Annotated in this window: 101 protein-coding genes (3 of these 101 cut by a window edge); 67 read left to right on the forward strand and 34 right to left on the reverse strand. The window is 66.5% G+C overall.

The window, feature by feature from the left end; all coding sequences use genetic code 11:
• Positions 1-312, reverse strand: partial view of a GtrA family protein gene (locus ABE464_RS06695; protein WP_346471298.1) — the 5' portion only. Its footprint begins 72 nt before the window's first position; only the first 312 of its 384 coding nucleotides appear in the window; the start codon lies at positions 310-312; its stop codon lies off the left edge, out of view.
• An 84-nt stretch (positions 313-396) separates the two neighbouring features.
• Between ABE464_RS06695 and glmU the strand changes: the two genes are divergently transcribed.
• On the forward strand, positions 397-1761 hold the full coding sequence (gene glmU / locus ABE464_RS06700) for a bifunctional UDP-N-acetylglucosamine diphosphorylase/glucosamine-1-phosphate N-acetyltransferase GlmU (RefSeq protein ID WP_346471299.1): 1365 nt from the start codon (positions 397-399) through the stop codon (positions 1759-1761).
• A gap of 19 nt (positions 1762-1780) precedes the next feature.
• Here glmU and ABE464_RS06705 read toward each other — a convergent pair whose 3' ends face one another.
• From ABE464_RS06705 to ABE464_RS06735, 7 genes are all read right to left on the reverse strand, one after another.
• On the reverse strand, positions 1781-3130 hold the full coding sequence (locus tag ABE464_RS06705) for an ATP-binding protein (RefSeq protein WP_346471300.1): 1350 nt from the start codon (positions 3128-3130) through the stop codon (positions 1781-1783).
• Positions 3127-4467, reverse strand: coding sequence for a sigma-54 dependent transcriptional regulator (locus tag ABE464_RS06710; RefSeq protein WP_346471301.1), 1341 nt, complete (start codon positions 4465-4467; stop codon positions 3127-3129). The genes ABE464_RS06705 and ABE464_RS06710 overlap by 4 nt, the downstream gene beginning before the upstream one ends.
• A gap of 79 nt (positions 4468-4546) precedes the next feature.
• Complete coding sequence (locus ABE464_RS06715; RefSeq protein ID WP_346471302.1) at positions 4547-4960, reverse strand: PDZ domain-containing protein; 414 nt, start codon at positions 4958-4960, stop codon at positions 4547-4549.
• A gap of 1 nt (position 4961) precedes the next feature.
• Positions 4962-6182 carry an FtsX-like permease family protein gene (locus tag ABE464_RS06720; protein WP_346471303.1) on the reverse strand — a complete coding sequence of 407 codons (1221 nt, stop codon included), beginning with the start codon at positions 6180-6182 and terminating at the stop codon, positions 4962-4964.
• 16 nt (positions 6183-6198) lie between these two features.
• Positions 6199-7500 (reverse strand): ABC transporter permease, encoded by a 1302-nt coding sequence (locus ABE464_RS06725; protein ID WP_346471304.1) that lies wholly within the window; start codon positions 7498-7500, stop codon positions 6199-6201.
• Positions 7501-7508: 8 nt separating this feature from the next.
• Positions 7509-8234 carry an ABC transporter ATP-binding protein gene (locus tag ABE464_RS06730; protein WP_123730117.1) on the reverse strand — a complete coding sequence of 242 codons (726 nt, stop codon included), beginning with the start codon at positions 8232-8234 and terminating at the stop codon, positions 7509-7511.
• Positions 8235-8277: 43 nt separating this feature from the next.
• Positions 8278-9543 (reverse strand): efflux RND transporter periplasmic adaptor subunit, encoded by a 1266-nt coding sequence (locus ABE464_RS06735; protein ID WP_123730118.1) that lies wholly within the window; start codon positions 9541-9543, stop codon positions 8278-8280.
• A gap of 204 nt (positions 9544-9747) precedes the next feature.
• Between ABE464_RS06735 and glmS the strand changes: the two genes are divergently transcribed.
• Positions 9748-11589: a glutamine--fructose-6-phosphate transaminase (isomerizing) gene (gene glmS / locus ABE464_RS06740; protein WP_346471305.1), complete on the forward strand. Its 1842-nt coding sequence runs from the start codon at positions 9748-9750 to the stop codon at positions 11587-11589.
• 383 nt (positions 11590-11972) lie between these two features.
• The gene (locus tag ABE464_RS06745) at positions 11973-12404 is read left to right on the forward strand and encodes a CBS domain-containing protein (RefSeq protein ID WP_070471894.1); all 432 of its coding nucleotides are present in this window, start codon (positions 11973-11975) and stop codon (positions 12402-12404) included.
• 62 nt (positions 12405-12466) lie between these two features.
• Here the strand turns inward: ABE464_RS06745 and ABE464_RS06750 are convergent, their stop codons facing one another.
• From ABE464_RS06750 to ABE464_RS06760, 3 genes are all read right to left on the reverse strand, one after another.
• Complete coding sequence (locus ABE464_RS06750; RefSeq protein ID WP_070471895.1) at positions 12467-13918, reverse strand: UdgX family uracil-DNA binding protein; 1452 nt, start codon at positions 13916-13918, stop codon at positions 12467-12469.
• A 1-nt stretch (position 13919) separates the two neighbouring features.
• A complete protein-coding gene (locus ABE464_RS06755) occupies positions 13920-15221 on the reverse strand; it encodes a putative DNA modification/repair radical SAM protein (protein ID WP_070471896.1) in 1302 nt (433 codons plus the stop codon).
• Between the two features lie 74 nt (positions 15222-15295).
• Entirely contained in the window at positions 15296-15730 is a 435-nt protein-coding gene (locus tag ABE464_RS06760) for a VOC family protein (RefSeq protein WP_346471306.1), read from the reverse strand.
• Positions 15731-15914: 184 nt separating this feature from the next.
• Here ABE464_RS06760 and ABE464_RS06765 point away from each other — a divergent pair, with 184 nt between their 5' ends.
• Positions 15915-16277 (forward strand): hypothetical protein, encoded by a 363-nt coding sequence (locus tag ABE464_RS06765; protein WP_346471307.1) that lies wholly within the window; start codon positions 15915-15917, stop codon positions 16275-16277.
• A 48-nt stretch (positions 16278-16325) separates the two neighbouring features.
• On the opposite strand, the gene gloA is transcribed toward ABE464_RS06765, so the two are convergent.
• A complete protein-coding gene (gene gloA, locus ABE464_RS06770; protein ID WP_346471308.1) occupies positions 16326-16853 on the reverse strand; it encodes a lactoylglutathione lyase in 528 nt (175 codons plus the stop codon).
• 111 nt (positions 16854-16964) lie between these two features.
• On the opposite strand from gloA, the gene ABE464_RS06775 reads away from it, so the two are divergent.
• Together ABE464_RS06775 and ABE464_RS06780 are read left to right on the forward strand one after the other, a co-directional pair.
• A complete protein-coding gene (locus ABE464_RS06775) occupies positions 16965-18077 on the forward strand; it encodes a PLP-dependent cysteine synthase family protein (protein ID WP_346471309.1) in 1113 nt (370 codons plus the stop codon).
• A 117-nt stretch (positions 18078-18194) separates the two neighbouring features.
• Complete coding sequence (locus ABE464_RS06780; protein ID WP_346471310.1) at positions 18195-20228, forward strand: M3 family metallopeptidase; 2034 nt, start codon at positions 18195-18197, stop codon at positions 20226-20228.
• 127 nt (positions 20229-20355) lie between these two features.
• On the opposite strand, the gene ABE464_RS06785 is transcribed toward ABE464_RS06780, so the two are convergent.
• Both ABE464_RS06785 and ABE464_RS06790 read right to left on the reverse strand, forming a co-directional pair.
• Positions 20356-21156 (reverse strand): SDR family oxidoreductase, encoded by an 801-nt coding sequence (locus tag ABE464_RS06785; protein WP_346471311.1) that lies wholly within the window; start codon positions 21154-21156, stop codon positions 20356-20358.
• Positions 21147-21725: a DUF1415 domain-containing protein gene (locus ABE464_RS06790; protein WP_346471312.1), complete on the reverse strand. Its 579-nt coding sequence runs from the start codon at positions 21723-21725 to the stop codon at positions 21147-21149. Before ABE464_RS06790 ends, ABE464_RS06785 begins: the two co-directional genes overlap by 10 nt.
• A gap of 210 nt (positions 21726-21935) precedes the next feature.
• Here ABE464_RS06790 and ABE464_RS06795 point away from each other — a divergent pair, with 210 nt between their 5' ends.
• From ABE464_RS06795 to ABE464_RS06805, 3 genes are all read left to right on the forward strand, one after another.
• Positions 21936-23399: a benzaldehyde dehydrogenase gene (locus tag ABE464_RS06795; protein ID WP_346471313.1), complete on the forward strand. Its 1464-nt coding sequence runs from the start codon at positions 21936-21938 to the stop codon at positions 23397-23399.
• A gap of 14 nt (positions 23400-23413) precedes the next feature.
• The gene (locus tag ABE464_RS06800; protein WP_346471314.1) at positions 23414-24541 is read left to right on the forward strand and encodes an NAD(P)-dependent alcohol dehydrogenase; all 1128 of its coding nucleotides are present in this window, start codon (positions 23414-23416) and stop codon (positions 24539-24541) included.
• 88 nt (positions 24542-24629) lie between these two features.
• Positions 24630-25730, forward strand: coding sequence for a helix-turn-helix domain-containing protein (locus ABE464_RS06805; protein ID WP_346471315.1), 1101 nt, complete (start codon positions 24630-24632; stop codon positions 25728-25730).
• Between the two features lie 397 nt (positions 25731-26127).
• Here the strand turns inward: ABE464_RS06805 and ABE464_RS06810 are convergent, their stop codons facing one another.
• Positions 26128-26610: a YajQ family cyclic di-GMP-binding protein gene (locus tag ABE464_RS06810; protein WP_123730133.1), complete on the reverse strand. Its 483-nt coding sequence runs from the start codon at positions 26608-26610 to the stop codon at positions 26128-26130.
• Positions 26611-26689: 79 nt separating this feature from the next.
• On the opposite strand from ABE464_RS06810, the gene ABE464_RS06815 reads away from it, so the two are divergent.
• The 5 genes from ABE464_RS06815 (at position 26690) to ABE464_RS06835 (ending at position 30152) form a co-directional block, all read left to right on the forward strand.
• A complete protein-coding gene (locus ABE464_RS06815; RefSeq protein ID WP_346471316.1) occupies positions 26690-27586 on the forward strand; it encodes a DMT family transporter in 897 nt (298 codons plus the stop codon).
• 132 nt (positions 27587-27718) lie between these two features.
• Positions 27719-28726 carry a methionine ABC transporter ATP-binding protein gene (locus ABE464_RS06820; RefSeq protein WP_346471441.1) on the forward strand — a complete coding sequence of 336 codons (1008 nt, stop codon included), beginning with the start codon at positions 27719-27721 and terminating at the stop codon, positions 28724-28726.
• Positions 28723-29412, forward strand: coding sequence for a methionine ABC transporter permease (locus tag ABE464_RS06825; protein WP_346471317.1), 690 nt, complete (start codon positions 28723-28725; stop codon positions 29410-29412). The genes ABE464_RS06820 and ABE464_RS06825 overlap by 4 nt, the downstream gene beginning before the upstream one ends.
• 148 nt (positions 29413-29560) lie before the next feature.
• Positions 29561-29839, forward strand: coding sequence for a type II toxin-antitoxin system RelE/ParE family toxin (locus tag ABE464_RS06830; RefSeq protein WP_346471318.1), 279 nt, complete (start codon positions 29561-29563; stop codon positions 29837-29839).
• 10 nt (positions 29840-29849) lie between these two features.
• Positions 29850-30152 (forward strand): HigA family addiction module antitoxin, encoded by a 303-nt coding sequence (locus tag ABE464_RS06835; protein WP_137190416.1) that lies wholly within the window; start codon positions 29850-29852, stop codon positions 30150-30152.
• 9 nt (positions 30153-30161) lie between these two features.
• Here the strand turns inward: ABE464_RS06835 and ABE464_RS06840 are convergent, their stop codons facing one another.
• On the reverse strand, positions 30162-30773 hold the full coding sequence (locus ABE464_RS06840) for a lipocalin family protein (RefSeq protein ID WP_123730137.1): 612 nt from the start codon (positions 30771-30773) through the stop codon (positions 30162-30164).
• 203 nt (positions 30774-30976) lie between these two features.
• On the opposite strand from ABE464_RS06840, the gene ABE464_RS06845 reads away from it, so the two are divergent.
• Together ABE464_RS06845 and ABE464_RS06850 are read left to right on the forward strand one after the other, a co-directional pair.
• Positions 30977-31303 carry a hypothetical protein gene (locus ABE464_RS06845; RefSeq protein ID WP_346471442.1) on the forward strand — a complete coding sequence of 109 codons (327 nt, stop codon included), beginning with the start codon at positions 30977-30979 and terminating at the stop codon, positions 31301-31303.
• A 34-nt stretch (positions 31304-31337) separates the two neighbouring features.
• Positions 31338-33434, forward strand: coding sequence for a prolyl oligopeptidase family serine peptidase (locus ABE464_RS06850; RefSeq protein ID WP_346471319.1), 2097 nt, complete (start codon positions 31338-31340; stop codon positions 33432-33434).
• 167 nt (positions 33435-33601) lie between these two features.
• On the opposite strand, the gene ABE464_RS06855 is transcribed toward ABE464_RS06850, so the two are convergent.
• Positions 33602-34798: a pyridoxal phosphate-dependent aminotransferase gene (locus ABE464_RS06855; RefSeq protein WP_346471320.1), complete on the reverse strand. Its 1197-nt coding sequence runs from the start codon at positions 34796-34798 to the stop codon at positions 33602-33604.
• 111 nt (positions 34799-34909) lie between these two features.
• Here ABE464_RS06855 and ABE464_RS06860 point away from each other — a divergent pair, with 111 nt between their 5' ends.
• The 7 genes from ABE464_RS06860 to hslU all read left to right on the forward strand — a co-directional run bounded on the left by ABE464_RS06860 (position 34910) and on the right by hslU (position 42019).
• The gene (locus ABE464_RS06860) at positions 34910-37027 is read left to right on the forward strand and encodes a S9 family peptidase (RefSeq protein WP_346471321.1); all 2118 of its coding nucleotides are present in this window, start codon (positions 34910-34912) and stop codon (positions 37025-37027) included.
• A 180-nt stretch (positions 37028-37207) separates the two neighbouring features.
• Complete coding sequence (locus ABE464_RS06865; protein ID WP_346471322.1) at positions 37208-37450, forward strand: lipoprotein; 243 nt, start codon at positions 37208-37210, stop codon at positions 37448-37450.
• Complete coding sequence (gene dapF / locus ABE464_RS06870; RefSeq protein ID WP_346471323.1) at positions 37443-38297, forward strand: diaminopimelate epimerase; 855 nt, start codon at positions 37443-37445, stop codon at positions 38295-38297. The genes ABE464_RS06865 and dapF overlap by 8 nt, the downstream gene beginning before the upstream one ends.
• Positions 38294-38971 (forward strand): DUF484 family protein, encoded by a 678-nt coding sequence (locus tag ABE464_RS06875; protein WP_259259058.1) that lies wholly within the window; start codon positions 38294-38296, stop codon positions 38969-38971. Before dapF ends, ABE464_RS06875 begins: the two co-directional genes overlap by 4 nt.
• A gap of 22 nt (positions 38972-38993) precedes the next feature.
• A complete protein-coding gene (gene xerC / locus ABE464_RS06880) occupies positions 38994-39884 on the forward strand; it encodes a tyrosine recombinase XerC (protein ID WP_346471324.1) in 891 nt (296 codons plus the stop codon).
• Between the two features lie 91 nt (positions 39885-39975).
• Positions 39976-40527, forward strand: a complete 552-nt coding sequence (hslV, locus tag ABE464_RS06885; protein ID WP_019183676.1) for an ATP-dependent protease subunit HslV — start codon at positions 39976-39978, stop codon at positions 40525-40527.
• 118 nt (positions 40528-40645) lie between these two features.
• Positions 40646-42019 carry an ATP-dependent protease ATPase subunit HslU gene (gene hslU / locus ABE464_RS06890; RefSeq protein WP_121039962.1) on the forward strand — a complete coding sequence of 458 codons (1374 nt, stop codon included), beginning with the start codon at positions 40646-40648 and terminating at the stop codon, positions 42017-42019.
• 62 nt (positions 42020-42081) lie between these two features.
• Here hslU and ABE464_RS06895 read toward each other — a convergent pair whose 3' ends face one another.
• Positions 42082-42750, reverse strand: a complete 669-nt coding sequence (locus ABE464_RS06895; RefSeq protein ID WP_346471325.1) for a TetR family transcriptional regulator — start codon at positions 42748-42750, stop codon at positions 42082-42084.
• A gap of 229 nt (positions 42751-42979) precedes the next feature.
• On the opposite strand from ABE464_RS06895, the gene smeD reads away from it, so the two are divergent.
• Genes smeD through ABE464_RS06910 form a run of 3 tightly spaced genes read left to right on the forward strand, consistent with a single transcriptional unit; the run spans position 42980 to position 48710 of the window.
• Positions 42980-44158 (forward strand): multidrug efflux RND transporter periplasmic adaptor subunit SmeD, encoded by a 1179-nt coding sequence (gene smeD, locus ABE464_RS06900; RefSeq protein ID WP_346471326.1) that lies wholly within the window; start codon positions 42980-42982, stop codon positions 44156-44158.
• Between the two features lie 12 nt (positions 44159-44170).
• Entirely contained in the window at positions 44171-47317 is a 3147-nt protein-coding gene (gene smeE, locus ABE464_RS06905; RefSeq protein WP_346471327.1) for a multidrug efflux RND transporter permease subunit SmeE, read from the forward strand.
• Positions 47310-48710: an efflux transporter outer membrane subunit gene (locus ABE464_RS06910; protein ID WP_346471328.1), complete on the forward strand. Its 1401-nt coding sequence runs from the start codon at positions 47310-47312 to the stop codon at positions 48708-48710. The genes smeE and ABE464_RS06910 overlap by 8 nt, the downstream gene beginning before the upstream one ends.
• 171 nt (positions 48711-48881) lie before the next feature.
• On the opposite strand, the gene ABE464_RS06915 is transcribed toward ABE464_RS06910, so the two are convergent.
• The 3 genes from ABE464_RS06915 to ABE464_RS06925 form a co-directional block, all read right to left on the reverse strand.
• Entirely contained in the window at positions 48882-49214 is a 333-nt protein-coding gene (locus ABE464_RS06915) for a hypothetical protein (protein WP_123730151.1), read from the reverse strand.
• 62 nt (positions 49215-49276) lie between these two features.
• Positions 49277-49555 (reverse strand): hypothetical protein, encoded by a 279-nt coding sequence (locus ABE464_RS06920; RefSeq protein ID WP_346471329.1) that lies wholly within the window; start codon positions 49553-49555, stop codon positions 49277-49279.
• Between the two features lie 254 nt (positions 49556-49809).
• Entirely contained in the window at positions 49810-50262 is a 453-nt protein-coding gene (locus ABE464_RS06925; RefSeq protein ID WP_019186053.1) for a nucleoside deaminase, read from the reverse strand.
• A gap of 77 nt (positions 50263-50339) precedes the next feature.
• Here ABE464_RS06925 and ubiE point away from each other — a divergent pair, with 77 nt between their 5' ends.
• Positions 50340-51101, forward strand: coding sequence for a bifunctional demethylmenaquinone methyltransferase/2-methoxy-6-polyprenyl-1,4-benzoquinol methylase UbiE (ubiE, locus tag ABE464_RS06930; RefSeq protein ID WP_070471930.1), 762 nt, complete (start codon positions 50340-50342; stop codon positions 51099-51101).
• Between the two features lie 162 nt (positions 51102-51263).
• The gene (locus tag ABE464_RS06935; RefSeq protein WP_346471330.1) at positions 51264-53204 is read left to right on the forward strand and encodes a M1 family metallopeptidase; all 1941 of its coding nucleotides are present in this window, start codon (positions 51264-51266) and stop codon (positions 53202-53204) included.
• Positions 53205-53465: 261 nt separating this feature from the next.
• Here the strand turns inward: ABE464_RS06935 and ABE464_RS06940 are convergent, their stop codons facing one another.
• Positions 53466-54086, reverse strand: coding sequence for a TetR/AcrR family transcriptional regulator (locus tag ABE464_RS06940; protein WP_346471331.1), 621 nt, complete (start codon positions 54084-54086; stop codon positions 53466-53468).
• Between the two features lie 130 nt (positions 54087-54216).
• Between ABE464_RS06940 and ABE464_RS06945 the strand changes: the two genes are divergently transcribed.
• The 3 genes from ABE464_RS06945 (at position 54217) to ABE464_RS06955 (ending at position 56697) form a co-directional block, all read left to right on the forward strand.
• Positions 54217-55263, forward strand: coding sequence for an MBL fold metallo-hydrolase (locus ABE464_RS06945; RefSeq protein WP_346471332.1), 1047 nt, complete (start codon positions 54217-54219; stop codon positions 55261-55263).
• A gap of 94 nt (positions 55264-55357) precedes the next feature.
• Entirely contained in the window at positions 55358-56089 is a 732-nt protein-coding gene (locus tag ABE464_RS06950) for a hypothetical protein (RefSeq protein ID WP_346471333.1), read from the forward strand.
• A 5-nt stretch (positions 56090-56094) separates the two neighbouring features.
• On the forward strand, positions 56095-56697 hold the full coding sequence (locus ABE464_RS06955) for an HAD family hydrolase (RefSeq protein WP_346471443.1): 603 nt from the start codon (positions 56095-56097) through the stop codon (positions 56695-56697).
• Positions 56698-56865: 168 nt separating this feature from the next.
• Here ABE464_RS06955 and ABE464_RS06960 read toward each other — a convergent pair whose 3' ends face one another.
• Positions 56866-57804, reverse strand: a complete 939-nt coding sequence (locus tag ABE464_RS06960) for a carbohydrate kinase family protein (RefSeq protein WP_346471334.1) — start codon at positions 57802-57804, stop codon at positions 56866-56868.
• A 275-nt stretch (positions 57805-58079) separates the two neighbouring features.
• Between ABE464_RS06960 and ABE464_RS06965 the strand changes: the two genes are divergently transcribed.
• From ABE464_RS06965 to ABE464_RS07005, 9 genes are all read left to right on the forward strand, one after another.
• On the forward strand, positions 58080-59126 hold the full coding sequence (locus ABE464_RS06965; protein ID WP_019186044.1) for a rod shape-determining protein: 1047 nt from the start codon (positions 58080-58082) through the stop codon (positions 59124-59126).
• Positions 59127-59282: 156 nt separating this feature from the next.
• Positions 59283-60404 (forward strand): rod shape-determining protein MreC, encoded by a 1122-nt coding sequence (mreC, locus tag ABE464_RS06970; RefSeq protein ID WP_346471335.1) that lies wholly within the window; start codon positions 59283-59285, stop codon positions 60402-60404.
• Positions 60401-60886: a rod shape-determining protein MreD gene (gene mreD / locus ABE464_RS06975; protein ID WP_019186042.1), complete on the forward strand. Its 486-nt coding sequence runs from the start codon at positions 60401-60403 to the stop codon at positions 60884-60886. Before mreC ends, mreD begins: the two co-directional genes overlap by 4 nt.
• A gap of 1 nt (position 60887) precedes the next feature.
• Positions 60888-62957 (forward strand): penicillin-binding protein 2, encoded by a 2070-nt coding sequence (gene mrdA, locus ABE464_RS06980; RefSeq protein WP_346471336.1) that lies wholly within the window; start codon positions 60888-60890, stop codon positions 62955-62957.
• The gene (gene rodA / locus ABE464_RS06985; protein WP_346471337.1) at positions 62954-64066 is read left to right on the forward strand and encodes a rod shape-determining protein RodA; all 1113 of its coding nucleotides are present in this window, start codon (positions 62954-62956) and stop codon (positions 64064-64066) included. The genes mrdA and rodA (ABE464_RS06985) overlap by 4 nt, the downstream gene beginning before the upstream one ends.
• Before the next feature lie 166 nt (positions 64067-64232).
• Positions 64233-65333, forward strand: coding sequence for a rod shape-determining protein RodA (gene rodA, locus ABE464_RS06990; protein ID WP_346471338.1), 1101 nt, complete (start codon positions 64233-64235; stop codon positions 65331-65333).
• Positions 65334-65933: 600 nt separating this feature from the next.
• The gene (mltB, locus tag ABE464_RS06995; protein ID WP_346471339.1) at positions 65934-67079 is read left to right on the forward strand and encodes a lytic murein transglycosylase B; all 1146 of its coding nucleotides are present in this window, start codon (positions 65934-65936) and stop codon (positions 67077-67079) included.
• Positions 67076-68389 (forward strand): septal ring lytic transglycosylase RlpA family protein, encoded by a 1314-nt coding sequence (locus ABE464_RS07000; protein WP_346471340.1) that lies wholly within the window; start codon positions 67076-67078, stop codon positions 68387-68389. The genes mltB and ABE464_RS07000 overlap by 4 nt, the downstream gene beginning before the upstream one ends.
• A 105-nt stretch (positions 68390-68494) precedes the next feature.
• A complete protein-coding gene (locus ABE464_RS07005) occupies positions 68495-69712 on the forward strand; it encodes a D-alanyl-D-alanine carboxypeptidase family protein (RefSeq protein WP_346471341.1) in 1218 nt (405 codons plus the stop codon).
• Positions 69713-69768: 56 nt separating this feature from the next.
• Here ABE464_RS07005 and ABE464_RS07010 read toward each other — a convergent pair whose 3' ends face one another.
• Positions 69769-70833: a lipid A deacylase LpxR family protein gene (locus ABE464_RS07010; RefSeq protein WP_346471342.1), complete on the reverse strand. Its 1065-nt coding sequence runs from the start codon at positions 70831-70833 to the stop codon at positions 69769-69771.
• A gap of 193 nt (positions 70834-71026) precedes the next feature.
• Between ABE464_RS07010 and ABE464_RS07015 the strand changes: the two genes are divergently transcribed.
• From ABE464_RS07015 to gnd, 7 genes are all read left to right on the forward strand, one after another.
• Positions 71027-71305 carry a DUF493 family protein gene (locus ABE464_RS07015; protein ID WP_123730167.1) on the forward strand — a complete coding sequence of 93 codons (279 nt, stop codon included), beginning with the start codon at positions 71027-71029 and terminating at the stop codon, positions 71303-71305.
• Entirely contained in the window at positions 71293-72000 is a 708-nt protein-coding gene (gene lipB, locus ABE464_RS07020; RefSeq protein WP_346471343.1) for a lipoyl(octanoyl) transferase LipB, read from the forward strand. The genes ABE464_RS07015 and lipB overlap by 13 nt, the downstream gene beginning before the upstream one ends.
• Before the next feature lie 18 nt (positions 72001-72018).
• Complete coding sequence (lipA, locus tag ABE464_RS07025) at positions 72019-73032, forward strand: lipoyl synthase (RefSeq protein ID WP_176988175.1); 1014 nt, start codon at positions 72019-72021, stop codon at positions 73030-73032.
• 238 nt (positions 73033-73270) lie between these two features.
• Positions 73271-75448 carry a carboxy terminal-processing peptidase gene (locus tag ABE464_RS07030; protein WP_346471344.1) on the forward strand — a complete coding sequence of 726 codons (2178 nt, stop codon included), beginning with the start codon at positions 73271-73273 and terminating at the stop codon, positions 75446-75448.
• Positions 75449-75576: 128 nt separating this feature from the next.
• Positions 75577-76203 carry a DUF2242 domain-containing protein gene (locus tag ABE464_RS07035; RefSeq protein WP_346471345.1) on the forward strand — a complete coding sequence of 209 codons (627 nt, stop codon included), beginning with the start codon at positions 75577-75579 and terminating at the stop codon, positions 76201-76203.
• 22 nt (positions 76204-76225) lie between these two features.
• Entirely contained in the window at positions 76226-77509 is a 1284-nt protein-coding gene (locus ABE464_RS07040; RefSeq protein WP_346471346.1) for a hypothetical protein, read from the forward strand.
• A gap of 3 nt (positions 77510-77512) precedes the next feature.
• Entirely contained in the window at positions 77513-78421 is a 909-nt protein-coding gene (gene gnd, locus ABE464_RS07045) for a phosphogluconate dehydrogenase (NAD(+)-dependent, decarboxylating) (RefSeq protein ID WP_346471347.1), read from the forward strand.
• A 79-nt stretch (positions 78422-78500) separates the two neighbouring features.
• On the opposite strand, the gene ABE464_RS07050 is transcribed toward gnd, so the two are convergent.
• Positions 78501-79541, reverse strand: a complete 1041-nt coding sequence (locus ABE464_RS07050) for an oxidoreductase (RefSeq protein WP_346471348.1) — start codon at positions 79539-79541, stop codon at positions 78501-78503.
• Between the two features lie 172 nt (positions 79542-79713).
• Between ABE464_RS07050 and ABE464_RS07055 the strand changes: the two genes are divergently transcribed.
• The 4 genes from ABE464_RS07055 to ABE464_RS07070 all read left to right on the forward strand — a co-directional run bounded on the left by ABE464_RS07055 (position 79714) and on the right by ABE464_RS07070 (position 84038).
• Positions 79714-80088, forward strand: a complete 375-nt coding sequence (locus ABE464_RS07055) for a BON domain-containing protein (RefSeq protein ID WP_121039870.1) — start codon at positions 79714-79716, stop codon at positions 80086-80088.
• A 173-nt stretch (positions 80089-80261) separates the two neighbouring features.
• Positions 80262-82082: an ATP-binding protein gene (locus ABE464_RS07060; RefSeq protein ID WP_346471349.1), complete on the forward strand. Its 1821-nt coding sequence runs from the start codon at positions 80262-80264 to the stop codon at positions 82080-82082.
• Complete coding sequence (locus tag ABE464_RS07065; protein ID WP_346471350.1) at positions 82079-82519, forward strand: response regulator; 441 nt, start codon at positions 82079-82081, stop codon at positions 82517-82519. The genes ABE464_RS07060 and ABE464_RS07065 overlap by 4 nt, the downstream gene beginning before the upstream one ends.
• A 4-nt stretch (positions 82520-82523) precedes the next feature.
• Complete coding sequence (locus tag ABE464_RS07070; protein ID WP_346471351.1) at positions 82524-84038, forward strand: ATP-binding protein; 1515 nt, start codon at positions 82524-82526, stop codon at positions 84036-84038.
• Here the strand turns inward: ABE464_RS07070 and ABE464_RS07075 are convergent, their stop codons facing one another.
• Entirely contained in the window at positions 84039-84773 is a 735-nt protein-coding gene (locus ABE464_RS07075; protein WP_346471352.1) for a 20S proteasome subunit A/B, read from the reverse strand.
• 84 nt (positions 84774-84857) lie between these two features.
• Here ABE464_RS07075 and folK point away from each other — a divergent pair, with 84 nt between their 5' ends.
• On the forward strand, positions 84858-85349 hold the full coding sequence (gene folK, locus ABE464_RS07080; RefSeq protein ID WP_346471353.1) for a 2-amino-4-hydroxy-6-hydroxymethyldihydropteridine diphosphokinase: 492 nt from the start codon (positions 84858-84860) through the stop codon (positions 85347-85349).
• Positions 85350-85380: 31 nt separating this feature from the next.
• On the opposite strand, the gene ABE464_RS07085 is transcribed toward folK, so the two are convergent.
• The gene (locus ABE464_RS07085; protein ID WP_346471354.1) at positions 85381-86118 is read right to left on the reverse strand and encodes a pteridine reductase; all 738 of its coding nucleotides are present in this window, start codon (positions 86116-86118) and stop codon (positions 85381-85383) included.
• A 56-nt stretch (positions 86119-86174) separates the two neighbouring features.
• On the opposite strand from ABE464_RS07085, the gene ABE464_RS07090 reads away from it, so the two are divergent.
• Complete coding sequence (locus tag ABE464_RS07090) at positions 86175-87359, forward strand: SAM-dependent methyltransferase (RefSeq protein ID WP_346471355.1); 1185 nt, start codon at positions 86175-86177, stop codon at positions 87357-87359.
• Between the two features lie 16 nt (positions 87360-87375).
• A complete protein-coding gene (locus tag ABE464_RS07095; RefSeq protein ID WP_254665272.1) occupies positions 87376-87750 on the forward strand; it encodes a VanZ family protein in 375 nt (124 codons plus the stop codon).
• A 65-nt stretch (positions 87751-87815) separates the two neighbouring features.
• Here the strand turns inward: ABE464_RS07095 and ABE464_RS07100 are convergent, their stop codons facing one another.
• The 4 genes from ABE464_RS07100 to ABE464_RS07115 form a co-directional block, all read right to left on the reverse strand.
• Entirely contained in the window at positions 87816-90152 is a 2337-nt protein-coding gene (locus ABE464_RS07100; protein ID WP_346471356.1) for a family 20 glycosylhydrolase, read from the reverse strand.
• Between the two features lie 94 nt (positions 90153-90246).
• Positions 90247-92877, reverse strand: coding sequence for a TonB-dependent receptor (locus ABE464_RS07105; RefSeq protein ID WP_346471357.1), 2631 nt, complete (start codon positions 92875-92877; stop codon positions 90247-90249).
• 135 nt (positions 92878-93012) lie between these two features.
• Positions 93013-94041 (reverse strand): glucokinase family protein, encoded by a 1029-nt coding sequence (locus tag ABE464_RS07110; RefSeq protein ID WP_346471358.1) that lies wholly within the window; start codon positions 94039-94041, stop codon positions 93013-93015.
• A 153-nt stretch (positions 94042-94194) separates the two neighbouring features.
• Entirely contained in the window at positions 94195-94467 is a 273-nt protein-coding gene (locus ABE464_RS07115) for a hypothetical protein (RefSeq protein WP_346471448.1), read from the reverse strand.
• On the opposite strand from ABE464_RS07115, the gene ABE464_RS07120 reads away from it, so the two are divergent.
• From ABE464_RS07120 to ABE464_RS07145, 6 genes are all read left to right on the forward strand, one after another.
• Complete coding sequence (locus ABE464_RS07120) at positions 94409-95701, forward strand: sugar MFS transporter (RefSeq protein WP_346471359.1); 1293 nt, start codon at positions 94409-94411, stop codon at positions 95699-95701. The two genes, ABE464_RS07115 and ABE464_RS07120, sit on opposite strands and share 59 nt — an antisense overlap.
• Positions 95702-95743: 42 nt before the next feature.
• Entirely contained in the window at positions 95744-96811 is a 1068-nt protein-coding gene (locus ABE464_RS07125; protein ID WP_346471360.1) for a LacI family DNA-binding transcriptional regulator, read from the forward strand.
• A 6-nt stretch (positions 96812-96817) separates the two neighbouring features.
• A complete protein-coding gene (locus tag ABE464_RS07130; protein WP_346471361.1) occupies positions 96818-97846 on the forward strand; it encodes an SIS domain-containing protein in 1029 nt (342 codons plus the stop codon).
• Complete coding sequence (gene nagA / locus ABE464_RS07135) at positions 97846-98994, forward strand: N-acetylglucosamine-6-phosphate deacetylase (protein WP_346471362.1); 1149 nt, start codon at positions 97846-97848, stop codon at positions 98992-98994. The genes ABE464_RS07130 and nagA overlap by 1 nt, the downstream gene beginning before the upstream one ends.
• The gene (locus ABE464_RS07140) at positions 98991-100058 is read left to right on the forward strand and encodes a heparan-alpha-glucosaminide N-acetyltransferase domain-containing protein (RefSeq protein ID WP_346471363.1); all 1068 of its coding nucleotides are present in this window, start codon (positions 98991-98993) and stop codon (positions 100056-100058) included. The genes nagA and ABE464_RS07140 overlap by 4 nt, the downstream gene beginning before the upstream one ends.
• Before the next feature lie 125 nt (positions 100059-100183).
• Positions 100184-103177 (forward strand): autotransporter outer membrane beta-barrel domain-containing protein, encoded by a 2994-nt coding sequence (locus ABE464_RS07145; protein ID WP_346471364.1) that lies wholly within the window; start codon positions 100184-100186, stop codon positions 103175-103177.
• Between the two features lie 22 nt (positions 103178-103199).
• On the opposite strand, the gene ABE464_RS07150 is transcribed toward ABE464_RS07145, so the two are convergent.
• A complete protein-coding gene (locus ABE464_RS07150; RefSeq protein WP_346471365.1) occupies positions 103200-104426 on the reverse strand; it encodes a multifunctional CCA addition/repair protein in 1227 nt (408 codons plus the stop codon).
• 83 nt (positions 104427-104509) lie between these two features.
• A complete protein-coding gene (locus tag ABE464_RS07155; protein ID WP_346471366.1) occupies positions 104510-106486 on the reverse strand; it encodes a transglycosylase SLT domain-containing protein in 1977 nt (658 codons plus the stop codon).
• A gap of 165 nt (positions 106487-106651) precedes the next feature.
• On the opposite strand from ABE464_RS07155, the gene ABE464_RS07160 reads away from it, so the two are divergent.
• The 4 genes from ABE464_RS07160 (at position 106652) to ABE464_RS07175 (ending at position 111269) form a co-directional block, all read left to right on the forward strand.
• Entirely contained in the window at positions 106652-106900 is a 249-nt protein-coding gene (locus tag ABE464_RS07160) for a hypothetical protein (protein WP_346471367.1), read from the forward strand.
• A gap of 371 nt (positions 106901-107271) precedes the next feature.
• Positions 107272-110145 carry a TonB-dependent receptor gene (locus ABE464_RS07165; RefSeq protein WP_346471368.1) on the forward strand — a complete coding sequence of 958 codons (2874 nt, stop codon included), beginning with the start codon at positions 107272-107274 and terminating at the stop codon, positions 110143-110145.
• 184 nt (positions 110146-110329) lie between these two features.
• Positions 110330-110956 carry a LysE family translocator gene (locus tag ABE464_RS07170; protein WP_346471369.1) on the forward strand — a complete coding sequence of 209 codons (627 nt, stop codon included), beginning with the start codon at positions 110330-110332 and terminating at the stop codon, positions 110954-110956.
• Between the two features lie 154 nt (positions 110957-111110).
• On the forward strand, positions 111111-111269 hold the full coding sequence (locus ABE464_RS07175) for a hypothetical protein (protein ID WP_346471370.1): 159 nt from the start codon (positions 111111-111113) through the stop codon (positions 111267-111269).
• Positions 111270-111365: 96 nt separating this feature from the next.
• Here the strand turns inward: ABE464_RS07175 and fhuE are convergent, their stop codons facing one another.
• On the reverse strand, positions 111366-113543 hold the full coding sequence (fhuE, locus tag ABE464_RS07180) for a ferric-rhodotorulic acid/ferric-coprogen receptor FhuE (RefSeq protein WP_346471371.1): 2178 nt from the start codon (positions 113541-113543) through the stop codon (positions 111366-111368).
• A gap of 376 nt (positions 113544-113919) precedes the next feature.
• Between fhuE and ABE464_RS07185 the strand changes: the two genes are divergently transcribed.
• Complete coding sequence (locus tag ABE464_RS07185) at positions 113920-114399, forward strand: VOC family protein (RefSeq protein WP_346471372.1); 480 nt, start codon at positions 113920-113922, stop codon at positions 114397-114399.
• A gap of 100 nt (positions 114400-114499) precedes the next feature.
• Positions 114500-115343 carry the 5' portion of an AraC family transcriptional regulator gene (locus ABE464_RS07190; protein WP_346471373.1) on the forward strand. Its footprint extends 8 nt past the window's final position, so 844 of the gene's 852 nt are visible here — the first part of the coding sequence; the start codon lies at positions 114500-114502; its stop codon lies beyond the right edge, outside the window.
• Positions 115342-115343: a 2-nt sliver of an alpha/beta fold hydrolase gene (locus ABE464_RS07195; RefSeq protein ID WP_346471374.1), read on the forward strand. It continues 1087 nt past the right edge of the window; only 2 of the gene's 1089 nt are visible here; the start codon is cut by the window's right edge — 2 of its three bases fall inside, at positions 115342-115343; its stop codon lies beyond the right edge, outside the window. The genes ABE464_RS07190 and ABE464_RS07195 overlap by 10 nt, the downstream gene beginning before the upstream one ends.

The raw sequence follows: 115343 nt of genomic DNA on the forward strand, positions 1-115343 counted from the left end.
CAGCCACGCATAGCGCAGGCCAAGATGCTCGGCGGCCAACGTCACCAGCAGCGTGCTGATCGTCGTCAGCACCGCCCACAGCAGCAGAAAGCGCGCGAATCGCGTCCAGCCCAGCCGGTGTGCGCCGTCTCGCGCGAACGTGTAACGGCCGTTGAGCCAGAACCCCAGCACCATGCCTGCCACACGCCCCAGCAGATTGCCTGGCACCGTCGGCATGCCCAGTGCGGTGGCGCCGACGAACACCGCCCAATCCAGCACCAGCTGGACAAGACCGATGACGAGGTAACTGCTGCCTTGGCGGAGGAGGCTCATGGAGGATTCGCGGCGGACAATCCCACATGTTAACGAGCGGCGCACTAGAATTCCCCTCAACGATTCCCGGAACCCGATCTGCCCATGACCCAGCCCCTGCACGTGATCATCCTGGCCGCCGGTGCCGGCAAGCGCATGAAGTCGGCCCTGCCCAAGGTGCTGCAGCCGATTGCCGGCCGTCCGATGCTCGCCCATGTCATCGACACCGCGCGCCAGCTGCAGCCCGAAGCAATCCACGTGGTGTACGGCCATGGCGGCGAAGCGGTGCGGCAGGCGTTCACGGACCAGCCCGACCTGCGCTGGGCCGAACAGAGCCAGCAGCTGGGCACCGGCCACGCCGTGCTGCAGGCCATGCCGGAGGTGCCGGATGCGGCCACCGTCCTGGTGCTGTACGGCGATGTGCCGCTGATCCGCGGCGAGACGCTGCGTCACCTGCTGTCGCAGCAGGGGCGGCTGGCGGTGCTGGTGGCCGAGGTTGCCGATCCGACCGGCTATGGCCGCATCGTGCGCAATGCCGAAGGCAAGGTCGGCGCGATCGTCGAGCAGAAGGATGCCAGCGACGAACAGCGCAGCATCCGGACCATCAATACCGGCATCATCACCGCCGAATCCACGGCGCTGCGCCGTTGGTTGTCCCAGCTCTCCAATGCCAACGCGCAGGGCGAGTACTACCTGACCGACATCTTCGCGGCCGCGGCGAGCGATTACACCCCGGCCGACATGGCCTTCGTGCAGGATCCGCAGGACGCAGAAGGTGCCAACGATCCGTGGCAGCTGGCCCAGCTTGAACGCGCCTGGCAGCTGCGGGAAGTGCGTGCGTTGTGCGCGCAGGGCGCACGCGTGCTGGATCCGTCGCGGCTGGATATCCGTGGCACGGTCACCGTCGGCAGCGACGTGCAGCTCGACGTCAATGTGATTCTGGAAGGGCGCGTGGTACTGGGCGATGGCGTCAGCATCGGGGCGTTCACCCGGCTCAAGGACGTGACCCTGGCGGCGGGTACCGTGGTCAAGCCGCACTGCGATCTGGACGGCGTGATCAGCGAAGGCGCGGCCGAGATCGGTCCGTTCGCCCGCCTGCGTCCCGGTACGGTGCTCGCAGAAGGGTCGCACGTCGGCAATTTCGTCGAGACCAAAAAGGTGGTGCTTGGTGCGGGCAGCAAGGCCAACCACCTCACCTATCTGGGCGATGCGGTGATCGGCAGCAAGGTCAACATCGGTGCCGGCACCATCACCTGCAACTACGACGGCGTCAACAAGTCGCAGACCACCATCGGGGATCGCGCCTTCATCGGCTCCAACAGCTCGCTGGTGGCCCCCGTGGTGATCGGCGAGGGTGCCACGGTGGCGGCCGGTTCGGTGATCACCCGCGGGGCACCGGCGGACAAGCTGACCGTCGCACGTGCCCGCCAGGAGACCATCGACGGCTGGAAGCGCCCCACGAAGAAGTAGTGCCGGCCGCTGGCCGGCGTTACCGGGCGTCCGCCGGCAGGAAGATCGCCACGCACAGGCCGCCTTCGCGGCGGTTCTGCAGGGCGATGCGGCCACCGTGTGCTTCCACGATCTCGCGGGTCAGCGCCAGGCCCAAGCCCGTGCCGTTGCGCTTGGTGGAATAGAAGGGCATCAGCGCGTTCTGCAGCACCGCCTCGTTCATGCCCTTGCCACGATCGAGCACCTCCAGCCGCAGCCACTGCGGCAGGCGGGTCAGGCGGACCTCCACATCATCATTAGGAGGTTCGGCCTCACCGCAGGCTTCGTGTGCGTTCTTGAGCAGGTTCAGCAGCGCCTGCCCGAGCTGGGCGATGTCCACCCGGCTGTGCACGTCGTCTGGAATCTCCGCCATCCGGAACGGAATCTGGTGCTGCAGACTGGTGAGGAACATAATCCACTGCACGGTCTGCAACTGCGGCTGCGGCAGTTTGGCGAACCGCGCATACCCGCGGATGAAGCCTTCGAGGTGACGTGCACGGTCTTCGATGGTGGCAAAGACCTCCTCCAACCGTTCGACCTTGCCGCGTCGCACCAGCTCGCCACCGGAGTGCGCCAGCGACGCGATCGGGGCCAGCGAGTTGTTGAGCTCGTGGCTGATCACCCGGATCACCTTTTTCCAGGTCTGCACTTCCTGCCGGCGCAGTTCCGCTGTCAACAGGCGGATCAACAACAAGTCATGCGGGCGACCATTGAGGTGGAAGTTGCGCCGTGACAGGTGGTAGACCTGTTCGTCGTCCTCATCGCCGTCCTCTTCGCGCACCGCGAACAGACTGTCGCCGCCGCGCGCGATGGCATCGCGCAGCTCAACGGGCATCGTCTCCATGACATCGTGCATGCGCTGGCCCTCCAGCTTCCAGCCGTTGTGCAGCAGCTTGCGCGCGGCCAGGTTGGAAAACACCACCCGCTGCACACCGTCGCCACCGTGGGCCAGCAGCAACATCGACACCGGCGTGTTCTGCACCATGGTATCGAGCAGCAGCTCGCGCTGGACCAGTTCCTGACGCTGCGCCCGCAGCACATCGCCCAGCTCGCGATGGGCCTGGACCAGGTCGCCCAGCTCGTCGTTGGCGGGCCAGTAGATGCCGAAGTTGTATTCGCCATCGCGGTAGCTGCTGGTGGTGCCTGACAGCGCCCGCAGCAGCGAGCGGATCGGCGCGGTGGCACGGCGCAGGCTCCACCACATCAGCGACAACAGCACGATCAGCGAGATCACGGTGATGCCCCAGCCGTGGTCCAGCCAGAATGCGAGGTACCACGGGAACGCCGCCGCCAGTGCCAGCACCGGCAGCAGGCGCAGGAACAACTGGAAGGTGAACGAACGCCGCTTCATTCGCGCGGGATGCCGTAACGGTCCATGCGCCGGTACAGCGCCTGGCGGCTGAGCCCGAGTTCGGCGGCGGTCTGCGCGATGATGCCGTGGTTGTGGGCCAGCGCGTTCTCGATCCGGCTGCGGTCCGGATCCACTGCCGGGCTGGCGGCTCGGGGCGCGCTGGCGCGCGGCAGGTTGAGATCGCCCACCTCGATGCGCGGGCCGTTGGACAGCAGTTCGGCGCGTTGCAGCACATTGCGCAGTTCGCGTACGTTGCCCGGCCACGGATGTCGCTGCAGCGCGGTTGCCGCGGCGGTGGACAGCGGCTTGCCACTGTCCAGGAAGCGCTCGGCCAGCGGCAGAATGTCGCCGGGGCGCTCGGCCAGCGGTGGCAACGCCAGCTCGACGGTATTGAGGCGGTAATACAGATCCTCGCGGAACTGGCCGTCGCGGATCATGCCCGGCAGGTCGGCATTGGTAGCGCTGATGACGCGCACTTTGACCTGCCGCTCGCGGTTGGAACCCAAGCGTTCGAAACGACCGGTCTCGAGCACGCGCAGCAATTTCATCTGGCCGCTGGAGGAGAGATTGCCGATCTCGTCCAGGAACAGCGTGCCGCCATCGGCGGCTTCGAACTTGCCTTCGCGTGCCTTGTTGGCGCCGGTGTAGGCACCGGCTTCGGCACCGAACAGCTCGGCTTCGATCAGCTCGGCGGGAATCGCACCGCAGTTGAGGGCGACGAACGGGCCCTTGGCGACCAGCGAATTGGCCTGGATGATCTCGGCGATCTTCTCCTTGCCCGCCCCATTCGGACCGGTGATCAGCACCGGCAATGCCGAGCGTGCGACCTGGCAGGCCAGACTTACCACGCGCTCGCTGGCGGCATCGGCGACAACGGCGCCGCGCAGGTCGTAACGGGCTTCCAGCGCCGAACGGTTGCGTTGCTCACGGTCGCGGCGGCGATCAAGTTCCCGGCGGGTTTCAGACAGTTCCAGCAGGTTGTTGACCGTGATCAGCAGTTTGCGGTCGTCCCACGGCTTGGCCAGGTAATCGGCGGCGCCGGCCTTGACCAGATCGACCGCGCTGCTCAGATGCGTCCAGGCGGTCAACAGGATGACCGGCAGGTCCGGGTGGCGTGCACGGATCTGCAGGAACAGCGCTTCGCCTTCTTCGCCGGAGGTCGTGTCTTCGGTGAAGTTCATGTCCTGGATCACCAGGTCCACCAGCTGCTGTTCCAGCAGGGCCAGGCCCTGCTCGGGCGAGAGCGCGTGCAGGGTGTCGATGTCGTGCAGCGAGAACAGCACGTTCAGTGCGGTGCCGACGCTGGCGTTGTCGTCAATGATCAGGATCGAGGGCATGCGGCAGCGTAGGACCGGAAGTGGGATCAAGAGTACCGGAGCGCCGGGCCAAGAGGCAGATGGCCCGGCGTGGCTGCCCTCAGCCGCCGGCGCGGGGTGCCTGCGGAATGGCCGGGGTTTCCACCGCCAGCGCTTCGCTCCAGGCGGCGCTGTCGACGTAGACGGTCTTCTGGTTGCCCTTGCGCAGCACCGTGACGGGCACACGGGAGCCCTTGTTGCCGCCGAGGGTGTGGGTCAGGTCCGCGATCCTGCGCACCTGCTGGTCGCCCACGCGGATGATCCGGTCACCGCTGCGCAGGCCAAAGTAGGTGCTCGGCTCGGTGGTGGTGATCCGCACGATGCCATCCTGGGCATCGACCACCAGATGGTGGCCGGCATCACGCCATTCCAAGCGCGAGGTGTCGGCCTGGGTGGCGGCCAGCGCGGGGGCACCTGCCAGCAGGAGGGACAACAACAGGGGGATCATCTTGATCTTGGTCTTGGTCTGGCGCATTTCAGGCACTCCGGGTGGCAACAGCGGGTGGAACGGCGGCGGCACGACGTGCCGGGCCGAAGACAGCGATCTGGCCAAGCAGCCACAACAGCACCGCGCCGATCGGCAGGTAACTGATGGGCATGCGCGGCAGCTCGTAGTTGTTCATCAGCCACAGATTGATCGTGTAGGCCATCAACATGCCCAGCACGATGCCGACCGAGGCCAACAGGAAGTTCTCGGTCTGGAAGTAACGCAGGATCTGGCTGCGGGTGGCGCCGAGCGCCCGGCGGATGCCGATCTGTTTGGTCCGCTGCTGCACCCAGAAACTGGCCAGGCCGACGATGCCCAGCGCGGTGACTACCAGCAGGGCCACGCACACGGTGATCAGCAGGCCGACCATGGCCCGGTCATTGGCGAACGTTTTGTGGCGGACCTGTTCGTAGGTGAGCTTGGCGCGCACCATGCGGCTGGGATCCACCCGCTCCAGTGCAGCAACTGCCGCCTTGAGGACCTCATCGCGGCGAGCGGGATCGGTGACACGGATCAGGTAGAACCCCATGTCATAGCTCATCCGGATCGGCAGCAGCATCGAGTGATGCGTGTCGCCCTCGACGTTGCCCGGGCGCGCGAGCGCTTCGACCACGCCGGTCACGCGCAATGGCATGCGGCCGCTGTAGACCGTCTTGCCCAGTGCATCGCCTCCCGGGTACAGCTTTTCGGCGGCCGAACGGGTCAGGATGACGGAGCTGCCCTTGGAGTCGGCTGTCTCGTCGGCGACCACCTCGCTGTACTCACGGTACTCGCCGGGCTGGAAATCACTGCCGGCCACCAGTTTCAGACCCAGCGTCTCCAACGTGCCCTCGCGGACGAAGTACTGCGATGCACTCAGGGTCGGGCGCTCCTGGTCGGGCACCCGGGACAGGCTGGAATTCCACGAGTTGCGGCGGAACGGCAGTTGGTTGATGGTCACCACGCTCTTGACGCCGGGCACGCTGCGCAGTGCGGCCAGGTCCTCACGGGTGCGTGCTTCCACGTTCACCTGCTTGCCGACACCGCCCAGGCGGACTTCCATCAGCTCGGTTTCGGCGATGCCACTGGGCTGGTTGATCTTCTCGATGCGCTGGCCGATCAGGAACAGCGCATTGCAGACGATCGCGCAGGTCAGTGCGATCTCCAGCACGATCAGCGCTGCGGCGGTCTTGTGCCGGCGCAGGGTGGAAAAAATGGGACGGATATCCATGATGTGCTCCGGATCCTTACTGCGATTTGAGTTGGATGGCGGGCGTGACCTGCATCGCGCGCAATGCCGGCAGGAAGCCGGCCAGCAGGCTGGCGACCAGGGTGAGCGCGAAAGTCATCAGCAGCATCTGCCCATCCAGCGTGGCCAGCTTGGCGTAGTCCACCGGTTGCTGACGCACCGCGTACAGGCCGAGCAGGGCCAGCAGCAGGCCGAGCAGGCCACCGGCCAGACCCACCGTGCCGGCTTCCACCAGCGATTGCAGGAAAATCTGCCCACGGCTGGCACCGAGCGCGCGACGCACGCCGATCTCACCGCTGCGGCGCAGGAATTTGGCCAGCAGCAGGCCGACCGTGTTGATCAGGCACACCAGCAGGAAGCCCATCGCCAGCCACAATTGCAGGCGCACATCGCCCGGCACGACCTGCTTGTGGTCCAGCCAGTCCATGACGCTGCGCAGGCGCACATTCGGTGCGCGCTCAAAGCGGCCTGCGGACTTCTGCTGGGCCGAGTAGTTCTCCAGGTAGGCGCGGTAGTCGGCGGCATCGGCCGGCGAGGCCAGTTCCACCCAGTACTGCATCCAGGTGCATGGTGCATTGACCGCCGTTTCATCGCCACCGGAGTTGTCCCAGCAGTTCATGTTCCCGTTGCGGCCCAGCTTGAGCTCCAGCGCGGTGGAGAGGGGGATATAGATGTCCTCGCTGCCACCGTATCTGCCGGTCTCCAGATCATAGAAGTGTGGGTTCGGATTCCACTCGTCCAGCACGCCGACCACGGTGAAGGTGTGTCCGTCCATGCGCAGCGGCTTGCCGACGCTGTTGGCGCCATCGAACAGCTTCTGGTTGAGCGCCTGCGAAATGACCACCACGCGGCCGCGCCCGTCGTCGTCGGCCACCGGCCAGGCACGGCCATACTGGAACGGCGTATCGAACATCGGGAAGAAGTCGGTGGAGGTGTAGCGTGCATCGGTATCGAACGGACGCAGCGAGGACTTGTCCGGCTCGATGGTCACGCCACCACCGGTCATCAAGGCCTGGTGCTTGGCATGCTTCTCACGCAGCAGTGCCTCGCCATCAAAGCGGGTCAGCTGCTCCTCCGGTTCCTCGCCAGGCTGGTAGCCCAGCATCGGGCGCGGATCGACCTGCACGGCGAACAGGCGATCGCTCTTCTGCGGGATCGGATCGCCGGACAACACATGGAACACGGTCAGCGTGGTCATCGAGGCGCCGATGCCCAGCGCGATGGCGACCACCATCAGCGCGGTCAGCACCTTGTTGCGCCGGAAGCTGCGCAGGGCCAGTCGGAAGTAGTAGGCGAGCATGGCGGGCCTCAGTCGTTGGCGATGGCGGCGGCGACGGACGGGCGCGGCGTGGCGAGCACCGGATCGCGCAGCAGATCAGTGACCTGGCCATCGACGATGTGCACATTGCGCTTGGCGCGCGCGGCCAGCTCCGGGTCATGGGTGACCATCACGATGGTGGTGCCCTTGGCGTTGATCTCTTCCAGCAGCTCCATCACGCCACGCGCCATCTGGCTGTCCAGGTTGCCGGTCGGTTCATCGGCCAGCAGCAGGCGGGGGCTGCCCGCAAGCGCACGCGCGATCGCGGCGCGCTGCTGCTGACCGCCCGACAGCTCGGCCGGGTAGTGCTTCATGCGCGAGCCCAGGCCCACCTGGGCCAGCGCATGTTCGATGCGCTGCTTGCGCTCTGCCGCCGGCATGCCGCGGTAGCGCAGCGGCACATCGACGTTGTCGAACAGGTTGAGGTCGGAGATCAGATTGAAGCCCTGGAAGATGAAGCCGATCTTCTGGTTGCGCAGCCGGCTGCGCGCGTCGTCGCCGAGCTGGCTGACGTCCTGGCCATCGAGCAGGTAGGTGCCGCTGGTGAAGGTCTCCAGCAGGCCGGCGATGTTGAGGAAGGTGGTCTTGCCCGAACCGGACGGACCGGTCACGGCGACGAACTCACCTTCGCGCACGTGCAGATCCAGCGACCGCAGGGCATGGGTTTCCACCTGTTCGGTGCGGAAGACTTTGGCGACCGAGCGCATTTCAAGCATGGCTGTGTTCCTTTGAATGTCGGAAAGATCGAAAGGGAATGAATCAGTTAATGGACACGCGCTCGGCATCGCCGAACAGATCGCTGCCGGACACCACGACGCGATCGCCGGGTTGCAGGCCAGAGAGAATTTCAACTTCGCCCAGGCTGCTCACACCGAGCTTGACCGGGCGGCGGACAGCACTGCTGCCGTCCATGACATAGGCGTAGCCGTTGCCCTGTTCAACGAACGGGCCACGCTCGATTTTCAGTGCGTTGCGGCGGGTATCAAGCAGCACGCGTGCCTGCATCCGCTGGCTCTGGCGCAGGCCCTGCGGCTGCTTGTCGGAGAAGCGGATGCGGGCGTTGACCTCGCCGGCGACCACTTCCGGGGACACGGCGGAGATCTCACCGGCGAACTGGCCGCTGCCGCCGGTGAGCTGGGCGGGCATGCCGATCGACAGCTCGCGGGCGAAGCTCTCCGGCACCTTGATCTCGATTTCGAAGCGGGACAGATCGACCACGCCCAGGATCGGCGCATTGGCGACCACGTTGGTGTGCTGGGTGGCCTGCACCTGGCCAACCTGGCCATCGAACGGGGCGCGCAGGGTGAGCGCGTCGACCTGTCGCTCGACCTCGGTGACCACCGCGCGCTGACGATCAGCCAGCAGGCGCTTGTTGCGTGCGTCCAGATCGGCGCCCTGGGCCTTCAACATGGCGTCCTTGCGGGCGTGCTCCAGCTGGATGTCGCTTTTCTTGACCGTGTCTTCGGCCTTGGCGACATCGACCTGCGGCACCGCGCCACCATCGAAACCGCGCTTGTAGCGCTCCAGATCGCGCACTGCGGCCTGGCGTTCGATCACGGCCTGGTCGGTGTCCTTCTGGGCAGTGGCGCGGGCGAGGGTGGCATCCAGGGTGGCGCGGCTGGCCTCGGCCTGCAGGCCGGCCAGCGTGGCCTGTTCCTGGGCCAGTTTGCTGCGCAGTTCCGGGCTGTCGATCACGGCCAGTTCCTGGCCCTGCTTGACCACGTCACCGGCCACGACCTTCAGGGTCACGGTACCTGCGGAGATCGCATACAGCACCGGATTGTTGGCGGCGATCACGCGGCCGTCGGCGGCGATGTCGCGGACCATGTCACCCCGGGTGACTTCGGCGACGCGGACACGGGCGCTGTCAAAGGAGCGGCTGGCGCCGAGCCACGCTCGGGCGGCGAAACCGATCGCCAGCAGCACGACCAGCGCGGCGACCGCCGGCCACAGCCAGCGCTTCCACGGTGCGGGCGCGGCGTGCGAGGAAAGGGTCTGGTCCTGGGCGGAAGTGTCGCGGATCATCGGGCTCGTTCGCGGTTGGGTTGTGAAGTAACAAAGCAGACTTCGTGCCAACTTTTCACCCTTTGAAAACAAGGGCTTGCGAATCATGCGGCGTGTCCGGGTGTCCGCGGACACCGGACCGGACACTTTCGTTAAGCGGACAGCGCCCAAGCGTCCGCGTCCGCCACGCTAGAATGCGAGGCTTACCAGCAGGGATCTGAATCTATGTGCGGCATTGTGGGAGCGATCGCGCATCGCGACGTGGTACCGGTACTCATCGAAGGATTGAAGCGACTGGAATACCGGGGCTACGACTCCTCCGGCATTGCCGTGATCGACGCCTCCGCGGCCGAGCCCGGTGTCCGTCGCGTGCGCCGTACCGGCCGCGTGGCCGAGATGGAGAAGGCCGCTGCGAGCGAAGGCTTCCAGTCGCTGCTGGGCATCGGCCACACCCGCTGGGCCACCCACGGTGGCGTGACCGAAGCCAATGCCCACCCGCACATCAGCCACGGCGTGGCGCTGGTGCACAACGGCATCATCGAGAACCACGAAGAGCAGCGCGAGAAGCTGCGCGCGCTGGGCTACACCTTCGAGTCGCAGACCGATACCGAAGTGATCGCGCACCTGATGCACCATCACCTCAAGGAAGGCGACAGCCTGCTGTCGGCGCTGCAGCGCACCGTCAAGGAGCTGACCGGTGCCTACGCGCTGGCGGTGATGAGCCGCGCCGAGCCGGACCACTTCGTGTGCGCGCGCATGGGCTGCCCGCTGCTGGTCGGCCTGGGCGAGGGCGAGAATTTCGTCGCCTCCGACGTCTCGGCGATCATCCAGGCCACCCGCACCGTGATTTTCCTGGAAGAAGGTGATACCGCCGATATCCGCCGCGATGGCGTGCAGGTCTACGACGAGCACAACCAGCCGATCGTGCGGGAGGTGCACCTGTCCGATGTCTCGCTGGCGTCGCTGGAGCTGGGCCCGTACCGCCACTTCATGCAGAAGGAAATCCACGAGCAGCCGCGCGCGCTCGGCGACACCATCGAAGCGGCGATCGACGCTGGTGGCTTCCCGGCCACGCTGTTCGGCAAGAACGCCGAGGCGGTGCTGTCGGGTATCGAAGGCGTGCAGATCATCGCCTGTGGCACGAGTTACTACGCCGGCCTGACCGCGCGTTACTGGATCGAAGCCATTGCCGGCTTGCCGTGCAGTGTGGAGATCGCCAGCGAGTACCGTTACCGCGCTGCTTACGCGAACCCGAAGCATCTGATCGTCACCATTTCCCAGTCCGGCGAAACGCTGGATACGATGGAAGCGCTCAAGTACGCCAAATCGCTCGGCCATCTGCACACGCTGTCGATCTGCAACGTGCCCGAGAGCGCGATTCCGCGTGCCAGCGAACTGGTCTGCTACACCCGCGCCGGTGCCGAGATCGGCGTTGCCTCGACCAAGGCCTTCACCACTCAGCTGGCCGCGCTGTTCCAGCTCACCGTGGTGCTGGGCAAACTGCACGGCCGCATCGATGCCGCGCAGGAAGCGGACTACCTGGAGCAGCTGCGCTTCCTGCCGGGCAGTGTGCAGCACGCGCTCAACATGGAGCCGCAGATCGCCGCATGGGCCGAGCGCTTCGCACGCAAGAGCAGTGCACTGTTCCTGGGGCGTGGCCTGCATTACCCGATCGCGCTGGAAGGCGCGCTCAAGCTCAAGGAGATCACCTATATCCACGCCGAGGCGTACCCGGCCGGTGAGCTCAAGCACGGCCCGCTGGCGCTGGTGGATGAGGACATGCCGGTGGTGGTGATCGCGCCGAACGACAGCCTGTTGGAGAAGGTCAAATCCAATATGCAGGAAGTGCGTGCGCGCGGCGGTGAACTGTTCGTGTTCGCCGACCAGGACAGCAACTTCGTCGAGTCCGATGGCGTACACGTGATCCGCACGCCGCGCCATGTGGGCGCGCTGAGCGCGGTGGTGCATACCATCCCGGTGCAGCTGCTGGCGTACCACACCGCATTGGCCCGCGGGACAGACGTGGACAAGCCGCGCAATTTGGCCAAGAGCGTGACAGTGGAGTGATGTGTCCGCCTGTCGAGCGGGCTGACGCGTATCGAGGGTGGCCCTGCGGGGCCACCCTTTTTTTGTGCAATCACCCGGTTGTAGAGCCACCCCATGGGTGGCTGCAGGAGCCGGAGCGAAGAACAGCCACCCATGGGGTGGCGCTACACGGCCGCCTACACCGGAACTTTAGTCTCACCCCGCGGCGGCATTCAGCGACGGTTTTACTCGCGGTGCCATTCTCAGGGTCGTCCATTGCTTCCACGACGAACCGTCCCAGATTTGCAAACTCCTGGGCCCGGGTGCGGTCGTAGAATCGAGTGACCGAGGCAGGTGCATCGCCACCGACCTCGTTGCAATCAGGCGCCTCTCTCGACTTCAGTAACCTGCACCAGGAAACAAGAATGAACGTCCGCGAACTCCTGCAATCCAAGAAAGAAACGATCGTGACCATCGATGTGGAAGACACCATCGGTGCAGCGGCCCACAAGATGAGCGCGCACAAGATCGCTGCCCTTGTGGTGATGAAAGACGATATGCCGGTCAGGATCATTTCCGAGAAGGACATCGTGCGCACGCTGGCGGACGACGGCCCGCAGGCCGGGCGCCGGGTGATTTCCACGCTGCCGTCGGCAGGATTGGAAGGGATCGGGCCGGACGCGACGCTCAAGCAGGCGATGGCGCTGATGACCTACTCGCGTCACCGTCATCTGATGGTGACCGAAGACGCCAAGCTGGTCGGCATCCTGAGCCTGGGCGATATCGTCAAGAATCTGCTCAGCGAACTGGAGCTGGAAAAAGCGGTGCTGCAGGACATCTACATGGCGGCGCACTGACACTGCCCGTGTCCTGCTGACGGGTAACGCCGGCCGCCGGCCGGCAACCCCACGCTGGAGAATCAACGCCGGCCTTCAAGGCCGGTCAGCTGCTGAAGGTCGGACAGCAGCAGCCGATAGGCTGCCTGCTGTGGCTCACCTGCCGGCTGCCGCAACACCCATGACGGATGCACCGTCGCGAATGCGCGGGTGCCGTCCTCCAGGGAGTGCCAGCGACCGTGGTTGGCCATCAGGTTGAACCCGGCGCCGAACACCGCGGTGGCTGCACTCGCCCCCAGGCAGACGATCACCTGCGGTCGCACGTTCTCGATCTCGCCCATCAGCCACGGCCGGCAGGCGTTGATGTGGGTGATCTGCGGCTTGCTGTGGATGCGCCGCTTGCCACGCCGTTCAAAGCGGAAGTGTTTGACCGCATTGGTCATGTAGAGCGTGCGGCGATCAATGCCGAGGTCGCGCAGGGCGCGATCCAGCAGTTGTCCGGCGGGGCCAACGAACGGGTGTCCGCTGAGGTCTTCGCTGTCGCCGGGTTGCTCGCCGACCAGCATGATCCGTGCGTCCTGCGGGCCTTCGCCGAACACGGTCTGCGTGGCCGGCTCCCACAGCGGGCAGCGGCGGCACGCAGCGGCGGCATCGCGCAGGGCATCCAGGGTGGCAGGTGGGGTATCCGTCACTGGCGCGGTTGAGGCGATGGCCTCGGGGATACGCCGTCGCGGGGCCTGTGCTTCACGGTCGTGCATCTCCTGCACCCGGTCACCGGCATCACGGACCAGTTGCGGCAGCAAGGATGCTTCGGGCAGGTGTTTCCAGTATTTGGCCGGCATTTCCTGCTGCATCATCCGCGTGTTGAGCCGCGCCGGGTTGAAGATGTTGGCGTAGTAGGTGCGCCACAGTTCTTCGCGCGCGTCTTCCACCGGCGCGTCGCTCTGGCGGCCGCCCGGACCGAACGACAGGTGTTGCCCGTCCCAGTGCACGCTGCGGTACGGTGTAAGAATCGCCCAGCGCATGCCGGCGAAGCGACGCGCGAAAAACGGTGCCACGCGGTCGACGATCTGGTGGTCCGGTTCGAACCAGGCAATGAAGGCGTCCTGCTCGCCGGGTACCTCACGAAAGCGGACGAAGGCCTTCATCTTGTGGGAGTCGCGACGTACCGCCTGGCTCAGGGCCATGGCGCGCAGCACGTCAGGATCGGCGGGATTGGAGAGCAGACTGCGCTCGCCATGGGTGATACGCCAGAGCATGCGGTAGAGCAGCGACATCCGTTGCGGATCGCGATGGCACAGGCAGATGGCGGCCAGCTCGACAAACGCTTTGGAGACATACATCTGCGGCTCGGCCAGTGGCGCTTGGCCATCGTCCAGTGAGGTCAGTGGCGGGGCATCAAGCAATGAAGCCCCCTGATCCTGCAGCCAGTCCAGCTGATCCGGTCGCACCGCATGGCGTAAGGCCAGGCGCGCGGCCGCGCGCCATGCATCCAACGACCACGCCGGGTCGACACGCACACTCCAGCGTGACATGTCAGTGGGCAGCAGCGTCGGGGAACAATGCGCCCTGTCGCGGCGGTGGCGCCAGCCGCGCCCGCAGCGCCGCCGGGTCATCCAGTGCGCGCCGCGGATGATGGTCGGCCAACTGCACGAACGGCAGCAGCTTGCTCATCGGTGCACGCAGGCGGGCCACATCGGCCACGCGCAGGCGTCCATGTCGCCGCGCCATCAGCACCCGCTTGACGTTGCGCACGCCAAGGCCAGGTACGCGCAGCAGCAGCTCCTTGGGCGCGATATTGAGATCGACCGGGAAGCGCTCGGGGTGGCGGATCGCCCAGGCCATCTTCGGGTCGATGTCCAGGTCCAGCATGCCGCCCTGGGTGGTATCGGTGATTTCCTCCACACCGTACCCGTAGAAGCGCAGCAGCCAGTCGGCCTGGTAGAGGCGATGCTCCCGTGCCAGCGGCGGAGCCTGCAGGGGCAGCGCCTTGCTGGCGTCGGGAATGGGGCTGAAGGCGGAGTAGTAGACGCGGCGCATCCGGTAGTTGCCGTACAGATTGTCGGCCGCGCTGAGGATCTGATTGTCGCTGGCACCGTCTGCCCCCACGATCATCTGGGTGCTCTGCCCGGCAGGCGCGAAGCGGGGGGCACGCGCACGCCGCCCGCGCGGGGCCGGTGACGGTGCAGCGACCGCATTGCCGCCTGGAGGATCGGACTTGCGCGCCTCCTTGGCTTCCTCGATCTGCCAGCGCAGCTCACCCATGGCGCCCCGGATCGACGGCAGGGATTTCTCCGGCGCGAAACTGGCCAGCCCGGCTTCGGTGGGCAGCTCGATGTTGATCGACAACCGATCAGCATGGCGTCCGGCGGCGGCGAGCAGCTCCGGCGATGCTTCGGGAATGGTCTTGAGGTGGATGTATCCGGCGAACCGGTGTTCCTCGCGCAGCACCCGGGCCACTTCCACCATCCGCTCCATGGTGTAGTCGGCGTTGCGGATGATCCCACTGGAGAGGAACAGGCCTTCGATGTAATTGCGCTTATAGAAATCCATCGTCAGCGCGACCACTTCGTCCACGCTGAAGCGCGCCCGCTGCACGTTGCTCGACACGCGGTTGACGCAGTACGCGCAGTCGTAGATGCAGAAGTTCGTCAGCAGGATTTTCAACAATGACACACACCGGCCGTCGGGCGTGTAACTGTGGCAGATGCCCATGCCCTCGGTGCTGCCGATGCCACCGGACGTGCGCGAATCGCGCTTGCCCGCGCCGCTGGAGGCGCAGGACGCATCGTATTTCGCGGCATCGGCAAGGATGGCCAGTTTGCGGATCGTCTCCATGGAAGGACCGTACCGGGCCGCGGTCTCATCCAGTGAGACGGATCTGCCCATGCCTGAAGAATTCAGAGTTCAGCTCAGCCGTCGAAGGTCACCTTCACCGATTCGGCGCTGTACGTCGCGGGGCCATGGAACACCACCTCGATATTGTTGCCATCCGGATCCAGCGCGAAGGCCGCGTAGTACCCCGGATGGTAAGGGCGTTGGCCCGGCGCACCATTGTCCTTGCCGCCGTTGGCCAATGCAGCCTGGTGGAAGGCGTCCACGGTCGCGCGGTCGCGGGCCTGGAAGGCGAGATGATGGCGGCCGGTGAGTTGGCCCAGCGCGGCTTCACTGTCCGCCGTGGAAATGAACAGCTCATCGGCCCAGAAATAGGTGTCGCCTTCACCGGCAATCGGGATGCCGATCGTGTCGAGCACGGCCTGGTAGAACCGGCGGCTGGCGGCAAGATCCTTGACCACCAGCTGCAGGTGGTCGATCAGGCGGCCGCGGTGAAGTTCCATCGTTTCCATACCGGCTCCGTTGGGTGGGTGGGACGGGGCGCAGATATACCACTGGAGGGTGCCTGCAGCTTTGTCGCTGCGTCGACCTTGCTGACCACGCGTGGAGACCTGTCGGCCACGGCCCTTCCGCCGGCCCGCCCGCTGACCTACGCTGCGCGCTGGCGTCATGAACGCGCAGGCGGAGGAGGCAACGATGCTGTGGATGGTGATGATGGCCCAGGCGGTCGCAGGCGACGCCGGTTATGCACAGGTACGCGCACTGGCGCAGCGTGATGAAGCCAGCCTGGCGCCGGCGGCGTACACGCAGATGCTGGACAGCATGAGCCGGGTGGGCGGTGAGAGTTTCGCGCGGTGCATGCCGACCCCCGCGCCGGAGACGCTGGCGCCGTTCACGGTGGTGCTGCAACTGGATGCACAGGGCAAGGTGCTGCGGACCTGGCGCGAAGGCGACGAAACGGTCGCACGCTGTGTCGATGCAGGGTTCGCTGGGAAAACGCTGTTCGTGCCACCGAAGGCGCCGTTCCATGCGGCCTTCGAGTTCCAGGTCCAGCCATGACGCCCACGACGCGCCGGTAGCGGCCGGCGCGTCGTGCAGAGGCAGGGGTCAGGCGATCGGGGTGTTGGAGATGATCTCCACCCAGTAGCCATCCGGGTCCTTGATGAAGGCCAGGTGCTTCATGCGGCCGTCTTCCAGGCGCTTCTGGTAGGGAACGTGCAGCTGATCGAAGCGCTTGCAGGCGGCCTGGATGTCCGGCACGGACACGCAGATGTGGCCGAAGCCACGCGGGTCGCTGTTGCCGTCGTGATACACCGCGCCGGCCTGGGTGTCGGTGCCGTGGTTGTGGGTCAGCTCCAGCACGCCGGGGATGCCGGCCATCCACACGCGGCGGGCCTCGTCACCCTCGGGAATCTGCGTGCCGGCCGGCAGCAGGGCCAGGAAGTACAGGCTGAAGTCGGCTTCCGGGAAATGGCGCAGATCGATCAGGCGGAAGCCGAGCACGCGGGTGTAGAAATCCAGCGAGGCGGCCGCATCCTTCACGCGCAGCATGGTGTGGTTGAACACGAAACCGGTGGTTTCGGCCGGCGGCTGGGCGGCGACACCGGGCTGGTTCTGGAAGGCGGCGAGGCTCATGGGGGCATCCTGGGGGCAGGGCCGCATCGGTGCGGCGGATGCGTCATTTTACCGGTCCCGGCCGGGCGGGGTGGCGGGTAGAATGGTGTGTCTCCCTGACCAGCGTTCATCATGTCTCAGCGTGAATGGGTGGCGTCCGCCATCCGCAAGATCGAAGCCGATTTCAACCGTTCGGCCGATACCCACCTGATCCCGATGGACCTGCCGGGGTTTGATGGCATCGACCTGTATTTCAAAGACGAATCCAGCCATCCCACCGGCAGCCTGAAGCATCGTCTGGCGCGTTCGCTGTTCCTGTACGCGCTGACCAACGGCTGGCTGCGTGAAGGCCGCCCGGTGATCGAAGCCTCCAGTGGCTCCACGGCGGTGTCCGAAGCCTATTTCGCCCGGTTGCTGGGCCTGCCCTTCATCGCGGTGATGCCGGCCTCCACCTCGCCCGAGAAAATCGCGGCGATCGAGTTCCACGGCGGCCGCTGCCACCTGGTGGAGCGCGCCTGTGACCTCAACTGCGATTCGGAAGCGCTGGCCCGCGAAACCGGTGGCCATTTCATGGACCAGTTCACCTACGCCGAGCGTGCCACCGACTGGCGCGCGAACAACAACATCGCCGAATCGATCTTCAAACAGATGGCCGAGGAGCCGCATCCGGTGCCGGAATGGATCGTGTGCAGCCCGGGTACCGGCGGCACCGCCGCCACGCTGGGCCGCTACGTGAGCTACCGCCGGCATGACACCCGCATCCTGTGCGCGGATCCCGAAGTGTCGGTGTTCTACGACGGTTACTGTGCCGCACTGGCCGGGCAGCCCTGGCGCGAGTTGACCTGCAGTGGCGGCTCGCGCGTGGAAGGCATCGGCCGGCCGCGGGTGGAATCGAGCTTCATCCCGACCAGTGTCGATGCGATGGTCAAGGTGCCCGACGCGCTGAGCCTGGCCGCGATGCGTCATGTCAGCCGCCAGCTTGGCCGTCGCGTCGGCGGCTCCACCGGCACCAATTTCATCGGCGTGCTGCAGGCCGCGCAACTGATGCGCGATGCCGGCCGCAGCGGCTCGATCGTGACCATCCTGTGCGACAGCGGCGAGCGCTATGCGCACAGCTACTACAACCCCGCGTGGTATCCGAAGCAGGGCATCGATGTGGACGGCGCCGATGCGCTGCTTGCCGCCGCCGTGGCGGGGCAGGGGCTGCCGGTGCTGCCCTGCGTCTCGCTGGAAGCGCTGTACTGAGCGAGGCGCCGGGTCTGGCGTGAACCTGGCCCATCGGCGCACCCCGGGGCCTTGTGTGGGGTGGGGGGCAATGCCATATCGTGGGGTGATGCCGCTGCGCGGCCCCGTTGTCTGGAGATGCCTGTGACCCCCACCAACCCCCTGCTCGATTTTTCCGGCCTGCCGCGTTTCGATGCGATCCAGCCCGAGCACATCGCCCCGGCGATCGATGCCTTGCTGGCTGAGGCCGAAGCGGCGGTGAAGACCGCCGAGACCGTGACCCCGGTGACGTGGGCAACCTTCGCCGATCCTCTGGACGATGCCACCGAGCGCTTGTGGCGCGCGTGGGGCCAGGTCGGCCACCTGCAGGCTGTGGTGAATACCCCGGCGCTGCGTGAGGCCTACAACACCACTCTGCCCAAGGTGACGCGCTTCGGCAGCGCGCTGGGCCAGAACCTTGCGCTCTATCAGCAGTACCGTGCCTTGGCCGCCGCGCCGGAAGCTGCGCAGTACGAGCCGGCACGCCGCAAAGTGCTGGAGAACGCCCTGCGTGACTTCCGCCTGGGCGGTGCCGAACTCGACGATGCTGGCAAGGCGCGGTACAGCGCGATCCGCGAAGAACTGTCCGCGCTTTCGGCAACGTTCTCGCAGAACGTACTCGATGCCACCGATGCGTGGTCGTTGCATGTGGAAGACCGCGCCGAGCTGGCCGGCCTGCCGGACGATGTGATCGCCGCCGCGCGTGCGGCGGCGGAGAAGGATGGCCTGCCCGGCTGGAAGCTGACCCTGCAGATGCCGTGCTACATCCCGGTGCAGACGTATGCCGAACATCGCCCGCTGCGCGAGGCGCTGTATCGCGCCAATGCGATCCGCGCGTCCGAATTCGGTGATGCCACGCTGGACAACAGCGGCAACATCGATCGTGTGCTGGCGCTGCGTGCGGAGCTGGCCGCGCTGCTGGGCTTTGCCAACTACGCCGAGTATTCGATCGCCACCAAGATGGCCGAGGATGCGCCGCAGGTCCTGGGCTTCCTGCGCGATCTTGCCGCGCGTGCCAAGCCGTATGCACAGCGCGATCGCGCCGAGCTGGAGGCATTCGCGCGCGACGAACTGGGCATGGCCGAGCTGGAAGCGTGGGACCTGCCCTTCGCGGCGGAGAAGCTGAAGCAGGCGCGCTACAGCTATTCCGAGCAGGACGTGAAGCAGTATTTCACCGAGCCGAAGGTGCTGGACGGCCTGTTCAGTGTGATCCGCAGCCTGTATGGCCTGGACGTGCAGCCGGACAGTGCACCGGTGTGGCATCCGGACGTGCGCTTCTTCCGGGTGGTCGATGCGCAGGGCGCGCTGGTGGGCCAGTTCTATTTGGATCTGTACGCGCGCGAAGGCAAGCGCGGTGGCGCGTGGATGGATGATTGCCGCAACCGCCGCGAGACCGCCGCCGGCGTGCAGACGCCGCTGGTGTACCTGGTCTGCAACTTCGGCAAGGGTGCCGCCGGGCAACCGGCGACCTTCAGCCATGGCGACGTGACCACCCTGTTCCATGAAATGGGCCACGGGCTGCATCAGTTGCTGACCCGCATCGGCGAGCTCGGCGTGGCTGGCATCAACGGCGTGGAGTGGGACGCGGTGGAACTGCCGAGCCAGTTCATGGAGAACTTCTGCTGGGAATGGGACCGCGTGCAGGCCATGACCGCCCACGTAACTACCGGCGAGCCGCTGCCGCGTGCACTGTTTGACCGCATGCTGGCCGCACGCAATTTCCAGAGCGGCATGTTCACCGTGCGCCAGCTCGAGTTCGCTCTGTTCGACATGCAGCTGCACAGCGCTTTCGACCCGACCCAGGACAGCGTGCAGGCGCTGCTGGAGCGTGTGCGCGACGAGGTGGCGGTCAACCGGCCGCCGGCCTGGAATCGCTTCCCCAATCAGTTCAGCCACATCTTTGCCGGTGGCTATGCGGCGGGCTACTACAGCTACAAGTGGGCCGAAGTGCTCAGCGCCGATGCCTATGCCGCGTTCGAGGAAGCCCCGGACAAGGTGACCGAAACCGGTCAGCGGTTCCGCGATGAAGTGCTCTCGCGTGGCGGCAGCCGCAGTGCGGCAGAGAACTTCGCCGCGTTCCGTGGGCGCGCGCCGACGGTGGACGCGCTGCTGCGGCACAACGGCATGGTGTGATCCTGGTTACGGTAGTGCCGGCCGCTGGCCGGCTCTGCATCCTGCCGCCAGGGGCGGAGTGTCATGCAACGTGAAGAGCCGGCCAGCGGCCGGCACTACGCGGCAGCGTGATCGGACTGGACGTGGCTCATTCGGCGTAGATCATCTTGCGGGTCATGCCGCCGTCGACGATGTGGTCCTGGCCGGTGATGAAACCGGCCAGGTCCGAGAGCAGGAATACCGCCAGCGCGCCGATGTCCGGCGGCTGGCCGACCCGGCCGACCGGGTGCTGGGCATGATCGCGGCGGGAGAGCTTTGGCGTGCGCCGCCGTGACGGTGCCTGCCAGGCATCGGTGGTGATCCAGCCGGGGCTGATGCTGTTGACCCGCACGGCCGGCCCTTCGCTCAGCGCGAGTGCATGGGTGAAGGCGACCAGCCCGCCCTTGGCCGCGGCATAGGCTTCACTGTCCGGTTCGGACTGCCAGGCACGGGTGGAGGCGATGTTGAGGATGGCCCCGGCGTGCTCGCGCAGGGCGGGCAGGGCGTGCTTGCTGCACAGGAAGGCGCCATGCAGGCTGGAGAGGCGGCGTTGCCACTCGGCCAGCGGCATCTCCGCCAAGGACGTGCCATGGGCACTGGCGATGCCGGCATTGTTGACCAGGCCATCCATGCGCCCGAAGCGCTTCATTGTTGCCTTGATCAGCGCCTGCACACTGCGCTCGCTGGCCACGTCCGCGCGCTGGAACGCCGCGCGCTCCGGCAGCGCCCATTCCTTCAGACAGGCCTTGCCGGCATCGGCATCCAGGTCGGCGATCATCACGCTGCCACCGGCGCCGAGCACCGCCTGCGCGATGCCCCGGCCAACCCCCTGCGCACCCCCGGTGATGACCACCACGCGGTCGCGCAGCGGCTGTGCCGGCCAGTCGAGGATGGGCGGGGTCAGTGACACGGCGGCATGTCGTTGCGGCCCAGCAGACGCGTCCAGCCTTCGATGCCGAGCTTGTCCAGGGTTTCGATGTTGCGTTCCACGATCACGTCCGGATCCGGGAACGCGGCGACCGCACGCTCGACGCTGTCTTCGCGCAGCAGGTGCAGGGTCGGGTAGGGCGCACGGTTGGTGTAGTTGCTCACGTCTTCCGGCGCCGCGCCGGCGAACTGGTACTGCGGATGGAAGCTGGCCACCTGCAGGATGCCCTGCAGATCCAGTGCTTCGATCGCCGCATCGGCGTTGTCCAGGAAATCGTTGTAGTCCAGGAAATCGGTGAGCACCTCCGGATGCACGATCAACGTCGTGTCGATCTGCTCGGCCGGCGTATCGCGCAGCAGGATCAGCTCCTCGGCCAGCTCTTCGACCAGTGCCTCGGGCGTGGTCGCATCGCTGAGCACGAACCGCACCTGGTCCTTCACGTACACCGCTTTGGCGAACGGGCACAGGTTCAGGCCGATGACGATCTGCTCCAGCCATTTCCGGGTCTCGGCAATGGGGTCGTGGGTGGCAGTGAGGGAAGCATCGTTCATGGCGGGCGGTGTCGCTGGCTGGGCTGTTGATTGTACGGCGCGGCGGTGAAGCGGGCAGGAGATCGGCTCCACTGTCCATTAACTGGACACCGGCCATGCTGATAAACCCTTATCCGGCAATCACTTGCAGTGATCGGGCCAACGGCCAATAGGCAGTGGCCCATGGCAGGTATCCAATGGCCGGGTACACGACGCAAGGAGTTCTCAGAGATGGCAACACACGCATTCCTGCCGACGGCCACGTGGTCCGGCAAGCTGTTCGATGGTCAGTGGACCTCGGGTGCCGGCACCCAGGATGTGGTCGAACCCGCCACCGGCGAGCGATTGGGTGAGATCGCGATGGCCGACCCCGCGCAGATCGCGCGTGCGGCCGCCACCGCCGCCAAGGCGCAGCGCGACTGGGCCAGCGCCCCGTATGACACCCGCGCGCAGGTCCTGCGCCGCGCCGCGCAGCTGGCCGAAGAACACAACGATGAGATCGTGCAGTGGCTGGTCCGTGAAAGTGGCTCCACCCAGCTTAAGGCCGGCTTCGAGGCCAAGGTGAATACGAAGGCGCTGCATGAAGCGGCGGCACTGCCCTCGCGCAGCATCGGCGAAGTCCTGCCGTCCGAGCCGGGCCGCCTGAACCTGGCGCGCCGCCGCCCGCTCGGCGTGGTCGGCGTGATCGCGCCGTTCAATTTTCCGCTGTATCTGGCCATGCGTGCGGTGGCACCGGCGCTGGCGCTGGGCAACGCGGTGGTGCTCAAGCCCGATCCGCGCACGGCGGTATGCGGTGGCTTTGTGATCGCACGCCTGTTTGAACTGGCCGGCCTGCCTGCTGGCCTGCTGCATGTGTTGCCGGGGGATGGCGCGGCCGGTGCGGCGCTGACCAGTGACCCGAACATCGCGATGATCCAGTTCACCGGGTCCACCGGTGCCGGGCGCAAGGTGGGCGAAGCGGCCGGTAAGCACCTGAAGAAGGTGTCGCTGGAACTGGGCGGCAAGAATTCGCTGATCGTGCTCGACGATGCCGACATGGATCTGGCCGTCGCCAACACGGCCTGGGGCGTCTATCTGCACCAGGGCCAGATCTGCATGGCCACCGGCCGCGTGCTGGTCCAGCGCAGCATCCACGCCCGCTTCCTGGAAAAGCTGGTGGCCAAGGCCAAATCGCTCAAGGTCGGCAATCCGGCCGATGGCGAGGTGGCGATCGGGCCGTTGATCAATGCCCAGCAGCGCGACCACGCCGCGCGCATCGTCGCCGAGGCGCAGGCCGCCGGTGCCACCCTGGCCACCGGCGGTGGCTACAGGGATCTGTTCTTCGAGCCGACCGTGCTCAGCGATGTGAGTCGCGACAACCCGGCCTTCCACGAAGAAATCTTCGCGCCGGTCGCAGTGGTGGTGCCGTTCGATACCGACGATGAGGCGGTCGAGCTGGCCAATGACAGCGAGTACGGCCTGTCGATGGCGATCGTGTCCAGCAACGTCGGCCGCGCGCTGAAGCTCGGCGAACGGCTGCGCACCGGCCTGCTGCACATCAACGACCAGACCGTGAACGATGAGGTGATCAATCCGTTCGGTGGCGTCGGTGCCTCGGGCAACGGCACCAGCATCGGTGGCCCGTCCAACATCGACGAGTTCACTCAATGGCAGTGGATGACCGTCAAGGGCGAAGCGCCCGCCTACCCGATCTGATCCAGGAGACCCTCATGACCGCAACAGCAGAACTGCGCGACATCACCGTGGCCGTGGTGCGCGAAAAAGAACAGCCCTTCACGATCGAGAAGGCGCGTATCCGTGGCCCGCAGGACGATGAGGTGCTGGTCCGCGTGGTCGCCACCGGCCTGTGCCATACCGATCTGATCGTGCGTGACCAGTACTACCCCGTGCCGCTGCCGGCCGTGCTTGGCCATGAAGGCGCGGGCATTGTCGAGGCGCTCGGCCCGGGCGTGAAAGACCTCAAGGTCGGCGACCATGTCGTGCTGACCTACGGCGCCTGCGGCCACTGCAATCCCTGCAGCGGCGGCCACGGCGCCTACTGCAAGGATTTCTTCGGCCTGAACTTCGGGGGCGGTGCGCTGGACGGCTCCACCGCGATCCAGGATCCGGACGGCCACCCGCTGCACGATCACTTCTTCGCGCAGTCTTCCTTCGCCACCTACGCACTGAGCCGCGAAAACAACGCGATCAAGGTGCCCGACGATGCGCCGATCGAGCTGCTCGGCCCGCTCGGCTGCGGCATCCAGACCGGTGCCGGTGCAGTGATCAACTCGCTCAAGGTGACCGCCGGCAGCAGCTTTGCCAGCTTCGGTGCCGGCGCGGTCGGGCTGAGCGCGGTAATGGCCGCTCGCGTGGCCGGTGCGACGACCATCATTGCCATCGACGTGGTGCCTTCTCGGCTGGAACTGGCCAAGGAACTGGGTGCCACCCACGTGATCAACAGCCGCGAGGTCGATGTGGTGGAAACCGTGCGCGGAATCACCGGCGGCGGCGCGAACTTCGCGCTGGAATCTACCGGCCGCCCGGAGGTGCTGGCGCAGGGCATCGAAGCGCTTGGCGGGCTGGGCGTGATTGGCGTGGTGGGCGCGCCGAAGCTGGGCACCAAGGCCGAGTTCGACGTCAACAACCTGCTGCTCGGCGGACGCAGCATCCGCGGCATCATTGAAGGCGACAGCGTGCCCAAGGTGTTCATCCCGCAGCTGGTGCAGTTGTATCAGCAGGGTCGCTTCCCGTTCGACAAGCTGGTCAGGTTCTACCCGCTGGACCAGATCAACCAGGCCGCCGAGGACAGCACCCGCGGTGTCACCCTCAAGCCGATCCTGACCATCGGCGGGTGAAACGGTCCGTCGCAGGCGTGCATGCCTGCGATGACGTCTCAGTCAGCGTTGCGGGGGTAGGCTGTCGGTCCGAGGTGGAGATCGACCGATGGCCGCGATGGTTCTGGAACAGCAGCAGGTATTGGCCGCCGCCCGTCAGCGTTTTGCCGAGGGCGGCGCGCTGATGGACAGCGTGGTCAGCCCGCCGGTGCAGCGCTCCTGGGAGCGTTCGCGCCAGGCTGGCGTACAGCCCCGGCAGGAGCCGTACTATGCGCCCCTTGCCGCGGCTGCCGCGCGCCTCGACGACCCTGCCGACCGCCGCCTCGCACGCTGCGTGCGCGAGGACATGGACCACCTCTGGGCCGCCTTCGGTGGCCGCCAATGGACGCTGTTCTGCGTCAACGCCGACGGCCTGGTCATCGCCCAGCGCGAACACGGCCTGGCCGATGTCCCCGTGCTGCGCCCGATCCAGATCGGCCGGCGCCTTCGCGAGATCGACATCGGCACCACCGCTCCGGCCTGCAGCCTGGCCGAAGACGCGCCTGCTCTGGTGCGCGGCAACGAACACTACCTGGACCGCTTCGCCTCGGTGTTCTGCCTGAGCGTCCCGCTGCATGGATTGGATGGCGAAGTACTGGGCGCACTGGACATCACCGGCACCGGCGAACGCGACGCGGAGCTGCTGCACGGCTACTTCCGCCAGGCCGCGCTGTCGGCCGAGAACCGCCTCATGCAGGACCACCGCCCCTGTCACCTGCTGGCCGTGCAACACGACACCCGCTGGCTGCACTCACCACTGCAGGGCCTGCTGGCCATCGAAGAAGACGGCCACGTACGCGCCGCCAATCGCGTCGCCCGGCGCCTGTTCGGTCTCCCACGACGCGGCCCCTTGCCGGTCCTCACCCTCGAGGGCCTCTTCGCCGGCGCCAGCGTCCACCAGCGTCGCCGCCTGCTGCAGACCGGGCCCGCCCACCGCGTCCGCCTCGATGAGGACACCGCCGTGCACGTGCAGTACCTGCGCGGACCCCTCGCACCGCATGCCAGCGTGAAGCTCGACGCACCCCGCGCCACCGCCGCAGGTGCATCGCTGCGCACGCACACCACACAGCACGTCCGCGACGCCGTGGCCGCCCATCAGGGCAACGTCAGCGCCGCCGCACGCCAGCTCGGCATCTCACGCACGACCCTGTACAAGCTGATTCGCGCGTAATGAGCAGTGCCCGGCGGTACACACGCCGGAAGCCGCATCTTTTCGATCTGCGCAACGAGGTTGCCGGCCAGCGGCCGGCACTACCGATGGGATATCGCCTGGTCGCCGGCAGTGGCGGGCGCGACCGCTTTGCTCGCCCATCCGCAGAGGAAGCGTCGGGGCGCCGGGTAGGGGCGGGCCTTGCCCGGACCATGAGCGGCATGGATGCCGCGACATGAGCCCCCATGGACGGGTTTACGGCGGGTCCGGGCAAGGCCTGCCCCTACCCGACGCAGCCTCGCCAGTGAATCGCCAGCCTTTAGCGATGAGCTGCCAGCGCCCAAAACAACGAAAGCCCATCAGCAACAAACACAGGCGCCCTTCGCTGGCGCTCCTCGCTACAGCCGTCCGGCCAAGATCAATCGCGGAAATTATCAAACTGCAGCGGCACCTCGAACGTCTCCTTCCGCAACAGCGCCATCGCATCCTGCAGATCATCGCGCTTCTTGCCCGTCACCCGCAGCTTGTCGCCATTGATCTGACTGTCCACCTTCAACTTGGCCTCCTTGATCTTCGCCGCGATCTTCTTGGCCACCTTCTGCTCGATCCCCTGCTTGACCGTGATCTTCTGCCGCGCACCGGCCAGATTCGATTCGATATCGCCAAACTCCAGGCACGCCGCATCGATCTTCCGCGCCGTCAAGCGCTGACGCAGGATGTCCGTCATCTGCTGCAACTGGAAATCGCTCGGCGCGGACTGACTGATCACGCTGTCTTCCAGCACGTACTTGGCGTCCACCCCCTTGAAATCGAAGCGCGTGGACAGCTCGCGGTTGGCCTGGTCGACCGCATTGGTCAGCTCGTGGGTGTCGACTTCGGAAACGACGTCAAAAGAGGGCATGGGGAGTACTCCAACGGGTGAATGTCCCATTCTAACCAACCCGTCATGGACGGCCCGTCGCCGGCGGCGATAATGGGCCATGAACACCCAACGCTCCCCCTCCCGTGCCGTCGCCTGGATGCTGATGGCCGTGGCCTGCTTCTCGCTGATGGATGCCGGCATGAAGCAGCTGGCCACCAGCTATCCCACCCTGCAGGTCACCTTCCTGCGCGGCGCGGCCTCGCTGCCGTTCGTGCTGGTCTGGGTGCTGGCCACGGCCGGCCCGCGCTCGCTGGTGCCCAGGCGCTGGGTCCTGCACCTGCTGCGTGGCGTGCTCGGCATGGCGATGATCGGCTGCTTCGTCTACGCCCTGCGCAGCCTGCCGCTGTCCACCGCCTACACCATCTACTTCGTCGCCCCGCTGCTGATCGCCGCGCTGTCGGTGCCCCTGCTCGGGGAGAAGGTCGGCCCGCGCCGCTGGATCGCCATCGGCATCGGCCTGGTCGGTGTGCTGGTCGTGCTGCGGCCCGGGGTCGGCGGCTTCATCTCGCTGCCTGGCCTGATGGTCCTGCTGGCCGCGACCGCGTACGCGCTGGCCGCGATCACGGTCAGCATGCTGACCCGCACCGACACCCCTCAGTCCATGGTGGTGTGGTTCCTGGTGATCATGGCCGTCGGCGCGGGTCTACTGGCGATCCCCGACTGGCAGCCGTTGCAACTGGGCCACGCCTCGCTGATCGCCGGCATGGGCCTGGCCGGGGCAGGGGGGCAGGTCGCCCTGACCCGCGCCTTCCAGCTGGGCGAGGCCTCCATGATCGCCCCCCTCGAATACACCGGGCTGGTCTGGGTGATCGGGTGGGATCTCCTGTTCTGGGGCGCGCTGCCCGACTCGGTCACCTGGCTGGGAGCGGCGATCATCGTGGCCTCCGGCCTGTACCTGCTGCACCGGGAGCGGGTCCGCCACGTGCAGCCGCCCAGGCCGCTGGACCATCCCTGAGCGGTCCCGGGCGGCCCATGACGCCGCCTTATAATCAAACGGAATATGATTCGATCCTGCCGCGCGGGCCAGGGCCGTCCTGCGCTGGTAGGCTGCACGCCCCCTCCCGTCGATGCCCCGGTTGACCGCGAAGTGATCGAGTTCCAGCGCCTGCACAAATCCTATGCCGTCGGCGGCCGCGCGATTGCCGCGCTGCAGCCGCTGGACCTGACCATCGAGGCCGGCGAGGTGTTCGGCATCATCGGCCATTCCGGCGCGGGTAAATCAACGCTGATCCGGCTGATCAACCGGCTGGAGGAGCCCAGCGGCGGCCGCCTGCTGATCAATGGTGAGGATGTCACCGCGCTGGATGCCGAGGGCCTGCGCGTGCTGCGCCGGAAGATCGGCATGATCTTCCAGCACTTCAACCTGCTCTCGTCGCGCACCGTGGCCTCCAATGTCGCCTTCCCGCTGGAGCTGGCCGGAACGCCGCGCGCGGAGATCGACGCCCGCGTGGACGAACTGCTGCATACCGTCGGCCTGGAAGCGCACGCCAACAAGTACCCGGCGCAGCTGTCCGGCGGCCAGAAGCAGCGCGTCGGCATCGCCCGCGCCCTGGCCACCCGCCCGCAGATCCTGCTGTGCGATGAGGCCACCAGTGCGCTGGACCCGCAGACCACGGCCTCGGTGCTCAAGCTGCTCGGCAAGATCAACCGCGAGCTGGGCCTGACCATCGTGCTGATCACCCACGAGATGGATGTGATCCGCCGTGTCTGCGACCGTGTCGCCGTGCTCGATGCCGGCCACCTGGTCGAAACCGGCCCGGTCACCGAGGTGTTCCTGCACCCGCAGCACCCGACCACCCGCCGCTTCGTCAGCGAGTCCGAACAGGTGGACGAGGGCGAACTGCACAAGGATTTCGAGGCCGTCGCCGGGCGCATCGTGCGCCTGACCTTCCTCGGTGCCGACACCTACGAGCCCCTGCTGGGGCGCATCGCGCGCGAGACCGGCGTGGACTACAACATCCTGTCCGGGCGTATCGACCGGATCAAGGACACCCCGTATGGCCAGCTGACCGTCTCGCTGGTCGGGGGCGACGTGCAGGCCGCGCAGGCGGGCTTCGTCGCCGCCGGTGTCCACCTTGAGGAGCTGCGCCGATGATCCTGGCCACCGCAGGCGGGTTCTTCCGCCATCTCGACGCCGGCAAATGGGCCGATATCGGCCAGGCCACGCTGGATACCCTGCTGATGCTCGGCGGCTCGCTGCCGCTCACGCTGCTGATCGGCCTGCCGCTGGGCGTGCTGCTGTTCCTGACCGGTTCGCCGCAGCTGCACCGCAAGCCGGTGCTGTACGGCGCGCTCGCGCTGCTGGTGAACCTGCTGCGCTCGGTGCCCTTCATCATCCTGATGATCGTCTTGATCCCGCTCACGCTGTGGATGATGGGCACCTCGCTGGGCGTCCGTGGCGCGATCGTGCCGCTGGTGATTGGCGCGGCGCCGTTCTACGCACGTCTGGTCGAAACCGCGCTGCGCGAAGTGGACCGCGGCGTGATCGAAGCCACCCAGGCGATGGGGGCTACCACCTGGCAGCTGGTCACCCGGGTGCTGCTGCCGGAAGCGCGGCCTGGCCTCATCGCTGGCGCCACTGTCACCGTGATCGCCCTTATCGGCTTCACCGCGATGGGCGGTGCGATCGGCTCGGGCGGCCTGGGCGACCTGGCATTCCGCGATGGCTACCAGCGTTCGCATACCGACGTGGCCCTGGTCACCGTGGTGCTGCTGCTGGTGCTGGTGCAGATCCTGCAGATGATCGGCGACCGCTTGGTGACGCATTACAGCCGGAAGTAATCGGTAGGGGACACGTCCCGGCCAAGCCGCCCATTGCAACACCAAGGCGGCAATACGCGCAGATTCGATTGATCAGGCGTTCCCCGAGCGCATCATTGCGTGACGGGCACCTGTGTTACATTCCGTTTCGCGTAATACGCTGTGCGGAATGATTCGTTCCTTCCGATGCCGCCACACGCTCGCGCTGTTCGCGGGACGATGCCCTGGACGATTCCGTGCGTTCCAGACACTGGCCGAACGCAAGCTGCAGATGCTGGATGCTGCACAGACCCTGCAGTTCCTCCGCAGCCCGCCCGGAAATCGGCTCGAAGCGCTTCGTGGCGAACGACGTGGGCAGCACAGCATCCGCATCAACGCGCAGTGGCGGTTGTGTTTTATCTGGACCGACAACGGTCCGTGTGATGTCGAGATCGTCGATTACCACTGAGGTGCCATCCATGAGCCGTCCCACCAACAACCTCAGGGCCGTCCATCCGGGCGAAATCCTGCGCGAGGAGTTTCTGCTGCCGCTGCAGCTGAGCATCACCGCGCTGGCACGGGCCTTGGATGTGCCGCCGACGCGATTGCACGCCATCGTGCATGAAACCCGTGGCGTAACGGCGGATACCGCAGTGCGCCTGGCGCGTCATTTCGGCGGGGATGCCGCGTCGTGGCTGGCCCTCCAGGCCGAGTACGACCTGAAGACGCTGCCGACGCGGCAGGAAATCGAGCGCAGAGTGCAGCCGCGCGAGGCGGCCTGACCGCCGCCCTTACCGGACGTTCGGCACTTCAAAGCCCAACCGGTCCACCTGCTCGGGGTGCTGCGGCACGCGCTTGAGCTTGTCGGTGTTGACCCCGTAATCGTCACGCAGGCGCGTGGCGAGCTCCTTGTAGAGCTCCTTGTCCATGTCCGGCTGGCGCGCGAACACCCACGCCATCTCGCGGCCCGGGTAGCCGAGCATCGCCCACGAATAATCCGGCGCCACTTCCAGCACGCGCGTGTGGGTCGGCACCACCTTGTAGAACCAGGTGCGCCAATTGTGGTTGCCGCTCTTCTCGTCCACCGAAGCACGCACTGTCAGTTCCTGCAGTGGTTCGGAGAAGCCGTTGCGGTAGCGGTAGGTGATGGACACTTTCTGGTCGCCACGCAGGCGGAATTCGTTGACGCTGGCGACGTGCCCTCGCTCGATCGGATTCGGCACGCGGCCGATCACATACCAGGTGCCCATGAAGCGCTGCAGGTCGATCGGCGCACCGGCGCTGTCGACGGCGACCGGGGTCGGCGCGGGTTCCGGCTTGGTCTCATGGCGGAACGCACAGGCAGACAGCAATGCCATCGAGGAGACCAACAGGACAGCGCGAAGCGGGCGGTTCGAAGACATGCGGCGGGTGGCTCCAGTGGCTGGCAGGGGCATGGTGGGTGGGACAGCGGAGAACGTCAATGGCGGCGCAGCGGTTGCGTGACCGATTCACACAAGCGTGACGCCTGGCGTCGTTCCAGCACCGTCCCGTGCAAGGTCGCAGCCCTTGAGATGGCGGCGCGGCAAGGTGACGCATCACTTTCGCACGGAGCTGTGTCATGACCCTGTCGTCTTCCCCGCGTTCGTCCGACCGTCCCGATCCGCGCGTGCTGCGTTGCGTCAGGCAGGCCGCCCTCGCCGGGCTGGCCCTGACCCTGGTGTGGCCTGCCGCCCGAGGGCACAGCGAGTGGATTGGCTGGCTGCCGATGTGGCTGATCGGCATGCCGCTGATGGCCTGGTGGAGCCTGCTGCGCTTCCGCCTGCCGCTGGCCGGCCTGCTCAGCCGCACCGCCCGCCGCCGCCGGGGACCGCAGGCGCGGCGCCGCAGCCGCCCGCTGGCACGCCCGGCGCGGCCTGACCTTCGACACGTGAGCCGCGGCCAGCCGGTGTGATAGCGTCCCAAGGCTATGAACGCCTGGAGCTGCAATGTCACGATTCGCTTCCGCCTGCCTCGTGGCAGGTCTGATCTCCGCCGGTGCGGCGGGAACCGCCATGGCCGCTGACGCCCCCGCGGATAAGTACGCCTGGCTTGAAGACGTCACCGGTGACAAGCCGCTGGCGTGGGTCAAGGAACAGAACGCCAAGTCCGAAGGCCGGCTGGCCTCGACCCCGGCCTTCAAGCAGATGGAGACCAGCATCCGCGAGGTGCTCGACTCCGACGCCAAGATCCCGGGCGTGCAGAAGATCGGTGACTATTACTACAACTTCTGGAAGGACAAACAGCACGAGCGTGGGCTGTGGCGCCGCACCACGCTGGCCGAGTACCGCAAGGCCTCGCCGCAGTGGGAAACCGTGCTGGATCTGGATGCACTGAACAAGGCCGAGGGCGAGAACTGGGTCTGGCACGGCGCTGACTGCCTGCGCCCGGACTATTCGCGCTGCCTGATCGCGCTGTCGCGCGGCGGCGCCGATGCCGATGTCACCCGCGAGTTCGACCTGGCCAACAAGACCTGGATCAAGGACGGCTTCTTCCGTCCGGAATCCAAGGGTGGCCTGAACTGGATCGACCGCGACACCGTGTTCGTCTACACCGATTTCGGCACCGGCACGATGACCACCTCCGGGTATCCGCGCGTGGCCAAGCTGTGGAAGCGCGGCACCCCGCTGAGCTCGGCCTCGGTGGTCTACGAAGGCAAGCCCGATGACATGTACATCGCGGCCATGCACGACGATACCCCCGGCTACGAGCGCAACCTGGTCAGCCGCACGCTGGCCTTCTACAACAACGAGCTCTATCTGCGCGCCGACGACGGCAAGCTGACCAAGATCGATGCCCCCAATTCGGCCGAAAAAGGCCTGCGCAAGCAGTGGCTGACCCTGGAACTGCGCGAGCCGTGGAGCGTGGGCGGCAAGACCTACGCCGCCGGCTCGCTGCTGGCCACCAAGCTGGACGATTACCTCGCCGGCAACCGTGACTTCGACGTGCTGTTCGCACCGACCGACACCACCTCGCTGGCCGGCACCAGCTGGACGAAGAACCATCTGGTCCTGAACGTGCTCGACGACGTGAAGAGCCGCCTGAGCGTGCTGACCCCGGGCGACACCGGCTGGAAGACGACGGCCTTCACTGGCGCGCCGTCGTTCGGCACCGTGGCCGTCGGTGCGGTGGATGCCGATGACAGCGATGCGGTGTGGATGACCGTCACCGACTACCTGACCCCGACCACCCTGGCCATTGCCGAGATCGGCAAGCAGCCGGAAGTGCTCAAGACCATGCCGGCGTTCTTCAATGCCGAGGGCAAGGTGATCGAGCAGCACTTCGCCACGAGCAAGGATGGCACCCGTGTGCCGTACTTTGTGGTGCATCGCAAGGACATGAAGCTGGATGGCTCCAACCCGACCCTGCTGTACGGCTACGGCGGTTTCGAGATCTCGCTGACCCCGTCCTACTCCGGTGGCATGGGCCGTGCGTGGCTGGAGAAGGGCGGCGTGTACGTGGTCGCCAATATCCGCGGCGGTGGCGAGTATGGTCCGCGCTGGCACCAGGCGGCGCTCAAGCAGAACCGTCACAAGGCCTATGAAGACATGGCCGCGGTCGCCCGCGACCTCGTCAGCCGCAAGATCACCTCGGCCAAGCACCTGGGCGTGCAGGGCGGCAGCAACGGTGGCCTGCTCACCGGCAACATGCTGACCCAGTACCCGGAGCTGTTCGGCGCTGTCGTGGTGCAGGTCCCGCTGCTGGACATGAAGCGTTACAGCCACCTGCTGGCCGGCGCCTCGTGGATGGCCGAATACGGCAATCCGGACACGGCCGATTGGGAGTTCATCAAGACCTTCTCGCCGTACCACCTGTTCGATGCCAGCAAGACCTACCCGCCGGTGCTGTTCACCACCTCCACCCGCGATGATCGTGTACACCCGGCGCATGCCCGCAAGATGGCGGCCAAGATGATCGACGCCGGCAAGGACGTGACCTACTACGAGAACATCGAAGGCGGTCATGGCGGCGCGGCGAACAACGCGCAGGCCGCGCACATGTCGGCTTTGGCCTATAGCTTCCTGTGGGAGCAGTTGTCGAAGTAAGCTCGGGATGGCTCGGCGGCCAGGGCCGTCGAGCCATCGGCAGGCAGTGAGCCTGCAGCGGACGCAGTAGCCCCCTGGAGCAGACTCCGGGTGGTGGGGCGTCAGGTTGGCTCCACCCCATGTTCAGCGCCACGCAGCGATGCGTGGCGTTTTTTTTCACGGGCGGCTCAGCGCACCCACGTCTCCAGCCCGCGCGCGATGCGGCGCACCGCTTCTTCCAGTCGCGGCACTTCCTGCGTATAGGCCAGCCGCACATGCTCGTTGGCGCGGTGGTGGCCGAAGTCCAGGCCCGGCGTGAACGCGACATGCTCGGTTTCCAGGAAATGTGCGCAGAACGCCTGCGCATCATCGGTGAACGCACTTACGTCGGCGTAGAGGTAGAAGGCGCCCTCCGGCTCGACTTCGATGCGGAAGCCGAGCGCGCGCAGCGCGGGAAGCAGGTAATCGCGACGCTCGCGGAAAGCCGCGCGACGCTGTTCGAAGATCGCGATCGATTCCGGCTCGAAACACGCCAGCGCCGCATGCTGGGCGATGCTCGAGGCGCTGATATACAGATTCTGCGCGAGCTTCTCCAGCTCCCGCACCGCCTGCGGCGGCGCGACCAGCCAGCCCAGGCGCCAGCCGGTCATCCCGTAGTACTTCGAGAAACTGTTGAGGACAAACGCTTCATCATCGACCTGCAGCACGCTGGCAGCGTCCATGCCGTAGGTGAGGCCGTGGTAGATCTCATCCACCACCAGATGCCCACCGCGTGCCTTCAGCGACTGCGACAGCGCCGCGAGCTGCGCCGCCGAGAGCACGGTGCCGGTCGGATTGGCCGGGGAGGCGACCAGCGCACCCACGCTGTCCGGGTTCCACTGCCGTGCCACCAGCTCCGGCGTCAGCTGGTAGGCCGTCTCCGGCCCGACCGGCACCAGCTGCGCGGCGCCTTCCACCAACCGCAGGAAGTGCCGGTTGCACGGGTAGCCGGGATCGGCCAGCAACCAGTGCTTGCCTGGATCGACCAGCAGACTGCTGGCCAGCAACAGTGCGCCCGAGCCACCCGGTGTGACCAGGATCCGTTCCGGATCGATCTGTACCTGGTAGCGGTCCTGGTAGAAGCCGGCAATGGCCTCGCGCAGCGCGGGCAGGCCGCGGGCGGCGGTGTAGCGGGTGTGGCCGGCTGCGAGCGCGGCCTGGCCGGCGCGCACGATCGGCGCGGCGGTGGTGAAGTCGGGCTCGCCGATCTCCAGATGGATCACATCGTGACCGGCCTGCTCCAGCGCCTGCGCGCGGGCCAGCAGCGACATCACGTGGAAGGGTTCGATTTCCTGGCTGCGGCGGCTGTAGCCGGTGCCGGTCGGGGGCGTGCGGGAAGTGTCCATGGCCTGATGATAGGCGCAGTGACCAACGACAGGCTTGCTGCTGGCCCACCCGCCAGCACAGACTGCAGGGACACGGACGCCATTGCATTCCCCCGCCAGGAGCCTTATCTCGTGAAACCCGCCCTTTGTTTACTGGTTGCCAGCCTCATGACCTCCAACGTGCACGCCGCCCCCGCGCTGACCCCGCCCGACGCCGAGAAGCACCCGCACACGGTGAAGGCTCCCTTTGGCGCGACCCGCAGCGATGATTACTACTGGCTGCGCGACGACAAGCGCGAAGACGCGAAGATGCTGGCCTACCTGAACGCCGAGAATGCCTACACCGATCAGGTCGTGGCCCCGCTCAAGCCGCTGGAAGACACCCTGTACAAGGAGATCGTCGCCCGCATCAAGCAGGACGATGCCAGCGTGCCCTCGCGTGACCGCGGCTACTGGTATTACACCCGCTTCGAAACCGGCAAGGACTACCCGATCCAGGCGCGCCGCAAGGGCAGCATGGACGCGCCGGAAGAGATCCTGCTCGACATCAACACGATGGCCGAGGGCAAGGGCTACTTCAATGTGGGCGATGCCGATGTCAGCCAGGACAACCACCTGCTGGCGTGGGCCGAGGACGATGTCGGCCGACGCCAGTATGTGATCCGCTTCAAGGACCTGCGTACCGGTGAGGTGCTGCCGGACCGCATCGAGAACGTCTCGCCCAACGTGGTCTGGGCCGATGACAACCGCACCCTGTTCTATGTCGAGAACGATCCGGAGACCCTGCTCACCGTGCGCGTCAAAAAGCACGTGCTGGGCACCCCGGCGAGCAGCGATGTGCTCGTCTACGAGGAGAAGGACGACAGCTTCTACATGGGCGTCGGCCGCACCCGCGATGATCGCTTCCTGACCATCGAGCTGCACAGCACGGTGAGCTCGGAAACCCGCTACGCCCCGGCCGCCGACCCGCAGGCGTTCAAGGTGCTGGCGCCGCGTGCGCGTGACGTCGAATACGATGCCGACCACTTCAATGGCCGGTGGGTGATCCGTACCAACGATGCGGACGCCAGGAACTTCAGGATTGTCACCGCGCCCAGCGATGCCACCACGCGCAGCCAGTGGAAGGATTGGGTCGCGCACGATGATGCCGTGCTGATCGAAGGCTTCGAACTGTTCGACGGTTTCACTGCGATTGCCGAGCGCTCCAATGGCCTGGAGCGCGTGCGCCTGCTGTTCCCGGATGGCCGCCAGGATTACGTCAAGGCCGACGAACCGGCCTATTCGATGGGGCTGGCCGCCAACAGCGAGCACGACACCCCGTGGCTGCGGTACGCCTACACCTCGCTGACCACGCCGACCACCACCTACGAGCTCAACACCGTCACCGGTGAACGCCGCCAGCTCAAGCAGCAGCCGGTGATCGGCTACGACGCGTCGAAGTACACGACCGAACGCGTGTGGGTCACCGCCCGCGACGGCGTCAAGGTGCCGGTCTCGCTGGTCTACCGCAACGGCTTCAAGAAGGACGGCACCGGCGCGCTGTACCAGTACGCCTACGGCAGTTACGGCATGTCGATGGACCCGGGCTTCAACCAGACCGTGGTCAGCCTGCTGGATCGTGGCGTGGTGTATGCCATCGCCCACATCCGCGGCGGCCAGGAAATGGGCCGTGCGTGGTATGAGGACGGCAAGCTGCTCAAGAAGCAGAACACCTTCAACGATTTCGTCGATGTCACCCGCGAACTGGTCCGCCTCGGCTATGCCGCCAAGGATCGCGTTGCCGCCTCCGGTGGCAGCGCCGGTGGCCTGCTGATGGGCGCGGTGGCCAACCAGGCCCCGCAGGACTACCGCGTGATGGTCGCCCAGGTGCCGTTCGTCGATGTGGTCACCACCATGCTCGACGCCAGCATCCCGCTGACCACCAACGAGTACGACGAGTGGGGCAACCCGGAGCAGCGCGAGTATTACGACTACATGCTCAAGTACTCGCCCTACGACAACGTCAGCAAGCAGGCGTACCCGGCCCTGTTCGTCGGCACCGGCCTGTGGGATTCGCAGGTGCAGTACTGGGAGCCGGCCAAGTGGGTGGCCAAGCTGCGCGATGACAACACCGGCCACTTCCCGATCGTCTTCCGCACCAACATGGAAGCCGGCCACGGTGGCAAGTCCGGCCGCTTCCAGCGTTACCACGAGCTGGCCGAGTCGTACGCATTCGTGCTGGATCAGCTGGGCGTGACCCAGACGCCGTAATGGCAGCCGCTGGCCGCCGGGAGACGACCATCGCCGCTCCCCGGCCAGGGATCATCAACCGCTCCGGTAGTGCCGTCCGCTGGCCGGCACTACCAGGGTGGCTCCAAGGGCGTAATTTCTGCGCTGCCTGTTCATCCAGCCGGCACCCAAGCGCCCAAACACCGCGGCTATACTCGGGGGATGAAGACATCCCCCCGTACCCTCATCTCCCTGACGCTGGCCGCCTCGGCGCTGCTGGTGCTGTCGGCCTGTGGCAACAAGGGCCCGCTGGTCCTGCCGCAGAAGCCGGTCCCGGTCGAAGAACAGCTGGTTGAACCGGCTGCCGACGCCACGCCGCCGGCCGCCGATGCCGATACCGATTCCCCGGTGGTTCCCGATCCCGTTGATGCCCCGGCGCTGAAGGCCAATGACGGGAATGAGTAAGTCGAACACCTCCGCGGTGCTGCGCTTCACCAAGATGCATGGTGCCGGCAACGATTTCGTGGTGTTGGACCTGCGTGATGGCAGCGCACCACCGGATGCCGCGCTGGCGGCCCGTCTGGCCGATCGCCATACCGGCGTGGGCTGCGACCAGATCCTGACCATCGAGCCGCCCAAAGCCGAGGGCTCGGTCGCTTCGTATCGGATCTGGAACGCCGACGGCAGCACGTCCGAGCAATGCGGCAACGGCGCGCGCTGCGTCGCCGCCTGGCTGGTGCGTGATGGCGCCGCCACTGGCAGCACCTTCGCGATCGACAGTCCGGTCACCACCCACGCGGTCGAACGCCTCGGCGAAGACCAGTACGCGGTGGCCATGGGCGTGCCGCGTTTCGAGCCGGAGAACGTACCGCTGATCGGCTTCGCCCGCGCCCGTGAGGAATACCTGTTGCCGTTGCAGGGCGACACGGTGCGCTTCGGCGCGGTGTCGATGGGCAACCCGCACGCGGTGATCGAAGTGGGTCTGGTCGATGCCGCCCCGGTCGAGCGCCTGGGCCCGTTGCTGCAGCAGCACGCCTCGTTCCCGAAATCGGTCAATGTCGGTTTCGTGCAGGTGCTCGGCCCGCAGCACGCGCGCCTGCGCGTGTACGAGCGCGGCGCCGGTGAAACCCTGGCCTGCGGCAGTGGTGCCTGCGCCGCGGCCGTGGTGATGATGCAGCGCGGTCGCCTGCAGCGCGATGCCACCATGTCGCTGCCTGGCGGCGACCTGCGCATCCGCTGGCCGTCCGACGATGCACAGATCGTGATGTCCGGACCCGCAGCCTTCGTCTTTGATGGGGAGTGGAACGCATGAGCGAGACCGCCGAGAAAATCGGATCGCATGAAGTAGCCGCCTGGCTGCGTCGGCATCCGACCTTCCTGAAGCAGTTCCCGGACCTGGCCCTGACCCTGGTGGTGCCGCGCGATGACGGCCCCACGGCGTCGCTGGCCAGCTACCAGCTGGACGTGCTGCGCGACAAGAATCGTGAACTGTCGCGACGGCTGGCCGATCTGGCCGCCAATGCGCAGATCAACGAGCGCTTGGCCGTGCGCACGCACCAACTGACCCTGGCACTGATGAAGCAGGACTCGGCGGCGGACACCCTGCGGGCGATGGCCGCCTCGCTGGAAGAAGATTTTGCCGGCGATCTGGTGCGGCTGATCGTGCTGCATCCGGTAGCGGGACTGGAACAGGCACCGTGGCTGCAGGTGATCGAGGAGAGCAGCCCGCTGCTCGGCGTATTCCGCGATTGCCTCAAGGATGGCGAGCCGATCTGCGGCCGCCTGCAGGCGGAGAAAAACACCGTGCTGTACGCCGGGCGGGCCGAGGAAGTGCAGTCCAGCGCACTGCTGCCGCTGCCGGGTGTCGGCCTGATCGCGGTCGGCAGCCACGACGGCAATCGGTTCTACCCGGGCATGGGCACGCTGTTCCTGCGCATGATGGGCGAATCGCTGGTTGTCGCGCTGCAGCGCTTCGCCTCGCCCTGACGTTCCTTCGAAGGGAGTCGCCGTGAGTATCGCGCAGGACTTCCTGTCGCACCTGCAGGTGGAGCGCCGCATGTCGGCGCACACGCTGGATGCCTACCGTCGCGACCTGGACGCACTCGCGGCGTGGGCTGAGGGGCAGGGTGCGGTGATCGACACGCTCGACAGTGCGCAGCTGCGCCAGTTCATTGCTGCCGAACACCGCCGTGGGCTGTCGCCTACGTCGCTGCAGCGCCGGCTCTCGGCCTGCCGCAGTTTCTATGCCTGGTTGCTCAAGCACCATCGCATCGAGGCCAATCCCGCGACGGGCCTGAAAGCACCCAAGGCACCACGCAAACTACCGCAGGTGCTCGACGCCGATGAAGCCGTGCAACTGGTGGAACTGCCCACCGATGCACCGCTCGGTCTGCGCGATCGCGCGCTGCTGGAGCTGTTCTATTCCTCCGGGCTGCGCCTGAGTGAGCTGTGTGCGCTGATCTGGCGCGACCTGGATTTCGACACCGGTCTGGTCAACGTACTGGGCAAGGGCAACCGGGAGCGACGCGTGCCGTTCGGTTCGCATGCGCGCACTGCGCTGCAGGGCTGGCGGGCCGAAAGCGGCGGCGCGGCGACCGCGCCGGTGTTCCCAGGGCGCAAGGGTGGCCCGATCACCCAGCGCGCCGTACAGATCCGTATCCGCCAGCTGGCCCAGCGCCAGGGTCTGTTCAAGCACGTGCATCCGCACATGCTGCGGCACAGCTTCGCCAGCCACATCCTGGAATCCTCCGGCGATCTGCGCGGTGTGCAGGAGCTGCTGGGCCATGCCGATATCGCCACCACGCAGATCTACACCCATCTGGATTTCCAGCACCTGGCCAAGGTCTACGACGCCGCGCACCCGCGTGCCAAGCGGCGCAAGAGCGGCAACGAAACCTGAATCGATCCGCTGCGGCATCCGGGCGCAGGGCAGCGCGGGTTGAAGCGTCGGGCATAGACCCCACCTCAGTCTTTGTCACCCCGGAGGCTCCATGGACCCCAGTCAGAACCCCAACGTATTTCATGCCACCACCATCATCTCGGTGCGGCGCAACGGACATGTCGCCGTCGCTGGCGATGGCCAGGTCACGCTCGGCCACACGGTGATGAAGGGCAACGCCCGCAAGGTTCGCCGTCTGGGTCGCGAGGGCCAGGTGCTGGCCGGTTTCGCCGGTGCCGCCGCCGATGCCTTCACCCTGTTCGAGCTGTTCGAAGCCAAGCTGGAAAAGCACGGCCAGCTGCAGCGTGCTGCAGTGGAACTGGCCAAGGATTGGCGCACCGAGCGCCGCCTGGGCAAGCTCGAAGCGCTGCTCGCCGTCGCCGACAAGGACACCTCGCTGATCATCAGCGGCACCGGTGATGTGATCGAACCGGAAGACGGCATCATCGCGATCGGTTCCGGTGGTTCCTACGCCTTGTCGGCCGCCCGCGCGCTGATGGCGCACACCGAACTGGACGCCCGCACGATCGCGACCGAGTCGATCAACATCGCCGGCGACATCTGCATCTACACCAACCGCAACGTGGTGGTCGAGGAGCTTTGACCCGTAGGGTCAACGCTCGGTAGCGCCACGCCATGCGTGGCTGTGGTATCCGGCCAGCCACGCATGGCGTGGCTCTACATCAGCGTTACGTCCACCCCATATCCTCGTGAGCACACCCATGCCGCACAAGATTGAAGTTTCGTCCGCCACCATGACCCCGCGCGAGATCGTGCAGGAACTGGACCGGCACATCGTCGGCCAGCACGACGCCAAGCGCGCGGTCGCCATCGCGCTGCGCAACCGCTGGCGCCGCATGCAGCTGCCGGCCGAGCTGCGCAACGAAGTCATGCCCAAGAACATCCTGATGATCGGCCCGACCGGCGTCGGCAAGACCGAGATCGCGCGTCGCCTGGCCACGCTGGCCAATGCGCCGTTCGTCAAGGTCGAAGCCACCCGGTTCACCGAGGTCGGCTACGTCGGCAAGGACGTGGAGCAGATCATCCGCGATCTGGCCGATACCGCGGTCAAGCTGTACCGCGAGCAGGCCAAGGTGCGCGTGCGCACGCAGGCCGAAGAGCGCGCTGAAGACCGCATCCTGGATGCGCTGCTGCCGCGCCGCAGTACCGGTATCGGCTTCGATGCCGAGGCCGCGCGCAACGAGCCGTCCGCACAGGACAACGAGACCCGCATCAAGTTCCGCCGCATGCTGCGCAACGGTGAACTGGATGAGCGCGAGATCGAGCTGGAAGTGTCGGCCAATGTCAGCATGGACATCATGACCCCGCCAGGCATGGAGGAAATGGGGCAGCAGCTGCGCCAGATGTTCTCCAGCATGGGCGGTGCGAAGGCACAGAAGCGCACGCTGTCGATCAAGGCTGCGCGTCCGCTGTTGATTGAGGAAGAGGCCGGCAAGCTGGTCAACGAAGACGATATCCGCAGCGCGGCCATCGAAGCCTGTGAGCAGCATGGCATCGTGTTCATCGATGAGATCGACAAGGTCGCCAAGCGCGGTGACAACGTCGGTGGCGGTGATGTGTCGCGCGAAGGCGTGCAGCGCGATCTGCTGCCGCTGGTGGAAGGCTCCAACGTGTCCACCAAGTACGGCACGATCAAGACCGACCACATTCTGTTCATCGCCTCCGGCGCGTTCCACCTGGCCAAGCCCAGCGATCTGATCCCGGAACTCCAGGGTCGTTTCCCGATCCGCGTGGAACTGGGCGCGCTGAGCAAGCAGGACTTCGTGCGCATCCTGACCGAGCCGAAGGCCGCGCTGACCAAACAGTACGAAGCGCTGCTGCAGACCGAAGGTGTCTCGATGAAGTTCACCGTCGATGCGGTGGACCGCCTGGCCGAGATCGCCTTCCAGGTGAACGAGCGTCAGGAGAACATCGGTGCGCGCCGCCTGCACACCGTGCTGGAGCGCCTGCTGGATACATTGAGCTATGAAGCGCCGGACCGCGATGGCGAGACCATCAGCATCGACCAGGCGTACGTCGATGCGCACTTGGGCGAGCTGGTGCAGGATCCGGATTTGAGCCGCTACATCCTGTAACGGCACGCAACGATCGGGTGGTAGGAAGAACGGCGGCACCTTGGTGTCGCCGTTTTTTTTGCTCAGGCGTCGTCGTCGGTCGGCAGGGCGGTCGGCGGCGCGCCCGGGGTGAACACCCCCGGCTGAACGAAGGCGCTGAGGATCGCATCCAGCGTCTGGACGCCATCGCGTTGGATCTCGAACAACTCCGGTTCCAGCATCGCGCTGTAGAACACGCCGGTCAAGCTGGTGTACACGATGCGCGCGACGGTCTCGGCGTCAACGTGGTCATGCAGTTGACCGAGTTCGCGTGCGCGCTCGAAGGCGGCGGTGAAAATGCCCAGCTCCTCGCGTGACGTCTCGCGCTGCAGTTCCTGCATCGCTAGGCTTTCGACGGACAGATCGTTGCGCAGCATGATTTCCATGATGTTGCGCAGGCGCTCATCCTCGGCCAACTCCTGGAACGAGACGATCAGCGCCGAACGAAGATCCACGACCGGCGTCGTGCGCTTGGCCGAGGTGGTGCGCCGCAGCCGCTCGATGAACGGCACGCGCTCGCGGTCGAGCATTGCGGTCAGTACTTCGGTCTTGTTCTTGAAGTGCCAGTACACCGCGCCGCGGGTGAATCCGGCGCGCGCGCCGATCATCGCCAGGCTGGTGCCGGCGACCCCGTATTCATGGAAACAGGCCTCGGCCGCGTCGAGGATGCCCTCGCGGGTGGCCTGCGCCTCTTCTTTGGTTTTTCTGGCCATTGCGCTGTGCAGTTGCTGGATGAAACCGGCCTGAATTGTACTGCTTTACAAACAAACATGCATGTATGTATATTTGCGCCCCACTGATCCTCAGCGAGGACTGCCTGCAGATGCCGGCGGTCCCGTTTCGGATATTTGCCGTCATTTGCTGCCTGTTTGTCGTCATTCTTCGCTGTTACGGGAAGTTGGGCAGCGGGCGCGCCCTTTTCCGTCTGCGAGCCCCACCACCATGTCCAGAACCCCGTACCGTCTTCTCGCGCTGTCCCTTGCGATCGCCCTGACCGTGTCCGCCTGTGGCGGTGGTGAGCAGGAGGGTCCGCAGGGCGGGCCTGGCCAGGTCACCGTCGCCACCCTGAAAGCCGAGCAGGTCGGCTTGACCCGCGAGCTGCCGGGTCGCACCAATGCGTTCCTGGTCGCCGAAGTGCGCCCGCAGGTCAACGGCATCGTGGCCAAGCGCCTGTTCACCGAAGGCGGTCTGGTGACCGCCGGGCAGCCGCTGTATCAGCTCGATGACGCCAGCTACCGCGCCCAGGCCAACAGCGCCCGCGCCCAGCTGGCCCGCGCCGAAGCCACCGCCAATGCCGCACGCCTGAGCGCCAAGCGCATCGGCGAGCTGGCCAAGGTGGAGGCGGTCAGCACCCAGGACAACGAGAACGCGATCGCCGCGCTCAAGCAGGCCGAGGCCGATGTCGGTGCCGCGCGTGCCGCGCTGGACGCCGCCAACGTGACGCTGGGCTATGCGCGCATCACCGCGCCGATCAGCGGCCGCATCGGCAAGTCCTCGGTCACCCAGGGTGCGCTGGTCAGCGCCGGCCAGGCCGAAGCGCTGGCCACGGTGCAGCAGTTGAATCCGATCTATGTCGATCTGACCCAGTCCGCCAGCGAGCTGCTGCAGCTGCGCCGCGAACTGGCCAGCGGCCGTTTGCAGGACAACCAGACCCTGCCGGTGACGATCCTGCTCGACGACGGCACCGAGTTCGACCACAAGGGCACGCTGGAATTCTCCGAAGTCAGCGTCGATCCGACCACCGGCAGCTACGCGCTGCGGGTCAAGGTCGAAAACCCGGACCAGGTGCTGATGCCCGGCATGTACGTGCGTGCCCAGGTGGGCAGCGGCGTGCGCGAGAACGCGATCCTGGTGCCGATGCAGGGCATTGCCCGCGATCCCAAGGGCGATACCAGCGCCATGGTGGTCGGCAAGGACGACAAGGTCGAAGTGCGGCAGGTCAAGGTCAGCCGTTCGCTCGGCGACAAGTGGCTGGTGGAAGACGGGCTGAAGGCCGGTGACAAGGTCATCGTCGAAGGCCTGCAGAAGATCCAGCCGGGCATGCCCGTGCAGGCCACCGAAATGGGCACGGCCCCGGCCAAGCCGGCCGCCGCGCCGGCGGCTCCCGCCGCCCAGCAGTAACCGGAGAATTCCATGGCACGTTTCTTCATTGATCGCCCCATCTTCGCGTGGGTGATTGCGATCATCATCATGCTCGCTGGTGGCCTGGCGGTGCTCAAGCTGCCGGTGTCGATGTACCCGGAAGTGGCACCGCCGGCCGTCGAGATCAGCGCCAGTTACCCGGGTGCCTCGGCCAAGGTGGTCGAGGACTCGGTGACGCAGATCATCGAGCAGAACATGAAGGGCCTGGATGGCCTGATCTACTTCTCGTCCAACAGCTCGGCCAACGGCCAGGCGACCATCACCCTCACCTTCGAGAGCGGGACCAACCCGGATATCGCGCAGGTGCAGGTGCAGAACAAGTTGCAGCTGGCCATGCCGCTGCTGCCGCAGGAAGTGCAGCGGCAGGGCATCAACGTCGCGAAGTCGAGCAGTGGCTTCCTGCAGGTGCTCGGCTTCGTCTCTGAAGACGGCAGCATGGACGCCAACGACATCTCCGATTACGTCGGCTCCAACATCGTCGATCCGCTGAGCCGCGTGCCGGGCGTGGGCAACATCCAGGTGTTCGGTGGCAAGTACGCCATGCGTATCTGGCTGGACCCCAACAAGCTGCATACCTACAAGCTGTCCACCGCCGAAGTGATCGCCGCGATCACCGCGCAGAACGCGCAGGTTGCCATCGGCCAGCTCGGCGGCGCGCCATCGATCAAGGGCCAGCAGCTCAACGCGACGATCAATGCGCAGGACCGCCTGCAGACGCCGGAGCAGTTCCGCAACATCATCGTGCGCAGCGCGCAGGATGGTGCCGAGCTGCGTCTGTCGGATGTGGCCCGCGTGGAGCTGGGCGCAGAGTCGTACGACTTCGTGACCCGCTACAACGGCAAGCCGTCGTCGGGTATCGCGATCACCCTGGCCACCGGCGCCAATGCGCTGGACACCGCCAATGGTGTGCGTGCGGCGCTGGATGAGATGGCACCGAACTTCCCGGCCGGCCTGAAGGCGGTGGTGCCGTATGACACCACGCCGTTCGTGCAGGTCTCGATCAAGGGCGTCATCAAGACCCTGATCGAAGCCATCGTGCTGGTGTTCCTGGTGATGTACCTGTTCCTGCAGAACTTCCGTGCAACGCTGATCCCGACGATCGCGGTGCCGGTGGTGCTGCTGGGCACGTTCGGCATCCTGGCCGCGCTGGGCTTCTCGGTGAACATGCTGACCATGTTCGCGATGGTGCTGGCGATCGGCCTGTTGGTCGATGACGCGATCGTGGTGGTGGAGAACGTCGAGCGGATCATGTCCGAGGAAGGACTCTCGCCGCTGGAAGCCACGCGCAAATCGATGAGCCAGATCACCGGCGCGCTGGTCGGCATCGGCCTGGTGCTGTCGGCGGTGTTCGTGCCGATGGCCTTCATGAGCGGGGCCACCGGCGTCATCTACCGCCAGTTCTCGGCCACGATCGTCTCGGCGATGGCGCTGTCGGTGCTGGTCGCGATCGTACTGACCCCGGCGCTGTGCGCCACGATGCTCAAGCCGCTCAAGAAGGGCGAGCACCACGTGGCCCACAAGGGCTGGTCGGGGCGTTTCTTCAACGCGTTCAACCGGGGTTTCGACCGTTCCAGCAATGGCTATCAGCGTGGCGTGCGCGGCATTCTTGGCCGTCCGTGGCGCTTCATGGGCGTGTTCGCTGCGCTCGCGCTGGTGATGGGCCTGCTGTTCATGCGCCTGCCCAGTTCGTTCCTGCCCAATGAAGACCAGGGCATCCTGATGGCGCTGGTGCAGACCCCGGTCGGCGCCACCCAGGAACGCACCCTGGAATCGATCGACAAGCTTGAAAAGCACTTCATGGAGAACGAGGCCGACGCGATCGAGTCGATCTTCTCGGTGCAGGGCTTCAGCTTCGCCGGCATGGGCCAGAACGCGGGCATGGCCTTCGTCAAGCTCAAGGACTGGAAGGACCGTGATGCCGATCAGGGTGCGATGCCGGTGACCGGTCGCGCGATGGCGGCGCTGGGCGGGATCAAGGATGCCTTCATCTTCGCCTTCCCGCCGCCGGCGATGCCGGAACTGGGTATCGGCTCGGGGTACACCTTCTTCCTGAAGGACACCAGCGGTGCTGGTCACCAGGCGCTGCTGGACGCACGCAACCAGCTGCTCGGCATGGCCGGGCAGAGCAAGCTGCTGGCCAACGTGCGCCCGAACGGGCAGGAAGACACGCCGCAGCTGCGCATCGATATCGACGTCGGCAAGGCGAGTGCGCTGGGCCTGTCACTGGAATCGGTCAACACCACGCTCGCCGCGGCCTGGGGCAGCAGCTACATCGATGACTTCATCGACCGTGGCCGGGTCAAGCGCGTGTACGTGCAGTCCGATGCGCCGTTCCGCATGAACCCGGAAGACTTCAACCTGTGGTCGGTCAAGAACGCGGCCGGTGAGATGGTGCCGTTCTCGGCCTTCGCCAGCCAGCGTTGGGATTACGGTTCGCCGCGCCTGGAGCGCTACAACGGCGTGTCCGCGATGGAAATCCAGGGCGAGCCGGCCCCGGGCGTGGCCTCCGGCGATGCGATGAACGAAGTGGAGAAACTCGCCAAGCAGTTGCCGGCCGGTTTCGACATCGAGTGGACCGCGCTGTCCTACCAGGAGCGCCAGGCCGGTTCGCAGACGCCGTTGCTGTACACGCTGTCGCTGCTGATCGTGTTCCTGTGCCTGGCGGCACTGTATGAAAGCTGGAGCGTGCCGACCTCGGTGCTGCTGGTGGCACCGTTGGGCATCCTCGGTGCGGTGCTGGCCAACACCATGCGTGGCATGGAGCGCGACATCTACTTCCAGGTGGCGATGCTGACCACGGTCGGTTTGACCAGTAAAAACGCGATCCTGATCGTGGAGTTCGCCAAGGAAAACCTGGAGAAGGGCGCCGGCCTGATCGAGGCGACGATGCACGCTGTGCGTGACCGTCTGCGTCCGATCATCATGACCTCGCTGGCCTTCGGCCTGGGCGTGCTGCCGCTGGCGATCGCCTCTGGTGCCGGTTCCGGTGCACAGCAGGCCATCGGTACCGGCGTGCTCGGCGGCATGCTGGTCGGCACGGTGCTGGGTGTGTTCTTCATCCCGCTGTTCTTCGTGGTGGTGCAGCGCGTGTTCAATCGCAAGAAGTACGGCAAGAACGCCGGAGGTTCCGATGCGTAAGCCCATGATGGCCAGCCTGGCGCTGGCCGTGAGCCTGGTGCTGTCTGGCTGCTCGACGCTGGAGCCGCGCAGCACCGAAGTCGCCCCGGCGATTCCCTCGCAGTGGCCGGTGGCGGCCACCTCAGGCGCGCAGGGCGCTGCACCGGCGGATGTCGCCGACATCGGCTGGCGCGATTTCTTCGTCGACCCGCGCCTGCAGGCGGTGATCACCCAGTCGCTGGAGAACAACCGCGACCTGCGCGTGGCCGTGCTCAATGTCGAGCGTGCCCGCGCGCAGTACCGGATCCAGCGTGCTGATCGGGTGCCGGCGGTCGGCGTGCAGGGGCAGATGACCCGCAGTGGCGGCGATGCCCCGGTGACCGAGCAGTTCAGTGCCAACCTCGGTGTGCTCGAGTTCGAGCTGGATCTGTTCGGCCGCGTGCGCAATCTCAGCCAGGCGGCCCTGCAGCAGTACTTCGCCGAAGCGGCCAATCGCCGCAGTGCGCAGCTGTCGCTGGTGGCCGAGGTGGCCAACGCGTGGCTGACCCTCGGCGCGGACAGCGAGCAGCTGCGGATCGCCCAGGCGACACTGGCGACCTATGAGGATTCGCTGCGCCTGACCGAGGCCCGCCGCCAGCTCGGTGGCGCCTCCGCGCTGGAACTGAGCCAGACCCGCACCCTGGTGGAAACCGCGCGTACGGATGTGGCGCGCTTCGCCGGGCAGGTCGCGCAGGATCGCAATGCGCTGGTGCTGTTGGCCGGTGGACCGATCGATGCGTCACTGTTGCCGCAGGCCGAGGTGACCGATGTCGCCAGCGTTCGGCCGCTCCCGGCCGGCGTACCGGGCGATGTACTGCTGCGGCGGCCGGACGTGATGGCCGCCGAGCACGTGCTGCTCTCGGCCAACGCCAATATCGGTGCCGCGCGCGCAGCATTCTTTCCGTCGATCAGCCTGACCGGCAACATCGGCTCGGCTTCGTCGGAGCTGTCGGGTCTGTTTGACAGTGGCACGCGCGTGTGGAGTTTCATTCCCAAGCTCAACCTGCCGATCTTCCAGGGCGGCAAGCTGCGCGCCAATCTGGGCATGGCCACCGCAGATCGCGACATCGCGCTGGCGCAGTACGAGAAGGCGATCCAGTCCGGTTTCCGCGAGGCGGCCGACGCGCTGGCGCTCAACGAGAGCCTGGACGCGCAGTTGGCTTCGCAGCAGGCGCTGGTGGCAGCGGCCGAGCAGGCGCAGCGGTTGTCGCAGGCCCGCTACGACGCCGGGCTGGACAGCTTCCTGACCCTGCTGGATGCGCGACGCACGGCGTACACCGCACGGCAGTCGCTGGTCAGCACGCAGCTGGCCCAGCAGTCCAATCAGGTGGCCTTGTACAAGGTGCTCGGCGGCGGTTGGCACGAGCGCGGGTGAGGCATCACAGGTGCGGCCACGTGGCCGCACCTGTGCAGGTCATTGCGCGGGGTCGCCGTCTTGGCGACACGACGTGTGAGGCTGTGCGGTTTCATCAGGCACGACCGGCAGGGGCCGGGGTGCCTGCATCATGGACAGAGCGCCGAGCAGGCGCTGTCCAGCGGGTGCGCGTCAGGCGCGTGCGTGCAGCCGCGGGCGCGATGCCTGGTCCTGGCGACCGGCGAGGTAAACGTGTTCCCAGCACTGGTCCACGAACTGACGGGCCTGGTCTTCGGACAGGCGCGGCATGATCTGCAGCGCGTAATGGGTCTGGAACATTTCATCGCGCTCCTCATCACTGGCGCGCGGTTGCGTGATCAGTGAATCGCAGGCGAACTTGATCCACGGCACGTAGTGGCCGAATGAGCCCGTCCCGAGGTTGCCGTCGGCATGACGCTGACGCCAGTGACTGACTTCGGCGTCGACATCGATGACGGCAGGGATGGAAATCTGGGCGGAAGACATGGTCACTTCAATATGGGAAGAAGGGAATCTGGATGATGGCGTAGGGCGCGGTGCAAGCGGTGTCATGGCGATGTGGAGCCAGTGTGGCGAGATTCGCCACGCGTCTCGCCCAGCAGTTGGGCGTGATGGACGACGCCGAGCCGTTCGGCCAACGTCGCCAGCCGGTTGCAGACCGCAACGCGATGATCGGGATGGGACCGCGTCAACTCATCCTGGATGGCCTGGTAGGCATCCCAGAAAGGCGCGGCGTTATGGTGGCGTGCGTAGTGCACCTGCAGTCTTTCCCACGCGTCCATCAACGCAGGTTCGACAGAGGAGGTGCGGCGGGTTTGGGCATGCATGACGTCTCCTCGACGATGGTGCCCCCTGTGCAACCACCTTAAGACGTTCATGCAGCGCGGTTGTTAGTACCGCGTGTTCGCGCCATTCGGCGCGGGTGGACAAGGCGTGACGCCGGAGCGGGCAAAGACCCGCCGCACAGGGCGTTCAGGCCAGCGCCGCTCGCTGAAGCATTCAGAACGCTGTCGTGCCCGCGCAGGTCGTCCTGCGATCGCGCGGGCAACCGGCGCGGGAATCCGCGCGGAATCGTCGGCCGTTACTCGCCGATGTCTTCGTTCCAGACCTCGGGATGGGCACTGATGAAGCCGCCCAGCAGATCGATGCATGCCTGGCTCTGCATGTCGATCACCTTGACGCCGTTCTCGCGCAGCCATTCGATGCCCCCCTGGAAGGTGACCGACTCGCCCACCACCACCGTGCCGATGTTGAACTGGCGTACCAGCCCGCTGCAGTACCAGCAGGGGGCCAGGGTAGTCACCATGATGGTGTCCTGGTAGCGGCGCTGGCGGCCGGCCTTGCGGAAGGCATCGGTCTCGCCGTGCACGGACGGATCGCCTTCCTGCACGCGGCGGTTGTGGCCGCAGCCGAGCAGGCGGCCATCGTTGTGGTACAGCGCGGCGCCGATCGGGATGCCGCCCTCGGCCAGGCCCTGGCGGGCTTCGGCGATGGCAGTTTCGAGCAGGGCGGCGTAGTCGGGGGTGGTGATCATGCGCAATCCAGGGACGTGAAGGCCTTCATGATAGTGGCAGCCTGCCGCAACGGCGCCGGCGGTGCGATAATCGTCCCATGAGCGAATCCCCCTACAAGACTGGCACCACCCATTTCGGCTTCCGCGATGTCGCTGCGAAGGACAAGCAGAAGCTGGTGGGCGAAGTGTTCACCTCGGTCGCGCGCAGCTACGACCTGATGAACGATCTCATGAGCCTGGGCATCCACCGGGCGTGGAAGCGCTACTACGTAGCCACCGCGCAGGTGAAGCCGGGCGACCGCGTGCTGGATCTGGCCGGCGGCACCGGCGACATCGCCGCGCTGATCAAGGAGCGGGTGGGTGACGAGGGTGAAGTGGTGCTGGGCGACATCAACGCCGGCATGCTCTCGGTCGGCCGTGATCGTCTCACCAACCGCGGCCTGGTCGCGGGCCTGAATTACGTGCAGTGCAACGCCGAGGCGCTGCCGTTCCCCGACGCGAGCTTTGATCTGGTCACGATCGCCTTCGGCCTGCGCAACGTCACCGACAAGGAAGCCGGCCTGCGCGAGATGCACCGCGTCCTCAAAGTGGGCGGGCAGGCGCGGGTGCTGGAGTTCTCCGAGGTCACCGCCGACTGGTTCAAGCCGATCTACGATTTCCACTCGTTCAAGATCCTGCCCAAGCTGGGTCAGCTGTTCGCACGCGATGGCGACAGCTACCAGTACCTGGCCGAGAGCATCCGCAAGCATCCGCCGCAGGAGCAGCTCAAGACCATGATGGCCGAGGCCGGCTTCGAGCGGTGCCACTACAAGAACCTGACCGGCGGCATCGTCTCGATCCACTCCGGCTACAAGCTCTGAGTGAGCGGCCCGGGGTCTGCGGGGACTCGGGCCTGCGGCCGGTCGGCGCACCGCGCGGGCCTGCCACGCGCGGCCGACTGAATGCGCAAACCGCCACACACGGCCTGCGCGGGGTCCGGGACAGGGGGTAAACTGGTCGTTTCACCCTGATCGGTCCCGTTCATGCGATCTCCGTTCCTGTTGATTCCCCTGGCCGTCGCCCTGGCGTCCGGCTGCTCCAAAGAACCGGCGGCTCCGACCGTCGATCCCACTGCCAACGCGCCGGCGAGCACTGCCATGAAAGCGGACAGCCGCAGCCACGATGAAAGCTCGTACGCCGAGCCGGACAAGGTGGTCGTCAAGGACCTCGCGCTGGATCTGAAGCTGGATTTCGACAGCAAGCAGATCGGTGGCACCGCGACCTACACCCTGGAGTGGAAGGACAACGCCGCCAAGCAGCTGGTGCTGGACACCCGCGAGCTGACCGTGGAGAAGGTCGAGGCGATCGCTGCCGACGGCAAGGCCGCGCCACTGCCCTTCGTGCTGGCGCCGGCCGACAAGGTGTTCGGCAGCAAGCTGAGCATCGAGACCCCGGACCAGCCGGCCAAGGTCGTGATCACGTATCACACCGCACCGACCGCCTCGGGCCTGCAGTGGCTGGAGCCGTCGATGACGGAGGGCAAGAAGCTGCCCTTCATGTTCAGCCAGTCGCAGGCGATCCACGCCCGTTCGTGGGTGCCGCTGCAGGACACCCCCAGCGTGCGCTTCACCTACAGCGCGCATGTGGTCTCGCGCCCGGACGTGATGGTGCTGATGAGCGCCGACAACGATCCCAAGGCCGCGCGTGATGGTGATTACACCTTCAAGATGCCGCAGCCGATTCCGTCCTACCTGCTGGCCATCGCCGCTGGCGACCTGGTGTTCGAACCGATTTCCGGCCGCTCCGGCGTCTGGGCCGAACCGACCATGGTCGGCAAGGCCGCCAAGGAATTCGAAGACACCGAGAAGATGATCGGCACCGCCGAGAAGCTCTTCGGCGAATACCGCTGGGGTCGCTACGACATGCTGGTGCTGCCGCCGTCGTTCCCGTTCGGTGGCATGGAAAACCCGCGTCTGACCTTCGCCACCCCGACCGTGATCGTCGGCGACAAGTCGCTGGTCTCGCTGGTGGCACACGAACTGGCGCACAGCTGGTCGGGCAATCTGGTGACCAACGCCAGCTGGAAGGACATCTGGCTCAACGAAGGCTTCACCACCTACGTGCAGGGCCGCATCACCGAGGCGCTGTATGGCCAGGAGATGGCCGAGATGGAGCGTGAGATCGACCAGAACGATCTGCTCGCCGAAGTGAAGGACATGAGCCCGGCTGACCAGGCGCTGGCGCTGCCGCCGCTGAGCGAGCGTGACCCGGACGAGGCGTTGAGCCAGGTCGCCTACGTCAAGGGCGCATGGTTCCTGCAGTTCCTGGAACAGCGCTTTGGCCGCGAGACCTTCGACCCGTTCCTGCGTGGCTGGTTCGATGACCACGCCTTCCAGAGCGCGAACACCGACCAGTTCGTCGAGTACCTGAAGAAGAACCTGCTGTCCAAGAAGCCGGGCGCCGTCAGCGATGCCGAGCTGAAGGCATGGCTGGACGAGCCGGGCATTCCGTCGTTCGCGACCAAGGCCCGCTCGCGCAACTTCTCCATCGTCGATACCGCCCGCATCGCCTGGCAGGGCAGCAACACGCTGCCCAATGCACAGATCACCGGCGAGTGGGGCACCCAGGAGTGGGTGCACTTCATCGACGGCCTGGGCAAGACCCTGCCGGTGGAGAAGCTGGCCGCGCTGGACAAGGCCTGCCACTTCACCGGTACGGCCAACGGCGAGATCGCGATGCGCTGGTACCCGCTGACGATCCGCAGTGGCTACAGCGAAGCGAACGAAGCCGCCGGCGCCTTCATCGAGCGCGTCGGCCGCCGCAAGCTGATCATGCCGATCTACGCCGAACTGGTGAAGACGCCGGAAGGCCTGGCCTTCGCCAAGGCGGCCTTCGCCAAGGCCAAGCCGGGGTATCACCCGATCACCACCGGCTCGGTCCAGGACATGCTGGACAAGGCCGAGGCGGGCACGGCCAAGCCGTAATCGCCAGACGTATCGGTTGAACGAAAAACGGCGGGGAAACCCGCCGTTTTTTATTCGCGCCTGCGTACCGCGAGCCGAGCCCCCTGGGGGCCGGCAGGCCCCTCGGCAAATGTCCCCCGGCCGCCGCTTGACGGCGACGGCCTCCTCCTTGATTTTGCCCAGGAGCCTACCAGCCCCCAGGGGGCTCGGCTCGCGGCCCAGCGCCCGACCAACTAGGCGCCGCGACTGGATAAGGCATGCTTCTTTGCGTGGAAGCCTATGTCACACCGCGCGCACCGCCAGGAACATGTCCACGCAGTCGTGCATCACCTGCTGCTGCTGTGCCGGCGTGAGCGGTGGCTGGCCGAAGGTGATCTGCGGCCAGAACGCAAAGGCCTTGAGCATCGCCTGCAACTGATGCGCCGCCTCGGCCGGCGGCATGTCCAGCCGCAGCCGGCCGTCGGCCTGGGCTGCACGGATCCAGCCGGTCAGGCCTTCTTCCTTCTCGGCCAGCTTGTCCATCATCGCCCGCGCCCGTTCGGGCGCGTGCACCAGCTCGGCCATCGCTACCCGGGACAGATCGATGAAGCCGGGATCCTCCAGCAGGCGCATCTTGCGCGCCGCGAACAGCAGCAACTGATCGCGCAGCGGCCGCGCCGGATCGTAGGGCACGACATCCAGCGCCTGGCTGGCCTCGAACAGCTGCCACAGGATGGCGGTGAACAGCTCGTCCTTGCTGGCGAAGTGGTTGTACACGGTGCGCTTGGACACCTCGGCCGTGGCCGCGATGCGGTCCATGCTGGTGCCCGCGAAACCGAATTCCCGGAACTCGGCCACCGCCGCTTGCAGAATGGCCGCGCGCTTGCGGTCGGTCAGGCGGGTAGGGCGGTCGGAAGTGCTCATGGGATTATTTTACACCGTTCAGTTTACTTTTCGGAAAAGGCAAGTACACTCGCCGGTGTACTTTCCAGGGCAAGCCCCGATGACGCGTCGCCTGCCTCGATTCCTCCTCCTTCTGACGGTGTTGATCGCCATGTCCATTGGCCTGTTGACCTGCGGTGCCCGCCCGGCTGCCGCCTATGACCAGTCGCCGCAGTTCGGCGACGGGCGCTTCCACAATCCCGTCGGCAAGAGCACGCTCGGCTTCGTTGGCACGCTGGGCGTTATGTGGAAGATGCTGTTCGAAAAGCCTGCCGACGCCACGCCGCTGGCCCCGATTCCGGTGCAGCCGCTGAGCCGGCAGGCCCTGCTCGACGCGCCCGACGACAGTCTGTGGCGTCTGGGGCATTCGACGATGCTGATGAAGCTGGACGGCCATTTCTGGCTGACCGACCCGGTCTTCGCCGAACGTGCCTCGCCGATGTCGTTCATGGGGCCCAAGCGGTTCCACGCACCGCCGTTGAGCATCGACGAACTGCCACCCATCACCGGCGTGATCATCTCCCACGACCACTACGATCACCTCGATCACGATGCCATCCTCGCGCTCGCGCCCAAGGTGCAGCACTTCGTCACCGCGCTCGGCGTGGGCGACCGCTTGATCGGGTGGGGCGTGCCTGCCGCGAAGGTCGTGCAGCTGGACTGGTGGCAGGACACCCGCGTGGAAGGCCTGAAGATCGTTGCGACCCCGGCCCAGCACTTCTCCGGTCGCACCCTGGCCGACGGCAACCGCACGTTGTGGGCCTCGTGGGTGATCGACACCGGGCATACCCGCATCTTCTTCAGCGGTGACACCGGCTACTTCGATGGCTTTGCCCGCATCGGCGAGCGCTACGGCCCGTTCGATCTGACCATGATCGAGACCGGCGCCTACGATGCGCAGTGGCCGGACGTGCACATGCAGCCCGAACAGAGCCTGCAGGCGCACCTGGACGTGCGTGGCAAGGTGCTGATGCCGATCCACAACGGCACCTTCGATCTGGCCCTGCACCCGTGGACCGAACCGTTCGAACGCATCACTACGCTGGCGCAGGAGCAGGGCGTGGCGCTGACTGCGCCGCACATGGGCGAACGCCTGGATATCCGCGCGCCGGCACCGTCGACCCAGTGGTGGCGCGAAGGACAGCCGACAACGAAGTGAGATCGGCACCGTGCGGCCCGCACCGGCATGACGCGCTTTGGCGATAAAGTAGGCACAGGCGCCTGGCGCGTCATCGTCCAACACGGAGCACGCAATGAAACGACTGATCCTGGTAGCGGCCTGCGCCTTCGCGCTGGCGGCCTGCAGCAACCCCGAGGCCGAGCGCCAGGCGCAGGAGGCCGCTGCAGCCGCTGCCAAGGCGCAGCAGGAAGAGAAGGCCGAAGGCGTGGCCAAGCAGTACGACATGGCCGTCGCCTCGCAGGATTGGGAGCGTGCGCGCATCCACGGTGGCTCGCTGCTGGATCAGTACAAGGACACCGACGTCGCCGCCCGGATCGAACCGGGCTACGCCGAGGTCAAGACCAAGGCCGAGGCCGCGCGCGAGACGCGCCGCCTGCAGGCGCTGTGGCAGTACAACAAGATTCCGATCGGCACCAAGGGCATCCAGGCCTCCGCGCAGATCTACAGCAAGGAGCGCGTGGATGTGGACGGCAGTGGCGCCAAGCCGGTGCAGCTGGTGTTCCGCGATCATCCCGAGTGGAAGCGCCACGCGTATCTGGTGCTGCAGGCCGGCGATTTCCGCTGCCCGAAGTGCCAGGTCAAGGTCACCGTCGACGATGGCAAGCCGGTGTCGATGGCCGCTTGGCGTCCGGATACCGATGAAGCGATCGCGATGTTCATCACCGATCAGAAAGCGCTGTGGAACCTGGCGCGCAAGGCGAAGGTGATCAGCATCGAATTCCCGGTCAAGGCCGGTGGTACGCGTACCGCCGTGTTCGAAACCGGCGGCGTGGACGCCGGCCAGATGCCGCAGTGGTGGCAGTGACTGGCCTGCCGGCAATCCGTCACTGGGTGTTCGACATGGACGGCACGCTGACCGTCGCGGTGCACGATTTCCAGCGCATCAAACGCGAACTTGCGATACCGCCGGATGACGACATCCTCAGCCACCTCGCGGCGCTCCCGACCGAGGTGGCGGCGGCCAAGCACGACTGGCTGCTCGCGCACGAACGCGCGCTCGCCGAGCAGGCGCAGGCCGCCCCCGGCGCAGTGGCCCTGGTACGCGCGCTGCACGCCGCGGGCTGCCGGCTCGGCATCCTCACCCGCAACGCGCGCGAGCTCGCCCAGGTGACGCTGAAGGCGATCGGTGTGGGGGACATGTTTGCCACCGAGGACATCATCGGCCGCGACGAAGCCGAGCCCAAGCCGTCGCCGGCCGGGCTGCAGTACTTCGTTGAGCGTTGGCAGGCCGTTCCATCCGAGATGGTGATGGTCGGCGACCATCGCTTCGACCTGGAATGCGGCCGCGCCGCCGGCACCCGCACGTTGCTGGTCAATACCCCGGACAACCCGTGGCCGGGCATGGCCTGCTGGCACCTGGCCGATTGCGGCGAGGTGCTGGCAGCGTGGAAAGGGAAGCGGATGTCGGCCTGATCGCGCCGAAAGGGCCCGCGCGATCCACCGCCAGGACCCTGAAAAGCAGCCAGGCATGGCCTGGCTCCACCCTCATCCCCCCGATCCCCCTCTGGAGGAGAGCCCCCTTGATGTTCAAGGGGGCGCGCCGAAGGCGGGGGGATAAGGTGGAATGCGCGGGCAGTTTGGTTACGCGGTCAACGCGTAACCAAACTGCTGCTTGAACTGCTCATTGAACTCATCGAACGTGAAGCGCTGGTTCTGGGTGCCCGGGTGTTCGACCTTCAGTGCGCCCATCAGGTTGCCCATGCGGCCGATGGTCAGCCAGTCGTAGCCCTTCTCGATGCCGTAGATCAGGCCGGCGCGGAACGCATCACCACAGCCGGTCGGGTCCACCACGCGGCGCTCGTGCGCCGGCGGGATGTCATAGGTCTTTTCCGGGGTGTGGATGACCGCGCCCTTCGGACCGCGCGTGGTGATGTAGGCCTTGACCAGGCTCACGATCTCCTTTTCATCCCAGCCGGTGCGCTCCTGCAGCAGGTTGGACTCGTAGTCGTTGACCACGACGTAGTCGGCCTGCTCGATGAAGGTGCGCAGCTCCGGGCCGTTGAACAGCGGCATGGCCTGGCCCGGGTCGAAGATGAACGGCACACCGGCGTCGAAGAACTCCTGCGAATTCTGGATCATGCCTTCGCGCCCGTCCGGGCCGACCAGGCCCAGGGTCACGCCCGGCACGTCCTTCACGTGGTTCTCGTAGGACCGCATCATCGCGCCCGGGTGGAAGGCGGTGATCTGGTTGTTGTCGTGATCGGTGGTGATGAACGCCTGCGGGGTGAACAGCTCATCGATCACCTTGACCCGGCTCAGGTCGATGCCCAGGCCCTGGAAGTACTCGCGGTACGGGCCGAAATCCGAGCCCACGGTGCCCATCGGGATCGGCTCGCCGCCCAGCAGGTACAGGTTGTAGGCGATGTTGCCCGCGCAACCGCCGAATTCACGACGCATCCGCGGCACCAGGAACGACACATTCAGGATGTGCACCTTGTCCGGCAGGATGTGATTCTTGAACTGGTCCGGGAACACCATGATGGTGTCGAAGGCAAGAGAACCACAGATCAAAGCGGACATCGAGTAAGGCCTATGCGGAAGGGGGTTTGAGGCCCGTCGGGCGGGCAACGAAACGGCGCCCTGCGGCGCCCTGCGGCGCAAAGGTTAACGGGTGAGGCGGCTTTGGGCCAGAACCCGGGCTGTCCGGATTGGCCTGAATGGCCGTGAAGGCTGGCGTTCGGCCAGATTTGTCCTTGCTCGCGCACAGGGGGATTGCTAGGCTTGTCGACCTCGAATTCTGCCCATTTTTTCGCCATCCCGCGTTGGGCGCGACACCCCTCAGGATCAACTCCCAGATGTTCAAGAAACTGCGTGGCATGTTCTCCAATGACCTGTCCATCGACCTGGGCACGGCCAACACCCTCATCTACGTGCGTGGGCAGGGGATCGTGCTGAACGAGCCGTCGGTCGTGGCCGTGCGCCAGGACCGTGCCATCGGTGGTACCCGTTCCGTGGCTGCCGTGGGCGCCGAGGCCAAGCAGATGCTCGGCCGTACCCCGGGGCACATCACCACCATCCGCCCGATGAAGGACGGCGTCATCGCCGACTTCACCTACACCGAGGCGATGCTCAAGCACTTCATCAAGAAGGTCCACAAGTCGCGCTTCCTGCGCCCGAGCCCGCGCGTGCTGGTCTGCGTGCCGGCCGGTTCGACCCAGGTCGAGCGCCGCGCGATCAAGGAATCGGCCGAGGAGGCCGGTGCGCGGGATGTGTTCCTGATCGAAGAGCCCATGGCCGCTGCGATCGGCGCCGGCATGCCGGTCACCGAAGCGCGCGGCTCGATGGTCATCGACATCGGCGGCGGCACCACCGAAGTGGCGGTGATCTCGCTCAACGGCATCGTCTACTCGGCCTCTGTGCGTATCGGCGGCGACCGTTTCGACGAGTCGATCACCAACTACGTGCGCCGCAACCACGGCATGCTGATCGGTGAAGCGACCGCCGAGCGGATCAAGGTCGAGCTGGGCTGCGCCTACCCGCAGGCGGAAGTGATCGAGATGGAAATCTCTGGCCGCAACCTCGCCGAGGGCGTGCCGAAGATGATCAAGATCAACTCCAATGAAGTGCTGGAGGCCCTGCACGAGCCGCTGTCGGGCATCGTCAGCGCGGTCAAGCTGGCGCTGGAGCAGACCCCGCCGGAACTGTGTGCCGACGTCGCCGAGCGCGGCATCGTGCTGACCGGTGGTGGCGCCCTGCTGCGCGACATGGACCGCCTGATCTCCGAGGAAACCGGTCTGCACGTGCAGGTGGCCGATGACCCGCTGACCTGCGTGGCCCGCGGTGGTGGTCGTGCGCTGGAGCTGGTGGACATGCACGGCAACGAGTTCTTTGCGCCGGAGTGAGCCGTACCGGCCGTGTATCGTAGACGCGCCTCTGCGGCGTGATGCCTCCGGTGAGCCCTGCTCGCCGGGCGTCACCTCGCCGGGGCGTTGTCGCATGCTGTTCCCGCTGCGCTCTTGTTCCGCGCGCTTCATCCACACTTTTCCCAGTCGACGCCTGTGCCGCCTTACGCCGGTCCTCCCGTAGCCTCCCGTCAGGGCGATGCCGCCAGTCCGCTGCGCCTGCTCGCTTACCTGGCATTGGCCATCACCCTGATCGTGCTGGATGACCAGGCCGGCTGGCTGTCGCGCCTGCGCGCGCAGGCCAACGTGCTGGTGCAGCCGGTGTGGGCGCTGGCCGGCCTGCCGGGGCGCCTGGGCACCCAGGTCAAGGACAACGCGGCCAGCCATGGCCAGCTGGTCACCGAGAACCGCGAACTGCGCAATCAGCTGCTGATCGCCAATGCGCGCTTGACCCGCCTGCAGACCGCCGCACTGGACAACGCCCAGCTGCGCGAGCTGCTCAACGTGGCCGAGCGCAGCGGCCTGGACGTGCAGCTCGCGCCGATCCTGGATATCGATCTGGACCCGGTGCGCCAGCGCCTGGTACTGGCTGCCGGCACCCGCGATGGTGTGCATGTCGGCCAGGCGGTGATCGATGCCGGTGGCCTGATGGGTCAGGTGATCGCGACCACCGGCAACAGCGCCACCGTGCTGCTGCTCACCGACCCGGATCATGCGGTGCCCGTCACCGTGGCCCGCAACGGCGTGCGCCTGATCGTGTATGGCCGCGGCGACACGCTGGAGCTGCGCGACATTCCGCTCAGCGCCGGGGTGGAAGTGGGCGATGAGATCGTCACCTCCGGCTTGGGCGGACGCTTCCCGGCCGGGTTCCCGGTCGGCAGCATCACCGCGCTGCGCCCGGATGACACCCATGCCTTCCTGGTCGGCGAGCTGAAGCCGGCCGCCCAGCTCGATCGCGGCCGGGACGTATTGCTGCTGCGCCCGGGCGAGGCGATCCGCATTCCGCCGAACCTGCGCCGTGATGCGGGCGAGGCCGGTGGACCGGCCGCGGCGCCGCTGCAGGAGGGCGCGCCGGCCGGCACCGCGGCGACGTCCAGCGCCTCCCCGGCGAGTGCCGCCCCGGCCACGACGGTACCTGCGGCAGCACCTGCCAATGCACCGCAGGCCAACCGACCGGGTCCGTCCGCGCCGGTGCCGGTGACCGCACCGCGCCGTGCCGCCGCGTCAGCCGCGCCCGTGCCTGAAACCGGCGCCACGCCGCCGGAGGAACAACGATGAGCCGCCTGCGCGACAAACCCTGGGTGCTGCCGGTGAGCCTGGTGGTCGCCCTGCTGCTCGGCCTGCTGCCACTGCCTGCGCTGCTGCAGCCACTGCGCCCCTATTGGCTGGCGCTGGTGCTGGCCTACTGGGTGATCGAAACACCGGACCGGGTCGGGCTGGGCATCGCCTTCGCCAGCGGCGTGATCGCCGATCTGCTCTATGGTGGCGTGCTCGGTGAGCAGGCGCTGCGGCTGGTGATCCTGACCTTCATCCTGCAGCGCTTCCGCGCGCGGATCCGCTTCTTCCCGATGTCCCAGCAGATCCTGGCGATCGGCGGCCTGCTGTTCAACGACCGTATCGTCAGCGCGGTGGTGCACATTGTGGTCGGCGAGCCGACCCTGCCGTGGTCGTACTGGTGGGCGCCGCTGCTGGGCATGGCGCTGTGGCCGCTGGTGTTCGTGCTGCTGGACGCGCTGCGCTTCGGGCGACGCGGGCGCTGACATGTACATGCGCCGCCAGGCCAAGAATCCGCATGCCGAGGCAGAACAGTTCCGGCGCCGTGCCGCGCTGGGCTTCGTCGGCGTGCTGGTGTGCCTGCTGGGCCTGGGTGGCTGGTACTTCAAGTTGCAGGTGATGGACCACGACATCTACGCCACGCGCTCGGAGGCCAACCGGATCAAGCCGCGGCCGGTGGTGCCGGGGCGCGGGATGATCTACGACCGCAACGGCCGGCTACTGGCCGAGAACGTGCCCGCGTTCCGCCTGGACATCACTCCGGACAAGGTCAAGGACATGGAGGCCACCCTGGCGGGCCTGTCGAAGATCCTCGCGCTCAGCCCGGAAGACATCGAGACCTTCAACAAGTCGCGCAAGGCACGCCGCAGCTTCCTGCCGGTCACGCTCAAGCTGCGTGTCACCGATGAGGAAATGGCGCGTTTCGCGGTGGACCGCTGGCGCTTCCCCGGCGTGGAGCTGGAGCCCTATCTGACCCGTCGCTATCCCTATGGCGATCTGTTCGCGCACATCATCGGCTACGTCGGCCGGGTCGATGACAAGGATCTGGAGATGCTGGGCGAGGGCAATGCCGCACTCACCCACATCGGCAAGTCCGGGCTGGAGCGATATTACGAGCAGCAGCTGCGCGGCAAGGTCGGCTACGAGCAGGTCGAGACCAACGTGCAGGGCCGCGCGATCCGTACCATCGGCCGGGTCGCGGCGCAGTCGGGCAGCGATCTGCGGCTGTCGATCGACGCCGATCTGCAGCGCGCGATGGTCGCCGCCTTCGGTGAGTTCGAAGGTGCAGCGGTGGCCATGGACCCGCGCACCGGCGAAGTGCTTGCGATGGTCAGCCTGCCGTCCTACGACCCGAACCTGTTCGTGAATGGCATTTCGCATGCCGATTTCAAGGCGCTCAACGACAACCCCTCGCGTCCGCAGTTCAACCGCCTGGTGCTGGGTGGCGTCGCGCCGGGTTCGACGATCAAGCCGCTGATCGGCCTGGCCGGCCTGGACAGCGGCGTGCGCAAGCCCGAGGACAAGATCCTTTCCACCGGCATGTTCTATCTGCCGGGTACCTCGCGCGGCTGGGGCGATGCCAACCGGGGCGGCCATGGCTGGACCGATCTGCGCAAGTCGATCACCCAGTCGGTGAACACGTATTACTACAAGCTCGCGCTGGATCTGGGCATCGATCGCTTCGATCACTACATGGGCTATTACGGGTTCGGTGCGCCGACCGGGATCGACCTGACCGGCGAGATCGGCGGCATCCTACCCTCGCCGACGGCCAAGTACAAATCGCGCAAGGAACGCTGGTACCCCGGCGATACGGTCAACGTCAGCATTGGCCAGGGCGACTGGAAGGTCACGCCTCTGCAGCTGGTGCACGGGGTGGCCGGCATCGCCGATGGTCAGTTGCGCCAGCCGCACCTGGTGATGCAGCAGCGCGCCGGGTTCGATGCGGACTGGACCGCCACGCCCGCGGGCGAGAGCAAGCCGATCAGCCCCACGCCGAGCAATCTGCAGGCGGTGCGCGAGGGCATGATGGGCACTATGCAGCCCGGTGGCAGTGGTGCCCGCGCGGCCGCAGGCGCGCCCTATGTAATGGCTGGCAAAACCGGTACCGCGCAGGTGATCAGCCGCCGCGGTACCGCCGCGGTGAACCCGCGCAGCCTGCCGATGCACCTGCGCCACCGCGCGTTGTTCGTCGGGTTCGCGCCGGCCGACAATCCGGTCATCGCCGTGGCGATCGCGGTGGAAGGCGGCGGCTACGGTGGCTCGGCCGCCGCGCCGATCGCACGCAAGATTTTCGATGCCTGGCTGCTGGGCAAAATGCCCGACGGCCTTGAACCGCTGGACAGCGAGCGCGGCACCACCGCGATCGGCATCACCGCGTTCGACGGCGGCGGTGCTACCGCGCGCGACGCGGGCGATGCTGCGGTGGCGGCACTGGAACTGCTGCCGGTGGTGGTGGGTGTGCCTGCCGCGCCGGCGCCGGCCCCTGCGCCGGCACCCGGTACACCCGTGCCCAGTGCCACCACGCCCCAGACCGCACCGGAGCGGCCACGATGAAGGTCTTTCTGCGCTGGACGGTCGATATGGCCGTCCGCTTCAGCAGCTCGCTGGACTGGGTGCTGTGCCTGGCGCTGGGCGCGCTGATGCTGATCGGCCTGGCGGTGCTCAAGAGTGCCGGCGGTGATGGCCTGGTGTTCGCCCAGGGCGCGCGTTTCGCGGTCGGTCTGGCCGCAATGTGGGCGATCTCGCGGGTGTCGATCCTGCGCATCCGTTCGGCCACGCCGTTGATCTACGCGGTCTCGATGATTCCGCTGCTGGCCGTGTTCGTGCTGGGTACCGGCAAGTACGGCCGGCAGTGGCTGGATCTGAAGCTGTTCTACCTGCAGCCGGCCGAGCTGCTCAAGGTCAGCCTGCCGATGATGGTGGCCTGGTATCTGCATCGCATGCCGTTGCCGCCACGCTTCTCCACGGTGCTGACCAGTGCGGTGATCATCGGTGTGCCGACCGGGCTGGTGATGCTGCAGCCGGACTTCGGCACCGGCGTGCTGATCGCCGCCAGTGGCGCGTTCGTGCTGCTGCTGGCCGGGTTGCCATGGTGGTGGGTCGGCGTCGCGGTTGGTGGTGTCGCCGCGGCCGCGCCGGTGGCCTGGTTCTGGCTGCTGCGGCCGTACCAGAAGGACCGCATCATGATGTTCATGGACCCGGAGAGCGACGCGCTCGGCGCGGGCTGGAACATCATCCAGTCCAAGATCGCGATCGGCTCAGGTGGCCTGGATGGCAAGGGCTGGGGGCAAGGCTCGCAGTCGCACCTTAATTTCATTCCCGAGCAGACCACGGATTTCGCGTTCTCCGTGCTCAGCGAAGAGTTCGGCTGGATGGGCATGGCACTCGTGCTGGCCCTGTACCTGGTGGTGATCGGGCGCTGCCTGTGGATTGCCTCGCAGTCGCGCGACTCTTATTCGCGCCTGCTCGCTGGCGCCACCGGGCTGGCGTTCTTCGTCTATGTGCTGGTCAACGGCGGCATGATCTCCGGCCTGCTGCCGGTGGTCGGCGTGCCGATGCCGCTGATCAGTTACGGCGGTACGTCTGCGGTGTCGCTGTTGGCCGGTTTCGGCCTGGTGATGGCGGTGCGTCGCCACAATCCGGTGCACGGCGGCTACGGCTGAGCGCACGCGACGCGTACGCCGTGGCCGGGCGGTACGTATCGGCTAAGGATTGCCGCGCCCCTGCGTGTTACGGTCCTGCGCTCGCGCCGGCCCGCCTGTCGGGCCCGCTTTCTGTTCGCCGTGTCGCCTCCTGCTGTGCGTCGCGTCATCCACAGGAGTCGCCCGCATGGTCGAACTACTGCAGCGCGCACGCGCCGTGTTCCATTTCTTTTTCCGCACCCTCGATCTGCCGTTGTTGGGCGCACTGGGCCTGCTGATGGTGGCCGGGCTGGCCGTGCTGCACAGCGTGGACGGGCCGGTGCATGCGCAGGCGATGCGCTATGGCGCCGGCCTTGCCGCGTTGTGGGGGCTGTCACGCGTGCCGGTGGTGACGCTGCGCGCGTGGTCGCCGCGGATCTACACGCTGTCCTTGCTGCCGCTGCTGGCGGTCTATGTGGTCGGCACCGGCAAATACGGCCAGCGGTGGTTGAACCTGGGCGTGTTCTATCTGCAGCCCTCCGAGCTGCTCAAGCTCAGCCTGCCGATGATGATGGCCTGGTACCTGCACAAGCAGCCGTTGCCGCCGCGGCCGCGCGCCGTGCTGACCGCCGCCGTGCTGATTGGTGGGCCGGCGGTGCTGATCCTGCTGCAGCCCAACCTGGGTACGGCAACGCTGGTCACCGCCAGTGGGGTGTTCGCGCTGCTGCTGGCCGGCCTGCGCTGGTGGTGGATGGCCATCGCGCTGGGTGGGTTGTCGGTGGCCGCGCCGCTGGCCTGGTTCGGGCTGCTGCGGCAGTACCAGAAGGATCGCGTGCTGACCTTCCTGTATCCGGAGAACGATCCACTGGGCACCGGCTGGAACATCATCCAGTCCACGATTGCGATCGGCTCGGGCGGCATGCACGGCAAAGGCTGGGGGCAGGGCACCCAGGCCACGCTGGATTTCCTGCCCGAATACACCACGGACTTCGCGTTCTCCGTGTTGGCCGAAGAGTTCGGCTGGGTCGGCGTGACGGTGGTGCTCAGCCTGTTCCTGTTCGTCACCGCGCGTTGCCTGTGGATCGCCAGCCACTCGCGCTGCGGCTACTCGCGTCTGCTGGTGGGCACCACCGGCCTGGTGTTCTTCGTCTACGTGCTGGTCAACGGCGGCATGATTTCCGGCGTGCTGCCGGTGGTGGGCGTCCCGATGCCGCTGATCAGTTATGGCGGGACTTCGGCGGTATCCCTGCTGGCCAGTTTCGGGCTGGTGATGGCGGCGCGGCAGCATCAGCCGGTGCATCCCACCTAAGCCATGGCGATGGCGGTTTGCGCGGGCCCGCGACGCGGAAACGCTTTCAGGTGCAGGCGCGGTCAAGGCGCTGCGCCAAAAGTGAGAAGTGGCGCACAGATATGAAGTGACTTGATCTCGATCAATGGACATGTCGCAAACGGCCTGCACAATGGCGGCCCGCCAACAACGACGCGCTGAGCCAAGCATCGCGACGGGGACGTCTGGCGGGGAGTAGTTGACCTCACGGGTAGAAAGGGCGAGGCGCGCGCTGGGGAGATGCGCGCCGCGCTGCTGCCGATCGGGTCCGGTTTGGCCGGTTGCGTCCACGGGGATGGGGGCGCAGCCGGCGGACCTCTTCGCACGTCGGCAGCGCCCGACAAAGTGAGACCTGTGTCGTCCCCCTGCGCATCGCGCATGGATTGCGGCGGGACGCGCATCCGCGCGGGGATGAGACGCTGCGATCATCCAGCCCGCACCGGCCGTTGATCAAACATGAATGGGGAACGGTGCGGCGCTTGTCTACACGTCGCCTTAACGCCCCCGCAAAAACTCGGGCAATCCGTTGAGATTCATGGCCTTAGGGGTTTTAATTCATCCATGACCTGCTAACCTGCCGCGATGATCCGACGCTCCCTGGCCTGCATGCTCACGCTCGGTTTGGTCGCTTGTGCGACCCAGCCGCAGACTCCTTCACCGTCGCCGCAGGCCTCGGGTGTTCCCGTTTCCCCGCCTCCCGGCAGCAAGGGCCCGGCTGAAGCCGCCCCCGAGGCAGCGGGTGCCAACGCAGCCCCGGTGGACCTGACCCCGGTCCCGTTCGAGGTGGCCCGCGCCAACTTCGTACGCGATACCGCCGCCCGTTACGGTATTCCCGCTGCCCAGATCGAAGCGACCCTGGCCCAGGCGCAGATCCGCGACCCGATCATCGCGGCGATGTCGCGCCCGGCCGAGCGGGTCAAGCCGTGGAACGAGTACCGGCCGATGTTCATCAGCCAGGCGCGGATCGAGGGTGGCAAGAAGTTCCTCGCCCAGCATCGCGATGAGCTGATGCGGGTGCAGCAGCGCACCGGCGTGCCGGCCGAAGTGATCGTGGCCATCATCGGTGTGGAAACCAGCTACGGCGGCAACACCGGCAGCTACCGCGTGCTCGATGCGCTTTACACGCTGGCGTTCAAATACCCGCGCAGTGGCGATCCGGCCAAGCTCGAACGCGAGGTGCGTCGCGAGCTGTTCTTCCGCGATGAACTGGCGCGCCTGTTCGCGCTGACCCGCGACGAGAAGCTGGACATCACCGCGATCAAGGGCAGCTACGCCGGCGCGATGGGCATGGGCCAGTTCATGCCCTCCAGCTACCTGGACTATGCGGTGGATGGCAACGGCGATGGCCGTCGCGACCTGTTCAACAGTTATGACGATGTCTTCTCCTCGATCGCCAATTACTTCGTCAAGAAGGGCGGTTGGGTCCGCGGCGGCCCGGTCGCCGTGCCGGCCACGCTGCAGGCCGGTCGCGAGGAATTCAATCCGACCGAATGGGCGCCGACCTGGAGCCTGTCCGAGCTGGCCCAGCGCGGTTACCAGCCCAGCGTGCCGGTCGCAGCCGGCCTGACGGCCACGCCGATCACGCTGGAAGGCAGCACCGGCAAGCAGTACTGGCTGGGCTTCCAGAACTACTACGCCATTACCCGCTACAACCTCTCGAAAATGTATGCGATGGCCGTGTACCAGCTCTCCCAGGCCATCGCCGGACAGGAGTTGCCGCCGGCATGAATGCACTCGCACGCTCCAGATGGCTGATTCCGGGGTTTCTGATACTGGCACTGGCCGCCTGCAGCAGTGCGCCGAAGAAGCCTGCCGGCGGCACCGCCGGCAGCAGCAAGCCGTCCGGTGCAGTAGTGCAGGGCAAGGGCGGGCGTCCGGCGCATTGTCCTGAGGGCTCGCCTTACAAGGCCGCGTCTGAGGACCCGAGAACGCGCGGCGACTATCGCGCTGGCGGGCTGTACAAGCCGGGCGTGAATGACAGCACCCCGACCTACATTCCCAACGTGGCCTGCATCCCGGAGCCGGAGGTCGTGGACCTGCCGCGCTCGCCGATCGGCAACAAATCGCCGTACGTGGTGCTGGGCAAGCAGTACCAGGTGATGGACAAGACCCGCGGCTATGCCGAGAAGGGCACCGCCTCGTACTACGGCGCCAAGTTCCATGGCCGCCTGACCTCCAACCGCGAGGTGTACGACATGTACGCCTTCACTGCCGCGCACAAGACCCTGCCGTTGCCGAGCTTCGCCCGGGTGACCAACCTGGACAACGGTGAATCGGTGATCGTGCGGGTCAATGATCGTGGCCCCTTCCACGATGGCCGCGTGGTCGATCTCAGCTACGCCGCCGCCGTGCGCCTGGGCATCACCCAGCGCGGCACCGGCAACGTGGAAGTCCGCGCGCTCGCCCCGGGCGATGACAATCTGTTGGCCGACAAGCCCAGCCGGCGCGAGCGCCGCGAGGTCGCTGCCGCTGCGGCAGCCGCGAGCACCCCGGCCGCGGGCGCTCGCAGCGCCAGCGAGATGGACGCCCTGGTCGGCAAGCTGCCGGCTGCCACGGCGACCGCCCCCGCCAAGCCGGCCGGCGAGCAGTACCGCTACCGCGTGGCCGACTCGGCCAAGCCGGGCAACGCCGACAATTTCGATCACTGGATGCGCGACAACGGCGTGCGCGTGGCCACCGGCAAGCCGGCCACCACCCAGGCCGCCAGCGTGAACAGCGCCCCGGTGGCGGTGGCCGCATTGCCCGCCGCCGCCCCTGCCGCGCGTCCCGCACCGGCCCCCGGCGCGACGCTCTCCCAACAGGTTCTCGGCAGCGTGTTGCTGCAGGTGGCCAGCTTCGCCAGCCGCGACAATGCCACCCGCGCGCTCGGTCAGCTGTCCTCGGCCGGCATCGCCGGGGCCAGCATCAGCGATATCGTCAGTGGCGGGCGCACCCTGTGGCGCCTGCGCGTCCCGGCGCCCGACCATGCCAGTGCCTCGGAACTTGCCGGCCGGATCGCCGGTCTGGGCTTCGGGGCGCCGCAGATCGTGAAGGACTGAGCCTTCCGCTGCACGCGGCACGTCAACACGTGCCGCCGCTCCTTGGGCCTACAATGCCCGTTATCCCTCATCCCCCCTTGGCGCCCTCCAGGAGCTTGCTGTCCGATGAAATTCCGCTTTGCCGCCGCTGCCATGGCCACGACCCTGTTCGTGGGCATGGTCTCCGCCCAGACTCCCCTGCCGACTCCGGCACCGACGCCTGCTCCCGCCGCCGCCGCCCCAGCCACCGTCGCGACCCCGCCGGCGCCCAAGCCCAGCATCTCCAAGGCCTGGATCCTGATGGACTACGCCACCGGGCAGGTCCTGGCCGGTGAAAACGTGCACGAACAACTGGCCCCGGCCAGCATCACCAAGGTGATGACCTCGTATGTCGTGGCCGCCGAGGTCAAGAACGGCAAGGTCCGTACCGACGACCAGGTGATGATGAGCGAGCGCGCCTGGCGTGAGGGCGGTGCCGGTACCGATGGCAGCTACAGCGGCTTCCCGGTCAACCAGACCGCACGCCTGGAAGACATGGAAAAGGGCATGGCGATCCAGTCCGGCAACGATGCCGCGATTGCCCTGGCCGAGCATGTCGCCGGCAGCGAAGAGGCCTTCGCCTCGCTGATGAACAGCTACGCCGCCAAGATCGGCATGAAGGACTCCCACTTCGTCAACGCCCATGGCCTGAGCGCCCCGGGCCACCACACCACCGCCTACGACCTGGCCCTGCTGGGCCGCGCGATGGTGCGTGACTATCCGGAAACCTACGCCTACAACAAGGTGAAGGAATTCACCGTCGGCAACATCACCCAGCCCAACCGCAACCTGCTGCTGTGGCGCGACCAGAGCGTGGACGGCATCAAGACCGGCCACACCTCTGAAGCCGGCTACTGCCTGATGAGCTCGGCCCAGCGGGGTGACCAGCGCCTGGTCGCGGTGATCCTCGGCGGCGGTTCGGAAAAGCAGCGCGCCGATGACAGCCTGGCCCTGCTCAACTGGGGCTTCCGCTTCTTCGAAACCCACCGCATGTACGAGCCGGGCAAGGTCGTGGCCGAGCACAAGGTGTGGAAGGGCAAGACCGCCACGCTGCAGCTGGGCGTGGCCCAGCCGATGCTGGTCAGCGTCCCGCGCGGCCGTTACAACGATCTCAAGCCGAGCATCGACGTTCCCAAGACCCTGGAAGCCCCGTTCACCGCTGGCCAGCAGGTCGGCACCCTGAAGGTGATGCTGGACAACCAGGTCGTCGCCCAGGCCCCGCTGGTGGCCGTGGCCGCCGTGGAAGAAGCCGGCTTCTTCAAGCGTCTGTGGGACAGCTTCTGGATGTGGTGGGAATCGGAATAATCCGGTCCGACTGAAGTAAAAAAGACCGGCGAAAGCCGGTCTTTTCATTTATGGCGTTACAGCGACCGGCTGATCGTGAAACTGCCGAACACCGGCGCCTCACGCTGCCCATCGAACTCGCGCGTGCTGTGGTACCGCGCCAGCGCGAACTTCCAGCGCCCGCGCATCACCGCCAGCCCATAACCGGCCTGGGCCACCACATGGCGCTTGTCCACACTGTGGCTGTTGCGGAACGTATTGCCGTCCAGCGTGATATCCCGGATCACCCATGCCGCATCCGTGGTACCGAACAGATGCCACGACCACCCGCTCGGCTTGCCACCGCGCGTCGGCGCCGTGTTCTCACCGGCCGGACGCAGCGGCGTACTGCCGAAATCGTCCGGCAGCTTCCAACCAAAGCGCACCTCGCCGCCAGCGTTGACATGCGTGGCCAGGTTGCCCACCGCGCCGCCGTAATGGCTGATCGCATCCCAGCCCCAGCCGCCCAGATTCTCGCTGGCATCGGCCGGCCAACGGCGCATCCGCTCATGCGTCAGCATGAACACCGGTTCGTTGTGCAGCTGGTTGTCCCAGCCCTGGAACTTCTCATCGCCCAGCAGCTCGTGCACCGCGTTCTGCACCTCCTCGCCGAGCGCCCACGGTCCCACCACGCCCACCGCCAGCTGCGTGGTCTGCAGGCGATCGCCGCGGCGCGCGTTGTAGCCGAAGCTGGCGATCAGCACGCCCGCGTACGGCCGGTCGTCCTCGATCAGGTCCTTCCGGGTGAAATCGGTCGGGGTGAAAATGCCCTGGGCCACGCTGAAGATCATGTTCTGCTGCTCGAACTCGCCCGGGTGCAGCCGCTCCAGATGGCTGTTGACCCAGCGCGCCAGGCGCGGCAGACAGGGATCGTCGGTGTAATCGACCAGGTTCGGCGAGACCAGCGTGATCTGGGCGCCATTGGTATAGCCCTGATCCTGGTCCTTGCCGCCGAACAGATCGTTGTCGACGCGGAAGTTGACCTGGGGCGGATGCTCGCGCATCGCATCGGGGCCGCATTGAGAGGCGGCCTGGGCAGCGGGTGCCGCCAGGGCCAGGACACCGGCGAGTGCGGCCGGCAACGCGAAGGGCTTCAGAGACATGGGATACCAGACGGGGATTTATGCTTTCTTAAGCCGATACAGCGTAGTCAGAGCGTGATGTCGTGAACAGCACTGCGCACGCACTGCTGCGTATCAGTGGCGATACAGGCGTTTTCACGTGCCGTTCGGCGCTGCTGTGCGCACGATCAAGCAGCGCTTGGGTTCGGGCGCAGGCATCCCCATAATCCCGGTCATGGAGATCAAGTCAGACAACCCCGACCACGGCTTCCAGTTCCCCGGCCAGTTCGAACTCAGCGCCATGGGCGCGGCCGGCAAGGACCTGGAACGCGAACTGCCGCGCCTGCTCGAGCTGGCCGGCGTGGATGTGCTGAGCGAGCGCATCAGCTGGAAACACTCGTCCAACGGCAAGTATGTGTCGGTGCGGCTTGTGTTCAAGGCCGACAACCGCGACCAGTACGACGCTGCGCACACCGCGCTGCGTGACCACCCGGAAGTGAAGTGGACGCTGTAGCCAACTGCGCCACCGCCGCGGCGCCGGGTGACCGGGCGCCGCAACCGGCCCTTGTGCGCGACCTTGGGCGCCAGCCGTATGCCCCGGTCTGGCATGCCATGCAGCGCTTCACCGATGCCCGCACCGACGCCACCCCGGACGAACTGTGGGTGGTCGAGCACGATCCGGTGTTCACCCTGGGCCAGGCCGGCAAGGACGAGCACGTGCTCGCGCCCGGCGATATTCCGGTTCTGCATGTCGACCGTGGCGGTCAGGTGACCTACCACGGTCCCGGCCAGATCGTGATCTACCCGCTGCTGCAGCTGCGGCGGCTGGGGATTGGCGTGCGCGACTACGTGTGCCGGATCGAGCAGGCCATCATCGACACCCTGGGCGACTGGAACATCGGTGCCGAGCGCCTGGATGGGGCGCCCGGCGTCTACGTCGGTGGGGCCAAGGTCGCCGCGCTCGGCATCCGCGTCCGCCGCGGCTGTACCTTCCACGGCCTGGCCTTCAATGTCGCCATGGACCTGGAACCGTTCCGCCGGATCAACCCCTGTGGCTATCAAGGGCTGCAGGTGACCTCGGTGGTAGACTTGGGGGGACCGTCCGGCATGGCGGCCGTCACGCCGGTGCTGCTGGGCCATCTGGCCCGCCAGTTCGGCCTGGCCCTCGAGCCGGCCGCTGAATTACCCGATTTGACTGACGCGGCGTGAACGCCGCCGACCAAGGCCATGACTGAAACCACCGCTCGCCTCATTCCCCTGCAGGTTGTGCAGGGCGACACGCCGTCCGCCGCCCCGTTGCAGACGGGCGTCAAACAGATCGGCGGTGACAAGATCGGCCGCTCGCCGGTGCAGTTCGCCGATGCGCCGGTGCTGCGCAAGCCGTCGTGGATCCGCGTGCGGATTCCCTCCGGCAACGCCGTGCAGAACCTCAAGGCCAAGCTGCGCGAGAACCGCCTGGTCACGGTCTGCGAGGAAGCCAGTTGCCCCAACATCCACGAGTGCTTCAGCCACGGCACCGCGACCTTCATGATCCTCGGCGAGGTCTGCACCCGCCGCTGCTCGTTCTGCGACGTCGCCCACGGCCGGCCCAAGCCGCCGGACGCCAATGAACCGGCCAGCCTGTCCCAGACCGTGGCCGACATGGGCCTGAAGTACGTGGTGGTGACCAGCGTGGACCGCGACGACCTGCGCGACGGCGGTGCCCAGCACTTCGCCGACTGCATCGGTGCCATCCGTGCCAAGTCGCCCAACACCAAGATCGAAGTGCTGACCCCGGATTTCCGTGGCAAGGGCCGCATGGAGCGCGCGCTGGAGATCCTGGCGACCAACCCGCCGGATGTGTTCAACCACAACATCGAAACCGTGCCGGATCTGTACCGCAACGTGCGCCCCGGCGCCGACTACCAGTGGTCGCTGACCCTGCTCAAGAAGTTCAAGGCCCAGCACCCGGAGATCGCCACCAAGTCCGGCATCATGCTTGGCCTGGGCGAGACCCTGGAGCAGGTCCAGGCCACGCTGCGCGATCTGCGCGAGCACGACGTGGACATGATCACGATCGGCCAGTACCTGCAGCCGACCGCGCATCACCATCCGGTGCTGCGTTACTGGACGCCCGAGGAATACAAGGCGCTGGAGGAATACGGCAACGCGCTGGGCTTCAGCCACGTCGCCTCCGGTCCGATGGTGCGCTCGTCCTACCATGCCGACCGCCAGGCGGCCGACGCCGGCGTCGCCGGTTGATCCAGCGGGCCCTTCGGGGCCCGTTCTGTCATTCCCACCTGTCCCGCCCCGGCCGCGGCCCTGAACCGCGGATGGCCGCAGGTCTGTGCCTGCCTGCCGATCCCGCCGGTATTCACAAATTTCTCCAACGGCCTCGGTAGGCTGAAGGCCCCGGTGACAAACGCGGCAACTTTCGGCACTGTCGTGGTGTCTGTAATGCACGCAGTCTCTCCCTTGGCAAGGTGCCACGAGCTAGTCCATGAAATTCAAAGCCCCCGCATTCCTGATGGCCCTGGCGCTTACCGCGCCGATGGCACTGGCCGCCTACGCCGATTCGCCCGCGCTGCCTTCGGCTGCCACGGCCGATCAGGTGACCACCTCCAAGCTGGTCTACGGACTGCTCTCGGACAGCCGATACGCCTACCGGCCGCGCGCACTGGATGCGGCGACCTCCAAGGACGTCTTCAAGCGCTATCTGGAGTCGCTCGACAGCAGCAAGCAGTTCTTCACCCATGCCGACATCACCCGCTTCGCGCCGTTCGAGGCCAACATCGCCACCGCCATCCGCGGCGGCGAGCTGGAGCCGGCGTTCCAGGTGTTCGCGGTCTACAAGCAGCGCGTGGGTGAGCGTGTCGGCTATGCGCGCAAGCTGCTCAAGACCGATTTCGATTTCAGCACCGATGAAAAGTTCGAGTACGACCGCAAGGACGTGCCGTGGGCCGCGAGCAGCGCCGAACTGGACGATCTGTGGCGCAAGTCGGTCAAGAACGATTGGCTGCGCCTGAAGCTGGCCGGCAAGCAGCCGGCCGAGATCCGCAAGACGCTGGACAAGCGCTACGCCACGCTGGAAAAGTCGGTCAATGAGCTCAAGGGCGAGGACGTGTTCCAGTTCTTCCTCAACGCCTACACCAGTGCCGTGGATCCGCACACCGATTACTTCACCCCGCGCACCGCCGAGAACTTCAACCAGGCGATGTCGCTGTCGCTGGAAGGCATCGGCGCGCAGCTCCAGCGCCAGGACGACATGGTGGTGATCCGCGAGGTCATCGCCGGTGGCCCGGCCGCGGTCAACGGTACGCTCAAGCCGGGCGACCGCATCGTCGGCGTGGGCCAGGGCAAGTCCGGTCCGCTGGAAGATGTGATCGGCTGGCGCATCGATGATGTGGTGGCCAAGATCCGCGGCAAGAGCGATACCCAGGTCCGCCTGGAGTTCATTCCGGCCGAAGAAGGCGTCGACGGCAAGCACCACACGCTGGTGCTGACCCGCCAGAAGGTGCGCCTGGCCGAACAGGCCGCCAAGGGCGAGACCCTGACCATCCCGGCCAAGGATGGGGAGCCGGAGCGCAAGGTGGGCGTGATCAAGCTGCCGACCTTCTACCAGGACTTCGAAGGCCGCCGCCGCAACGCCGCCGACTACGCCTCGGCGACCCGCGACGTGGCCAAGCTGCTGGCCGGCTTCAAGGCCGACAAGCTCGATGGCGTGGTGCTGGATCTGCGCAACAACGGCGGTGGTTCGCTGGATGAAGCGATCGAACTGACCGGGCTGTTCATCGAACAGGGCCCGGTCGTCCAGGTGCGCGAGTCCGGTGGCCGTGTCACCGTCAACAGCGACCGCAGTGAAGTGGTGGCCTGGGACGGCCCGCTGGCGGTGCTGATCAACCGTGGCTCGGCCTCGGCGTCGGAGATTTTCGCCGGTGCCATCCAGGATTACGGCCGTGGCCTGGTCATCGGTGAGACCACCTTCGGCAAGGGCACCGTGCAGAACATCGTCGATCTGGACCGTTGGCCGAGTGGCGAGACCCAGCGCTTCGGCCAGGTCAAGCTGACCATCGCCCAGTTCTTCCGCGTCAGCGGCAGCAGCACCCAGCACAAGGGCGTGGTGCCCGATCTGGCCTTCCCGGCCAGCGTGGACGCCAGCGAGTATGGCGAAAGCACCTACGACAACGCGCTGCCGTGGACCCGCATCGCCGCCGTGCCGCACACCCAGTACGGCAACTTCGGCCCGCTGCTGCCCAAGCTGGAAAGCCGCCACGACACGCGCATCGCCGCCGACAAGGAATTCCAGTGGTGGAACGAGGACGTCGAGCAGTTCCGCGCCGAGAAGGCCAAGAAGTACATCTCGCTCAACGAGGCCGAGCGCCGCGCCGAGCGTGAGAAGCAGGACAAGCAGCGCACCGACCGTCAGGCCATCCGCAAGCAGCTGGGCCTGGATCTGGATCCGCTGGCCGATGACAGCAATGACGACGGCCTGACCGGCAACGAGCGCGACATCGTCAAGGACGCCGCGCGCGAGAAGGCCGCGGAGAAGCGCCCGGATCCGCTGCTGCGCGAATCGGCCGCGATCCTGGCCGACGCGGTCAACCTGCTGGAAACCGACCGCCCGCTGTCGGCCCAGGTACTGCCGCAGTCGACCGCCGTCGGCCGCTGGGCGGACTGAGCCCGGGCTGCCTGCAGCTGAACCGGTGACAACTCCACAGGCCGCCCTTCGGGGCGGCCTGTGCGTATCCACCTCCTGCCAACGCCCACGGGTCTATCCTTGGAGGCTGGATTTCCGCAGGAGCGGCCATGCGCTTTCGTCGTGTACGTTCGATCCCGATGCTGGCGGTGTTTGCCGCCCTGACCGCCTGTGGCGGCCGCGCCGCCGACAGCACCCTGATCCGCGAGTCGTTCGATTCCGGAGACACCTACTCGCGTACCGTGCCCGGCGCCCCGGGCCAGGCCTGCGAAGCCGCGCGCCGCACCCTGCTCAGCCAGGGCTATGCCATCGCCCGTGCCGGTGATGATGCGGTGGAAGGCAACAAGAATTTCCAGCCCAAGGACGATGAGCACGAGCAGCTGGTGCTGCGCATTTCCTGCGCACCGCGGGGTGACCAGGCGCTGGTGTTTGTCAGTGCCGTGCAGGACCGCTACGCCCTGAAGAAGAGCCCGACCTCGGCCAGTGTCGGCGTGGGTGCGCTGGGCTCGGTGTCGCTGCCGTTCGGCAGCAACGATGATTCGCTGGTCAAAGTGGCCAGCAGCACAGTGCAGGATGCGAGCTTCTATCGTCGCTTCTTCGAGCGCCTGCAGCAGTACCTGCCTGCGGCTGCCGTGACCGAGCCTGTACCGGCCGCAGCCCCCGCCACCGCCCCTGCGGTGGCAGTGGAGGCCACGCCGACCACGGTGGTGAGCGATACCCCGGCCTCCCTGCACTGAGCGGGCGGCGGTGCGGCAGGTCATGGCAGCAGGATCGCGGCACTGGCGCCACTGCGCACTCGCGGCGCTGCTGGGACTGATCCCGGCGGGCAGCGCGTGGAGCGCCGCGTCCTGCGCGCAGGGCGTGTTGGAAGATCTCGGCTGGCGGATCGATGCGGCCGACATCGACGCCCCCACGGTGTACGGTGGCCCGGTCTGCGAGCGCGCCGATCTGCGCCAGGCGCAGGCGGCCGGCGACCTGCGCGTGCAGCTGCCGCGGCAGTGGTCGGCGGACCAGCGGCAGGCGTGGCTGCCACAGCTGTTCGATGACCCGGCCACGGTCTGTGCGTATGCCTTCAAGCTGGGCGCCGCCACCCGCCGCGCCACCACCGCGCTGCAGGACAACGACGGCTTCCGCTTTTCGGCACTGCAGCTGGGCTGGATCGGCTTCGGCGCCGGCGGCGCGCAGGCCAAGGGCTGGGAGCGTTTCCGCAGCTTCGGCCGTGGCTATCAGCCGGCCGAGGCCAACAGCGCCGCGCTGCAGACGTTCTATGACGGCCGCGTGCGCGCCGAATGCGGGGTCGGCCGTCAGGTCGCGCAGTTGGCGACCCAGCGCGAGCTGTACGGCGATGACGCGTTCGATCGCGAGTTCTCGGCCGATGAGCTCTCCATCGGCACCTTCCTGACCCTGCACGAGACCGACAGCATCCTGCTCGGCCGGCACGCCGGTGAGTTCCTCGCCGATGGCAAGGCGAAAAAAACCGCCCTTCGCGGCCGACAGGCGTTCGTGGGCACACCCGGTTTCATCGAGCATGTGTTCGAGCGCAAGTACCTGGATGACATCAACAACCAGGCCGAAAATTTCGTGGTGGTCGATGTCAGCGATGCCGCGGCACGCGCGTTGCGCAGGCACGAGGGCTTTGCCTATTACGATCAGATCAACCGGCGCATCTGGTCACTGGCCCAGCGCATGCCGGGCCCGGGTCCGCGTCGTTTCGAGCGCCTGCTGATCGAGCGCGACCCGATCTGGCGCCGCGAGGTGCCGGCCGAGCAGCAACCGCTGCTGAAGGAGCTGGACGCGTTGCTGGACGATCCGTTCTACCAGGGGTTCCTGATTTACGTGCATCCTCGCGGTATACGTCCTATCGGGTATCACATCGCGCGCCTGCTCGATCGCAATCCGCGTACGCCGTTCGCGATCGAGCTGGGGCTGCACAACCTTCACACCACGTTGTACCGGCGCTGGATCGACGCACAGCTGCGGCAGTGCGGGGCAGCGCCGGTGCTTCACGTTACACAACCGTATTCGCAAGCTGAGAAAAGGTGAGTCATGGATATTGCAATGATCGGGCTGGGCCGCATGGGCGCCAACATGGCCGAGCGCCTGCATCGCGGCGGGCACCACGTGATCGGTGTCGATCCCGGTGAGGCGGCACGTACCGCGGCGGCCGAGCGTGGTTTCGAGGTCAGTGCCTCGATCGCCGATGCGCTCGCCGCGCTGCCGGTACCACGCGTGGTGTGGCTGATGGTGCCGGCCGGGGTGGTCGATCAGACCCTGGCATCGCTTTCGCCGCATCTGTCCGAAGGCGATGTGGTGATCGACGGCGGCAACTCGTATTACAAGGACTCGATGCGTCGCGCCGAGCAGCTGCTGGGCGAGGAGGTGACCTACGTCGACTGCGGCACCAGCGGCGGCGTCTGGGGCCTGCAGGAGGGCTACAGCCTGATGATCGGTGGCGAGAAGGCCGCAGTCGAGCGGATCGGGGCGATCTTCCGCACGCTGGCGCCGGGCGAAGACCGTGGCTGGGCGCATGTCGGCCCGAGCGGGGCAGGGCACTTCTGCAAGATGGTCCACAACGGTATCGAGTACGGGATGATGCAGGCTTACGCGGAAGGCTTCGCGTTGATGCAGCACAAGACCGGGTTCAATCTGGATCTGGCGCAGGTGGCCAAGGCCTGGCAGCACGGCAGCGTGGTGCGCTCGTGGTTGCTCGATCTCAGTGCCGATGCCTTGGGCCGCAACCCGCAACTGGAGGGCATTGCGCCCTACGTGGAAGACTCCGGCGAAGGCCGTTGGACCGTCGCCGAGGCGATCGATCTGGACGTGCCGGCCCCGGTGATCACGCTGTCCCTGCTCGAGCGTCTGCGCTCGCGCGAGAAGAACTCCTTCAGCGACCGTCTGCTGGCGGCGATGCGCAACGAGTTCGGCGGTCACGCGATCAAGACGACGCAAGGCTGATCGATGCGGGCCGGCGCGGCGGTATCGGTCGGCCCGCATCCACGCAGGGCGTGGCGTTACCCGGGCTGGCGTGGTGGCGTCAGAGCGCCACCCGCCGCCCGCTCCGCGCGCTTTCCGCGCCGGCCTCGAGCAGGCGCATCAGCTGCAGCGCCTGCGCGGTGCTGACCGGGGCCTCGCCCACGCCGAGCATCGCATCGCGGAAGGCCGCATAGAACGCGCGGTAGTCGCCGGGCACGTTGTCCACGGTGGTGCGTTGGGTGTGTCCGTCGGCATCGACCCGCACCAAGTGACCGTGCTGCGGATCCAGTCCCCAGCCCGGCGCGCCTGGGGCAATGCCACGGCGCAGCTGATCTTCCTGCACGTCCAGCCCGTCCTTGAGGTAGCTGCCGGCGTCGCCATGCACGATGAATCGCGGGCCGGACGCGGCTACCAGCGAGCCGGCATGCAGGATCGCGCGATGGCGCGGGTAGTGCAGCACCGCATGAAAATAGTCATTGCCGAGCGCATGCTCGCGCTGCGCCATCAGATCTGCGCTGATCGCATCGGGCCAACCAAACAGCTGCAGCATCTGGTCAAGCAGGTGCGGGCCCAGGTCCATCCACAGGCCACTGCCCGGCGCATCGCTTTCGCGCCAGCGGTCGCGCACCTGGGGGCGGAACCGGTCGAAGTGGGAATGGCATTCGGCCACGCGGCCGATGCTGCCTGCGGCGATCACCTGCGTGAGGGTGAGGAAGTCGGCGTCGTGGCGACGGTTCTGGAACACGGTGACGACACGTTCGGCATCCTGCGCGGCCTTCACCACCGCCTCGGCTTCGGCCACCGTCAGCGCGAACGGCTTGTCGACCACCACATGCTTGCCCGCTGCCAGGGCGGCAAGTGCCAGCGGCGCGTGCGCGTCGTTGGGTGTCGCGATCACCACCGCGTCGATGGCCGGATCGTTGAACAACGCCTCGGGTGTCTCGCAGATGGCCACGTCGGTGAAGCTGCGCAGCAGCCGGTCACGCTGCGAGCTGACGATGCTGTGCAGCACAAGACCCGGCGTATGCAGGATCAGCGGTGCGTGGAAGACGCTGCCGGCCAAGCCGTAGCCGATCAGTCCCACCTGCAGTGCGGCGGCCATGGTGCGCTCCAACATATCGTGGGCTGCACAGCGTAACGGCTGGGCGCGTCGGGCGGAAATCTGAACGATTCCGCATCAACCTGAGCGGTTCACGGCAACGTTATGCGGCGCCCACGTCCTGTCCACGGCCCTGCGCCGACACTGGCCCCACTCTCCGCAAAGGAATTCGAACATGACCAACACGACCCGTAATCTGCTTGCTGCTTCGCTGGCCCTGGGCATGGTGCTGGGCACCTCGACTGCCATGGCCAAGGATCCGCCGAAGACCACCGATCATGCCGCGATGACCCATGCCGACAAGCACGATTCGGCCGAGCCGGTCACCGACAGCTGGATCACCACCAAGGTCAAGACCGACCTGCTGACCAGCAAGAACGTCCCGGGCACCGAAGTGAAGGTGGAGACCGTCAATGGCGTGGTCACCCTCACCGGCACCGTGGCCAGCCAGGCCGAGCATGACAAGGCCGTGCGCGTGACACAGCAGATCAAGGGTGTGAAGCGCGTCGACGCTGCCAACCTGAAGGTGGCTGCGACCGCCGCACGCTGAGCCCCAACGCTGCACCGCTGAACAGAGCGCGCCTTCGGGCGCGCTTTTTTGTTCTGCCCCGTATTCACAAACGGGTGGAGTATATTCACCGCTTCGCCATCGCCGGTGGGCAGCGCATTGCCGGACCTCCCGGGTGCGTCGGGTCGTCGGTGGCACCGAGCTGAAGAGGGACTATGGCGCTGGTGTTCAGTGATCAAATCTGGGACCGCTGGCGACTGCCGGCGCTGGCCCTGGCGGCCGTGGCCATCATCGTGGTCCCGTGGCTCACCCTGCGCAAGCTCGCCGACGACAACGTCGATGCCATGAACTGGGTCACCCATACCCAGGAAGTCGGCGTGGCGGTGTACCAGCTCCAGGCCGATGTGCTGGATGTCGAATCGGCCGCGCTGACGATGTCCAAGGGCATCGACTCCCCCGGCCTGCGTGAGCGCGTCGCCCGTGGCGACCAGCTGCCCGCCCGGCTTGAACGGCTTGCCGAACTGACCCGTGACAACCCCGAGCAGCTGCTCCGGATCGGCCGCATCCAGTCCATGCTCGAGCGCCGGATCGAGCTGGCCAAGCAATTGGCGCGTTCCTCACCGACGGAAGATCAGCGCCAACTGGTGGCTGATCTGACCTCGCGCTACCCGATCCGCAACCTGGTTGAAGACCTGCAGGCCAGTGAAGAGCGCCTGCTCAAGAAGCGTTCGGCCCTGTTCGCCGCACAGCAGCGCCAAGGCGAGCTGGTGTCCTGGTCGGCACTGGTGGTGCAGTTGCTGCTGCTGGGCCTGGTGCTGTGGCTGCTGCACCGGCAGATCGGCCATCGCGAGACGGCCGAACGTGCCTCCCTGCGCTCAGCCGGCCGCGCTGCCTCGGTGCTGCACACGGTGCGCGAGCCGATCGTGCTGCTCGACCGCAGCCTGCGCGTGCAGATGCACAATCCGGCGTTCGCCGAGCTGTACGGGCTGGATGAGGATGCGTCGGCCGAAGGCCTGGCGCTGGACAGCGTCGGCGACGGTGCCTGGGCCGATGCGGTGGTCCGCCAGCGCCTGACCGATGTGCTGCTGCGCGGTCGCGAACTGTGGGATTACGAACACGAACAGCGCACCGCCGATGATGTCGTGCGGATCATGCTGATCAATGCACGGCGCATGCCGCTGCCGGACAAGGATGACGAGGTGGTGCTGATGACGGTCAGCGACGTCACCGTGCAGCGCGCCGTGCAGCTGCGGGTGGAAGAGCTGAACCGCCAGCTGGAAGGCAAGGTGGAGCAGGTGTCGGAGGTCAACCGCGAGCTGGAGGCGTTCAGTTACTCGGTCTCCCACGATCTGCGCGCCCCGCTGCGCCACGTGGCCGGCTTCTCGGACAAGCTGACCCGTCACCTGGGCGAGGATGCGGACGAAAAATCCCTGCATTACCTGGGCGTCATCTCCAATTCGGCCCGGCGCATGGCCGCCTTGATCGACGACCTGCTGGTCTACTCGCGGCTTGGCCGGGCCGCCATGCGGCTGCAGGCGGTGGACATGCAGTCGCTGGTCGCCGATACCCGCGCCATGCTTGACGCCAACCAGCAGAGCGAGGCCGAGAGCAGCGGCGTACCGCACCACGTGGAGTGGAAGATCGCGCCGCTGCCGATCATCGTCTCCGACGAAAACATGATGCGCCAGGTCTGGCTGAATCTGCTCGGCAACGCGATCAAGTATTCTTCCAACCGCGAGCCGGCCCGGATCGAGGTGGACTACACACTGCAGGCTGATGGCAGCCACCTGTTCACCGTCCGCGACAATGGCGCAGGCTTCGATATGGCCTATGCCGGCAAGTTGTTCGGGGTGTTCCAGCGACTGCACAAGGCCAGCGATTACCCGGGAACGGGCATCGGCCTGGCCAGTGTCCGGCGCGTGCTGACCCGCCACGGCGGCCGGATCTGGGCCGAATCGACGGTCGATCAGGGCGCCACGTTCCGCTTCTCACTTCCCCCCGCGCTCGACGCGATCAACAAGGGCTCCGCCGCATGACCGCTCTCCGTACCATCCTCCTCGCCGAGGACAGCCCTGCCGACGCCGAGATGGCCATCGACGCATTGAAGGAAGCCCGCCTGGCCAATCCGATCGTGCACGTCGAGGACGGCGTGGAAACGATGGATTACCTGCTGCGCCGTGGCGCGTTCGCCAACCGTGACGAAGGCCTGCCGGCGGTGCTGCTGCTGGACATCAAGATGCCGCGCATGGATGGCCTTGAAGTCCTCAAGGAGATCCGCAACACCGAAGAGCTCAAGCGGCTGCCGGTGGTGATCCTGTCTTCCTCGCGCGAGGAAAGCGACCTGGCCCGCAGCTGGGACATGGGCGTGAACGCCTACGTCGTCAAGCCGGTGGACGTGGACCAGTTCTTCGGCGCGGTGCAGACCCTGGGCAAGTTCTGGGGTCTGATCAACCAGGCACCGGAGGTCGAGTAAGCCCATGCCGCTCACCGGCCCTGCGTTGGGTGCCCTGCGGATCCTGCTGATCGAGGATTCGCCGGAAGACGCCGAACTGATGTGCGAGCAGATGCTCGACGCCGGCCTGGAGGCCGGCTTCGAGCGGGTCGAGAGCGCGCAGGAACTGCGTGAGGCGTTGGCGCGCGCCGCGCCGGACATCGTGCTGTCGGACCTGAGCATGCCCGGCTTCTCCGGCAATGAAGCGCTGCAGATCGTGCGCGCCGCGTTGCCGGAGGTGCCCTTCATCTTCGTGTCCGGCACGATGGGCGAGGAAAACGCCGTGGCCGCTCTGCACCAGGGCGCCAACGATTACATCATCAAGCACCAGCCGGCGCGCCTGCCTTCGGCGGTGGCCCGGGCCGTGCGCGAAGCACGCAGCGCGATGGACCGCCAGCGGGTGGAAGCCGAGCTGATGCGCGCCCAGCGCCTGGAAAGCCTGTCGCTGCTGGCCGCTGGGCTGAGCCACGATCTGCGCAACATCCTGCAGCCGCTGCTGATCATGCCGGACCTGCTCAAGGCACGGACCGACGATCCGCAGCTGCACCATCTGGCCGACATCATCGCCGAGTGCGGCCGACGCGGTCATGAGATGGCCGAATCGATGCTCTCCTTCGTGCGCGGCTCGCGCAATACGAGCGAACACATCTGCCTGGCCCATCTGTTCGAAGGCGTGGAGCTGCTCCTGCGCAGCAACCTGCCGGCCAAGGTCACCCTGCACCTGGAGGTGGCCGATGGCCTGGCCGTGGATGCCAACTACACCGAGCTGCAGCAGGTCCTGCTCAATCTGTCCTTGAACGGTATCCAGGCCATGCCCGATGGCGGTCGGCTGACGTTGCGTGCTGCGGCCGCCGCCGATACCCATGGCGAGGACTGGCTGCGGATCACGGTGTCTGATGAAGGCATCGGCATGGATGCGCAGACGCTCTCCAATCTCTTCAATCCGTTCTTCACCACCAAGGCGACCGGTACCGGGCTTGGCCTGATTTCCTGCAAGCGCATCGTCGAAGGTGCGCACGGCACCATCCAGGTCGACAGCACGCCCGGGATCGGCACGCGGTTCGAGGTGCTGCTGCCGATGCAGGTGCTGACCGACACCGCCGACACTGTGGACGGGCCGATCATCGCCGGTGCGGGGCAGTCGATCCTGGTGGTGGATGGCGAAGCCACGCGGCTGTCGCTGTTGGGCAACGCGTTGTCCAGCCAGGGCTATCACCTGCAGTTGGCCTCCGATGGCGCCGCCGCGCTGCGCTGGATGCAGCAGGAGAGCATGCCGGCCCTGGTGATCGCCGATGCCGGCTCCAAGCTGCTCTCGGCCAGCCATCTGCTGGGCGAGATGGCCACGCTGGGCTACCGCGGCCCGGCGCTGGTGCTGGAGGAGGCCGACGTCACCGTGCCCCTGGCGGTGTTCCCGCCCGGCATCAACGTGCACGTGCTCCGCAAGCCGCTGGAAATGCAGCAGGTGTTCCGTTCGGTCGCAGAAGCGCTGCAGACCGCCTGATCAGGCTTCCCACGGGAACGGCGGCAGGCTGGCGACGGCCTGTTCGAGTTTGTGCGACCAGCTGCCATGGATCTCCGCGTACAACGGGCTGTCACCGGCCAGGCGCATGCGCTGGGTGATCCGCAGGTCATTCCTGCGGATCAGCACCAGATCCACCGGCAGGCCGACGGACAGATTGGAGCGTATGGTCGAGTCCAGCGACACGATGGCCGTGCGCGCCGCGTCTTCCAGGCGGGTCTGCGGGCGCAGGATGCGGTCCAGGATCGGCTTGCCGTACTTGGACTCGCCGATCTGCAGGAAGGGGGTCTCCGGCGACGCCGCAATGGCGTTGCCGAGCGGATAGATCATGTACAGGCCGGGATGCTCGCCGCCGATCTGCCCGCCGAGGATCAGCGTTGCCTGGGTCACGATGCCGTCCTGCCCGGCCTCATGCGTGCTGGATTTGACCTGGCTGTCCAGCAGCACGCGACCCACGTACTCGGCCACTTCGAACAGGTGGCGGTAGGCGCGCAGGTTCTCGGGCCGTTGTTCCTCCACATCGCGGCGCAGGCGCGAGATCAGCAGTTGGGTGGTCGCCAGGTTGCCGGCGGCCATGATCACGAACGCCGCTTCCCCGGGAAACTCGAACTCGTGCAGCTTGCGGTGCACGCGCACGTCGTCCAGCGAGGCGTTGGTGCGGGTGTCGGCGGCGAAGACCAGGCCTTCGTCCACCTCGATGCCGACGCAATAGGTCATGTCGGTGTCCTATGATGTGCACCCCGATTCTATGCGCTGGCCCTGTTGCCCCCGTGTGGATTCGCCCCACGTACGCTGAATACCATGATCACTGCGCTCCTGAGCCTGGGCAGCAACCTGCAGCCGCAAAAGCACCTTCACGCCGCGGTGGAGGCCCTGCGCGCGCGCTTCGGTGCGATCGCGGTCTCGCCGGCCTACCGCACCGCGGCGGTCGGCTTTGACGGCCCGGATTTCCTCAACAACGCCGTGGCGATCCAGACCGATCTGCCGCTGCAGACGCTGGATGACTGGCTGCATGCGCTGGAAGATGCCCACGGGCGTGACCGCAGCGGCCCGCGCTTCAGCGACCGGACCCTGGACATCGATGTGGTGTTCTACGGCGATCTGATCGTGGAAGGCCCTGGCCATCTGCGCATTCCGCGGCCGGAGCTCAAGCACGCCTTCGTGCTCAAGCCGTTGGCCGACATCGCCCCCGAGTTCCGCGACCCGGTCAGCGGGCTGACCCTGGACGCGCTGTGGCGCGCCCACCGGCAGTTCGGCGAGCCGTTCGAGACGATGGAGCTGATACCCGGGTAATCAGGCACTACCGGGGCGGTGCAATCGACGTTCATGACAACGTCCGGCCGCCATCCACGCGCAGCGTGTGCCCGGTGACGAACGCGGCATCGGTGGCCAGCCAGTACACCGCCTCGGCGATCTCCTCCACCGTGCCGGTGCGCGCCAGCGGCGTGCGGGCCAGCAGCGCCTGCTGGGCGAAATCGTCCTTGCCCTGTTCCGGCCACAGGATCGCCCCGGGGGCGACCGCATTGACCCGCACCTTGGGGGCCAGCTCCAGCGCCAGCGAGCGGGTGACCATCTCCAGCGCGGCTTTGGCGGCCGCATAGACCGGGTGGTCGCGCATCGGCTGGGTACCATGCAGATCGGTCAGGTTGACGATGCTGCCCTGCTGGCGGCGCAGGTGCGGTGCGGCGGCCTGGGCCAGCAGCAGCGGCGCGCGCGCATTGACCGCGAACAGGTCGTCCCACTGCGTGGCGGTGATCTGGCCGAGCAGGGTGGGGTAGAAGTTGGAGGCGTTGTTGACCAGCGTGTCCAGCCGGCCGAACTGGGCCACGGTCTGGTCGATCAGATCGGGCAGGGCATCGGCATCGCGCAGGTCCGCCTGCAGGGCCAGCACGCTGCCCGGGCGCAGCATGTCCATGTCGAAGGCCATCTGCTGCAGGTCGGTGGTGGAGGTGTGGGCATGCAGCACCACCGACCAGCCACAGGCGTGGAACTGGCGGGCGATGGCCGCGCCGATCCGGCGCGCGCTGCCGGTGATCAGCGCCACGGGGGCGGTATCGGTCATCGGGGGTACTCCCTGCTCAGGCTATGCTGTGCATTGTCACCGCAATCGCCCGCGCCATGCATTCCCCACTGCCCACCCCCGAATCCGACGCCCTGGCCCACAGCGACGAGCTGGCTGCGGCGCTGCGCGCTGAAATCCTCGCCAACGGCGGCGCGATGCCGTTCTCCCGCTTCATGGAGCTGAGCCTGTATGCGCCGGGTTGGGGGTACTACAGCGCCGGTGCCAGCAAGTTCGGTGCCGCCGGCGATTTCACCACCTCGCCGGAAATCGGCGCGCTGTTCGCCGCGACCCTGGCCAATGCGGTCGCCCCGGTGATGCATCAGCTCGGCCCGGAAGCGCGTTTCATGGAAGTGGGAGGCGGCAGCGGCGCCTTCGCCGAAGTGATGCTCAAGCGCATGCTGGAACTGGATGCGCTTCCCGAGCGTTACGCCATCCTGGAGCCCAGCGCGGACCTGCGCGAGCGTCAGCGCGAGCGTCTGGAGAAGGCACTGATCCCGCCGGTGTTCGCCCTGGTGGAGTGGCTGGACCGCCCGTTCGACGACGACTGGGACGGCATGGTGTTCGCCAATGAGGTGATCGATGCGTTGCCGACGCCGCGCTTCCTCGCGCGGGACGGCATGGTCTATGAAGAAACCGTCGAGCTCGATGCGCAGGGCGCGTTCGTGCGTGGCGCGCAGCCGGCCGATGCGATGCTCACGGCGGCGGTCCGGCACGTCGAGCGCTATCGCGAGCAGCCCTTCGCCGACGGCTACCGCTCCGAGCTGCTGCCGCAGCTGCCGTACTGGATCCAGGCGATTGCCGGCGGCCTGAAGCGTGGTGCGATGCTGTTCGTCGATTATGGCTACCCGCGCAACGAGTACTACCAGGACGACCGCGACGAAGGCACGGTGCGTGCGTTCTACCGCCACCACGTGCACAACGACCTGTACCGCTGGCCGGGCCTGCAGGACCTCACCGCGTCGGTGGATTTCACCGCGCTGGCCGAATCCGGCACCGGCGCCGGATTCGAACTGGCCGGTTACTGCACGCAGGCCAGTTTCCTGCTCGGCAACGGGCTGGACGCGCTGCTGGAAAAGGCCGATGCGCGTACCGATGAGATCGGCCGCGTGCGCCTGCGCGATCAGGTCAAGAAGCTGACGCTGCCCACCGAGATGGGCGAGCGCTTCCAGGTGATGGGCTTCCAGCGTGATGTCGATTTCGAAGCGGCGTTCGAACTCGGCGATCTGACCTGGCGTCTGTAAGGTGACGGCGACAACGCTGTTGAAGCCATTGCGCTGGCCGCGATGCTGGCTGGCGCTGTGGTGGCTGGCGGTGCTGGGGACCATCGTGGTCTGCCTGATCCCGCCGCCGCCGATCCCATTGCCGGAAAACAGCGACAAGGTGGAGCACTTCCTCGCCTACTTCCTGCTGGCCGCATCCGCGGTGCAGATCTACCAGCGCCGCGCGGCGCTGATCTGGGCGGCAGTCGGCCTGGTCGCGCTGGGCATCGGCATCGAATTCGCGCAGGGTGCCTTGACCGTCAATCGCATGGCCGACCCCATGGATGCGCTGGCCAACAGCGTTGGCGTGCTGGCCGGCATGGCGATCGTGTTCACCCCGCTGCGCGATCTGCTGCTGCGCCTGCGCGGTTGATGCGTGTGACGCCGGCGACGCACGACCGGTAGTGCCGGCCGCTGGCCGGCACCCCGGTGCCCGAATTAGCGCGGCAACAGCGTCATCTCATCCAGCACCCACATCGTCGGCCGGGTATCGCCGGTGAAGCGCACGCACAGATTCTGGGTGCCCTTGAGCGAGCGCGGCAGCGCCGCCTCCAGCGTGATGAACCCATCGGCGCCTGGTGCGGCCGGCAGCTTCACGCTGGCCAGCGGCTTGCCAGTGCACTGCCCGCCGAGGATGTCCATCTCGCCGTGTGCGCTGCGCTTGGGCGCGAAGCGGCGGTTGGGCTCGTCGTGGGCCAGCTGGAAGTAGTACGGGATCCGTCCGGCGCGAATGCGGACGCTGGCAATGCCGTCCACATCCGCGTCCTTCCACAGCCAGCACGGGTTGAAGATGTCGACGTTGAAGATCGCACGCTCGCCGTCGGCCGGGCCGTCGTCTTCCAGGCGCAGCAACAGCTGGCCCTCGCCCGGGCACTGCGCGAGATGTTCGTCGGTGCGCGACAGCAGCGACGTGGCTGTGACATCGAAGCGGCTGGCAGCCTTGGCCAACGCCTGGCCGTTGAAGAACGTCGCGGCCTGTAGGGCGACCGGCAGCGGCTGCTGCAGCGGGCCGGTATAGCGAGGGGACTGCGCGGTGACCGCGCTGCCGTCCACGCTGTAGTGGATGTCGTAGCCGAGCGGCGTACTCAACGCCAGCGTTGCGGTGCCGGCGCTGCGATCGTCACGGCTGTCCAATTCCACCTGGAAGGGCGTCTGCGCGTAGGCGATGCCCATTGCCTGGTACCGCTGCAGCTGTGCCGGCAGGCGCGCCAGGAAGTCCGCATAGTCGCGGCGCTCGCGCGGCGACCAGCCGGTCTCGGCCACGGCCGCAAGGCGCGGGAACAGGTTGTGCTGCAGGCGCGCGTAGCTGCGCGTGTGCTCGGTGAACATGTTGGCCTGCAGGCCGAGGATGTGGTGCTGCTTGTCCTTGGCCAGCGCGTCGGGCACCGGTTCGAAGCCGTACACGCGCGCCAGCGGAATCGTCGCCGGGCGGCCCGGCGGCTCGTTCTCCGAATTGGTCTGCAGGTAGTCCATGTACATGTCGGTCACCGGCGACATCACCACGTCGTGGCCTTCGCTGGCCGCTTTCAGGCCGCCTTCGGTGCCGCGCCAGGACATCACCGTGGCTTCCGGCGGCAGGCCGCCCTCAAGGATTTCATCCCAGCCGATCAGGCGCCGGTCGTGCTTTTCCAGGAAGGTTTCCAGGCGCTTGATGATGTGGCTCTGCATCTCCATCTCATCATTGGCGCCGACCTCGCGCATGTGCGCCTGCACCCGCGCGGAGGCTTCCCACTGGTCCTTGACCGCTTCATCGCCACCGACGTGCACGTACGTGGCCGGGAACAACGCGATGACCTCCTCCAGCACGTTCTCGAGGAACTCAAGGGTGCTGTCGTCGGTGTTGAACAGGTTCGGGAACACGCCCCATTCGCTCAGCGGCTTGAGCGGGGTGTCGATCGTGCCGAGTTCCGGATAGGCCGCGATCGCTGCGGTGGCATGGCCGGGCACGTCGATCTCGGGAATCACCTGGATATGGCGCGCGGCGGCATAGGCGATCACCTCGCGGATCTGGTCCTGCGTATAGAAGCCGCAGTACGGTCGCTCGGCGCCGGTGACCGGATCGCGGCCACCATCGCCGGCCGGAATGCGGCAGCTGCCGACGCCGGTCAGTTTCGGGTAGCGCTTGATCTCCATGCGCCAGCCCTGGTCATCGGTGAGATGCCAATGGAAGGTGTTGAGCTTCTGCTCGGCCATCGCATCCAGCACCTGTTTGATCTCATCCAGGCTCTGGAAGTGGCGGGCCGAATCGAGCATCAGGCCGCGCCAGCTGAAACGGGGCGCGTCGTCGATACGCAGCGCCGGGAGCTTGCCATCGCTGCCGCCGGTGAGCAGCTGCGAGAGCGTGGCCGCACCGTAGAACAGGCCGGCTTCGGTGGCGGCCTGCACGGTCACGCCAAGCGCGTCGGAACGCAGCTGGTAGCCCTCGGCACCGGTCTTGAGCGCGGCGTCGAGCATGAAGCGGATGCCGTGCTTTTCGCGTCCTTCGCTGACCGTCACGGCCGGGCCACCGCTGTCACGCAGCAGGGTAGCGAACTGTGTAGCAACGCGTTGCGCGGGCTGGCCTTGTGCATGAACCTGCGTGGCGGCCGTCACCGTGTAGCCGGCGCCCTCGAGGCGGTCGACCTTGGCGGGTGCGGGGATCAGCATCAGCGAACCGGGCAGGGCATGCGGGCCGTCCGGTGCCTGCGCGTCGGTGGCCTGGGCCAGCGGTGCGAGCGAGAGTGCCAGTGCGAAGGACAGCAGCGACAGCGAGGTACGACGGGTGCGGGTGTGCATCGGGTCATTCCTTTGTAGCGATTCGGGTTCCACCTGTGAAAACGGGCCCGGAGATCCGGGCCCGTTTCAGGTGTGCAGCGTACTACCGGGGCAATCAGAACTTGAAGTGCAGGGTCGCCATGTAGCGGCGGCCGCTCTTGTAACGCGAAGCCAGGTGGTCCTTGTCGCCCAGATACTGGAAATACTCTTCATCGAGCAGGTTCTGAGCGTCGATGGTGACCGACCAGTTCTCGTTGAAGGTGTACCCGAAGCTGGCGCCCAGTTCGGCGTAGTCGTCCACGCTGGCCGGTGCCGAGCCTGCGACGTAGCCGCCGGCCAGATAGCTGTCGCGCCAGTTGTAGGTCAGGCGGGCGTTGATCGGACCCTTTTCGTAGTACGGGCTGAACGCGACCGAGTTGCGCGACTGGTAGGGCAGCGCATCACCGGAGTTGTTCTCACCGTTGGCGTAGGTGTAGTTGGCCGTCAAGCCGAAGCCGCTCTCGCCGAAGGGCTGCTGGTAGCTGAGGTTGAAGCCCTTGACGTGGCCGCTGCCGGCATTGCGCGGACGCTGGATGCTGTAGTCGCAGTAGCCGTCGGCCGCACAGCCGTTGGTGCCCACGATGTTGGACCAGGTGGCCGGCGAGGTATCGCGGATCGAGTTGTACTGGCGCTCGGTGACGGCGCTGGTATCGATGTAGTTGTCGATCTTCTTGTAGAACAGCGACCAGGCCACCACCGACTGCGGCGCGAAGTAGTACTCGGCCGACAGGTTGTAGTTCCAGGACTCATACGGCGACAGGGCCGCATTGCCGCCACTGCCGGTCAGGGTGGTGTCGTTGAGGAAGGTGTTGTTCACCATCTGGTTGTACGGCGCCCACGCGATGACCTTGCTGGCGCCGAAGCGGAACACCCAGTCGCTGTCGGTGTCGTAGACCAGGTTGACCGAGGGCAGCAGGAAGTCTTCCTTCTTGGTCTGGGTCTGCCACTTGCTGTCCAGGTCGGTCAGGGTGGGGGTGCCGCCGTAGACGAAGCCGCTGCCGGCCGTCTTGGAATCCACGTAGCGCACGCCAACGTTGCCGCGTACCGGGCCGTTGGAGAAGTTCAACTGCGCATAGGCGGCGTTGTTGGTCTGCTCCAGCGCCCAGCTGTTGTTGAGGTAGCTGGCCGGATCCGGGTTGGCGAAGTCCAGCGGGCTGCCCTTGACCCAGTTCAGCACGTTGTCACGGCCAACCTGGATATGACGGCCCTGGCCGTCGGCGAAGCCCTGGATGTCGGTCAGCCCGATGGTGCCGACGTCGGCCAGGGTGCCCGGACGCACGCCGCCATACACGTTCAGATCAAAGCTCTCTTCGTGCTTGCCGTGGCGAACGCCGAACTGCAGCTGGTTGAAGATGCTGTCGAACTGCACATTGAAGTCCAGCTGTGCGTAGGTGTCCTTGCTGTCGGTGGAGAAGATGCCGTTGTTGCCGAACCAGCCACCGGCCGAACCCCAGTTGGCCGGATTGCGGGCCGCATCGGGGTTGTCGAAGGTGATGCCCTTGTCCAGGTTCCAGCTGAAACCACCGTTGTAGAACGGCTCGATGAAGTACTGGGCCAGGTCCTTGTTCTCGGACTTGCTCTGGCCGGCCTGGCCGCTGATGCCCCAGCCCTCGCCCTTCCAGGCGCCACGCAGGTCCAGACCCTTGGTGGTCACTTCGGATTCGCGCACGTTGTTGTCGTAGATCACCGTGCCGCTGTTGGCGGTGGCACTGGCGTTGGAGTGGCCGCTGTTGACCACGCCGTTGCGCACATCGCCGAGCTGGTTCACCGCACCGATGGTGCCGGGATTCCAGGTCAGGAAGGAGTACATCGACTGGTTGTAGTTGTCGAAGTTTTCCTTGATGTACAGGCCGCTCAGGTTGAACTCAAGCTCATCGGTCGGCTTGAACTGCAGGTTGACCACGGCGCTGTCGCGCTTGCGGTCCTGCTGGAACCACGCCGCATTGACCGAGTTGGGCACATCCGCGTTCGGGTCCACGCCCGGCGCATTGGTGAAGGTAGAGGCCTTGGCGTACCCGAACACTTCCATGCCTTGGCGGTCCACGCGCTCTTCATAGTGCTGCGCGGCCACGTTGATGCCGAAGGTTTCCTCGTCGTTCTTCCAGCTGTAGATCGCCGAGGCGTTCGGCTTGCCCTTGCTGGCCTGGTCGCTGTAGCTGTAGCCGATCGAGGCGGCCACTTCATTGGCGCGCATGTCCAGCGGCTGACGGGTGTGCATCAGGATCGTGCCGCCCAGGCTGCCTTCGGTCAGGCGCGCTTCGGAGGACTTGATGACTTCCATGCGGCCCAGGATCAACGGCGACAGCAGGGTGTAGTCGAAGCCGCGGTTGGGCTGCTCGCCGTACAGCCAGATCGCCTGCGCGACCGGGTGGCCATCCAGGAAGGACAGGTTGAGGCTGGGGTCGGTGCCGTCGATGCTGACCCGCTCACCCTGGCCGAAGCGACGGTCCAGCGAGATGCCTGGCAGCTGCGACAGCGCCTCGGCCACGTTGGTGCTGGGGAACTTGCCGATGTCCTCGGCGGTGATCGCCTCGGAAATGGTCACGTTGTTGCGCTTGGTATCCAGCGACTTTTCCAGGCTGGCGCGGATACCCACCACGCTGACCGTGTCCAGGTCGGTGGGGGTGGTCGAGGTTTCCTGCGCCTGCGCGCCGAACACCAGACAGCTGAAAATGGCTGCCGAAAGCAGACTCTTGCGGTGGTTCATGATGTCTCTCCTCATCAATCCGATGGTTCGCCGGCGACGGCGTGTCTTCTTGCGTCTGGTACGACTTTGCCGCGCGCCCTGGACGGGGCGCGCAATGGGTGCCACGTACTGCGTATTGCCTTCCCCTGCGCGCCGTCAGGCGTTCGGGTGGTCCCTATGTCCCAGGTACCAGCTGGCGGCGCCGATGACGCCCAGCTGCCCGTGCTCGACCACCTTCACGGGAATGCGTTCCAGCGCCTCGCGCATCGGTCCCTTGTTGAGGTACCGCTCGACGAAGGTGCTGTTCAACAGGAAATCGCGGATCTGCGGCAGGATGCCGCCGGCCAGGTAGACCCCGCCGGTGACGCCGTACTGCAGCGCCATGTCACCGATCGTGCTGCCGAGCAGGCCGCAGAACACGTCCAGGCTCTGCCGCGCGAGCGGGTCCTGATCGGCCACGGCGGCGGCGGTGATCGCATCGGGGGTGGTCAACGTCGGTGCGTGGCCGTTCAACGCGCACAGGGCGCGATACAGATTCATCAGGCCGGGTCCGGACAGCGCTTGCTCCACCGAGACGTGCGAGCGCTCGCGCAGCATCTGCCGCACGATCGCCATCTCCAGTTCGGTGGTGGTGGCCAGGGTCGGCTGGCCGGCTTCGGTGGCCAGGACCACGGCGCCGTGCGCGGTAGGAATCCATACCGCCGCGCCGAGGCCGGTGCCGGGGCCGACCACCAGGGTCGGGCCGCGCGGGGCGGTGGCCGGGCCGGTCAGCTGCAGCACGCCGCTGGCGTCGACCTGGGCGGCGGCGTAGGCCACGGCCTCGAAGTCATTGACGATGTAGACCTGATCCAGGCCGACGTCCCGCTCGATCTGTCGCGCCGACAGCGGCCAGGGCAGGTTGGCGGTGATCACCGTGCCGTCTTCACGTGCATAGCCGGCAGTGGCGACGACGCAGTGTGCCGGGCGCGGGCCATCGGCCAGGAATTCGGACAGGATCGCGCTGAGGCCGGCGTAGTCGGCATTGCGGAATTTGCGGTAGTCCAGCAGCTGCACCGGATGGTCCGGATCCGCGCTGGCCTGGACCCGGCCCACCCGGACATGCGTGCCACCCACGTCGGCGGCCAGGAACGGCGGCATCGCGGCGGACGGGGCATGGGCCGGTACAGCGTGGGCGGCGTTGGTCACACGGACTCCATCGGTTGGGCACGGCCAGGGCTGGCCCGGCGATTGAGGCGGAGTCTGTAATCGTTCTGACAACGATGTCAACGATAACCTCACACTTTCGATGCTGCGCCGCAACGGGTGCTGCCATGGGAAAACGTTTTCATCCAACGGCCGTCATGTTTTTGCAAACTGCTTGGAAACAGGGGCCAAGCTCCGGTCTGGCGAGCCGTGCCGGGTTTTTGCGCAGATGCAGCACGGGGTTTTTGCCGGACGCCAGTCAAACCAGTTGTTGACAAACCCGGCAGCGGCGACGAATAAATGTGACAACGTTGTTCCCAGCCACTCTTCCGACGCCGCATCGCGCGCCGTCGATGCAGGAGCCTTCTTGATGTCTGCCGTGCCTGCTGCCTCCGCGCGTTCGAGCGTGCTTACCTCGATCCTGATCATCGGCGTGCTGTTCTTCCTGATCGGCTTCTTCACCTGGCTCAACGGCCCGCTGATCACCTTCGTCAAACTGGCCTTCGAGCTGGACGAGGTCGGCGCCTTCCTGGTGCTGATGGTCTTCTACCTGTCCTACTTCTTCCTGGCACTGCCGGCCTCGTGGATCCTCAAGCGCACCGGCATGAAGAAAGGCCTGAGTCTGAGCCTGCTGGTGATGGCGGCCGGTGCGGTGGTGTTCGCCCACTTCGCCCAGCAGCGCTGGTATCCCGGCGCACTCAGCGGTCTGTTCGTCATCGGCAGCGGGCTGGCCCTGTTGCAGACCGCGGTCAATCCATACATCAGCATCCTTGGCCCGATCGAGACCGCCGCCCGGCGCATTGCGCTGATGGGCATCTGCAACAAGATCGCCGGCATGCTCGCCCCGGTGCTGATCGGCACGCTGGTGCTGCACGGCATCGGCGATCTGGATGCGCAGGTGAAGGTCGCCGATGCGGCCGCCAAGACGGTGCTGCTCAATGACTTCGCCGCCAAGATCCAGCTGCCGTACATGGCCATGGCCGGGCTGCTGGTGGTGCTGGCGGTCGGCGTGCTGTTCTCGCCCCTGCCCGAATTGAAGACCGCTGAAGCCAATGCCACGCCGGCCCGCGCGCCGGGCGTTGCCGAGCGCACCAGTATCTTCCAGTTCCCGCACCTGTGGCTGGGCGTGCTGTGTCTGTTCGTCTACGTCGGCGTGGAAGTGATGGCCGGCGATGCGATCGGTACCTACGGTCACGGCTTCGACCTGCCGTTGGACCAGACCAAGATGTTCACCTCGATCACCTTGGGCGCGATGCTCATCGGTTATCTGGCCGGTCTGGCGCTGATCCCGCACCTGGTCTCGCAGTCGCGCTATCTGAGCATCTCGGCGGTGCTGGGCGTGCTGTTCTGCATCGGCGCGCTGCTCACCCACGGCTATGTATCGGTCGGCTTCGTGGCCGCGCTGGGCTTTGCCAACGCGATGATGTGGCCGGCGATCTTCCCGCTGGCGATCCGCGGGCTGGGCCGCTTCACCGAGACCGGCTCGGCGCTGCTGGTGATGGCCATTGCCGGTGGCGCGATCATTCCCCAGCTGTTTGCCGTGCTCAAGCAGCACTTCGACTTCCAGTGGGTGTTCGCCGGCCTGATGGTGCCCTGCTACCTGTACATCCTGTTCTACTCGATGCGCGGCCACCGGGTCGGGCTGTCCCGCGACGGGCAGTGATCGGCGATCATGGAGGCTCAACCGGTCAGCCAGGGAAAAACGATGCGCAGAGCGACCATCAAGGATGTCGCCGAACGGGCCAAGGTATCGCTGAAGACGGTCTCGCGGGTCATCAACAACGAGCCCTCGGTGATGCAGGCCACGCGCGCGCGTGTGCTGCGTGCGATCGCCGAGCTGGACTACGAGCCTGATCCGGCCGCGCGCAACCTGCGCACCGGCACCACGCTGGTGGTCGGGCTGGTCTACGACAACCCCAATCCGTACCACATCATCGGCGTGCAGAACGGCGTGCTTGCGGCGTGCCGCGAAACCGGCTTCGGGCTGCAGATCCATCCCTGCGATTCCAGTTCGCCGATGCTGGCCGAGGAACTGGCGGACTGGGTGCAGCGTTCGCGCCTGGCCGGGTTGGTGCTGACTGCGCCGATGTCCGAGCGCAAGGATCTGGTGGCCGCACTCACCGCACGCGGGATCAAGCTGGTGCGCATCATCGCCGCCACCGCCGATCCCGAGGATGGTGCCTGTGTGTTCGTCGACGACCGCGAGGCCGCCTATGAAATCACCGAGCATCTGATCCAGCTCGGGCACCAGCGCATCGGGTTCCTGTGGGGCGGTAGCTCGCACCGTTCCAGTGGCGAGCGCTACGCCGGCTATGAAGCGGCACTGCGCGATTACGGCATGACCATCGACAAGCACCTGGTGGTGCAGGGCGACTACACCTTCGATGACGGCTTCCGCGGCGCGCGCCGCCTGTTGGCGCTGCGCGAACCGCCCACGGCGATCTTTGGTTCCAACGATGAAATCGCTGCCGGTGTGCTGGCGGCGGCTAAGTCCACAGGCATGAACGTGCCTTACGACCTGTCCATTGCCGGTTTCGAGGACAGCCCGTTCTCGCGCCAGTCGTGGCCGCCGCTGACCACGGCCAAGCAGGCCACCGAAGACATTGCCCGGCATGCCGCGCGCCTGTTGATCGCGCAGCTGCGCAGCGATGCCTATGACGACGCGCCGCTGCAGCTGCAGAACCAGGGTTTCGTGCCGCAGCTGGTGGTGCGTGGCTCCACCGCGCCGATGCGCCCGCAGGGTGCACGGCTTCCCTCTCCTGAAACGACCTGAGTTCCCATGTCCCTGCCTGCTCCCCACGACACCCTGATGTACCGCGAAGCCGCGGAAGCCGCCGATGTGATCGCCGCGCAGTTTGCGCGCAACCAGGTGGCCGTGGAGACGCTGGCCGCCAGCCTGCGCGCGGCGCCGCCGCCGTTCGTGGTGACCTGCGCACGGGGCAGTTCCGATCATGCCGCCACCTACGCCAAGTACCTGCTGGAAACCCGGCTCGGGCTGGTCACCGCCTCGGCCTCGCCGTCGGTGGGCTCGGTCTACGAAGCACCGCTGAAGCTGCGCGGCGCGCTGTACATCGTGATCTCGCAGTCGGGCAAGAGCCCGGACCTGTTGCGCAACGCCGAGGCCGCACGTGCCGCTGGCGCGCGCGTGGTGGCGCTGGTCAATGTCGAGGATTCGCCGCTGGCGCAGTTGGCCGAGACGGTGATTCCGCTTGGCGCCGGCGCCGAGCGCAGCGTGGCGGCGACCAAGAGCTATCTCGCCTCGCTGTCGGCCATCCTGCAGCTGGTGGCGTATTGGACCCAGGATGTCGGGCTGATCGCCTCGCTGCGCGCGCTGCCCGATGCACTGCGCGAGGCCTGGAACAGCGACTGGTCGTCGCTGACCGATGACCTGGTGCCGGCCCACAACCTGTTCGTGCTTGGCCGCGGTCTTGGCCTGGCCGCGGCGCAGGAAGCGGCGCTGAAGTTCAAGGAAACCTGTGGCCTGCACGCCGAGGCCTACAGCTCGGCCGAGGTCAAGCACGGCCCGATGGCGCTTGTTGGCCCGGGCTTCCCGGTGCTGGCCTTTGCCCAGCCGGATGAAACCGGCGCCGGCACCCGTGCGGTGCTGGGCGAGTTCGCTGCGCGCGATGCGCAGGTGTGGCTGGCCGATGTCGGTGGTGACCTGCCGCTGCCGGTCGCGCCGCACCCGGCCTGCGCCCCGCTGCTGACCATCCAGAGCTTCTACCGCGCGATCAATGCGCTGGCGCTGCGCCGTGGCCACAACCCGGATCTGCCGCCGCATCTGAACAAGGTGACGGAAACCGTCTGATGAAAACTGTCCTGCGCAATGCCCGCATCCTGGCCGGTGACGACTTCCGCGACGACCTGGCGATCGTGATCGAAAGCGGCCGGATCACCGCGCTCATCTCCGATGCCGCGCCCATGCTCGGCCAGGCCGATGAGCAGGTGGATCTGGGCGGTGGCTGGCTGCTGCCCGGTTTCATCGATGCGCAGGTCAACGGTGGCGGTGGCGTGTTGTTCAACAACCACCCGGATGTCGCCACGCTGCGCACGCTGGCACAGGCGCACCGCCGCTTCGGCACCACCGGTCTGCTACCCACCCTGATCAGCGACGACGTGCAGGTGATGCGCGCGGCCATCGCCGCGACCCGCCAGGCCATCAGCGAGGGCGTGCCGGGCGTGCTCGGCATTCATCTGGAAGGGCCGTACATCGCCCCGGCGCGCAAGGGCACGCACGATCCGGCCAAGTTCCGCGTGCCGGACGCCGCCGAGATCGCCTTGGCCGCCTCGCTGGACAACGGCGTCACGCTGCTCACGCTGGCGCCCGAGCGGGTGCCGCTGGAGAGCATCCGCGCGCTGGTGGAGCGTGGCGTGGTGGTGGCGGCCGGGCACACCGCAGCCAGCTACGAGGAAGCGCGTGCGGGCCTGGAGGCCGGCATCCGTGGCTTCACCCATCTGTACAACGCGATGTCGCCGCTGACCGGTCGCGAGCCGGGTGCAGTGGGCGCTGCCCTGGAAGACCGCGACAGCTGGGTGGGTATCATCGCCGACGGCGTGCATGTGCACCCGGCCAGCCTGCGGGTGGCGCTGGCCGCCAAGCCGCGTGGCAAAGTCATGCTGGTCACCGATGCGATGCCGCCGGTGGGGGCGGATGATCCCAGTTATGAGCTCTATGGCGAGGTGATCACCGCGGTCGACGGCGTGGTGCGCAATGCTGCCGGCTCACTGGCCGGCTCAGCACTGGACATGGCCACTGCGGTACGCAACAGCGTGCAGCTGCTGGGCGTCCCGCTGGCCGAGGCGGCGCGCATGGCCTCGACCTATCCCGCGCAGTTCCTGAATCTGGATGACCGTTACGGACACATCGCCGAGGGCCATCATGCCGATCTGGTGCTGCTCGATGATGCCCTGCAGGTACGCAGCACCTGGATCGCCGGGCAGCGCGAAGACGTATGAGTGCCGCGCCGTCGGGGCGGATGGGATCGATTGACGCACTGCGCGGCCTGACCGTCGCGGCGATGCTGCTGGTCAACAATCCCGGTGACTGGAGCCATGTCTACGCGCCGCTGCTGCACGCGGACTGGCATGGCTTCACCCCGACCGACCTGATCTTCCCGCTGTTCCTGTTCATCGCAGGCGTCTCAATGGCCTTCAGCCTGGCCCCGCGCGCCACCGACCCGGCCATGCGTGCGGCGCTGGTGCGTGGGGTACTGCAACGCGCGCTGCGCATCCTGATCGCCGGTGCGCTGCTGCACCTGATGGCGTGGTGGCTGTTTGAATTACCCGCGTATCGCCTGTGGGGCGTACTGCAGCGGATCGCCCTGTGCGTGGCGGTGGTCGGTGTGCTGGCGGTCTACACGCAGGCGCGGACGCAATGGGGGGTGATCGTGGGATTGCTGGCGGCCTACGCCGCCATCCTCCTTTCTGCCCATTCGCTGGCGCCATGGGTCAATCCAGCCAGCCGCCTGGATACCGCGCTGTTCGCCCCATTTCTCTATAAATACTCAGCGCTGACCGGCCTGGGTCATGACCCGGAAGGCCTGCTGAGCAGCCTCGGCGCGGTTGCCACCACGCTGCTCGGCCTGCGCGCGGGTGCGTGGTTGCGTGCCGGTCAAACGGTCCACTTGGCCACGCTCGCGCTGGCCTGCCTGGCCGTCGGTGCACTGGCCACGCTGTGGCTGCCGCTCAACAAGCAACTCTGGACCCCCAGCTTCGTGCTCTGGACCGGTGGCCTGTCCGTGGTCGCGCTGGTGCTGGCGAACCTGTTGATCGACCGCTGGGGTATGCCCGCACTGGGCCGCCGCTTCGGGGTGAATGCAATCGCCGCTTACCTTGGGTCCTCGGCAATGGCGCTGGTCCTGGGCGCGACAGGCATCTGGGCTTGGGCGTTCCATGCACTGGAGCGTGTGGTACCGCAGGCACCGATGTTGGCCTCGCTGATGTGTGCTGTGGGCTTCGTCGCGCTCTGGTGGGGCGTTGTGTGGGCGCTGGATCGTCGGCGTGTCTATCTGAAGATCTGAGCGTCGCCGGGCCCGCACATGAATTTTACGTTCACATCACGGTTGAGCAGTAAAAGTACCTACGCCGGTCATCCGTAAAAGCACTGGGCCGTTGCTGTCCTCCTTCTGCTGAACAGGAAAGGTACATGCGCCAGACGCTCGTTTGGCCGGCACGACCGCTGCTGGCTGTCCAGATTTCGCACCTGCTGCAGGTCGGCCGACGAAGTGCGCTGGGCACTGTGTTGATTGCCGGGGCCTTCCCGGCCTGGGCGGGGTGTGACAACCCAGTGCCGACCACCGGCCAGACCGTGACCTGCTCCAACCAGCTGCCCAATCCAGACACGGTGCCGGTTACGGGGGCGGCGGGCAGCAGCAACATCACCATCAACGTCCTCGGCAATGCACAGCTCGCACCGACCAGCGGCACGGCGATCACGTTGCAGCCGGGCGGCGGCGGTCATCTGATCACCAACGACGGCAGCATCATCGCGCAAGCCGGGCGCGGCCTGCAGCTGGATGCCGCCTCGACGGTGATCAATCGCGGGGTGATCAGCGGCAGTACGGGCGGCATCGTGTTCGGTGTTGGCAATGACCGGCTGGACATGCTGGCCGGCAGCATCCGCGGTGGCGTCGCGCAGGGCGCCGGCAACGACACCTTGGTGGTACGCGGCGGTGTCATCGACAGCGTCGACCAGGGCGATGGTGTTGACGTGATGGAGATCAGTGGCGGCACCATCACCGGCGCGGTGCAGCAGGGCGGTGGCCAGGATGTGTTCGTGATGACCGGCGGCACTATCGGTGCGCTGCTTCAGGGTGATGGCACTGACCGTTTCCGCATGACCGGCGGGCAGATCATCGGCGGCTTCGACGATGGCGACTATGCCGAGATGACCGGTGGCCGCATCGGCCGGGTCAACATGAAGCTGGAGAACAACACCTTCGACATGTCCGGCGGCACGATCGACGGCAACCTTGTCACCGGCTTCGGCAACGACACGATCATCCTCTCCGAGGGCTACATCGGCGGCAACATCAGCGTCAGCGGTGGCGATGATGCGATCACCATCACCGGCGGCACGGTGCGCGGCGAGATCCGCGCCAGCACCGGCAACGATCGGCTGGACTGGTCCGGTGGCGGCGTGGTGTACGGCACGGTGGACATGGGCGAGGGCAACGACGTCACCACACTGAGCAACCTCAACAACAGCCACCTCGGCGCGATTCCGCTGTTCACCGGTGGGCTTGGCACCGATCTGCTCACGATGAACAACGTCAAGACCAGCGGTGTCTCGCGCCTCACCGGCTGGGAGCAGATCAACCTGCGCCAGGACAGCCAGCTGACCTTCGATGGCGATCTGGTGCTCTCCGACTTCACCACCACCGGCGGCACGCTGGACATCGACAGCACCAGTACCGTCTTCGCCGGCGGCTTCAACGCCACCGTGCGCACGTTCACCGCCGGGCAGCAGGTCAATGTCATCAATGCCGGACGCATCGACCTGAGCAATGGCAGCAATGGCCCGGGCGATGCATTCACCATTGCCGGCAACTATGTGGGCAACAACGGCGGGGTGTATCTGCAGTCAGTGTTGGCCGGTGACGGCGCGCCATCGGATCGGCTGGTGATCTCCAATGGCGTGGCCAGCGGCAGCACCGGCCTGGGTATCCTCAATGTCGGTGGCGGCGGTGCGGCGACGCTGGCTGATGGCATCCTGGTGGTGCAGTCGATCAACGGCGCGAGCACCGCGCCGAATGCATTTGCGTTGTACAACCCGATCGCGGCGGGAGCCTTCGAGTATTTCCTGTTCAAAGGCGGCGTCAGTGACGGCAGCAGCGAGAACTGGTACCTGCGTTCGACGCTGGTGGCGGGCGTCTCGCCGGCCCCATCGCCCGCACCACCGGGCGTACCGACAGTGACGCCGCCCCCGCCACCGCCGGAGAGCACCGGTACGCCCCCGCCCCCGCTGACCCCGCCGCCGTCACCGGATCTGCCCGAGAATCCGGACCCGCTGGCCCCGGAGCCCGCCCCACCGCCGCCACCGCCCGAACCAGCACCGGTCGCCCCACCACAGACCGATACCCCGCCGCCGGTGCCGACCACGCCGGCCGCCGTGCCGGGTCCGCTGGCAGTACCGCCGACACCCGGTGCTGTGCCGGCCGAAGGCGACATCGTTCCGTTGTACCGCGTGGAGGCGGCCACCTACGCGGCGGTGCCGCCGCTGCTGCGTGAGACCAGCCTGCTCAGCCTGGGCACCTTCCACGAGCGGCAGGGCGAGCAGAGGCTGCTGGCTGGGCAGGGCGGGTTCCGCGCGGCGTGGGCGCGGATGATTGGGCAGAGCCATGAGCAGCATTGGGAAGGCGATGCCAAGCCCAGCTTCGACGGTGACATCCAGGGCGTCCAGGCCGGTGTGGATCTGTTCGCCCATGCCGATGAACGCCATCGCGACCAGTTCGGCGTGTTCGTCGGGCGCACGCGCGCGCAGGGCAACGTCAACGGCTTTGCGATCGGCTGGGACAATGTGGCCGTGGGCCGCACGCGCCTGGACGACAAGCACGTCGGCCTGTACTGGACCCGCGTTGGCAGTGCCGGTGGCTACCTGGACGCCGTGGTCATGCAGAGCCGCTACGACGGCAATGCGTGGTCGGCGCGCGGCCTTGGGATTGATCTGCGCGGTGACGGCACTACCGCCTCACTGGAGATTGGCAAGCCGCTGCTGCAGCTCGGGCAGTCCGCTTGGTGGCTGGAGCCGCAGGCGCAGGTGATCTGGCAGCGCAGTGCGCTGGATGACAGCGCGGACCGCATCTCCACGATCAGCTACGACAACGACAACGCGTGGACTGGCCGTGTCGGCCTGCGTCTGGCAGCCGACTACAACCTCGCCGGCAATGGCTGGCAGCCGTACCTCAAAGTGAACTACTGGCAGACCTTCGATGGCGAGGATCGCATCACGTTCGGTACCAATGAGCTGACCAATCAGCAGGCCGCCCGCGCACTGGAAGTTGGCGTCGGTGTGGTCGCGCGCTTCAATGCCAATGTCAGTGCGTATGCGGTGGCGGACTACACGCGCGATCTGGAAAGCAGCGATCAGAAGGAGCGCAAGAGCATCGAGGGGAACATCGGCGTGCGCTTCGATTGGTGATGAAACGCCACGCAGGCATCGATCAGCGCGTACGCACCGCGCTGATCGCCTTCACCCGTTCCTTGGCCAGCGCCTCACCCACCGCCGGGCCCTTCAATCCGCTCAGATCCAGATCGCGCGCCTGCACCGCCAGCGCTGCCTGGTGCAGGCGTTTGAGCGTCTCACCCTGTGGGTAATCGCTGTCCTCGAAGCCCAGCCGGCCGCGCTTGTCGGCTTCACAACACAGCGCGATCTGCGCAATGCGCTCGGGACGGCGGAATCCATCGCAGCGGCCGAGCAGTTCCAGAACGGTCGCGTCGCGCAGTTCATCGATGCGGTGCACGTTGAGATGATCGCGGCAGACCGCTTCGGCCAGCTGGCGGTGATCGAGCGGTACCTTCAGGCGTTCGGCCAGCCCACGCAGCGGGGCGACGCCGCGCTGCTCATGCATGATGTGGCGCGGCCATTCGGCCGGCGGCGTCAGGCCTTTGCCAAGGTCGTGGGTCAGTGCGGCGAAGCCGATCAGGTCATCGCCCGGCGCCAGCTGCGCGGCCATGTCGCTCACCATTTCCTGGTGCACGCCGGTATCGACTTCCGGATGGAACTCCGCGCGCTGGGGTACGCCGTAGAGGGCCTCCAGCTCGGGCAGGATCGCGCCAAGGGCGTGGGCGTCATGCAGAGTGCGCAGGAACGCGGAGGGCCGCGCGGAGGTGAGGGCACGGCGCAGTTCCTGCCACACGCGCTCGGGCACCAGCGCGTCGAGCTCGCCACTGGCGGCGACCTCCCGCATCAGCGCCATCGTCTCGTCGGCCACGGTGAAGCCCAGCGGTGCGAAGCGCGCCATGAAGCGGGCCGCACGCAGCACCCGCAGCGGATCCTCGACGAAGGCCGGGCCGACATGGCGCAGCACGCGCTGCTCGATGTCGCGCACGCCGCCATACGGATCCACCCGTTCACCGGTGGCTTCATCGCAGGCGATCGCGTTGATGGTGAAATCGCGGCGCTGCAGGTCCTCTTCCAGCGTCACCGCGGGATCGGCATCGACCACGAAGCCGCGATAGCCGCGGCCGGATTTACGCTCGGTGCGGGCCAGCGCATATTCCTCACCGGTATCAGGATGGAGGAACACCGGGAAATCGCGGCCCACGGCCTTGTACCCCTGCGCTTCCATCTGCGCCTGGGTAGCGCCGACCACGACCCAGTCGCGGTCGCCGGGAGCATGCTGCAAGAGGCGGTCGCGCACGGCGCCGCCAACCAGATAGATTTTCATGTGCCCATGATGCCGCAGTGGACCAAGACCATGCCAACCGGTGCTGCCGGATTCTGCGGCGCCGGCTGGCATACCGGCGCCAGTCAATCCCCGCCCTTGTCGGCGTTGGCCGCGCAGGCGAAGGTCTTGCGCTTGACCTGCAGGCGCCCGTTCATGCGGTCGGTCACCGGCAGCGCGTCACCGTTCAAGCGCCAGTCGTAGATGACGCTGAAGGCCAGAATACGCGCGACGTACTCGCGGGTTTCCTTGTAGCTGATCGTTTCGATCCAGATGTCCGGATCGAAACCCGGGCGCTGCGACAGCCAGCGGGCGGTCGGGGTCGGGCCGGCGTTGTAGGCGGCGATGGTGACGTAGGGCAGGCCGTCGTACTTGTTCATCAGCTGGCGCAGGTACGCGGTGCCAATGGCGATGTTGGTATCGGCGTCGTACAGGCTGGCGGCGCCACCGTAGTTGGTCAGGCCGATCGATTTGGCCACGGCCGCGCCAGTGGCGGGCAGGACCTGCATCAGGCCCATCGCGTTGGCCGGCGAGCGCGCCTTCGGATTGAAGATGCTCTCGGCGCGGATTTCCGCAGCCACCCAGGCCGGGTCGATGGCGTTGCGTGCGGACTCACGGCGGATGCTGTCGTCGTGGTGCAGCGGGAAGCGCAGCGAGTACAGGCGCTGCTCGTCCGGGGACTTGCCGAGCGAGAACACCGCACGGTCGAACCAGCCGTTGTCGCGGGCGACTTCCACGGCAAGGCGACGCTGCGTGTTGTCGTAGCGGCTCAGGGCGTCGTTCCACTCGGCCACGGCCCAGCCCGCACGTTCGATCTTGAACAGTTCCATGGCGCGCACGATCGCCGGGTCGCGGGCGACCGCCGCCTGCGCCTGGGCGCTGTCATTGGGCTCCCACGGGCACAGCGTGTAGTTCTGGCCGAGCTGGTCGGCGGCCAGGAAACCATGGAAGGTGGCCGCGCGGGCGGCTTCACGGAAGACGGCCTGCGCTTCACTGCGTTTGCCGGTCTTGTCCAGCATGCGCGCTTCGAAATAGCGCCAGCGCGAGTCGGCGCGCTGGGTCGGGCCCATCTTGCGGATCGCGGTCAGTGCCGCCGACCAGTCGCCGCGCGACAACGCTTCGCGCGTGCGCCATTCGTGCAGGCGTTCGTCGTAGGCGGATTCGGGGACGGCATTGAGGCGACGGGCGGATTCCGGGCCATACGAGGCCACCGTCCACAGCGCGATCTGGTACAGCACCTGTGCACGCTGCGCGGCGCTCAACTGCAGGGCGTCGGCGTACTGCGGCAACTGCTGCTCGGTAGCGCCCGGATCGGCCTTGGCCAGCTTGGCCAGGCCATCGGTGGCGATGCGCCGGCTGCGCTCATTGCGCGGCCAGTTCAGTGCACTCGCATTGGGCTTGTCGACGAAGGCGGCATAGGTGTTGGCCAGCGCGAGATCGGTGGCGGGCAGACCGCGCGCGGCACTGCGCATCACCGCCGGCTGCTGCTCATCGGCTGCGGCGTCGATACGTGCCCAGCGTAGCTCGGCGCTCAGGCCACCCTTGGCCTCCAGTACCGCGAATACCGGGTCGCAGGCATCAGGCAACGATTTGCCGGTGCTGCGCCAGATCGCCTGCGCCTCGCTCACCCACTGCGCATCGGCCTTGCCGGTGGCCTGGCGCGCATTGAGCTGGGCGCAGCGCAGGCCGACGTTGGAGGTGTCGGTCCAGTTGGCCAGCAGCGTCGGCCAATCCTGGCGCCGCGCCACCGCAGGCAGCCACACATTGCGGAAGCTGGTGGCCACCGCCTGGCCGTTGTAGCGCTTCAGGAAATCCTGGGCCTGCGTATTGCTGACGGTGTCGATGTTGCGCCGCAGGTTCGCGAATTCGACCCAGCCGTACAGCGGGTGCCGGCTCAATGCGGCCGCCTGGGCCGGGTCGAACTGGCCGCGCTCGGCATTGTCGATGACGGCTTTGAGCTGCGCGCGCTGCGCATCCAGGTTCTGGGCATCGGCTACCGGGCTGACGCCGGTGCAGGCCAGCAGGACGGTCGCGCTGAAGAAATAGAAGGGAAGTCGAGTCATGCCGGAAAGCATAACGGCGCGGGGTGAAAGGGAGTGAGGGCAAGCCGACTCGAGGATGAACGGCGCCTGCGCCCGGCAGCGTCCGGAAATGCAGACCAGATCACAGACCGCAACGCGCGCCGAGGCTGGAATGGATGCGCGGCATCGTGCCGTACGGAGGACCCCATGCAGCTCAGGACCGTGTGGTTGTTCGGGACGTTGACGACCCTTGGGCTCGCGATGCCCCTGCCGGGCCAGGCCGATGGCCTTATCGAATGCAACAACTGTGCATCCCCGGAGCAGGTCGCGCTTGCCAGCGGCCCCGGGCTGACCGAAGCCGCGTTCCTGCGGAACGTGGCGGCGGTGATGGATGCTGAGCAGGCAGAGCGCGACGCCGAACGCCTCCGTCAACCGCCTCCTGAGAAAAAAGAGTGAGCCCGTGGCGAAAGCAGCGGCGGGTGGGGCACCGCATTTCAGCCGATCACGACGCGCAGCACGTCACGCAGATCCCGTTTTTTTCGATATCCCTGTGCAGCTCTTTCGCGCGGTCTCCCGTTGACGCCGTCCTGCCCGGTTGGCGGGATGTCTGACCGCCAGCGCCTTTAAAAACAAGGCGTTCGCTGCAGCGCACGGCCGATCCATGCAATCCACTCCGCTTGGTTTCGCCCAGTCGGCTTTGTCGATTCCGCGTGAAAGAGTGTCGCCCGTCACGTCGAACTGTTTACCGTTTGTTTACAAAGGAGACACTGCCGCCATGCAGGGGGGGCGCGGCAGCCCAGCCCGACATTCCTTTGGAGAGAGAGCGAATGAACAACCTGCATCACCGCCCGCTGGCGGTTGCCGTCTCGTTGTGCCTGCTGTTGGCTGCACCGGCGTTGGCCAGCGCACAGGACGCGCCCCGCAGTACGACCGATCTTGACCGGGTGGAAGTCACCGGCAGCCGCATCAAGCGGGCCGAGGTGGAAGGCCAGGTACCGATCCAGACCCTGACCCGCACCGAGATCGAACGCACGGGTCTTACCTCGATCGGCGATGTGCTGCAGCAGCTGACCGGCTCCGGTTCGGCGCTCAATGCGAAGTTCAATTCCTCGGGCAACTTCGGCTTCCCACCCGATGGCAGCGGTGTGGGCGCGGGCTCGGCGCAGGTCGATCTGCGTCATCTGGGCGCCAAGCGCGTGCTGGTCCTGGTCGACGGCATCCGTTGGGTCAACGAATCCTCCGCCTCCGGCGTGGGGGCGGCGACAGACTTGAACACCATCCCGCTGGCCATCGTCGAGCGCATCGAAGTGCTCGAAGATGGTGCTTCATCGCTGTATGGCTCCGACGCCATCGCCGGTGTGGTGAACATCATCACCCGCCGCGAATTCGACGGCGCGCAGGTGACGATGAACTACGGCGAGTACAGCAAGGGCGACGGCACCCAGAAGGGCGTGGACCTGGCCTGGGGCACCAGCGGCGACCGCTACAGCCTGTTCCTGAGCGCCAGCTGGACCAAGCAGGACCCGGTATATGCGCGCGATCGCGAGCAGTCGCGCTTTCCGATTCCGGGTACAGGGCTGGCCTTCGGCAGTGGCGGCATTCCGCAGGGGCGCTTCGCCTTCGTGGACCCCAACACCGGCGCCAGCCAGAACATCGTGCCCAACACCGGCGTGAGCAATCCGCGCTATGACGGCACTGCCGGTTGCAACCGCAGCGATGATTACCACTGCTTCACCTCGGCCGACCGCTTCAACTTCGCCGAGTACAACCTGGTGCTCACCCCGTCCGAGCGGAAGGGCATCTTCGGCCAGTTCCGCTTCGACCTCACCGATGACATCCAGTGGTACATCAAGGCACTGGGCAACCGCCGCGAGTCCACCAACCAGGCCGGCCCCGAGCCGTTGTTCTTCGGCCCGGACGGCGCCACCGGCAACCCGCTGGCGGACAACATCGTGGTCTCCGCGCTCAACCCCTACAACCCGTTCGGCTTCGATCTGGATTCCTCAAGCAACATGAGCCTGATCGGTCGCCGCCCGGTGGAAGGTGGCCCGCGTGTGTTCGAGCAGGAGGTCAACACCCAGTACTTCGCCACCGGGCTGGTCGGCCAGTTCCAGGCGGCGGACCGCAGCTGGTTCTGGGACCTCAACGGCATGTACAGCAAGAACAAGGCCGAGCAGACCAACTACGGCAGCTACGATATCTACAAGGTCAACATGGCGCTGGGCGATCCGGCCATCTGCGCGGCCACGCCCGGTTGCGTCCCGCTGAACATCTTCGGCGGGGTCGGCTCGATCACGCCGGACATGCTGCGCTGGATCCAGCCGGTGGTGCGAGACCGCAGCCAGAACGAGCTGAGCCTGTTCACCGCCAACCTGAGCAGCGAGTTGTTCACGCTCCCGGCCGGCCCGGTCTCGTTCGCCACCGGCTACGAGTACCGCAAGTACGAGGGCCGCTACGATCCGGATCCGCTGACCGTGATCGGTCACTACAACGGTGTGCCGTCACTGCCCACCTCCGGCTCCTACGACGTCAACGAGGCCTACCTCGAGCTGAGCGTGCCGATCTTTGCCAAGAGCGCGCTCGGCGAGAAGCTCGACCTGAGCCTGGCGGGGCGCTACTCGGACTACTCCACCTTCGGTGGGGAGTTCACGCCGAAGTACGGCCTGCGCTGGCAGGTGACCAATGACTTCGTGCTGCGCACCAGCTATGCCGAAGGCTTCCGCGCGCCGTCGATCGGCGAGCTGTACGGCTCGGCCGCGCGTGCCGACCTGCAGCTGTTCGATCCGTGCTCGGTCGGGTTGGGTGGTACGCCGCCGCGCGGCAGTGCCGCGAACTGCGCCGCGCTCGGCGTGCCCGGGGGGTTCCAGCAGGCCAACTCGCAGATATCGGTCACCACCGGTGGCAACGCGGAGCTGGATCCGGAGCGCTCGCGCAGCTTCAGCGCCGGCTTCGTGTGGAGCCCCTGGTTCGGCAACAACGCGTCCTGGTCGGAGCGCTTCGATGTGGAGGTGACGTTCTACCGCCACCACATCGAAGGCGCGATCCAGGCGATCAACGCGCAGACCCAGCTCGACCTGTGCGTGGACACGCTGGACCCGCTGTACTGCGGTGGCATCACGCGCGCCTCGACCGGTGCGGTCAGCAGCTTCAACAACCGGCTGACCAACCTGGGCTCGATCAAGACCGATGGCTGGGACGTGGATCTGTTCTGGACCCTGCCGCAGACGGAGGTCGGCCAGTTCAAGCTCGGTTGGCAGAACACCTTCGTCGGGCGCTATGAGGCACTGGGTGCGGCCGGCCAGCGGCAGCCGCAGGAGCCGGGCGTGGAAGTGGCCGACAGCTCGATCCCGGAGTGGACCAGCAATGCCACCCTGAGTTGGAATCTGGCCAACTGGAATGCCTCCTGGACGGTACGCCACATCTCCAAGCTCACCGAGGAGTGCGGCGACGTGGCGGCCTTCCCGATCTGCGGCAATCAGGCCGAAGGCACCAACGAACTGGCCGCGACCACCTTCCACGACATGCAGGTGGGCTACAAGTTCGACTGGATGAAGGGGCTGCAGCTCAGCGCCGGCCTGAACAACGTGTTCGACAAGGATCCGCCGATCTGCCTGTCCTGCTCGCTCAACGGCTATGACGCCTCAACCTACGACATCCCGCGCGGGCGCTACTGGTACCTGCGCGCGGACCTGCGGTTCTGATCGCGAGGTGATGCGGAGCTGACACACCGGGGCGTCGAGAGGGCGCCCCGGTGCGTTCCGGGCGGACAATCTGGTTGCACGGATCGGCCATAGCGGGTGTTTGGCCTGCCGGTGCTGTTTCCGTCAGGCATCATGGCGAGCCGGCCAGCGGCCGGCACTACGCCTCTTCGTGAACTGAATTGCCATGAACCTGCATACCTGGTGGATCTTCGCCGTCACCGTGTTCGTTCTGTGCGGCACGCCCGGCCCGAACATGCTGCACGTGATGACCCGCAGCGTGCGCGTCGGCTTCCGCCGCAGCATCGCCGCCATGGCCGGCTGCCTTACCGCGCTGGTGCTGGCCCTGGCGATCTCCGCCGCCGGGCTGGGCGCCGTGCTCAAGGCCTCGCCGCTGGTGTTCGATGTGCTGCGCTACGCCGGCGTGGCGTACCTGGTGTACCTGGGGATCAAAGCCTGGCGCGGCGGTGATGCGCCGATCGACGTCGGCAGCACCACGGCGCTGGTGCCCAGTTCACGGACCGTGCTGTTCCGCGATGGCTTCATCATCGGCATCAGCAACCCCAAGCTGCTGCTGTTCGCTTCGGCGTTCCTGCCGCAGTTCGTCGATCTCACCCAGCCGCAGCTGCCGCAGTTCGTGATCCTGGTGGGCACCTTCGCGGTGATGGAGATGTTCTGGTACGCGGTGTATGCCGCCGGCGGCCGCGGGCTGGCCGGCTATCTGGCCAAGCCAGGGCTGCGCAAGGTGTTCGACCGTGTGGTCGGCACGATCTTCATCGGGTTTGGGTTGGCGCTGCTGCGCGCGCGGCCCTGATCGGACATCAGGCGACAGCCCGGACAGCTGAGGCGTCAACGGCGCGCCAGCGGGCGGAATCAACGCAGAAAGCAGCGTTCATTTCGCGGCTTCGCTGCAGTCAGGCACATCCAGTCTATGGACTGCCAATCCCGCAAACACTGACGATAACGCAATGAAGAAGACACTCTCTGCCACGCTGCAGGCCGCAGCCCTGGAGCACGCCGCCTACGGTGCCATGGAGCTCTGGAATGGCGTGGCGATGCCGTGTGCGGTCATGACCGCGATCCTGCTGATGGCCGTAGGCCTCCATCTACGCACGCGGGCCGCGTGAGTGGGCGGGGCTGCGGCACGCCCTTGAACGTGTAGCAACGCACAGGGCCGGGAAATTCCCGGCCCTGTGTTTCTCGCTGTAGGGCTGTTTCGAACGTCAGAACGACCAGGTGAACGTCAGGCCGCCATTGCGGCCGTCACCGTACGCGCCGTAGCCATTGATCTGCGAGAAGTACGTCTTGTCCAGCAGATTGTTGAGGTTGGCCTGCACGCTGAACTCCGGCGAGATGCGGTAGCGCACGAACGCGCTGACCAGCGCATAGCCGCCCTGCTCGATACGGCCATAGGCCGGCACCGGGTAGTAGATGCCGTTCTGCCAGTTGGCACCGCCACCGACCGTCAGCGCGCTCAGCGACTGCGGGGTGTAGCTGGTGAACAGCTTGATGGTGGTCTGCGGCAGGTTGGTGTTGATGTCCGCGTCGTCGATGTCCTTGGCCACGTAGCGCGAGGCACCGAAGGTCGCGTTCCAGCCCGGGGCCAGTTCGCCGTTGAGCTCGAACTCGAAGCCACGGCTCACCGTGCCGCGCGCGGCGATGGACGCGAACTGGCCCGGACGACCGATGATCGGCTCATTGGTGATCTGCGCGACGTTGTCCTGCTCGATGCGGAACGCAGCGACGGAGGCGTTGAGTCGGTTGTCGAACCATGCGCCCTTGACGCCGATTTCGTAGCTCTTGCCATCCACCGGATCGAGGTAGTTGTCATTGCGGTCGCGCGCCGTCTGCGGCTGGAAGATCTCGGTGTAGCTGGCGTAGGTGGAATAGGTGTCGTTGATGTCGAACACCAGGCCGGCATACGGGGTGGTGACCTTGTGCGAACGGTCATCGCCTTCGCCTTCGCTCTTCCAGTCGGTGTAACGTGCGCCGAGAATCAGCTTGAGCGGATCGGCCAGCGACAGGCGGGTGGCGACGTAGCCGGCCTTCTGGGTGATCGTGCCTTCGCTCGCGAGCGTCAGCGGGTTCCAGACAGGCTCGGGGAAGTCCCCCGTCCATCCCAGGTAGCTGTCCAGTGGCTGCCAACGAGGATTGTCCACCGTGCCTTGGTAGTCACCGTAATTGGCGAAATCGCGCTTGTTGTAGCTCAGCCCGGCCATGAACTGATGTTCCCGCCCGAACAGCTGGAACGGTCCTTCCACATAGCCATCTACGGCATTGACCTTGCGCTGTGTATTGTAGAAGCCGGCCGACCCCACTACGCCTGCGCCGGTGGTTTTGTCGAAGTTGGAAGCGCCGGTCACCCAGTCGTTGTAGGCCGGATAGAACAGCTTGTCATCGGCACTGGTCTTGTCATGGGAGGCGCCAACCTTGACCTTCCAGTCGTTGGCGAACGCATGTTCCAACGTGGCGAACAGGCGCTTGCTGGTCGTATCCCAGTAAGTCCAGCCCGGATTGGCATTGAACGACTCGTCGTAACCGGTGGAGGTGCCATCGGAGAACAGCATCGGGAAGCCACCCCAGGTCGCGCCATTGGCCCGCTTCTGCTGGTAGTCGTAGCCCACGCTCAGCTGGGTGTCCGGGGTCAGGTCGGCATCGATCACCGCATAGCCCAGCGTCTTGTGCTGATCGTAGCGGTCCATCTGCGATTCGGTATCCAGGTAGCTGCCGATCACGCGTGCACGCACCGAGCCGCTGGCGTTCAGCGGAGTGGTCACATCCACGGTGCTGCGGGTACGGCCCCAGCTGCCCACGTTGACCGACACGCTGCCGGTCAGCTCGGCGCTGTCGGCATGCTTGCGGATCAGGTTCACCGACGCGGACGGGTTGCCCGCGCCGCTCAGCAGGCCGGTGGCGCCACGCACCACTTCCACGCGGTCATACAGGGCCAGGTCCAGGCCGGAATCGCCGTAGCTCCAGTTCTGCACCATCTGGGTGGGCAAGCCGTCGAACTGGTAGCTGTCGATGTAGAAGCCGCGCGCGTAGAACTCGGTGCGCTCGGTATCGGACTGGGTGCTGCTCACGCCGGTGGTGTTGGCCAGCACGTCGATGATGTCATCGAGGTTCTGATCTTCGATGCGCTGATGGCTGATGATGCTGACCGACTGCGGGATCTCGCGCGGGGCCAGATCGAAGCGGGTGCCGGCCGAGGTCCTGCGGACCGAATAGCCTTCGGCGCGCTCGCCCTTGACCACGATCTTGTCCAGCGTGGTGGCATCAGCGGCAGCGTCCTGCGCGAATGCAGGCGCAATGGCGAGGCTGCACAGGGCCAGCATCAAGGCCTGCGGCAGCGGGCGACGGGGCATCGACGGGCGGGACAGCACGTGGGCGGAGCGGGTCATCGGCGTTTCCAGAAAGGCGGCAACGCGCATGGCCGGCGTCCTGGGTGGCCTGCGGCGGAGCGGGGTGGGGGCAGGCAGCGGCTGGCGCGGGCGGTGACCCGGCGCGGGCTCGATAACTGTTCACGGCTACGCATCCCTTGCGCGACCCGGATCACACTATGGTAATGGCAATGATTCGCATCATCAACCGCATCCGATCTCAGGGTCGATGCGGAAGACAGGCCACGCGGGACTCCTGCGTATTCATTTTGCTGAAGCGCGACCGTGCTGGCTCGCACTACTGTCGCCACCCTCCAAGCGACACCCGCGCGCAGGCTTAACACCCCCACGCCTAACGTGAGCAGGCGCTATCCATCCGCTGCAGCAGGAGACGCCCATGGTCAGCAAGAACACGATCTGCCTCTGGTTCGACGGTACCGCGCTGGACGCCGCCACCTTCTACGCCGCCACCTTCCCCGACAGCGCCGTGCACGCGGTGCACCACGCGCCGAGCGATTTTCCCTCCGGCAAGCAGGGCGATGTGCTCACCGTCGATTTCACCGTTGCCGGCATTCCCTGCATCGGGCTCAACGGCGGCCCGGCGTTCAAACACAGCGAAGCGTTCTCCTTCCAGATCGCCACTGATGATCAGGCCGAAACGGACCGCTTGTGGAATGCCATCGTCGGCAATGGAGGCGAGGAAAGTGCCTGCGGCTGGTGCCGCGACAAATGGGGCCTGTCCTGGCAGATCACGCCACGGGTGCTGACCGATGCGGTGACGAGCAAGGATCCCGCCGTGGCCCGGCGTGCGTTCGAGGCGATGATGACCATGCGCAGGATCGACGTGGCGGCCATCGAGGCGGCGGTAAAGGGCTGAGGCCGCACCGTCGCAGCGTAGCGCACAGCAAGAACGATCAAATGCCGCCCCGCGCGCTGGGTTACGCTGCGGACCCGTTCAACGGCATGGATCTGGCGGTATGGGTGCGGCACGCAGGGCCTTGTGGTACATCGAAAGCCACTTCGCTGAAAACCCGTCGCTGGCCGATATCGCCCGCGTGGTCGGGCTGTCACCGTTCCACCTCTCGCGCTTGTTCCAGGTCAGCACCGGCACCTCGGTGGTGCGCTATCAGCGTGGCCGCCGACTGACCGAAGCTGCCCGTCAACTGGCCGCCGGTGCCGGTGACATCCTGAGTGTGGCGATGGCGGCGGGCTACGCCTCGCACGCGGCCTTTACCCGCGCATTTTCCGACCAGTTCGGGCGCTCGCCCGAGCAGGTGCGCGAACAGGGGCTGGCCGGCATGGCGCTGGTCGAGGCACTGAAACTGATCGATACCTCGACCCCCTGCGCGATCGAACCCCGGCGCGAGTACCGCGGCGCCCTGCGCGTGGCCGGGATCGGTTCACGCCATACCGCCGCGACCGTCGCATCGATTCCTTCGCAATGGCAGCGCCTTGACGAAGCGTATGGCCTGGGCGCTGAGATCGCCTACGGCGTGTGCGGCAACAACGATGCCGAAGGTGGCTTCGACTACATCGCCGGCGTGGAGATCCGTGCCGGCGCGTCCGTGCCCGCCGGTTGGCAGGCGATCTCGATCGCGCCCCGCGAGTACCTGGTGGCCTGGCATGCCGGGCACATCTCCGCGATCCGCTCCACCTGGTTCTGGTTGTTGAATGACTATCTGCCGGCGTCCGGCCTGACCCTGGCCGACGCACCGGACCTGGAGCGCTACGACGCGCGCTTCGATGACCGCAGCGGCCACGGCGGGGTGGAGATCTGGCTGCCGCTGGCCGACACGTTGCACCTCAAGGAGATTGACCCAT

The sequence above is a fragment of the Stenotrophomonas sp. TWI587 genome (assembly GCF_039674145.1).
Classification (GTDB): Bacteria; Pseudomonadota; Gammaproteobacteria; order Xanthomonadales; family Xanthomonadaceae; genus Stenotrophomonas; species Stenotrophomonas maltophilia_AY.

Bases quoted from the DNA above. Each gene is read 5' to 3' on its own strand.
- mreD (WP_019186042.1), top strand. From the start codon at position 60,401: ATGAGCCGCCTGCGCGACAAACCCTGGGTGCTGCCGGTGAGCCTGGTG.
- ABE464_RS06920 (WP_346471329.1), bottom strand. From the start codon at position 49,555: ATGCATGCCCAAACCCGCCGCACCTCCTCTGTCGAACCTGCGTTGATG.
- ABE464_RS06825 (WP_346471317.1), top strand. From the start codon at position 28,723: ATGATCCTGGCCACCGCAGGCGGGTTCTTCCGCCATCTCGACGCCGGC.
- hslV (WP_019183676.1), top strand. From the start codon at position 39,976: ATGGACCCCAGTCAGAACCCCAACGTATTTCATGCCACCACCATCATC.
- ABE464_RS06960 (WP_346471334.1), bottom strand. From the start codon at position 57,804: ATGTCCGCTTTGATCTGTGGTTCTCTTGCCTTCGACACCATCATGGTG.
- ABE464_RS07165 (WP_346471368.1), top strand. From the start codon at position 107,272: ATGAACAACCTGCATCACCGCCCGCTGGCGGTTGCCGTCTCGTTGTGC.
- rodA (WP_346471338.1), top strand. From the start codon at position 64,233: ATGGTCGAACTACTGCAGCGCGCACGCGCCGTGTTCCATTTCTTTTTC.
- ABE464_RS07015 (WP_123730167.1), top strand. From the start codon at position 71,027: ATGGAGATCAAGTCAGACAACCCCGACCACGGCTTCCAGTTCCCCGGC.
- ABE464_RS06745 (WP_070471894.1), top strand. From the start codon at position 11,973: ATGAACGTCCGCGAACTCCTGCAATCCAAGAAAGAAACGATCGTGACC.
- ABE464_RS07035 (WP_346471345.1), top strand. From the start codon at position 75,577: ATGCGCTTTCGTCGTGTACGTTCGATCCCGATGCTGGCGGTGTTTGCC.
- ABE464_RS06720 (WP_346471303.1), bottom strand. From the start codon at position 6,182: ATGGATATCCGTCCCATTTTTTCCACCCTGCGCCGGCACAAGACCGCC.
- ABE464_RS07155 (WP_346471366.1), bottom strand. From the start codon at position 106,486: ATGACTCGACTTCCCTTCTATTTCTTCAGCGCGACCGTCCTGCTGGCC.
- ABE464_RS07105 (WP_346471357.1), bottom strand. From the start codon at position 92,877: ATGAACCACCGCAAGAGTCTGCTTTCGGCAGCCATTTTCAGCTGTCTG.
- mltB (WP_346471339.1), top strand. From the start codon at position 65,934: ATGATCCGACGCTCCCTGGCCTGCATGCTCACGCTCGGTTTGGTCGCT.
- ABE464_RS06755 (WP_070471896.1), bottom strand. From the start codon at position 15,221: ATGGAGACGATCCGCAAACTGGCCATCCTTGCCGATGCCGCGAAATAC.
- ABE464_RS06840 (WP_123730137.1), bottom strand. From the start codon at position 30,773: ATGTCTTCGAACCGCCCGCTTCGCGCTGTCCTGTTGGTCTCCTCGATG.
- mrdA (WP_346471336.1), top strand. From the start codon at position 60,888: ATGTACATGCGCCGCCAGGCCAAGAATCCGCATGCCGAGGCAGAACAG.
- ABE464_RS06790 (WP_346471312.1), bottom strand. From the start codon at position 21,725: ATGAACGATGCTTCCCTCACTGCCACCCACGACCCCATTGCCGAGACC.
- ABE464_RS06765 (WP_346471307.1), top strand. From the start codon at position 15,915: ATGCTGTGGATGGTGATGATGGCCCAGGCGGTCGCAGGCGACGCCGGT.
- hslU (WP_121039962.1), top strand. From the start codon at position 40,646: ATGCCGCACAAGATTGAAGTTTCGTCCGCCACCATGACCCCGCGCGAG.
- folK (WP_346471353.1), top strand. From the start codon at position 84,858: ATGATCACTGCGCTCCTGAGCCTGGGCAGCAACCTGCAGCCGCAAAAG.
- ABE464_RS06850 (WP_346471319.1), top strand. From the start codon at position 31,338: ATGTCACGATTCGCTTCCGCCTGCCTCGTGGCAGGTCTGATCTCCGCC.
- ABE464_RS06805 (WP_346471315.1), top strand. From the start codon at position 24,630: ATGGCCGCGATGGTTCTGGAACAGCAGCAGGTATTGGCCGCCGCCCGT.
- ABE464_RS06935 (WP_346471330.1), top strand. From the start codon at position 51,264: ATGCGATCTCCGTTCCTGTTGATTCCCCTGGCCGTCGCCCTGGCGTCC.
- smeD (WP_346471326.1), top strand. From the start codon at position 42,980: ATGTCCAGAACCCCGTACCGTCTTCTCGCGCTGTCCCTTGCGATCGCC.
- ABE464_RS06705 (WP_346471300.1), bottom strand. From the start codon at position 3,130: ATGAAGCGGCGTTCGTTCACCTTCCAGTTGTTCCTGCGCCTGCTGCCG.
- ABE464_RS07070 (WP_346471351.1), top strand. From the start codon at position 82,524: ATGCCGCTCACCGGCCCTGCGTTGGGTGCCCTGCGGATCCTGCTGATC.
- ABE464_RS07060 (WP_346471349.1), top strand. From the start codon at position 80,262: ATGGCGCTGGTGTTCAGTGATCAAATCTGGGACCGCTGGCGACTGCCG.
- ABE464_RS06750 (WP_070471895.1), bottom strand. From the start codon at position 13,918: ATGTCACGCTGGAGTGTGCGTGTCGACCCGGCGTGGTCGTTGGATGCA.
- ABE464_RS06865 (WP_346471322.1), top strand. From the start codon at position 37,208: ATGAAGACATCCCCCCGTACCCTCATCTCCCTGACGCTGGCCGCCTCG.
- ABE464_RS06735 (WP_123730118.1), bottom strand. From the start codon at position 9,543: ATGATCCGCGACACTTCCGCCCAGGACCAGACCCTTTCCTCGCACGCC.
- ABE464_RS07005 (WP_346471341.1), top strand. From the start codon at position 68,495: ATGAAATTCCGCTTTGCCGCCGCTGCCATGGCCACGACCCTGTTCGTG.
- ABE464_RS07055 (WP_121039870.1), top strand. From the start codon at position 79,714: ATGACCAACACGACCCGTAATCTGCTTGCTGCTTCGCTGGCCCTGGGC.
- ABE464_RS06795 (WP_346471313.1), top strand. From the start codon at position 21,936: ATGGCAACACACGCATTCCTGCCGACGGCCACGTGGTCCGGCAAGCTG.
- ABE464_RS07000 (WP_346471340.1), top strand. From the start codon at position 67,076: ATGAATGCACTCGCACGCTCCAGATGGCTGATTCCGGGGTTTCTGATA.
- ABE464_RS06950 (WP_346471333.1), top strand. From the start codon at position 55,358: ATGAAACGACTGATCCTGGTAGCGGCCTGCGCCTTCGCGCTGGCGGCC.
- ABE464_RS07130 (WP_346471361.1), top strand. From the start codon at position 96,818: ATGTCCCTGCCTGCTCCCCACGACACCCTGATGTACCGCGAAGCCGCG.
- ABE464_RS07170 (WP_346471369.1), top strand. From the start codon at position 110,330: ATGAACCTGCATACCTGGTGGATCTTCGCCGTCACCGTGTTCGTTCTG.
- ABE464_RS06715 (WP_346471302.1), bottom strand. From the start codon at position 4,960: ATGCGCCAGACCAAGACCAAGATCAAGATGATCCCCCTGTTGTTGTCC.
- ABE464_RS07040 (WP_346471346.1), top strand. From the start codon at position 76,226: ATGGCAGCAGGATCGCGGCACTGGCGCCACTGCGCACTCGCGGCGCTG.
- ABE464_RS06725 (WP_346471304.1), bottom strand. From the start codon at position 7,500: ATGCTCGCCTACTACTTCCGACTGGCCCTGCGCAGCTTCCGGCGCAAC.
- ABE464_RS07100 (WP_346471356.1), bottom strand. From the start codon at position 90,152: ATGCACACCCGCACCCGTCGTACCTCGCTGTCGCTGCTGTCCTTCGCA.
- ubiE (WP_070471930.1), top strand. From the start codon at position 50,340: ATGAGCGAATCCCCCTACAAGACTGGCACCACCCATTTCGGCTTCCGC.
- ABE464_RS07140 (WP_346471363.1), top strand. From the start codon at position 98,991: ATGAGTGCCGCGCCGTCGGGGCGGATGGGATCGATTGACGCACTGCGC.
- ABE464_RS06810 (WP_123730133.1), bottom strand. From the start codon at position 26,610: ATGCCCTCTTTTGACGTCGTTTCCGAAGTCGACACCCACGAGCTGACC.
- ABE464_RS07010 (WP_346471342.1), bottom strand. From the start codon at position 70,833: ATGTCTCTGAAGCCCTTCGCGTTGCCGGCCGCACTCGCCGGTGTCCTG.
- ABE464_RS06730 (WP_123730117.1), bottom strand. From the start codon at position 8,234: ATGCTTGAAATGCGCTCGGTCGCCAAAGTCTTCCGCACCGAACAGGTG.
- ABE464_RS06780 (WP_346471310.1), top strand. From the start codon at position 18,195: ATGCCTGTGACCCCCACCAACCCCCTGCTCGATTTTTCCGGCCTGCCG.
- ABE464_RS06830 (WP_346471318.1), top strand. From the start codon at position 29,561: ATGATTCGTTCCTTCCGATGCCGCCACACGCTCGCGCTGTTCGCGGGA.
- lipA (WP_176988175.1), top strand. From the start codon at position 72,019: ATGACTGAAACCACCGCTCGCCTCATTCCCCTGCAGGTTGTGCAGGGC.
- ABE464_RS07030 (WP_346471344.1), top strand. From the start codon at position 73,271: ATGAAATTCAAAGCCCCCGCATTCCTGATGGCCCTGGCGCTTACCGCG.
- ABE464_RS07185 (WP_346471372.1), top strand. From the start codon at position 113,920: ATGGTCAGCAAGAACACGATCTGCCTCTGGTTCGACGGTACCGCGCTG.
- ABE464_RS06855 (WP_346471320.1), bottom strand. From the start codon at position 34,798: ATGGACACTTCCCGCACGCCCCCGACCGGCACCGGCTACAGCCGCCGC.
- gnd (WP_346471347.1), top strand. From the start codon at position 77,513: ATGGATATTGCAATGATCGGGCTGGGCCGCATGGGCGCCAACATGGCC.
- smeE (WP_346471327.1), top strand. From the start codon at position 44,171: ATGGCACGTTTCTTCATTGATCGCCCCATCTTCGCGTGGGTGATTGCG.
- ABE464_RS06945 (WP_346471332.1), top strand. From the start codon at position 54,217: ATGTCCATTGGCCTGTTGACCTGCGGTGCCCGCCCGGCTGCCGCCTAT.
- ABE464_RS06895 (WP_346471325.1), bottom strand. From the start codon at position 42,750: ATGGCCAGAAAAACCAAAGAAGAGGCGCAGGCCACCCGCGAGGGCATC.
- ABE464_RS06875 (WP_259259058.1), top strand. From the start codon at position 38,294: ATGAGCGAGACCGCCGAGAAAATCGGATCGCATGAAGTAGCCGCCTGG.
- glmU (WP_346471299.1), top strand. From the start codon at position 397: ATGACCCAGCCCCTGCACGTGATCATCCTGGCCGCCGGTGCCGGCAAG.
- ABE464_RS06775 (WP_346471309.1), top strand. From the start codon at position 16,965: ATGTCTCAGCGTGAATGGGTGGCGTCCGCCATCCGCAAGATCGAAGCC.
- gloA (WP_346471308.1), bottom strand. From the start codon at position 16,853: ATGAGCCTCGCCGCCTTCCAGAACCAGCCCGGTGTCGCCGCCCAGCCG.
- ABE464_RS07115 (WP_346471448.1), bottom strand. From the start codon at position 94,467: ATGATCAGGATCGAGGTAAGCACGCTCGAACGCGCGGAGGCAGCAGGC.
- ABE464_RS07150 (WP_346471365.1), bottom strand. From the start codon at position 104,426: ATGAAAATCTATCTGGTTGGCGGCGCCGTGCGCGACCGCCTCTTGCAG.
- ABE464_RS06800 (WP_346471314.1), top strand. From the start codon at position 23,414: ATGACCGCAACAGCAGAACTGCGCGACATCACCGTGGCCGTGGTGCGC.
- ABE464_RS07065 (WP_346471350.1), top strand. From the start codon at position 82,079: ATGACCGCTCTCCGTACCATCCTCCTCGCCGAGGACAGCCCTGCCGAC.
- rodA (WP_346471337.1), top strand. From the start codon at position 62,954: ATGAAGGTCTTTCTGCGCTGGACGGTCGATATGGCCGTCCGCTTCAGC.
- ABE464_RS07120 (WP_346471359.1), top strand. From the start codon at position 94,409: ATGTCTGCCGTGCCTGCTGCCTCCGCGCGTTCGAGCGTGCTTACCTCG.
- ABE464_RS06965 (WP_019186044.1), top strand. From the start codon at position 58,080: ATGTTCAAGAAACTGCGTGGCATGTTCTCCAATGACCTGTCCATCGAC.
- dapF (WP_346471323.1), top strand. From the start codon at position 37,443: ATGAGTAAGTCGAACACCTCCGCGGTGCTGCGCTTCACCAAGATGCAT.
- ABE464_RS06760 (WP_346471306.1), bottom strand. From the start codon at position 15,730: ATGGAAACGATGGAACTTCACCGCGGCCGCCTGATCGACCACCTGCAG.
- ABE464_RS07085 (WP_346471354.1), bottom strand. From the start codon at position 86,118: ATGACCGATACCGCCCCCGTGGCGCTGATCACCGGCAGCGCGCGCCGG.
- ABE464_RS06835 (WP_137190416.1), top strand. From the start codon at position 29,850: ATGAGCCGTCCCACCAACAACCTCAGGGCCGTCCATCCGGGCGAAATC.
- glmS (WP_346471305.1), top strand. From the start codon at position 9,748: ATGTGCGGCATTGTGGGAGCGATCGCGCATCGCGACGTGGTACCGGTA.
- nagA (WP_346471362.1), top strand. From the start codon at position 97,846: ATGAAAACTGTCCTGCGCAATGCCCGCATCCTGGCCGGTGACGACTTC.
- ABE464_RS07175 (WP_346471370.1), top strand. From the start codon at position 111,111: ATGAAGAAGACACTCTCTGCCACGCTGCAGGCCGCAGCCCTGGAGCAC.
- ABE464_RS06940 (WP_346471331.1), bottom strand. From the start codon at position 54,086: ATGAGCACTTCCGACCGCCCTACCCGCCTGACCGACCGCAAGCGCGCG.
- ABE464_RS07075 (WP_346471352.1), bottom strand. From the start codon at position 84,773: ATGACCTATTGCGTCGGCATCGAGGTGGACGAAGGCCTGGTCTTCGCC.
- ABE464_RS06710 (WP_346471301.1), bottom strand. From the start codon at position 4,467: ATGCCCTCGATCCTGATCATTGACGACAACGCCAGCGTCGGCACCGCA.
- ABE464_RS07125 (WP_346471360.1), top strand. From the start codon at position 95,744: ATGCGCAGAGCGACCATCAAGGATGTCGCCGAACGGGCCAAGGTATCG.
- ABE464_RS06910 (WP_346471328.1), top strand. From the start codon at position 47,310: ATGCGTAAGCCCATGATGGCCAGCCTGGCGCTGGCCGTGAGCCTGGTG.
- ABE464_RS07090 (WP_346471355.1), top strand. From the start codon at position 86,175: ATGCATTCCCCACTGCCCACCCCCGAATCCGACGCCCTGGCCCACAGC.
- ABE464_RS07160 (WP_346471367.1), top strand. From the start codon at position 106,652: ATGCAGCTCAGGACCGTGTGGTTGTTCGGGACGTTGACGACCCTTGGG.
- ABE464_RS06815 (WP_346471316.1), top strand. From the start codon at position 26,690: ATGAACACCCAACGCTCCCCCTCCCGTGCCGTCGCCTGGATGCTGATG.
- ABE464_RS06915 (WP_123730151.1), bottom strand. From the start codon at position 49,214: ATGTCTTCCGCCCAGATTTCCATCCCTGCCGTCATCGATGTCGACGCC.
- fhuE (WP_346471371.1), bottom strand. From the start codon at position 113,543: ATGACCCGCTCCGCCCACGTGCTGTCCCGCCCGTCGATGCCCCGTCGC.
- ABE464_RS07050 (WP_346471348.1), bottom strand. From the start codon at position 79,541: ATGGCCGCCGCACTGCAGGTGGGACTGATCGGCTACGGCTTGGCCGGC.
- ABE464_RS06925 (WP_019186053.1), bottom strand. From the start codon at position 50,262: ATGATCACCACCCCCGACTACGCCGCCCTGCTCGAAACTGCCATCGCC.
- ABE464_RS07145 (WP_346471364.1), top strand. From the start codon at position 100,184: ATGCGCCAGACGCTCGTTTGGCCGGCACGACCGCTGCTGGCTGTCCAG.